This is a genomic window from Bacteroidota bacterium, from assembly GCA_020402865.1.
Classification (GTDB): Bacteria; Bacteroidota; Bacteroidia; order Palsa-965; family Palsa-965.
This window is the reverse complement of the sequence record JADBYT010000008.1, coordinates 115,343-230,685: the sequence shown is the minus strand read 5'-3', so window position 1 is coordinate 230,685 and position 115,343 is coordinate 115,343. Positions and strand designations below refer to the sequence as shown.

Sequence of the window (115,343 nt, the reverse complement as noted above, 5' to 3'; positions counted from 1 at the left end):
AAATTGATAACATCAAACAGCAATACGGCCGCATAGCCGGCGCCATGAGCATTGAGCACGAAGGAAAAGAAATAACCTTGCAGCAGGCTGCCCGTTTGATGCAACATACCGACCGTGCCCTGCGCGAAAACGTGTGGCGAAGCATCTGGCAGCGCCGCCTGCAGGATCGCGAAAAGTTTGATCAGCTTTTCGACCAGCTCTGTGTACTCCGCCAGCAGGTGGCTGCAAATGCGGGGTTTGCCAATTTCCGCGATTACTCGTTTGCTGCAATGGGCCGGTTTGATTATACACCTGCCGACTGCTTTGCCTTTCACGACGCCATTGCCGAAGAGGTGATGCCGCTGCTGGTTAAGCTCAACGAAAAACGCCGCGCGGCACTCGGACTAACTGAACTCCGTCCGTGGGATCTTGATGTGGATACTGCAGGAAAACCCGCTCTGCATCCATTTAGCAATGGCAATGACCTGCTGAAGAAAACCTTCGAAAGCATTCAGTCCGTGAAGCCCGAATATGCCGGTTATCTGAAGCAGATGGATGCCCTCGGACATTTCGATCTTGATTCGCGCATTGGCAAAGCTCCTGGCGGCTACAACTACCCGCTGCCCGAGTCGGGCGTGCCGTTCATCTTTATGAATGCAACCGGATCACAGCAGGATGTAACCACCATGGTGCATGAAGCCGGCCACGCCATACATTCATTTCTGATGAATGCGCTTCCGCTCAATGCACTCCGGAATACGCCTTCGGAAGTGGCCGAGCTTGCTTCCATGAGCATGGAATTTATTTCCATGGAACACTGGCAGCCTTATTACCCCACACCCGAAGAATATCGCCGCGCGCGCCTTCGCCAGCTCGAATATGCGCTCGAAACGCTGCCCTGGGTAGCCGCAGTTGACGCTTTTCAGCATTGGGTGTACGAGCATCCTGCACACTCCGCCACTGACCGCGCTGCCGCATGGAAAACGATTTACAGCCGCTTTGCATTACCCGGTATTAACTGGGATGGACTGGATATTATGTTCGCCAACAACTGGCAGAAGCAATTACACATATTCGAAATGCCGTTTTACTATATCGAATACGGAATGGCTCAGCTTGGTGCAATTGCAGTATGGCGCAACTACCGCAACGATGCACAAAAAGGTATCGACGGCTACGAAAAAGCATTGCGACTTGGCTACACGCGTCCGATTGGCGAAATATACGCCGCCGCCAATATACGTTTCGATTTTTCGCGCAGCTACGTACGCGAACTTGTGCATTTTGTGGCCGATGAAATTGACCGGCTTGAACATTAAAAATAATTCATATGTTTCCACATCCGCAACCTGGCACCTACAACGATTATCTGATTAACTACATCAGCCTCGTGCCTGGCAACAACCCGTTGCACACCCTCAAAGAACAGATTCTCGATTTCAAGGCCCTGCTCTCGGAAGTGGCGTTCGAACACGAAGACTACCGCTATGCCGAAGGGAAATGGAGTGTAAAGGAACTGGTTGGACATATTATTGATACCGAGCGCATTTTTGCCTACCGTGCGCTGGCCATTGCGCGCGGCGAAAAACAGGCGATCCCCGGTTACGACGAAAATACGTATGCCGTGGAAGGGCGTTTCGGAAAACGTACCCTCACTGATCTTGCGCATGAATACGGCACCGTACGCGAAAGCACCATTACCTTGTTCCGTTCCATGGACGAAGAAGCCCTTCATGCCAACGGTATTGCCAACGGCAAACCCCTCACACCGCTGGCTTGCCTTTGGGTTATTGCCGGCCACCAGATTCACCATGAAAATGTGCTGCGCCAACGCTACGGCGCTGTACTTTTTACATAAGTGCAGCACGCGGTGGCTTCGATAAACTCAGCCACCGCATACAAAACCGCCGCAAGGTGGCTGAGGTTCTCGAAGCCACCGCGTGCAAACCGCTGCAAGGTGTCTGAGGTTCTCGAAGCCACCGCATGCAAAACCGCTGCAAGGTGTCTGAGGTTCTCGAAGCCACCGCATGCAAAACCGCCGCAAGGTGTCTGAGGTTCTCGAAGCCACCGCATACAAAACCGCTGCAAGGTGTCTGAGGTTCTCGAAGCCACCTTGTCGCATCAAAGCCGCTGAAACGTTCGGTAAAACGTATTCAGTAATCTTTGAATCGTGCTGCAGGAAAAATCGCTCCGCTTCATTATACACCAGCACGCTGTCTTCCGGTAAGCCGGATAAACCGCCACAAAAAGCCGGTGGAACTCACAATCAGTCCAAACACAAATCCGATCCATACGCCCACCGCACCCATGCCTGCATTTACGCAAAGCAAATAGCTGAGCGGAAGTCCAACCAGCCAGTAGGCCGCAAAAGCAATGTAGCCGGGCACAAGTGTGTCTTTGATTCCACGCAGCGCACCCTGTGCAGTGACCTGAATACCATCAAACAACTGAAACGCCGCGCCAATAAGCAGCAGGGTAGAGGCGGCGGCAATTACATCGGCATTTTTGTTGAAAATGGCAGGCAGCTCGTGGTTAAAAGCAATGAAACAAACGGCAGCGGTAGTCATTACGCCAAGCGCCACCAGCACGGCACTCATACCGGCGCGACGTGCATTACGCATTTCACCCAGCCCGAGGAAATGCCCCGTGCGTATTGCAGCCGCGGCTGATAGCCCGCTCGAAATAAGATAGGTCATTGAAGCCAGCAGCAGTGCCGAGCGGTGTGCTGCAAGTTCGGCCGTGCCGGGAATAAAAAATGCAGGCATTGTAAATGCAGCCACTTCCATGGCAAACATCAGCCCCGACGGCACGCCGATTTTCAGCTGCTCGCGCACAATGCTCCAGTTCCATTGAGCCGGCCAAAGACTAAGCCGGTAATCGCGGTAGCGGCGGCTGAGGCGTATGTAAGCAAACATGGCCGCCGCCATCGCCACACGCGATATAAACGTGGCCCAGCACGATCCCATTACGCCCAGCTTCGGAAAACCGGCATTGCCAAACACCAGCAGCCAGTTGAGCAAAATATTAAGCAGGTTGGCCGAAATGGAAATAACCATGGCTGTGCGCGTGTCTGACATCCCCTCCGCAAATTGCTTGAACGTGAAAAACACACTCAGCGGAATCATCGATAAAATAGTCACGTTCAGAAAACGTATGGCAATGTCAATCACAGCCTCCGGTTTGTTGGCGTAATGAAACAGCGGCGATGAAAGTGCAAGCAAGGTAAACAGCACCAGTGCAATACTCAGATTTAACACGAGCGCGTGCTGCAGGTGTTTGCCAATATGTGCCTTGTTGCCCGTAGCCGCCGCCGATGCCACAATGGGAGTAAGTCCGTAAGATGTGCCGATGAGCAATACCAGCACAAAATGATACACCGCAAACGCCATGCTGATGGCCGCCTGCGCCTCGGTACGCTCGGGCAACTGCCCCACAAAATAATTGTCGGTGAGATCGACAAAAATATTACCCACGTTGCTAAGACACACCGGAATAGCCAGTGTGAGCAGCGTTGAAATATGAGTGCGCCAGGGCAACAGCTTATTGAGCATGGGCGCAAAGGTAAGGGTTGGCAGTGCCGGAAATTCAACTTGCAGCACAGTTTCGATGAATAAAAAAACCTGAGTAAACAATCAGACCGTAACAATCTTCAAAAATCAACTTTACGAATTTGTTATTTATCTTTTAGTGGAATCATTCACAACTTCTTAAAAAGGAACTTTCTCTGCTATTGTACGGGCAGATATAACATTTTATTAAATCAGATTAATGAGCAGGTATTTTTACTCGATTATTGGTGTTTGTATTAATGGTTATTAAATGGAATAAAGTTGTGAGTGTATTGAAAATAGTGGTCTGTGTTGGTTTTTGAATGAATTTACAGCCGTGGAAATATTAACAGGTCGGGAAGCTATCAAACAGATAAATCATTTTTTTATTTAATTGCAATACCGAAACGAAATTTACTCCTTATCTGCATCGGCGCCCTATGCTCAAAACCAATATTGATATTAAAGCACCGCAAGTAACAATGCCTTCCGGTGGCGGTGCATTGCGCGGAATCAGCGAACCGTTTAAGTCGCAACCTTTCAGCGGGGGCGGTGGGTTCAGCATTCCGTTCGGAACACCCGATGCACGCGGAGTTGCGCCAGGCATTACACTCGCTTACAGTTCCGGCGCAGGTAACGGATTATTCGGACTCGGTTTTTCCGTTGGCATGGATTCGGTGATGCGGAAAACCAGCACCGGTATTCCGCGCTACGATGATACCGATGTGTTTCTGCTCGGCGGCGGTGAACTACTTCCGAAATACAACGAGAAAAACGGAAGCTGGACGGCTGATGCATACACCTGCACAATAAATGATGTAACCTGGAACATCGTGCGTTACGTGCCCCGCGTGGAAGGCGGGTTTGCACTGATTGAACAATGGACTGATAGCGGCACGCGGCTGAGTTACTGGAAAGTGCTTTCTGCCGATAACGTTACCAGCTATTACGGGGTTACTTCCAACGGACGCATTGCCGATCCCGCAAACCCGGAACATATTTTTGAATGGCTCATTGAACAAACAGTTGATCCGCACGGCAACAAAATAAATTACAATTACAAAGCCGGAGATACCGTAGGTATTCCCGACACCCCATTCAACCGCGGCCGCGATTTTACCTCGCAGCGTTACCCGGATACGATTCAATACGGCAACTATTATATTAACACAGGAAACGGGCTGGAGGAACACTTTGCATTTGAAGTGGTGTTTGATTACGGGCAGCTGAACAAAGACAATCCCGATGCTGCACCCACACAATGGACTGCACGGCCGGATATATTCAGCACGTACAAAAGTGGTTTTGAAATACGCACCGCGCGGTTGTGTTACGGCATTTACCTGCGTCATTTTTTCACCGGTGAAAACAATGGTGCTCCTTTTACAACTACGGCACTGCTTCCGGAATATGATATTACACCGCATTCCGGATTAAGCATTATTAAACGGGTGTACAGCCGCGGTTACAAACTACAGTCCGGACATCCGCTTTGGATACAGGATTCACCGGCGGCTGAATTAACCTACCAGGATTTTAATCCGCTGGCTGCCACCTGGCAACTGCTGGAGGCAGAAGCACCGGGCTATTTTAATTCATCGGGATTTATTCCGGTTGATTTAGACGGACTCGGCATTGACGGTTTGTTATACAGCACCGATAGTTTTACCGGTTACCTGGAACCGCTGGGCAACGGAAAATTTGCGCCCATGCGTGTGCTTGAACAGTTTCCCGTGTTCCGCGATTTGCAGAGCGGACAGGTTACACTTTCATCGCTCGATGGCAACAATGTGCTTGATCTGGTAGTGAATGATGGAGTAAGCAACGGCTTTTTTGAACAGGGAAACAACCTGCACTGGAAACCGTTTCAATCTTTCGCCGATTTTCCGCAGGAATATTTATCACCCGAAAAAGAACTGGCCGACCTCAGCGGAACCGGGCGCAGCGATTTGTTTTTTAATGAACAAAACGCACTGAAATTTTACGCATCCCAAGGCAAAGACGGTTTTGCGCCGGCCAGTTATATTCAAACGCCGCCACGTTTTCCGGCAGCAGCACAGGGCGGTGCAGAAGAGCTGTTCGGGTTTTCTGATTTTTTAGGCGACGGATTATCACATCGTTTTCAGTTGCGTAATGGTTTGCTCACCGTGTGGCCCTGTCTCGGTCACGGGCATTTCGGCGAAGCGGTTGAATTTGCAAACGCACCACTGGTGGATGGCGCATTTGATGCCTCACGCGTTTTTTTGATTGATGCAGACGGCAGCGGCGCAACAGACATTGTGTATTGTTATCCCGGTTATGCGCACATCTGGTTTAATCAGAACGGCAACCGTTTCAGCGAACCGGTAAAAATTATTTTTCCCGGTCCGTATTCAAACATCACGGCCATTACGGCGGGCGATGTGAGCGGCTACGGAACGACATCGCTTGTTTTTACGGTGGCCGATCCGGAAGTGCGTCACTGGTATTACGATTTCAGCAACAAACAGAAACCCTACCTGCTGCAATGCGTTGACAACGGCGTGGGCGGATTATCGGCTGTAACTTACACCACCTCCGTACTCGAACACCTGCGCGACAAACAGGAAGGCCGCATCTGGCCCACACGTCTGCCCATTGCGGTGAGCGTGGTGAGCGAAAGCACCACCACCGATCAGCTCACCGGCGCCGTTTATACGGAGCGTTACCGTTACCACGACGGTTATTTCGATCCGGTGGAGCGCGAGTTCCGCGGCTTCGGTTATGTGGAAACGTGGGACTGCGAAACCTACGAACAGTTTGAAGCATCGGCCGTGCTCAACCAACAGGTGGCCGATCTGCTCGATAAAAATTTATGGATGCCGCCGGTGTATTCGCGCAGTTGGTTTATTACCGGTGCATACGAACAGACACCGGAAATTCTGGCGCAATACGAAACGGAATTTTACAAAGGCGATGCGCAGCAATGGAGCATCCCCGTGTTTACGTTTGATGATGCCATGCAGGCTCAGGATGCGCTTTCCATCAAACAGGCGTATGCCGCATTGGCCGGTCAAACCATACGCAGCGAAGTGTATGCCGAAGACAATTCGTCGCTGGCTGAAAATCCGTACACCGTTTCCATGAGTTCGGTACTTGTGCGTTTGATCCAGCCGCGCCTCGGTGGCCGTTACTGCAGCCTGATGCCGGTAGGTAACAATTCGCTGAGTTACACCTACGACCGCAATCCCGCTGATCCGCACATTGCACAAAGCCTCGTGCTGAGCATGGATGAATACGGAAACCCGCTGCTGAGTGCGGCCATCAGCTATCCGCGTCGTGATCAGGATGACGATCGTATTGTAATTTATCCGGAGCAGCAAAAGTTGCGCGTGGTGGTGAGCGAAAGCTGGTACATCAATGCGCCAAACATTTCAAAAACCGATCCGCCTGATTCGTGGCAATACCTCGGTGTGGGCTGGCAGGGCAAAGGATACGAAACGGCCGGCTTTGAAGCACCGGCCAATGCACCGTTTACCCCAGACGCGTTATTGCAATTAGTAAATACCGCGCTTGCCAATCCGCTTGCATCAGGCGACACACCTCCCGCAACGCAACCCTGGAGCCGCCTGCTGAGCTGGAGCCGCAGCGTATTCTGGAACGATACCGGCACTGCAGCTGCTGCTTACGGTGCCATCTATCCGCAGGCATTGCTGCACCACACCGAAACGGCTGTGCTCGATCCCGAAGAAATTACGGCGGCGTATGGTGACAAAGTAAACAACACCATGCTCACCAACCAATGCGGCTATGTGCTGGCCAATGGCTACTGGTGGAACTACGGCATGATGCAATTGTACAACTGGGGTGTAGAATATTTTTATACGCCTTCCATTACCAAAGCAACCATTACAGGCATACTGTCGGCAACCGTGCTGGATGCAAACGGTTTTAACGGCAGCACCACGGTGCAATATGATCCGTATTACCTCAGCATCACACAATCAACAGCGGTACTCACGGAATCCATTTCCATAAGCAACACTTACGAATACGATTACCAAAGCATGAGTCCGTGGCGCAGCACCGATGCAAACGGCAACGTGGCCGAAGTGCTGACCGATGCACTCGGGCGGGTGATTGTAACATCGGCCTATGGCACCATCAATGGTGTAAACACCGGCGATCTGCCCATCAGTGAATATGTGATACAAGGCAATGCCACATTTGATGATGTACTTGCGCATCCGGAAAATTACCTGCAAGGGGCAAGCAGTTATTTTTACAACGACATTTTTGCCTGGAAAAACAGGCAACAGCCCCTGAACGCCATCGGTGTTACACGTATGGATCATGCATACGAACTGCAGGCAGAAGGCAAAGGCGTTGATGAAACGCAAATGCCGATAAGCATTGCATACAGCGATGGACTCGGTACGGTTTTGCAGAGCAAAGTAAAAACCACGCACGGCGAAATTACATTGCGCAAAATTGACGGCGTAATTGTAAATCCGTCGCCCGATTCGTCCACACAGGAACGCTGGTTAGTAAGCGGCCGCACCGTTTATAACAACAAGGGTATGCCGGTGGAACAATACCTGCCGTATTTCAGCGGCACGCCGTATTTTGAAGACCAGCAAAGCATCATCGACGAGCAATTGGTGCCGCCTCCTTCGGTGATTCATTACGACCCGGCTGGCCGTGTGATACGCACTGATTCACCAAAAGGATTTTTCTCCAAATCCGTTTACCAATCGTGGGAAACACACTCGTACGATTTTAACGACACCATACTGGATGCGCCGTATTACAAATGGTTCATGGAAAATTATCCGGCCACACCAACTCCCGCGCAGCAGGCCGAATACGCCGCATTGCAGGCGGCGGTGCCGTGTTACAATACGCCGGCAAAAGTTGTTATTGACAATCTTGGCAACCCCATCCGCACCATTGCGTGTAACCTTGGTGCAATTGCAGCAGATACCATTCCCGAAGATGTTGCCTATCCCGATACACCAGTAAATGTGTGGAATGCACTGCTAAGTCTGAATTACCTCGCAAAAGAAAATGAAGATGACACCAATGCCTGGGTAACGAATTACTTTCAGCCATACACGCCCGGATTCAGCGCACAGTTCCGCTCGCAGTTTCCGGACAACGGCGAACAACTCGAAGACTGGCTGGCACAAAGTTGCATGACCTCGCTCGGTGTGTATAACATCCAGAGGCAGCAACTGTATAATGCCGATGCGCGCCTGTTTCTGAAAATGGTGCGTGAAGAAACGGTGCTGTTTAATTTCCGCAGCGAATACGGTTTCGGCGGACAGGTGTTAAAAAGTGAAAGTGCCGACGCGGGCCTCCGCTGGAACATCGCAAACATAGCCGGCAACCCGGTATGTTCGTGGGACAACAATGGGTACCAGGCCATCAACACGTATGACAACCTGCAGCGCCCGTTATCATTACAGGTAATGAATAGTACATTATCGCCTGCAATGAATAACATCGTGCAGTTAACGGTGTATGGCGAAACTGCTCCGGATGCAGCTGCCAATAACCTGATCGGAAAACCGTGGAAAGATTATGACGAATCGGGATTATCAATTATACCAACATACAACATTGCCGGTGCAGCGCTGAGCGGAACCACGTACCTGCGTCCTGATTACAAAACCGAAGCCAACTGGACCACGCAGGCGCAACAGGATATTCTGAATTCGCCTTCGGTTTATAACCGCTCAACCACGTATAATGCGCCGGGCCAGGTGCTGCAGGACACGTTGCCCGATGGCACACTGCAGCAATTCAGCTACACCATTAACGGTGCATTAAAAAACAGCAAACAGAAAATACACAACCCTGCATTGCCCGGTGAGCAACTCTGGACAGAAGTAATCACCCATATTGATTATAATGCTACCGGCAATCGTACACGTGTGGTAAACGGCAACGGAGTAACTTCTATTTACACCTACGATGCACTTACGCTGCAGATTGTGCGCAGTTACACCACACGCACCGGCGATTTCGAAGAAGGCAATGTATTGCAGGATATGTATTACACGTACGATCCCGTGGGACATACCATCAGTACAATTGACAACAACGATGCGGTGGTGTTTAACAACAACCAGCAGGTGTTGCCGGGGGCTTCGTACACGTATGATCCGTTGTACCGCATTATTACTGCGAATGGCCGCACCATGCCGGGACTGAATGTGCCCGAGCGTGGCGGCGCAGCGGTGCGCAGTTTAAGTTTCCCGAAAGCCGGCAGCACAAGCGATTTGCAGAACCTGGAAAATTATACGGAGAAGTTCACGTACGATTTTGGTGATAACTTGATTCTGAAACGGCACATTGCTGCCAGCGGCAACTGGACCCAGGTGTTTACCGTGCAGGACACGAACAACCACCTGAACACGATGTATGTTGGTAATCCGTCAGACAACATGTCGGGCCTGCCGCAGTTTCTGTACGACGGTAATGGCAACACGCTGGTGCTCAATCCGGGCAGTACAGCGCGGGTACAATGGAATTACCTCAATCATATTTCAAATGTGGTAACCATTGAACGAACGGTTACGGATGAAAACACCGGCGAAACCGTTACGCTGAACGATGCGGAATATTACCAATACAACACCAGCGGCAACCGCGTGCGCAAAGTAAGTGAACGCATGGTGAACGGCGGTACGCATATTGAATATACGGAGAAAATTTACCTCGGTGGTTTTCAGCAGTCGCGTACGTGGACGGCACCGGTAAATGCAACAAGGCCTTCCACCCCACCCGCACCGCAGTCGGAAAAACACACCATTACTTTTAACGACGGCAATGCACCAGCTCTTATTACACATGTGTGGATCACCGCACCGCCCAACCAATCGGAAATTACTGCCGGCGATGTGCAGTACCGCTACCAGCTTTGCGATCCGCTCGATTCGGTAACCATGGAAGTAACCGAGACTGCCGAACTGCTCACGTACGAACAATATTATGTGTATGGCGGCACGGCTTATACCATTGCAGACAGCCAGCTGGAAGCCGATTCGAAAGAGTTGCGTTTCTGCGGTAAGGAGCGTGATGCCACCACAGGATTATATTATTACGGTGCGCGGTATTATGCCACATGGACGTGCCGGTGGATGAGTCCTGACCCTGCGGGGCCGGTGGACGGGCCGAATTTGTATGAGTATGTTTCGAGTAACCCGGTGCGGTATAATGACCCGACGGGGATGGCTGGAGATGACTCGTCGGGTGAAGAAAACGATGATTTGACTGGATTATTAGGAAAACGGGGAGTATTTAAATCAAAAAGCAATAAAAAACAACCGAAAGCAAAAAAACAAAAAACAAAAAAGGAAATAAAAGAGGAAATGGACCCTCGGGCTCAAGAAATTATCAATCTCTTGGTTGATTTAATGACGAAATCGAAAGCAACTGACATAAATGGAGGAGGGCGGGATGGGAGTGGTTTATATGTATGGGAAATGGAAATGGTAAAACCACGAAATGATCACAGCCTTGAACAGCGGTTATTAAGGCATTTGTCCAATGCCATTTTCAGTAAAAACCCAAAGTTTGTTGAAATTCAATCAGGACTTGGCCTTGATGGCAATATCTACATATCCAGCAATGATCAACATACTAAATTAAATAATATTCTTAACGGATACAATAAATTATCTGATTTTTTAGATTTTGAAGTAAACAAAGTAGTACTGCCAGAAAAAGAAAAAACTAAATCAGGGGATATGCGACGTCCCCATGACAAAACTGGAAGACAAAAGATCGCAAACAGGCAATATAGGCATGCTCAAAAGCTAAAAGTTGATATCAACGAATACAATAACATACACCCTGATCCAAAGATAATTTTGGTTCCCGGCATTATTAGTGGAAAACATGCGGAGGGCAACATTGTGGAAAGACAACCCAATCTGAAATGTATAGCCGGGGTAAAGAGGGCTTGTTTGTGTTGTTATTTAAATTTCATATTAAAAGGCACTCCAAAAGGTATATACAATCCTAATGTTGGCGCATTTTGGGCATCAAAAAATTCTGCATACACGTTAGTTGGTTATACCAATAAACAAATAGAAGAAGCATTTAAACAAATTCCTCAAACTACATATGCTACATTTAATTTAACATCTCTAACAGAGCTCAACGCAGATTCGGGATCTGAAGATGAAGTAGAATTTGATCTGATTGATAGAAAGAAAAATCCGTATCCGCCTATTGTAAGTAATAAAACCTAAACGTAAGTGCTCAACACAGGGAGTTAATTCCCGGAGGCAGGTTCCTGCCAAAAAAAAGATTACGATAAACGATCTTCTGAAAGGTATCAAAAACAAAATTAAGAAATCAATAAAAATATGTCCATCACCACCTTCCTCGCCGCCAACGCCGGCCTCAACTTACAAACCGCTGACCTCTTCAGCGCCGAAGCCCTTGCGCAATACAACTGGCCTGCAGATACCGATCAGAAACAGTTGCTGCAGCAACTGCGAACGCGGCAACGCATGCTGAAAGTGTATCCGGACGAAAACGTGGCGGCTGCGCTCGAAGGGCTGGGCTTTCACAGTGCGCATCACATTGCTTCGCTGGATGCGGATGACTTTGCACAAAAAGCGGTGCCTGCACTTTCGGGTATAACCGGTGTAACTGATCCCGCTGCGCTGTGTGCAAAAATTGCGGGCAATGCCGCACGCATCCGCCGCAGCAGTTTTGAGCTGGCGCTGGCGAAGCCGAAGGAGCTGGAACTGGATACCGTTACAGCACCGTCGCGTGATAGAAAACCGGATTTCCAGGAGGGTATTCCGGATTACCGGCGCCTGTTCGGGCCGATGCTTACCTGCGATTGTGACGAATGCCAGAGCATTTTCGGACCGGCCGCGTATTTCACCGACCTGATGCGGATGGTAACAAAGTATGTTACACCGCCGCTGGAAGAACTGTTTACGCTGCAGTACCGCCGTCCCGATTTATGGACGATGCCGCTCGACTGCAAAACGGCTGAAACGGAAGTACGTTACCTGGATATTGTAAACGCCATTTTGCAGCAGAACCTGCAGGTCAATTTTACTGCCGGAACTGATCCGATGCAGGTAATTGCCGGATCGGTTTATCCGTTTAATGCACCGTTTAATGTATCACTGCTTACTATCCGCGGCGCGATGGAAAAACTGGGAGTGCCGCTGAATGTGGTTTATGATCTGCTTGATACCGCGCCACCTGCAGCGGCAGCCGAAACGCTTAACCTTTCGCCGGAACAACTTGCACTTGTGAAAGGAGCAACTTCCTATACCCTTGCACAACGGTATGGAATTACCGGCACACCAACCGACAGCGAAGTTTGCACGGCACTTTCGCAGCAAACTGTTTTGCTGCAGCAAACAGGTCTTGTGCCTGATCAGTTGGAACAACTGGTGTACCAGGATCTGAAACGCGGCACCGGCGGTTATGCCATGTACGATAATGGCAGCAGGGATATATCTACTGCGGCGTTTGAAAATGCGATGCTCACCGAATCGCTTACGATCGAACTCTGGGCATTTCCGACCCGGATTACAGGCGGTGTAGTTACCATCATCGGCAAAGGCACCGGCCAGGAGTTTTTCCTTACACTGAATGAGCAAGGGCAGGTGGAGTGTACCTATATTTTAGCGTCCAACGGTTCAACGATTACTATTACATCTTCCCGGAATCTTACGCTGAATACCTGGACACACATTGCATACACCCGGCATTATTCCACGGGTGAACATTACATTTATATTAATGGGGTTATGGATTCGGGTTATCAGATTGCACCGTATCCCGTATCGCAGTCAGAAAGCTCTGCAATCAATATCGGTTATATCAGCGGGTCATCCTATGGAGGTGCTTTATCGGAAATACGGATATGGACCCGGGCACGTACAGAAGCGCAGATCAAAAGCCTGATGTACAGCCGTCTGAAAAACTACGACGATGATCACCTGTTTTGTTACTGGCCCCTGGATGAAACGGGTGGCGATGTGGCGCATGATCTGGGGAAAAACCAATATGATGCAAGCCGAGGCAATCCGATTTATTTTGCACAGTATGAGTCGCTGCCCATAGGTACGATTTCGGAAATGAATCCGACGCTGTTGCATGGGTTATACCTGAACAGTGTGCTTTCGGCCAGTACATACATCCAGCTGATAGAAAAAAGTTACGATAGTACTTCAAATGCCGTTTCGCCTGCCGCACTCGCCCTTTCCGATGGTGTTACCGGTAACACCCCGGCGGGTGAAAACACCATACTGAACGATGCTGCGCTGAACCAGCTGGCCGTGCTTATAAGGCTGAAGGCACAAACGGGGTGGTCGTATGATGAACTGGACTGGGCACTGAAATCAATCAGTGGCAGCGCAACACCGGTTACGAATGACATGGTTGTTTCGCTCGGAAAAATTGCGGAGCTGACGAAACAATATACGATTCCTGTGGATGAGCTGTGCAGTTTCTGGTACGACATGAAAACCTACGGGCGCGGCAACGGCACAACGCCGCAGGACCTCTGGGACCGTGTTTATAACTCCCCGCCGCTGCTGAATGACAGCGGTGTTGATACAGAACAAAGTTACTACCGCCCGATTTATTCGAACAACCCGCTCTTTATGTCAGCGGTAATTTCATGGACATTCAAAGGCTCAAACTACAGCCAGGACCAGCGCATTTCGAACCAGCTTGCTGCAGCACTTGGTATTTCGGCTGCTGACCTTGCGGCAATTGCTGGTTCAGTCACAACAGCGACCTCCCTTTCGCTGTCGGTGGAGAACATGTCGTTACTGTATCGCATTGCCCGTTTTGCAAAACTTGTGCGTATGCCGGTGCCTGATTTTATAACGCTTACAACCCGGGCAGGTATGCAGCTCAGTACATCACAGCTGCGCTGGACACAGCAGCAGGTTGTTCTATTGTGTGAATATGCGGCCTGGATGAAAAAAGCACGCATCAGCAGCAGCCAGCTTTCGTACCTCACCACGGGTACTTATCCTGAAGGCACAGTCCCCGCATCCGTTACGGAAACATTTGACCGGGCAATGGATACAATGATAAAGTCGGCTGAACAGGTTATTGTTACCCCCGCTTCGTTTGTTACCGATACTGTAAATGCCGCCACTGCACAGGCCATTTACGATGAACTGGTAAACGCACAGGTGCTTACTTCCGGCGGACTGGTTACCAATTACATGACCATCAATCCGGGAACTATCACGCAGGTGTTATATACTGGTGCCGTTTCAGGTCCCGCGCTGTTTAAGGTGAATCCGTCGCGTTTCGTTATTTCGTTTAATGCAGCTAACGGCGACACGGTGCAGTTTCCGTTTGATCCGTTTGCCGATGCAACGGTACAATCCACCAACTGTTTTACGATCAGTTTGTGGGGGCAGCTCAATAGCATTACCACGCCTGGATGGCCTATGTTTGTCGGAAACCGGGTGGTGTGGGACAACAATAATATGGCCCCCGGAATTGTATTATCACAAATGGCAAACGGAGTGCTGCCCGGGCAACTGCAGATTTCGGAAGGATACAACAACCATTATTATGTGGGAAGTGCTCCCGGCTTTTTCAAAGCAGATAACGAATGGGCATTTATCTCGTGGGTAAACGACCACGGCAACTGGCGCCTTTACTGCAACGGCATACAGGTTGGCGAAGGCCGCCTGCCGCAAGATGTTCCGGGTGTTTATGTGCAGCCGACAACACCGGCTTATTATGCTGCAAATTCATTTACCGGCTGCATGGCCAACCTTTCTATCTGGAATACCGCCCGCACAGCGGAACAGGTGATGGAGGATATGTTTACTGAATTTACCGGCAATGAGGCCGGCCTTATTGCCTACTGGCCAATGAATGACGGAACAGGAACAACTGTTGCAAATCTTTCCCCGGGAGGCACGGCTTACAACGGAACATTCTTTGGTCAGCCCGCATGGATTCCTGTTCCAGATCTGCCATCCGAAAAAATTGTGACAGCAGTAACCGGTACACTTATAACCGCCCAGGCTGTGCAAACGGACCTGGTTATCCGTTCACTTGCTGCCGCTGCAGGAACGAGTGCAGAAACAATGTATGGTATTTGTTTGCTCAGCAGTAATGAAGTGAACAACCAGTCTGCATTTACCACCCCCGCAGGCGCAATGACCTACAGCCCGAACCTGCTGCTCAATGCCGATATAAAAACCAATCCCAACCGCAGCAGCTACCTCGATACGGTAAAATATAACAGTACACTTACCCGCTGGTTTAAACTGACCGGCCAGGAAGTAAGTAAGATCGGGCTGTATTCCGCGAAGTTCAGTACATCCACTACCCCTTCATTTACTTTCGGAAGCTACCTGTTTACGGTGGCACAACTGAAGGAACTCAGTGATTATAAATCGTTGCAGCAAATGTGTAACGAGGTGAACGGCCTCATCGGTTATTTTGAAAAAGCACCGGCCATAACTGCTACTTCGCATCTGCAACCTTCCGATGACCAGCTTACCCTGCTGGCCCGGCTAACGGGTTGGGATTACAACGAGCTGAAACTGATTACCGGGAGTTCCTGTTTTACTGCGGTTAACTTCAATATCGTTTCGGGTGTCCGCAAGATTGCGGATGTGATTGCTGCGGAAGAAAAAACCGGCATGGGTATGAACACGCTGTTGTTGCTGCAGCAGCTTTCCGCACAAAACTGTTTTTCGCCGGGCAGCTCCACCTGGCAAACCTTTGATAATGCCACCGCGGCAACCAACGCCGCACTAACCACGCAGCAGGGAGCCGACGCGGTTACTGAAAACAACGGCAGGATCCGCACCCAGGTGCGTGATGTATTATGCGATTGGCTGATGTGGCTCCTGGAGCCATCCATCGGTGGGGTTAAGAACCGCGAAGAATTGTATGAGTACCTGCTTATTGATGTGAACATGTCCGCGGATGTTAAAACATCGTGGACAGTTGCGGCGATGAACAGCCTGCAGTTGTATGTGAACCGCATCATCAACAACCTGGAGCCCGGTGCTGTAAATAATATTCCGCAAGCCTGGTGGAAATGGATGAACACTTACCGGGTGTGGCAGGCGAACCGCGAGGTGTACCTGTACCCTGAAAATTATGTAGATCCAACCCTCCGCAAATACCAGAGTGATGCATTCCGCCAGCTGGTAAACGACCTGTCGAAAAACCAGGTTACCGACGACACGGTGCGTACCGCCATGGCCAGCTACCTTGAAACCATTTCCGATGTAGCCAGCTTAATGCTGGTAGATGCCTGCATGGTTGATCTGCCTGACAGTGTTCCGGGTATGAACACCGGTAACCAGCGCCGGGTGATAAACATGGTCGGTCGCTCACAAACATCACCGGCTGTATTTTATTTCCGCACAGCCATGCTTGTAACCAGCGAAACGGCTGTTAACGACGAGCATATTGATCCGGCCGATGCTACACAGGTCAACTTTGGACCATGGGAAAAAATAGGGTTGTCCATCAATTCAGAATATGTTACAACAGTAACGGCTTTTGGAAGGCAGTTTATTTTTTGGGTGGAACAGACACAGATAACGAATACGACCGGGGTTAAAGAAAGCGAGGTTTCACCGAAAACAAGCAGCAGCAGCAGCAGCAGCAGCAGCAGCAGCAGTTCGTCGGATTCCGATTCCAAAAAATTCACCACCACCTATGCCACAGTTTATTATTCGTGGCGCGACTTTAACTCATCGTGGATTGAACCATCGGTTTTAAAGAAAGACATCCTGATTGCGGTAACCGGCAATGGTACAAAATACCTTGATTTTTATCCGGGCTGTTTATACGGCTCACAAATGGTGAATGCCGATCAATCAAAACGCTATCCGTATTACAATGACAAATCATGGAATAAAGTAAACGTATTGCCTTTTTCCAAAACGTCGGGCGTAGGCGAAGCATTGGTGGTGGTACTCGGGCCTTATGTTACCTGCGACCTTACCGTTGCAAATGCCCCGACACTTCCGAACAAGAAAATGAACGAAGCAGCGCATCAGTTGCAGGGGCAGTTGTACGCTGCAGCGCATTATGCGTACAAGCATAAAAACAAATACACCACCGTACTGCCTGCTACGCTGCTTACCGCATCATTTACCACGCGTGATTATAGTTTATGGATTGACACTACCGGGGCAAATTTTGTGGAAGGTGCTTTGGTTAAAGAAAATGACGGGTACGGGCTTGTATTTGATGTAACCTCATCGCTGCTGAACATGGAACTTCCCCCGGCGTATTCGTGGTGGCCGTGTACAGAAACGGATAATTTTGTGGTTGACCATACTGTTTATGATATTATTTCCGGGAAAAACGGGACGACAAGTGGTGCGAACTGGTCAACAGCCTATACCAGGCTTCCGGGTATAAGCGTACCGAATTTACAGTCCGGGAATGTTGTTTTAGACTGGTCAACCAATAAAATACAAAAACACAGTTCCTTCAGTTTCTGGATTTATCTTGCTAATGGTATAGCCAACAACACCACCCTTTTTGTTGCACCAAACGGCTACAGCAACAGCCACGATGAAGTAAACTCCGTTCTGGGAATGAAGTATGAAAGCATTTCCGGAAGTACCCCGACGGCTTACGGGTTGTATGTATATTATGCAAACAACCAATACCAAGGTGCTATATATAAAGTCGGTTCATCGGCTGTTGCTACAAACACATGGTACTACGTAACAATAACCAGCAATAAAACGGAGGTCGAAATTTACCTGAACGGCCGTAGTTTGCGGCTCAGTAGCAGTGGCCAGTCATTTACAGCAGCCACCGACTCAAACCTCACCTTTCATGGGTTTAATGGTTACATTTTCGGTCTGCTCTACCATCGTGTAACACTTACCCCGGCAGAAGCACTGGTGCTTTACCAGCAGGCCAACGGGTACCTGTACCTGTCGGGCTTACACGGTCCGCTCACTTCATTTAACCGCATCAGTAACAGTGCAGGAGCTTTTGTTTTCAATACGGATACACAGGCCTATCTTGCGTTTCCGGATGCCCTGAACAATACGGATACCGAGTGCATGCAGATTTCAACAGGCAATGATTCGCTGCATGTGTCGTACTCCAAATCGCCGCTGGTATCACCAGCACAGCCGAAAATGCGTTTTGTACGGGTGAACACCGATACCGTGGCACAGCTTATAACGGTGCTTGCAAAAACCGGTTTCGACGGGTTGTTTGCCCCGCAGATGCAGCAACTGGACGAAGAATCACTTCATCAATTCAATCCAACCACTTATACCGAATTACCCGGTTCGGACCTGATGAATTTTAACGGTGCCTTCAGTATTTATTTCTGGGAAATTTTCTTTTATGCGCCTTACCTTGTTGCTGAACAGTTGCGCAGCAGCAATAAATTTGATGCCGCTGAAAAATGGTACCAGCGTATTTTTAATCCAACGGCTTTGCAACCGAATGCCGGTGAAGAATGGTTTGATTTTATCACGAGCCCGGAAAAAGAAACCGGACCGGTAGCCTACTGGCCCATCAACAGAAATAACGGCACGACTACTGCTATAACATTTCCATCTGTAACTGCCAGTGATGCAGCTTTTGAACTTACTGCAACCAATGTTACATCGGCCTCCGGCGACGGTTTGCCGTTTGCATTTTTAGACCGTACCACCTGGACATTTAATTCAGGTTCCAGTCCGTCCATAGCAACTACCGGTTACAATGCATTACTGAACCCGGCTGAGTTTACAATTACAGCATGGGTAAAACTGACAGGACCGCCTACAACATCAAAAAACTGCACTATTGTTAATTCCCAGAGCAGTACGGATAACGGAGGTTACCACCTTCAGTTTGTGAAAACCACAACCAATAACTGGTGTTTAAAGCTTACTATTTATGCCCAGCTGAATGGCGCATCGATTAATTTTGTTTCAGCTGAGTCGTACACGCTGAACACACTCAACGAATGGATGTTTGTGGTCGGCCGTTATGACGGGAAAAAAGTAGACGTGTATATCAATGGAAAAAAAGTAACTCAAAATCCGGCTGCCGTTACCGGATACAGACAGAATACGCATAGCCCTTTCCGGGTGGGTTGTGGTAATTCTGCAAAGACGGATGTTTTTTATTTTAATGGCATTATAGCCGACGTGGCCTTATATGACTACGCCAAAAAAAGCAGTGCCATCAAAAAAATGTACCAGAGTTACATCACGATTGGACCCAATGCGGCGTTCTGGAATTTCCTGCCTTTCCGCCGCATCAATGCCACATCACTGTACCACATACTGAACGGTGATGCGTGGCAGGATTCCTTCCTGCAGCCGGCTGCGTATTATACCGCAAGCATGCAGATGGCGGTATATGAATACGATCCGTTCGACCCTGACAGCATCGCACGGCTGCGCGTGAACTCGTGGCAGAAAGCAACGTTCATGCGTTACATCGAAAACCTCATCAACTGGGGCGATTCGCTGTTTACACAGGATACCTGGGAATCGCTATCCGATGCCACCATGCGGTATGTACTTGCCGAAACACTGCTCGGCCGCAAACCGGTAAAAACGGTGGTGGAAGAACCGCAGCCCACTGTAAATTACAACGCCATTGAACTGGAATATGGCACTGCCGGTGTTCCGCAGTTTCTTATTGAAATGGAAAACGGGCTGTCGGATTTTACCACGACGGACGGACCAACGCTGCCGCAACAGGTGCAGAGTATAATTGACGCATATTACTGTGTGCCTTCGAATAAACAACTGCTTGGTTACTGGCAACTGGTTGCCGACCGGCTTTACAAAATACGGCATGGCCTTACCATTACCGGTGCGCCCAATGCCATACCGTTGTTTGCAGCCCCCATTGATCCGCGTTCACTGGTTACTAATTTTTCTGCCACAACTATTGGCAGCGGAACGGTTAATGCTGCCACACCAGCTGTGCCATGGTTCCGCTTCAGTTACCTCATTAACCAGGCAAAATCGGTTACCGGTGAAGTCGTTCGTCTCGGCGGGGAATTACTCGCTGCATTTGAGAAAAAAGATGCCGAATACCTTTCGCAACTGCAGGCCGGTTACCAGCAGGTTATTTACAACATGACCAACGATGTGAAAGCCGCACAGGTAAACCAGTTGCAGTATGTGGGTGAAGGATTACAGGCCAGCTACGCCAATGCAAAATATGTACATAACACGTACCTCGGCTGGATGATAGATCCGATAGGTCCGCTGGAGGCATTGTCTCTGCTGCTTTCTGCCGAAGCCGCAGCCGGTGCATTTATAGCCAATGCGATCCGTATTCCTGCTGTTCCTGCATACCTGTTCCCGGATATTTTTGGTTTGGCTGATGGCGGGATGAATTTCGGTGAAGCAATCAGTGCAGCTGCTCAACTCATTGAAGGCGAAGCGCACCTTGCCGGTGCTGCTGCTCAGATGATGCAACAGATGAGCCAATACGTGCGCCGCGAGCTCGAATGGGACCTGCAGAAAAACATTGCGGGCAACCAGATGAAAGAAATACAGGCGCAGATTACCGCCAACAATTTTGCACTGGAAGCCGCAAAAGGAGAGGCTGCAATAAATCAGACCCAGCTGGTTCAGGCACAGGAAGTATATCAGTTCCTCAAAACCAAATTTACTAACGAAGAACTCTACACCTGGATGTCGGGCCAGCTGAACACACTCTATTTCCAGATGTTTCAGCTCGCATGGAGCCTTGCACAAAGCGCACAAAACGCATTGCAGTATGAACTGAATATAAATCAGTCGTACCTCAACAGCGCCGCATGGAATTCATCGTACCAGGGGCTGCTGGCCGGTGATGCACTTGCGCTGGCGTTGCAGCAAATGGAAAATGCGTACATCAGCGGCAACAACCGCAAACTGGAAATACGCAAAACCTGGAGCATGCGCCAGAACAACCCGCAGGCGCTGCTCACACTCGTATCAACCGGCAACTGCAGGTTCGATATCAATGAACTGAGTTACGATCTGGATTTCCCGGGACATTACAACCGGAAAATAAAATCGCTGAGTGTAACAATCCCCGCTGTCGTTGGTCCGTATCAGAACATCCATGCATCGCTCACACAAACGGGTAATGCGGTAGCTGTTAAACCATCACTTGATGCTGTGGAATACCTGCTTGGCCTGATTTCCAGCGCACCATCCGACGGATCGCTGCGTGTAAACTGGAACCCGAACCAGGAAATTATTATTTCTACCGGCGTGAATGATGCGGGCATGTTCCAGGTGAACTTCAACGACGAACAATACCTGCCGTTTGAAGGCACAGGTGCCGTATCATCCTGGAATCTCAGCATTCCGCAGGCTGCAAACGCCTTTGATCTGCGTTCCATCAGCGATGTAATTATTACCGTTGAATACACCGCCGAAGATGGTGGCGCCACATTCCGCTCGCAGGTTACAGCACTTGAGCCTGTGCAGAATTACAAAGGCTGGCAATACCTCAGCATGCGCCAGATGTTTGGTGCAGCATGGTTTAATTTCTGCACCAACCCTTCAGGCGAAACATTTAACCTTTCGTTTGAACTGGTGAACCAGATGTACCCGGCCAACCTGTCGAACGTAATGCTGGGCAACGATGACGGACAAACCGGTGTATTTCTTGCTACCGCACCAGGCACAAGCCTGACCGGTCTGGAACTGTCGCTGAACAGCACAACCGGAACATCCTGGCCGCTGCCTGATCACCTGCTGCAGATCGGTTCAGCTACAGCCCCGGTGGCCGTACCCGGCAAAGGACAACCATGGACGCTGGCCGCAACAACGGTTCCCGACGATATTCTTACCGACGGGAAAATTGATCAGACCAAACTGCTCGATATCATTCTCGTAATGCCCTTTAACGGTACACTTAACTGGTAAAAACAAGCAGCATCTCGTCATGCTGTTAAACAAGACTGTTTCCGTTTCGGGAGCAGTCTTGTTTTATTTTTCCGTCCAGCCTTGAGCCATAGGGTAACTTGCTTCGTATTATGCGTAAATTAGCATAACGTACTTGCAAATACAACTATGAAAATCCGTCTGCTGTATTTTTTGCTGCTATTTTTTGCATTCTCGGCAATGGCCGAATTTAGGCCCGTGCCGGAGGTGTTTGCCATGCACATAAACAAAACTGACAAAGACAAAAAGAAAAAGAAGAAGAAAAAAAAGAAGCAGGCTTCGCCCACGGCAAAACCCCAAACCGAAAAGGAAAAGGCCAAGGCCAAAAAGCTGGAAGAAAAAAAACAACGCCAGCGCGATAAGAGTGTAGCGAAAGTGCAAAAAGAACGCGAAAAGAAGAATAAAAAGAAACAGGAGGAGATGGATGCCCAAAAACCTGTTTACACAAAATGTGATAGTGCTGATGTGGTTCGTACATCAACCGATACACTCCTGCTGAAAAAGTACATTAAAGTCTATCAGTCGCTCGGTGGTATATGCTACATTATTCATCTGCAGAAAATGGGCAACATTAAAAAGTCGGGTGAAGGAATGTATTATGTAAAAATGAAACAAACCGACGATAAACGCGAAATTGCCAACTGGAAAACCTATCTCTTCTGTCCGGTAGGAAAGCCCGATGGTACGGTAGCTCTCATTAATCCCGAAGGGGATACTATCCAACAATGTACTTACAAAGCCGAACGAAAAAACGGGAGTATGATTTTTTACAAACAGGGCGGCAAAATTGCCTATCAGGAAGAATATGTAAATGATGTGCGTGTATCGGATATGAATAAGGAAGATTAAGTGCGTTTTTTTAAATGCTTTGATTGATTTATATAAACTAAACACGGTTATTTATTTAGTAAATACTATTCTGAAAGGCTGTTAATTTCTTATTTTTTTGAGCGTAAGTAATTTAATATTTAAGTAGTATGATGTTTAATAAATGCTAATGTTTGAGTTGTAGGTTTGTGCGAAACCAAAACTCAAATCCATGAAAAAAATTACATCGTTTGCGCTGGCATTTATGCTTGTGCTTGCAGCCAAGGCACAACTTACTGTTAACCAGCAGCTCGATAATGCTGTTTTTGCTGCTGAAAATATTCAGCAGAATGCACAAACTGCCCGCGCCGTCAGCGATAATCTGGCGCTTCAGATTGTAGTGCTTAATGCACCTGATGCCAATCAGTTTATCAATAACATTGTGCCTGCACTTAACGGCACGCTCGATGAGGCTGATAACGCGCTTTACTGGGTGAATGAAGCCAACGTGCAAACTGGTAATCAGCTTTCAACCGACGGTATTTACGATATTGCCATTGAAGTGCAGAACCAGCAGGGCCTCGCACTCGACTACAGCAACCAGATTGTTACAGCTATTCAGGGCGGAAACAACCCGCAGGCACTCAGTCTCATTGCATCGCTCAATGCCGTGCTCGATTTTCAGCAAAGCCTTGCCAACGACCTGATTACGGTTATCGAAGAAGTACGGGCCAGCTACCAGCCGGTGTACAATGTGTGCATACGCATTGTAAACAATCAGGGCCAGGAAGTACAGGCCAACGACCTGTTTGGTTATTATGCGTTCAGTTATGCAACCAACGATTATCTCTATCCTGATAATCAGGAAGGCACCTGCTTTACCGCGCTGCCCGAAGGCACTTACACGTTTGATGCATTTGATGGTTACTTCAGCGGTGCTGTAGAAAATACCGTAACACTTTCGCAAAGCCTTGTAAATGCACAGGGAATCATTGTGGTTGATCTTGTGTACTGGTCTGAATAATTTTCCTCTTGCAATAATGAAAGCAGCCTCTCCCGGGGCTGCTTTTATTTTGAACAGGCGCTATAGATTTGAGTCCATGCGCCTGTAATAGACCAGACAGGTGATTAGCAGAAATACTGCCCAGAATATGTCGTACCCCAACAAACCTGTACGTTCGAGTACAATTTGCAGCATGGCATATACAATTACAGAATAGGTGAAAAGGTGTACTCCCCAGCGTTTAAGATGCCAGATGCCGATAAGGGAAATAAATTGAATACTGATTACAATTCCCAGTGCGCTGGGATAAAACATGCCGGCATGTTTTACCTGTGGCGAAAGCACACCGGCAAAACCAATAAGCGTTAAGATGAAATGCTTAATACATAAAATTGTAAGCAACCGCGGCCGCTCTTTAAGATAGCCGTGTGTGTGGTTGTAAGGTATTTTTCCGGTTTCACTCATGCGTTGCTGCGGATTGCTTCTACCGGATCAAGCTGTGAAGCCGAGTAGGAGGGAATGAAACCAGAAATAAGTCCGATGAGAATTGAAATGCTGATGCCCAGCACCACATTGGCCAGCGACAATGAAAAATCAAAATCAAGCAGCGAAGCCACAAGGACAGAAATGACCCACACCAGCAGCAACCCAAGTATGCCGCCAATAAGACAAAGCACCACCGACTCGATCATAAACTGCATCAGAATAAACGAATTACGCGCGCCAAGAGACTTCTGAATGCCAATTTGGCTGGTACGTTCGCGCACGGATACAAACATAATATTGGCAATGCCAAAGCCGCCCACCAGAATAGAAAACGCGCCGATAATCCAGCCAATGGTGCCCAGCAAATTAAACACTTCCTGTGTAGGCTGTGCCAGCAAACTCACTTCATTGAGCGCAAAATTATCATCGCTGGTAGGTTTGAGCCGGCGCAAACCACGCATTACACCTTCAAGTTCGTCGGTAAGATCTTCTGTTTTTACACCGTTGCGCGCTTTTACAAGCAGGTGTGGCTGATATTCTTCCGCAGTAATGTCAACCAGCGTACGCGCGTAGTGCATGGGCAGCAACACCTTTGCATCGAGGCTGGTGCCAAACATGCTTTCGCCCTGTTGCGCCACCACGCCCACCACTTCTACATTACGCCCAAACAGTTTTATGGTTTGCCCCACCGGATCGGTTGACGGGAAAAGCGCATCTGCCACTGCGCTGCCAATTACAGCCACTGCACGCCCGGTTTCTGATTCAAGCTCCGAAAAATAGCGCCCCGTTTTAATGTCGAATGTATTTACCTGGTCAAAATCATGTGAGGCCGCTGTAACTATACAGTTTTCAACAAACGATGTGCCTGCCGAAACAGTTTTACGCATATCCGCTACAAACACTACCGCATCAGCCAGCGTGGTGCGGCGCTTCACTTCTTCAAGTTCCTTAATGTCGGGCAAAGGCCGGTTAATATATTTCCACCAGGGATATTCCGGCCCGAATGTCCACGGCCATTTTTCTACATAAACTACATTTTCGCCCAGCGACGACATACTCTCCCGCACTTTTTTCTCCATCGAATCAACTGCCGTAAACACTGTAATAATGGCAAAAATGCCAATGGTAACGCCAAGCAGCGAAAGGATAGTGCGCAGCCGGTTTACGCGCAATGCATGCAACGCAAACAACACACTTTCACGAAATAACGCCAGAAAAATCACAGCTTAAAGATACGTGGTTTTCCCGCTCAATTGCATGCGTAAAAAAAGCCGCACCCGTTTCCGGATACGGCTTTTTCATAAGCAACACACAATCTATTCTTTAACCAGTTTTACTTGCTTATTGCCAGCCTCAATTATATACACACCACTTTCCAGCCCGATGAGAGAAAGCTGAACCTGTGTGCGGTTGTTTACCGCTTCACTCAGGATAAGCCTGCCTGCCATATCATACAGTGCAATGGTTTGCGCAGTATTGTTTTCGCCAAGGCGGATGAGTATAAAGTGCTGTGCCGGATTGGGATATATATCAAAATCGGCTAAAAAAAGTTCAGCTACTGTTATGCAAGCATCCACAAATATGCTTTGTGAAGCGCTATCACTGCAGGCATAGTTGTTGGTGTAAGTATATACAATATTGTGCAAACCCGTTCCGGCCACCGAAGGCGTAAACAAACTGCCGTTTACACCCGGACCGCTCCATAAGCCGCCAACCGGCGAACCACCACTCAGTTGTATGCCTATAGTCTGGTCAACACAAAAACTATCAACCGGCAATGTAAGTGTAGCAACCGGTTGCGGATTAACAGTAACCGTAACTGCCGCCGACGTATCAATACATGTTCCGTTGGTTGCCACCACATAATAGCTGCCCGGCTGGGTGATGTTAAGTGCCGTTGCTGTAGAATTGTTGCTCCACAAATAGCTGCTTCCGCCGGTTGCCGTAAGCGTTACCGAATCGCCCTGACAGAATGAAAGCGGACCGTTGGACACGATATTGCTGGTAATGCTTGTGCTGGAATTTACAGTAACAATATTTGATACAGCTATGCAGTTGTTTGCGTTGGTCACCGTTACCCAATACGATCCTGAATTATTTAGCGTAATGCTTTGCGTAGTGTCTCCGTTGCTCCAGAGGTAGGTATTGTTTGGTGGAGCAGTAAGTGTGATGCTTTCGCCTACACAAAAATTCAGCGGACCGTTTGCGGTAATAGTTGCTGAAGGCTGATTAGGGCATGAAATGTTTGCGCTCCACCCTGTGGAACCAGCGTTGGCATTAGAAACAAATTGAAACGTAAGTACATTGCCCGAAGATTGAACCGGAGGTGGAAGTGCTGAACCGGTGAGTGTGGCAATAAGCGGCGATGTAATGGAGGGACCATCATATACATATAAAACAGCACCGCCAAAAACACTGAACGTGTTAAACGCAAAACGTATTCCGCAACCGCTGTTTGAGTAGAACGACATTATCCGGTTTTCGTTGCTCAGGTAGTAAGCATTGGGCCCGCCAGTGTCGTAGAATGTCCCTCCGCAGGTGGCGCGTATGCCGCTCGTCATGCTTATCTGCGGGTTGGTATCGGGTTGCGCCACACAGCTTATGAATGCCTGCCAGCCTACGTTGTTGCTTGTACTGTTGCTTACAAAGCGGAACGTGAAACTGCTGGTGTTTGAGGTAATTGAACCTGGCGTAGCCACGCTGCCCGTATATGCGGCATACAATGGTGATGCAGCTGAAGGCCCGTCATACACAAATAATGTGTCGCCGGTGGCGAGGTTGAAATGCTGCGGATTGAAATCGAATTTCAAAAACGTTCCGTTGGCCGAAGTGAAGGTCATGGAGTTATTCTCGTTATCGGCGTAATTGCTTCCCCCGCCGCCGCCATCATAAAACACCCCGTTACAAACCGTTACAGTGCTGCTGCTCATGTTATATACGGGCACAACGGAACCAGCACAGGTAATGGAGGCGCTCCAGCCAAAACTATTTGTACTCGAATTGGTGATACAGTCAAATGTCAGCGAAGAACCGGTTGAAGTAATGAAACCCGGACTTGAAGAGGAATACGTACCAATCAGGGGATAGGCTGTTGATGGCCCGTCGTATATAGATATATAATCACCCGCAGCCATAGTAAATGTGTTAAAGTTTATAGCGAGTTTTTCGCCATTGTAAGAGGTAAACGTTTGTATGCTATTCTGGTTGTTGGTGTATGGTTGGTTCGCCCCGCCATTATCATAAAACAAGGCATTACATACATAGCGCACTCCGGCACTCATATTAAATAAGGCTGGCAAAGGAACTGACGATACACAGCTAAAATGCCCCGCCCAGCCGGTGTTGTTACCGGCTAAGTCTGATTTGAAACGAAATGTAAGACAAGTATCACTGCTGGTAAATGTTTCAAAAAATGATCCGTTCACCAGAATTGCCAGTAACGGAGCCGCTGTGCTGTTTCCGTCGTGTATAAAAAGTGTATCGCCCAAAGAAAGACTGGTAGCAAGATTGTTAAATCTGAACTTGATATGATCTGAAGTGCCTGAGCAAAATGTTTGTGTAATGTCCTGATTGTTGGTGTAATTAGCTGTAGCGCCACCATTATCATAGAACGCGCCACTGCAATCAGTTACTGTGCCGCCGCTCATGTTATACACAGGCAGCGCCGGTCCGGCACAGGAAATGGTGGCATACCACCCTGAGTAGCCTGATGATTGGGTGGAGACAAAAACAAACGTAAGAGAGGTGCCGCTTGAAGTAAAATTTATCGAGCCGGAATTTGAATACGTGCCAAGCAATGGATAGGCCGCAGAGGGGCCATCGTAAATAGAAATGGAATCGCTGTTTAGCAGATTTATGGAATTGAAGTTTACTGAAATGCGATTACCGTTGTTGGAAATAAATGTTTGAGTAAGATTTGAATTGCCTGAGTAGTCATCGATTCCACCATCGTCGTAAAACAAGGCATTACAAACATACCTTATCCCCGTACTCATCATAAATACCATTTGCGGTGGCACCGATGAAACACAGGTAAACTGTCCAGCCCAGCCTCTATTGTTGCCCGATGCATTTGATTTGAACCGGAACGTAAGGCAGGTGCCGCTGCTGGTATAAGTTTCAAAATTTGAACCATTTACCAGAATGGCCAGTAGTGGGTCGGCTATACTGCTTCCATCATGCACAAACATGGTGTCACCCAAAGAAAGGCCGGTAGCAAGCTTGTTAAAACTGAACTGTATATGGTCGCTGGTGCCTGAGCAAAATGTTTGAGAAATATCCTGATTATTGGTGTAGTTTGCACCCGCGCCACCATTGTCATAAAACACACCACTGCATGCAGTTATTGTGCTGTTGCTCATGTTATATACCGGAAGCGTGGGGCCTGCACAGTTTATGGTTGCTGCCCAGCCCTGAGCATTCATATTATAAGTGTGGCAAACGAAAGTGAGTGATGTTCCGCTCGATATAATTGCAGGGGGTAAATTTTCATATGTTCCAATAAGCGGATAAGCCGTTGTTGGTCCGTCGTAAATTGACAGGTAATCACCTGCTGACATGCTCATGAAGGTAAAGTTCAGGCTAAGCCGCTCTCCAGTGGCAGAAGTAAAAGTTTGTGTGATGTTGAGAGCCGTTCTGTAAGGTTCAAATGGTCCGCCATCATCAAAAAAAAGAGCATTGCATACATAGCGGACACCAGTACTCATGCTATATTGTGTTGGCGAAGAGGGTGGAGAAGATACACACTGGAATTGCCCGGCCCAGCCCGTTTGCTGGCCACCAGCATCAGATTTGAACAAAAAAGTAATACAAGTGCCCGAACTGGTTATCGTTTCAAATTTAGATTCTTTTACATATATAGCCAGCAAAGGAGCCCCGGTTGTAGCACCGTCATACATAAACAAGGTGTCATTTGTATTGAGGTGATAATACGAGTCGAAGTTTAGGAAGCTAAACTGCAAATGATCTGAAGTTCCCGAACAGAATGTTTGTGTAATAGTAAGGTTGTTCCCGTAGTCTCCCGCAGCTCCACCATTATCATAAAACGCACCACTGCAGGCAGTAACTGTTCCATTACTCATATTATACACCGGTAATACAGGGCCTGCACAGGTTATCGATGCCACCCACCCCGGTGCATTATTGCTGCTGGTTGTGAAGCAATGGAATGTAAGCGATGAGCCGGTGGAGAGAATATTTGGCGAAGAAGTTCCGTAAAAGATTCCAATGCGGGGATGAGATGTAGTTGGCCCATCGTAAATAACCATACCATCACCACTTGCAAATATCATCGAGCTGAAATTAACATTCACTCTGTTGCCATTGGCCGAAGTAATAGTCATTGTTAAACTTTCGTTACTGCCATAATCGCCCGACCCACCCCCTGTATCGTAGAAGATACCGCTACAAGTGGTTACCGTAGTGTTACTCATAATGTAGCTTTGTGCAAGAGCAGGCACTGATGCAATTATGCTCAACAGGAGAACAAAAAGCAGCTTTCTCATGGGACTTTTAGTTGTAGGGGAATTTATAGAGATAGTATTTATGCTTTTCAAGTGCAGCAAAGAGCGGAATCACGTATCACGAGTTCTTTGTCTCCGGCCAGATGCGATTATTGCCTTTGGGTTATTGTGATGTGAGCGTAAACTTGTTTTCTCGGGGTGTTTTCAGGGGTGAATATGAGGTGAGCTTTTCGGAAATCTAGTTATCATAAAATAACTAATTCTGAGTTTTCTTCAACTCAGGAATAAATTAAAAATAGTAAATTAATTGAAATGTAAATCAAATGATTAATTCATTTTGAGTGTTACATTATCATCATTGGGATTTCTGAAGCAAATAGTAAAGGATATCTCAATCAAATTGAGTTTTTTTATCACATGAAAACGGCCTGATTTGGTGCTAATAAGTATATATGATTAAAAGACATCAGAAGCTGAAATTGGCTTTAATGTACTTTTGGTAAGCAAAAATTAGCCGATGAATATTAATTCGGATCGTATCTGTTGTTTTTGTCGAACGAGTTTAGTTGCACAGGTCTGCACTATTACATATAACAAAGCCGCACCCGTTTGACAGGTGCGGCTTTTAAACATTTATTCGTCAATTATTCTTTTACCAATTTCACTAAATGATTTCCGGCACGAATTAAATACACACCGTTCTCCAAACCATTCAGCGAAAGCTGAACCTGTGTGCGGTTGTTTACCGCTTCGCGAAGCAACAGGCGGCCGGTCATATCATAAAGGGAAATGGTTTTCACCTCGTGTTCTTCGCCCAGACTGATAATTACCATATCGTGTGCCGGGTTGGGATACACCGCAAATTCACCAGTGTTTATAGTACTTACACCGTTGCAAATATCCACAAACACTACTTCTGTAGCCACATTGCTGCAGGCATTGGTATCTGTGTAGGTATAAGCAATGGTGTGCAGACCTGGCCCCGCAACAGAAGGCGTAAACAAATTGCCGCTCACGCCGGGGCCGCTCCACACACCACCCGCAGGTGATCCGCCGCTTAGCACGCTGGCCGAAGGCTGGTTGGTGCAGAAACTATCCTGCATGAGTGTAAGCGTAACCACTGGCAGCGGATTCACCGTAACCGCAATTACAGATGTAGTGTCCACACACGTACCACTGCTTACCACCGCATAGTAGTTGCCCGACTGTGTAACGTTAAGCGTGCTGCCTGTGGCGCTGTTGCTCCACACATAGCTGCTTCCGCCGCTGGCCGTAAGTGTTACCGAACCACCCTGACAGAAAGTAAGCGGGCCGGTGGCAGCAATGTTGCCGGTAATGCTGGCATTGGCGTTTACAGTAATAATATTTGAGGTGGCCGTGCAGTTGTTGGCATTATTCACCGTTACCCAGTAAGTACCTGATGTATTTACGGTAATACTTTGTGTATTGGCACCGTTGCTCCAGAGGTAAGTGCTGTTAGGTGCGGCGGTAAGAGTAACGTTTCCTCCCGGACAAAAACTCAGCGGCCCGTTTGCCGTAATAGTGGCCAGCGGCTGGTTGGGGCAGCTTATGGTGGCGTTCCAGCCTGTAGTTACTGTACTGCTGTTTGACGTAAAGCGGAACGTTAGTACATTTCCGGTGGACTGTACTGGCGCCGGAAGCGTGCTGCCCGTGAGTGTGGCAATAATGGGCGCGGCAATAGAAGGCCCGTCGTGCACATAAAGAATATCGCCCGATGCTAAGCTGAAACTGTTAAACGTAAAGCGGATACCACAACCGCTGTTGGAATAGAACGACATGGTGCGGTTTTCGTTGTTCGGATAGTTCCCGCTCACGCCGCCCTGGTCATAGAAATTGCCGCCGCAGGTGTAACGTATGCCCGCCGTCATCGAAATTTGCGGATTCAGATCCGGCGCAGCTACGCAGCTAATCAATGCCTGCCAGCCAATGTTGTTTGTGGTGGCATTGCTTACAAAGCGGAACGTAAAGCTGCTGGTGTTTGATACAATCGAACCGGGTGAAATATTACCTGTTAACACGGCATACAATGGCGATGCTGTGCTGTTGCCATCATACACAAACAATGAGTCGCCGGCTGCTATGTTAAAATGATTCGGATTGAAATCAAATTTCAGGTACTGGCCGTTGGCAGAGGTAAATGTCATTACCCGGTTTTCGTTGTTCGGGTAATTGTTCAGCGCACCGCTATTGTCGTAAAATACGCCGCCACAAGTGGTAACTGTTCCTGTGGTAAGCGGGTATTCGGTCAGTACCGGCCCGGCACAGCTGAATGATGCCGTCCATCCTGAAGTTGTCACACTACCATCAGAAGTAAACCGGAAAGTAAGCGAAGTGCCGGTAGAAGTAATTACGCCCGGGTTGTTTGATCCGGTGAAAGTAGCAATGAGCGGGTATGCAGTAGAAGGGCCGTCATATACCCAAAGGAAATCGTTGTTTGATTCGGTGGCAAAGAGCGAGAAGTTTACAGAAATCCGCTCGCCATTGTAGGACGTGAATGTTTGCGATCTGTTCTCGCTGTTGAGGTAACTTCCCGAAGGTCCGCCGGTATCATAAAACGTACCGCTGCATACAAATCGTGTTCCGGCACTCATGCTGAACACCGGCGCGGTGGGCGAAGCAGATGTACACTGAAACTGTCCGGCCCAACCGGCTGTTGTGTTTGTAGCATCCGACTTGAAGCGGAAGGTTACGCAGGTTCCTGAAGAAATAAAATCTTCAAACGACGAACCGGCAATGTGAATGAAGAGCAGCGGTGCAGCGGTACTGCTTCCATCGTAAATAAAGAGTGTATCGCCGGTGCCGAGTGTGGAATACGGCCGCAGGAAGGTAAACTGCAACCGGTCGGTAGTACCCGAGCAGAATGTTTGTGTGGTGCCGATAATGCTTGAACCGTAGTTAGCGTTGGGTCCGCCGTTATCAAACACTGTTCCGCTGCAGGCTGTAACTGTTCCTGCCGTTAGCGGATAGGCTGTAATTGCAGTGCCTGTGCAGGAAATAGTGGCATCCCATCCCGTAGTTACTGTACTTCCGTCGGAAGTGAAACGAAAGGTAAGCGAACTGCCTGTAGAAGTAATTGTGCCCGGGCTTGTTGAACCTGAATAAGTAGCAATGAGCGGGTATGCGGTAGAAGGACCGTCATATACCCAAAGGAAGTCATTATTTGTTTCGGTAGCGAACGAGTTAAAGCTGACACTCACACGTGCCGAAGAGCCCGAGCTGAATGTCATTGTAAGATTCTGACTGTTCGAATAATTACCTGCTGCCCCCCCCGAATCATAAAAAGTGCCGGAACACGTGGTTACGGTTGTGTTGCTCATGTTGTACGTTTGTGCAACAGAGGTGGCTACCAGCAACAGGGTAATAAGTGATGTAATAATGTTTTTTCTCATAAAAACTACGTTTACTGCGTTGCAAAATTACAACGCCCCTGTTTTTGATTGGTTGGATTAATACGAATGTGTGAGATCACACATGAAAGAAATTTTTTCATCCGGAAGATTTGGTCTGTTTTTAAAAAATGAATGAAAAGGCCTTTAAATAAAAGGATACGGGCGCTAACCGCATGAGATTTTATGTTCAGTTACTGTATTTGGAAAATGGGAACTTGTCGGGACAGGCGTCAACTAAATGGCCAAACCGGCAACATGTGATTTGTGGTTGAAACCTGATTCAGAAATAACGGGTGGGGAAGTGTGTAACGGAATTGCGTGGAAATTGCCCGAACGATAATTGGTGAAATTGTAACAGATTGGTTCTTCACTGACCGGGGGATAAATTGCTTTCCGGAGCTGAAAAGTGAAAAACAGGGCGGATGATTCAGTGTTGTGGTTATCAACACAAATGTGCTTTTATCAACAAACCTAAAAAAGGTGAAAACCATCGCTTCCGAGCCTTAAAAAGCCTTAATTTTACACCAGATTTCAAAAAACTTATGAACAGCCCGAAACCGATTAAAAACGCGCTGGTTTCGGTGTTTTACAAAGACAACCTGGCTCCGGTCATTCAACGGCTGCATGAGCTGGGTGTTGGTCTTTACAGCACCGGCGGTACGCAAACATTTATTGAAGAACTTGGTATTCCGGTAACACCCGTTGAACAGCTTACCTCTTATCCTTCCATTCTCGGCGGGCGGGTGAAAACCCTCCACCCGAAAATTTTTGGCGGAATTCTCAGCCGCCGCGAGCTTGACGCCGATGTGGCCCAGCTCGAAGAATTTGAAATTCCTGAAATTGATCTCGTTATTGTTGATCTCTACCCGTTTGAAGCTACAGTGGCTTCAGGTGCGGCTGAACAGGACATTATCGAGAAAATTGATATCGGGGGCATTTCACTCATCCGCGCCGGTGCCAAAAACTTCCGCGATGTGCTCATCTGCGCCTCCCGCACTGATTATCCCGCCCTGCTCGAACTCCTGAATACCAAAAACGGCACCACCGAACTGGCCGACCGCCGCGCTTTTGCCACACGGGCTTTCGCTGTTTCATCAAACTACGATGCGGCTATCTTCAACTGGTTTAACAGCGACCACGCCGAGCCGCAACTGCGTTTCAGTGCTACCAGCGGAAAAACCCTGCGCTACGGCGAAAACCCGCATCAGCGTGCCTGGTTCTTCGGCAACCTGACTGATCTTTTCGACCAGATACACGGCAAGGAACTGTCCTACAACAACCTGCTTGATATTGATGCCGCAGTGAACCTGATTGCCGATTTCAGCGACTGCACGTTTGCCATTCTCAAGCACAACAATGCCTGTGGTGTAGCCTCGCGCCCCACCGTGCTTGAAGCCTGGAACGATGCGCTGGCCGGCGACCCGGTTTCGGCATTCGGTGGTATTCTCGTGTGCAACCGCGTAATTGATGCCGCAGCCGCAGAAGCCATCCACAATATCTTCTTTGAAGTGCTCCTCGCTCCCGGCTACGAACCGGCGGCACTCGACATTCTCAAACAGAAAGTAAACCGCATCCTGCTGGTGCAAAAGCCCGCCGCAATGCCCGATAAGCAGTTCCGCACCCTGCTCAACGGCACCGTGCTTCAGGAAAAAGACCTGAAAACGGAAACTGCAGCCAACATGTCGCCCGCCACCACGAAGGTGCCTACTGAAACCGAGTACAACGACCTCGTGTTTGCCAATAAATTAGCCAAACACACCAAGTCGAACACCATTGTACTGGCTAAAAACGGTCAGCTCCTTGCCAGCGGCACCGGGCAAACCTCGCGTGTGGATGCGCTCAAACAGGCCATCGAAAAAGCACGCACCTTTAACTTCGATCTGCGCGGCGCCGTGATGGCTTCCGACGCTTTCTTCCCCTTTGCCGATTGTGTGGAAATTGCACACAATGCCGGAATTACAGCTGTAGTGCAGCCCGGCGGATCGGTACGCGACAAAGACTCCATCGCCTTTTGCGATCAACACGGAATGGCAATGGTAATGACCGGAACACGCCACTTCAAACATTAACCAGATACACCGCACCAACCAATGGGCGTATTCGACCTTTTTACTCAGGAAATTGCCATCGACCTCGGCACCGCCAACACCATTATCATTCACAATGATAAGGTGGTGGTTGACGAGCCGTCAATCGTTGCGGTTGATCGTATGACCGGGAAAATTATTGCCGTGGGCAAACAGGCCATGCAGATGCACGGCAAAACCCACGAAAACATAAAAACCATACGCCCGCTCAAAGACGGTGTTATTGCCGACTTCCACGCGGCCGAGCACATGATCCGCGGCATGATCAAAATGATCAATCCCGGGCGTAAAATGTTTCAGCCCTCGCTGCGTATGGTAATCTGTATCCCTTCGGGTATTACCGAAGTGGAGAAACGTGCCGTGCGCGACTCGGCCGAACATGCGGGTGCAAAAGAGGTGTATCTCATTCACGAACCCATGGCGGCGGCCATTGGTATCGGTATCGACGTGGAAGAACCGATGGGCAATATGATTATCGACATCGGCGGTGGTACCTCCGAAATTGCGGTAATTGCCCTCGGCGGTATTGTGTGCGATAAGTCAATCCGCATTGCCGGCGACGAATTTACCGCTAGCATCGAAGAATACATGCGCCGCCAGCACAACATTCTGGTGGGCGAACGCACGGCCGAGCGTATCAAAATTGAAGTGGGTGCGGCAATGACTGAAATCGAAAACCCGCCAGCCGATTTCCCTGTGCATGGCCGCGATCTGATGACAGGCATTCCCAAAGAAATTTACGTTTCTTACGTGGAAATTGCCCATGCACTTGATAAGTCGATCGCAAAAATTGAAGAGGCTATTCTCAATGCGCTCGAAATGACACCGCCCGAACTTTCGGCCGATATTTACCGAACCGGCATTTACCTGGCCGGCGGTGGTTCATTGCTTCGCGGACTCGACAAACGTATTTCACTCAAAACCAAACTGCCCGTGCACGTGGCCGACGACCCGCTTCGCGCCGTTGCCCGTGGTACCGGCATTGCGCTTAAGAATATCGACAAATTCCCCTTCCTGCTCAAGTAGGAAGCATTTCACCACTTCAGGTCTGAACGATGCGCAACCTCATCGTCTTCCTTGCCAGGAATTATTTCACGCTTATGTTCCTGCTACTCGAAGTGGTTGCGGTGCTCATTCTGGTACGCAGCAATCCGTATCAGCGCGCCGAAGCCGTGAACAGTACAAGCGAAGTGGCGGGACGGATATACGCCTTCCGCAACGACCTTACCGGCTATTTCAATTTGCGCGATCAAAACCGTATTCTCTCCGAAGAAATTGCCCGCCTGCGTAATCAGAAAACAGGTGCATGGCTCATTACCGCCAATAAGGAAATTTCGGTAAATGATACGCTCTATCGTCAGCGTTACTCCTTTATTGATGCCGAAGTGGTTGACAATACCGTTACGCGGCGCAATAACTACATTATTCTCTCGCGCGGGAAAAATCAAGGCGTGAATGAAGGTATGGGGGTAATCGGCCCGGGCGGCATTGTGGGTATTGTGCGCAGCGTATCACCTAATTTCTGTACGGTAATGTCGTTGCTGCATAAAGACAGCCGCATCAGCGCCAGCCTCAAAAAAGACGGCACCTTTGCCCAGCTGCTCTGGGAAGGCGGCGATTACCGCACTGCCACACTCAAGGAAATTCCCACACACGTAAAACTCGTAAGAGGCGATACGCTGGTTACCAGCGGTCTCGGCAATGCCTTTCCTAAAGGCGTGTTTGTGGGGGTAATATCAGCCTTTGAGAAAAAAGCCGGCGAGAAAACCTACACCGCGCAGGTAACTCTCGGCACCGATTTCAGAAAACTCCAGCACGCCTCCATCGTGAACAACCTGATGAAAGAAGAACTGGAACAGTTGCAGCGTTCAATTCCCGAAGACGATGGTAAGTGAAATTCTGCGACATATCTTCCGCTTTGTGGTGCTGGTTGCCGTGCAGGGCCTTATTTTAAAAAATGTGGAACCGCTGCCCGGACTTAACCCGTTTTTATATGTGCTGTTTCTGCTGCTGCTGCCCATCGAACTTCCCGGCTGGCTGGGGTTGCTCATTGGTTTTGTAACCGGCTGGTGTGTGGACTTGTTTTATGGTACACCCGGTATGCACACCGCTACCTGCACGTTCATCGGCTTTATTCGTCCGGCGGTGCTGCGTTTTCTTGCCCCGCGCGACGGGTATGAGTTTGGCAATCAGCCCACGATGCAGGACATGGGGCGGGCTTGGTTTTTAACGTATGCCGCCGTGCTGGTTGTGGCGCATCATTTCGTGCTTTTCTTCCTCGAAATGTTCACCTTCCGCGAGTTCTTCTACACGCTGCTGCGCATTCTGATGAGTGCTGTAGCCTCGTTGATGCTCATTACCGTAACCCAGTTCCTGTTTTACCGCACCAAATCAGGCACCACATGAACCCCGACTATCGAAAATACATTATCGTTGTGGTGGTAGTGGTGGTGGCACTGCTTTACATCCTCCGTTTGTTCACCATTCAGGTGGTGGAAGATAAATACAAGCTCACGGCAAGTAACCAGGCATTTTTGCAAATGACGGATTATCCGCCGCGCGGCGCAATTTATGACCGCAAAGGCAAACTGCTGGTGTATAATCAGGTTGCGTATGATTTAATGGTGGTGCCGCGCGATCTGAAGGGCTGTGATACAGCTGGCATTTGTAAAATTCTCAATATCACAATTGAAGATTTTCAAAAACGATTAGTCCGGCTTTCCGGAAGTTTGAAAGAGTCGGCGAATGATTACCGGTCGCATATTTTCGAAAGCCAGATGCTGCCCGAACTGAATGCGCAGATTCAGGAACGGTTATATATGTTCCAGGGTTTTTATGTAATGGCCCGTACCGTGCGCAAGTACCCGATTCCTATGGCTGCGCACTTGCTGGGATATATCGGCGAAGTAAATGAGCGCATTACCAAGAAAAATCCCTACTACAAGTCGGGCGATTATATCGGGATGAGTGGTATTGAGAAGGGATACGAAGAAGCACTTCGCGGAAAAAAGGGTGTGCAGATTATGATGCGCGATGTGCACAACAACATTAAAGGCAGCTACAAAAACGGAATTTACGATACGGCTGCCGTACCCGGTAAAAACCTGTATTCCACACTTGATGCCGAGTTGCAGCAGTATGGCGAAAAACTGATGCAGAACAAAATTGGCGGCGTAGTGGCCATTGAGCCCTCTACCGGCGAAATTCTTGCATTGGTGACCAGTCCTACGTATGATCCCAACCTGCTTGTGGGACGCGATTTTCCGAAGAATTATTCCACACTTGCCAAAGACACGCTGGGCAAACCGCTTTTCAACCGTGCGCTGCAGGCTTATTATCCGCCCGGCTCCACATTCAAACTGCTTAATGCCCTTATTGGTTTGCAGGAAGGCGTGCTGAAACCGGCCACCATGTATCCCTGCGCGCGCGGATATCCGCCACTGGGCGGAAAACCCAAATGCCACCCGCACGGTAGTCCTACCGATCTGAAAGGCTCCATTGCTACGTCTTGCAACTCATACTATTCCTATGTGTTTAAAAGCATTGTGGAAAACCGCAAGTACAAAGGCACGGTTGAAGGCTATCAGGCCTGGAAAGATTATGTAAACAGTTTTGGCGTAGGCGTGAAAATAGGTACCGATCTGCCTTACGAACTCAAAGGCATTGTACCCACGCCAAATTATTACGATAAAGTATTTGGCAAAAACGGCTGGCGGGCTTCTACGGTTATCTCGCTCGGAATCGGACAGGCTGAGCTTAGTGTAACGCCGCTGCAGATGTGCAATATTGTGTGCACCATTGCCAACCGCGGATATTATATTACGCCGCACGTGGTGCGCAGTATTGGCGACAATAAAGTATTGCCGCAGTGGCAGAAAAAGAATTACACCAAAGTCACCAGCCGCCAGCATTACGAAGACGTAATTACGGGCATGGCGCTGGTAATGACGGGCGGAACCGGGCGCAGTGTACAGATTCCGGGCATTGAGTCGTGCGGCAAAACCGGTACGGCGCAAAACCCGCATGGCGAAGACCACTCGGTGTTTGTGATGTTTGCCCCGCGCGAGAATCCGAAAATCTGCATTGCCATTCTGGTCGAAAATGCCGGTTTTGGTGCCACGTGGGCCGCGCCCATTGCCAGTTTGATGATGGAACGCTACCTCACCGGCAAAGTAACCCGCTCTGATCTGGAGCAACGTATGTTTGAGGGCGATCTCATACACAAACATCCTTCATCGGGTGCCAAACCCAAGCCGATATTACATTAACCATGCGCGAACGCAGCGAGAGTCAGTTTTACAATGTCGATTGGATTACCGTAGTCGTTTACCTCGTGCTGGTTACGCTGGGGCTGATGAACATTTATTCGGCAATGTATGATCCGGCACTCAGCAGCATTTTCGATCTTTCGCGGCTGGAAGGAAAACAGTTTATATTTATTTGCGTATCACTGGTGCTTGGCTTTTCGCTGCTCATGGTGGATGCTTCGTTTTTTACGGCTACGGCGTTTTTTGCATACGGAGGTTTTCTGCTGCTCAACATTGCCGTGCGTTTTCTGGGTGCCGAAATCAAGGGCAGTCACTCGTGGTTCAGGTTTGGCAGCTTTGGTTTGCAGCCGGCCGAGTTTATGAAGTTTTCTACAGCTCTGGTGCTGGCAAAATACATCAGCGGCATAACCCGCCGCGATCTGGTGCGCGACTTTTTTGTGTGCATGGGTTTCATACTGCTGCCTATGCTCATTATAGCTGTGATACAAGACGAAACAGGTGTGGCAATTGTGCTTGCAGCATTCATCGTAGTGCTTTACCGCGAAGGAATTTTCCCCGGCTGGCTCCTTCTGCTGGGCATTGTATCGGTGCTGGCGGTGGTGCTTGGCCTTAAGTTTTACGACCTGAGGTGGTATTTTGTAGCCGGTAGTGTGGCGCTGGCTACATTATGGCTCATTTTTCAGCGTCGTATCCGAATCAATCATATTGTCATTGCGCTGGGTATTGCAGGCTTGTTTGTGAGCCTCATTTTTGTATCAAACTACATCATCAATAAAATGCCCGAACACCAGTCGGCACGTATTAAGGTATGGCTCGGTATGTCGGTTTCTCAGCAAATGCAGGATAAGATCGGATACAATGTAAAGCAGTCGATGATTGCCATTGGTTCGGGCGGCATTAGCGGTAAAGGATTTTTGGAAGGCACACAAACTAAGTTTCGCTTTGTGCCCGAGCAGGAAACGGATTTTATTTTCTGCACCGTTGGCGAGGAGTGGGGCTTTCTGGGTAGTGCCGGTGTAATTCTGCTTTACGCCTTTCTCATTATCCGCCTCATCTTTATGGCCGAGCGGCAGCGGTCTGATTTTACGCGCATTTATGGCTACGGTGTAGCCTGCGTGTTTTTTATCCACTTAATGGTTAATGTGGGAATGACCATTGGTCTGATTCCGGTAATTGGTATTCCCTTGCCCTTTTTCAGCTACGGCGGCTCTTCACTTATTGGCTTTACGCTGCTGCTCTTCATCTTCATTCGCCTCGACTCGCAACGCCTGCTTATTCTGCGTTAAGTTGTTTATTCCGGCTTCTCGCGGTGTAAATAAGGAAGCGAAATAGTAATGGAAGTGCCTTCTCCGGGTGTACTTTTTATCTGAATGCTTCCTTTATTCCGGTCGATTATTTTTTTCACCACAAACAATCCAACGCCGTATCCTTTTTCATTACTGGCTTCTTCCGTACGGTAAAATAGCCTGAATACCTTGTTTTCAGGATCATCGATATTCATACCTATACCATTGTCGCTCACTTCGAGCACAAGTTGATCGTTGCGTTTTACGAGGTTTACATTGATTATTCCCGGAACATCAGGACGCGAAAACTTGATGGAGTTGGATATGAGATTAACAAAAATAATTTTGAGAATGTGTTTCGAATAAAAAATACTGTCGGGGCTGAATGAGTAGTGAAGGGTAATGTTTTTGCCGAGAAGCAGGTATTGTATTTCTAATTGTATGGCCGCCTGAAGAATATCCGGTATAATTTCGGTAAACTCATCATCGGTTTTGTTTTCAAATTTTGAGAGGTAGAGAAATCCTTGTACAATAGAAGTAAGCTGGTTTGTGGACAAATCGAGCCGGTCCACAATTTTTTCCAGCATTTCGGTGTTACCGCGCGAAAGATATTTGCGCAGCATCTTTATCAGTCCGAGAATATTGGCGGTGTGGTTTTTTATATCGTGTGCCAGTCCGTGGTTGAAACTGTCGAGAAAAACATTGCGCTGATTTAACTCGTTATTTATTTCTTCCAGTTCTTTCTGGCTTATTTGCATCGCGCGCTGATTCAATATGCGCTCATCGTCCACATTATTATATGAGTCGTTAACGAGTTTGATAAAAAGTTCCAGCCCCTGTTCGGTAAATTGATCATCCGGGAACGCTTTACGCAGTTGTCGGGCAGTTAAACGGTTAAGCGGATCGGGTTTATTAATCATACCGTTTCCTCGGTGAATGTGGTAATGGTCATTGTCTGGTTATGCAGGTGGCAGGCATTGTCGCCTACAAGCGGCGAGAGCTCGGAGTAGGAGTAAAATCCGCAAATGGTGGCCTGATTGCCCAGTACTTTTTTCGACTCGCTGAGTTCTTCTTCCGTAAGTTGGCCCAGTACCAGCCTGCGTGCTACGCAACTTATAAGTATGGCAAGTTGAGGGGGATGTTTGTCATATAAAAAAGTTTCTTTTGCCGAATCGCCTGCTCCGCTGATAAGGTTATCAAAGTTGGCGCGCATGAGCTGTATTTTCATTCCATTTTCTACATCGCCGAATAGAATGAGAGAACCTGCCTGTTCATCCACATTTTGTACGCCGCGCACCAGCGGCTCACTGGTTTGTGCTTCAATAATTGTAAAGGGAAACAGCAGTGCTGATGCCGGTAGTTCGGAGGCCTTATCGCCGAGGTATTGCTTGTATAAATCGAGTACGGGCTTGCCGTCTATTTCATATAAAATATTCCCCTCGCTTCGGGTAATGGTACGCACCGGCCCGAATGTGTCCCAGCCACCTTTAGAGCCGTGGGCAATGCGCAGTTTGCTGCCGTAAAATGCAACAGCTACAATTTGCTGATTGCTCAGGTCTTCATTCAGGCCGGTAAGTGTAAGCTCAAACCGGTAATCATCGCCGGCCACACCGCCTGATACAGGCACACGCCCCTGAAGTTTTGCGTTTATGCCGTTGAGCAGTTGCCCCGCATTTATTCCTGTTGTGCTAAATAAAAGCACCCCTGCCAGATCAGCAGCATCAAGTTCGCTGGCAATTTGGTTGCCAAGTGTGGCTGCATCGGTTTGGCTAATTGCATATCTGCGTGCCGCCACACGGGTATGCGCAAATTCAATTACCGTAGCCACCAACGTATCATCAAGCAGCGATTCATCCAAAATATTACCGGCCGAACTGCAGCTTACCACGAATGCGTTGGGGTACATGGCCCGCAAGTTATGAAGAGCCCCTCCATTCTGCTCAAGCGTATAACGTGAACCGAATACAATGCAAAGCTGTGCGTGTACAAGTGTTTCAGCTACGGCGGTCCAACTTCCGTGTTGCCAGAGGTGTTGAGCAGTTTTCATAACGGGGCATAAGTAAGGTCAGCATAAATGTACGTATTGCCTGCTGGCTGAAGTATAGCGGTATCCGATTTTTAATAAAAAACGCCGTTCAGTGCGAACGGCGTTTTTTATTATCTGAACAAATCGGGTTTAGAAATAACGGGCGCGATGATCTACAATGTCAGCATCTTCGCGAAGTACATCAGCAGCACGTGAGTCGGCCTGACCGCCCATTGCGCTTGTGGCTGATTGCTGACGTGTTTTTACATCTTTCAGCGGTTCGGCAGGCGTTACACCGGTAATCATTACCACATACACACCCTGATCGCCGGCAATGGGGCCGGAGAGTTTGTTGGGGGTAGGGTTGCCAGCCATCCAGCCTACTACGCGGCCTTCGTTGCCGGCCATAGGCAGTACCGCATTGGCAAAATTGGCTGTTGCCGGAGTGGCTGTGAGTTTCAGGTTGGCAGCCCAGGCATCAATTGTAGCCGCTTTCTTAGCGTTGATCTCTTTGGTAAACTGCTCAATCTTTTTCTTCTTACGCACTTCAAGTTCGCAGATTGTGCGCACGTCTTTATCTTCAAACGGCTTAGTGCCTTTTTCAACAATTTTGGTAAGCACGCATACCACAAATTTCTGCTGGCCGGCCTGCTGACCTACAGTGAAAGGCTCAGACACCGAGCCAAGTTCGGTTTTGTCGGCAAACATCCACTGGATGATGGGGCGGGGCTGATCGATACCGGCAATGTAACGGCTGTTTTCGGTTACATTTTCACCGGCTTGTTTCGACAATTTGCCATCGGTTACGGCTTTATTGAAGAGTTCGAGGTTGTTGTTTTTACCACCAAACTCAGCTGCTTTGTTGAAGATGCTGGTAATTGTTTGTTCCGAAGGCTCTGACTTACGCTCAATGGCTACTACTTCAGTTTTGCGGCTTTCCTTGGTGCGGTCGATAACCTGAATTACGTGGTAGCCAAACTGTGTTTCTACTACAACTACAGCGCCTTTGGGATTGTTGAAACCGGCATCTTTAAAGGGCTGTACGAATCCGGTTTCCTGTGTAAACCAGCCGTAATCGCCTTTATTGCCTGATTTTGAGCCCTGGTCGTCGGTGAGTTTTTCAACCAGATCTTCCATTTTCTTGCCGCCTTTAATCACTTTGGCAATACTGTCGGCACGAAGTTTAGCCTGCTCTTTGGTGCGGGTGGCTTCGGGTGTGCCGCCTTTCATGGCTACAAGAATGTGACGCACTTTGGCAGAATCTGAAGAGAAACGCTGACCGAGTACTTTGTAAATCACATTGTTTTCACCTACACTGAAGGGTCCGAGTACATCGCCGGCGTTGGCTTTAATAAACATACTGTCGGTGCCCACAGGATAAAGACCCGGACGCAGCATTTTAGACGCATACACACCGTCGGTAGAAAGGCTGGATACAAAAGCAGTGTCGTCGCGGCCTGATTTGGTTTTGAATTCAGGCATAAGTTTAGAAAGCTCTTCGCGCTGGGCTGCAATATCATCAGCCGTAGGGAGTACATCAAAACTTACAAATTCAATTGAACGGGCATCATCGGCCTGTTTGAATTTGTGCGGATTGGCTTTATAATAAGCCTTCAGCTCTTCGTCGGTGCATTTAATGGTTGAGTCGGCAATTTCGCTGTAACGCTTGCTGAAATAGGTAAACGCGTAGCTGGTTTTTTCTTCCTTGTCTTCGCGGATGGCCTGGCTTGAGGTTACATAAAGACCTTTACGAATGAGCGTGTTGTATTTTTCACGCACCAGACGCTTCTGCATTTCCTGCTCAATTTTTTCCCACTGGGCTACATCTTTGGGCTGGAATTTTTTCACCAGCTCACGAATGGCTTTACCATTCAGCGATCCATCCGGATTGGCGTACTGCGGTGCAATCTGGCCGCTTTGCGGATCCTGAAAATACTGACGCATCAGATCAGAAGGCTTGTCGCCCATCATCTGCTCGGCCAGCTCGTCGGTAGTTACCAAAATACCGAGTTCATCATACTCGGGCTGATACACCAGCTGGTCAATCATTTCGGCCCAAACACCATCAGAAAGCTGCTGGCGCTGCTGGTCGCTCATGTTTTCATTGGCGTCACTGTACGAGCGGATCTTGTTGTCGAAATCCTTGTAGGAAATTTTGTTGCCATTGATAGTGCCCACATCTCCGGGGCCACCGGCACCAAAAAGTCCAAACTGTCCGCTGAAAATATCAGTCAGTACAAAAGCCAGAATGGCTACAAAAATGATCCCTACCAAAAGGGCTACACGGCTGCGTATGCGCGATAAAATGGTCATGGAATGATGACGTTTAATTGAATTCGGGGCACGAATATACGATTTGTCGGTAAAATCCCGATAAATCGGTTCGAGTTTGGAGTTAAATCTTTGTTTTTCAGAAGTTCAGAGGCTCCAAATCAGGGTTTGGGTTTCGACTGCGACTTATTAAACCGGCGGCGGAGTCCATACATTACTCCTGCCAGAGCCGCCATGCCCATAGCAAAAAAGCCGTTATCGCTTTGTTTGGTGAGGAAAAACCATGCGGTAAGACCGGCACAGATAACGGCCAGTCCAAGCCACATATATTCGGAGAAGCGGAAATATGAATTCATTTCGGATTAGTATCAGAATCAGGGAGTGCAAAGATACCGGTTACCTTCTTGAACCGGTAATTGTTAAAGGTCTGATCGGCCCGGAGTCCTTCGCTGTGAATAATTTGCGAGCCGCTGGTCACCTTTACTTTTTTGTCGGTATAAATACTGTCAATACGATCATCCCAGAAAAGCTGTTCGGTTTCCAGTTTTTCGCCTTTTGTATTTACCACCACCACGTTTGAGCGGGCTTCCATGAGGTTGGTGCGCTCGTTACGCACAGCATAGCGGGCTGAGATTGACGAGTTCACCTTCATGTCGTCGTCGTAAAACTCCACTTTCATGCCCAGCGGCATTACGGTGCGCGGTTCGTTTCCGGCGTAATCGTCGATTTGAGGGGCGGTGAGTTTAATTTTCACCTTGGCACTGTCTGAATAATACAGCGTTACATCCTTTGCAGTTTGCAGTGGCAATGTGTCTTTGCGGGTGAGGCGTTTTACTTCGCGCGGGTCGTTGGAGCAGGCCGCGAGTAAAGCAAAAGCAAAGCCGGTGAGCCAAAACCGCATTAGTCGAAACGATAACGGTTAAACCATTTATCGTTGATGGTCACGCCGAGCGACACACGGAAAAAACTTTCTTTTACAAGATTGTTTTCAATTGTGCCGCGCTGTCCGGCTTCGATTGCGAGGCTTACCCGCGAAACAGGTTCGCCGAGGCGGGTGCGGTAGGGCAGCGGAAAGGCAAAGCCCAGGTTCACCGCCATTTCATTCAGCCCCACATTGTTGAATTGAAGCGAAGTCTGGTGGTAGCGAGCCCCAATGCGGTACTGCACCGCTGTAAAGAAATTGCCTCGTCCGGCCGGTTTGGGCTGTACCTGAAAGCCGGCAGTAGCACGCAGACTGTTTCGCAAACCGGGGTTCACATCAAGAATGGTAAGGTTGCCCCATTGCTGAGCCATTACGTCGGCCTGAAAAAGCCAGCGGTAATCACGTTTCAGGGCAAAGCCCAAACCAAACATGGGTGGCATGTTTACACGGCCCGGCACACCTTTATAATAGAGTACGGTGTCGAGAATAAGATCGCGGCCGCCACTTACTTTATAGCGTTCGGCCAGCAATTCGTAACTCACGGTGAGTTCGGTGGCAGGGGCAAATACAAGCCCTACTGTTCCGCGAATGCCGTTGCGTTTTACAAACAGCGGGGCATCCTGTGTTTTGCCGTTGGCCACATAGGTAAACGTGTTTTTAAACACCGATTTGCCGGTTACGGCCGAGTCGGGCAGGTTTTCGTAAACCGGGTTTAGTGCTTTGTGGAAAATAAAACCATACTGCAGTCCGAAAGTGGCATACACATCGCGGAAAAGGATGCTGCGGTTGATGCGGCTGTTGTAGCTGAAGAGTGAATCGGGGAATTCGTCGCGGCGTATGTTGTTGGTTGATCCGAAAAGGTACGATACCTGCACGCCGATGGAGATATTGCCAAGGGCATTGAGGCGGGCCATTTTTGTTTTCATGGCTGTGGTGTCGGCAGCGCGGCGTTGCATTTCGTATTTGTCGGAAAGCTGGTAACGCTTAGCCAGGTTGGCAAACGGACGAAATGCCTGCGCGGTGTACACCTGATTGACGCCGCCGGTACCTTGATATTTGTAGGTAACGGAGCCAATATTGGGTTCAACAGCGGAGTTCACCACGTTGTAGCCCACCGTAGAATAGGGCGCAAAGCCCAGCGAGCCTCCCCACCACGAAGTAACGGGAAAAGCCAGCGTCATTTGCCCCAGCGAGGTGCGGTTAAATGTGCCGGTTGAAGCGGCATTTTGCAGCTGTACGGTATTGGATACGAGCGACACTTCGTAGGTAGTGATGGGCAGGGCTGTGAGTGAAGCCGGGTTAGCGTGGTTGATGTAAATTGGCAGCAGCGAGTCGTTTCGCAAGCCAATACCGCCCCCGCCAAGTCCCTGATTGAAAGGGCCTGAAAGCGCGTTGAGCTCGCCAAGTCCGAAGCGTGAGTAGGGGCTAACGGTTTGAAGTACGGCGGGATTTTGAGCCGCGAGGTTGCCAACCGCTGTAAACACGGCCAAAAAGCAAAAAAACAGGGCGCGCTTAGCGCTGAATGCTGGATGCATGATACTCTAATATGCGGTTGAGCCCTTCCTGAACCAGAAACGGGCGTGCAAAGATGTCATTTTTCAGCCCGTTTGCCAAAACCGGGGCATCGCCGCCGCCAATTACGGCTGCCAGATCGGGGTATTTTGCCTTCAATTCGTGGTAAAATGCTTTGGCTTCGAGCTGTGCGGCATACACGGCACCGGTGCGCAGTGAGGTTTGTGTATCGGTAGCCGGAAACGGCGTGGGCCCTTCCATGTCCACCAGCGGCAGCTTCTGAGTGTATTCGTGCATGGCACGCAGCCGCATGCCTATGCCCGGCGAAATGGCTCCTCCCAGAAACTCGCCGGCTGCCGTTGTGAAATTATATGTAATGCAGGTTCCTGCCACAATGGCCAAGACGGGCTGCCCCGGGAAAAGTTGCCCCGCTGCGCACGAGGCCGCTATGCGGTCGTACCCCAGCGTATGCGGACTGCCATACGCATTGGTAATTGGCAACTTCGTATCAGGCCCGAGGCGGAGCAGCGGAAAATACGGCGAAAGCGCATGCTCCAGCCCTGCATCGTCAGTCCGCACCGAAGCCAGCATGCCGGCCTGCACGGGTTTTCCGCCCGCTATTTCCAGCACCGCTTCGGCTGTAGGCGTTTCCAGCACATGGTGCTCACGCAAAGCCCCGTCGAAAAACAGGCTGGCCTTGAGGCGGGTATTCCCGAAATCGAGAATGAGGTTCCACGGCATAAATTGCAGTTTGGTGCCCAAAGGTACGCACAGCGCCGCCCCAACGCCCCGTTTTTAACACGAATTACAGTTTGGCCGGCCTTTTATCAAAAATAATCGGCTGTAATTGAGCCTGCTGCACTGGAAAGCGGATATTTTTTTGCAAAATCAATTTTGTGTGTACATTTGCACCCCGGCAAAGCTGGTTCGATAGCTCAGTTGGTAGAGCAAAGGACTGAAAATCCTTGTGTCGTCAGTTCGATTCTGACTCGAACCACACGGTTAATCGCCCGATCATTTTTGATCGGGCGATTTTTTTTATGGCACTGAACGGTTTGAATCCATAGCCGCGATTGTAACAGAAATCCGGCAGCCGCAAAAACCAAAATCAAATTCCCTAAACTTTCCGAGAGTTTATAACTCTCGGAAAGTTTAGCGATAACAGATGGTTTTTGCGGCTGCCGGATTGGCGTGGAAAGCGCGAGCCGAACGGTTTGGAAATGCACTGATGGTTCGCTCCTACGCCTTCAATCACTCATTCTCGCCCTTTTTCTCCTTCTCCTCATCCTCCAGCACAAACAACGGGAACCGTTTTTTAAAAAACTCGGTAAACAGCCAGCCCAGCACAAACGCAACCAAACTGCCGTAAAGCACCTCGCCGGTGCGCATGAGCGCGGTGAGCAACGAGTCGTCCCACGTAAAATCATCGGGCAAAACGGGCATCATGATGATGATAACCGTAACGGGTGCCAGTTTCCAGCTTGAGGGATAATTGGGGAAGGAAACAGCCACCAGCACCGAAGCAGCCACCGCACCAATCATAGACCAGAAATTAAGCCCGAAAACGGCTATAAAAGCCAGCCCCAGCACACAACCCGTAATAGTGTTGATGATGCGCGATACCATGCTCTGGCGGATGCTTGTAAAATCAGGCTCACTTACGATGATGACCGAAATGATGGCCCAGATTTTTTTGGTATCGGTAAGGTAAAACAGCGACCACCAGGTGATGAGGCAGCCGATAATAATGCGGGCCGCGTAGAGCAGGGCGGAGAGCTTGATGCCGGGCAGGGTCATGGTTTGGCAAAGGTAAGATGAGAAGCGTAAACACCGGCGCATGGTTTTGTGTAAAAAAAACAGCGCTGAAAACAACTGTTCTCAACGCTGTAATGAATCACAAGCCGGTTTATTTGGCTGCAATTTCCTCTACGTGCAGCCCGTCGAGCGCCAGCACGCCATACACTTTCACTGGTTTTTTGAGCGAAATCACAGCGCCTTTGTTGTCGCGTATTTTCACATCGGCCTGCGACCAGTTTTCCACCAGGTCTTCCATCTGGCTGTTGCCTGTACCGGTTACAATTTTCACGGTAAATTTCTCGCCTTTGGCGGATACCAGATCAATGGTCATTTCCTGGCCGGTGAGCACAAACATGGGCACTTCGAGCTTGCCTTCGAGGTAGAAAGGCTTGTCGTAGTTTTCTTCGTTCTTGCTGGCTTCGGTGGTAAGTTCGGGCCAGTTCATGGCCGGGTAATCGGCGGCGGCTTCGTCCACTTTTTAAATATCGGTTACGGTGAAAAAGAGGGTGTATTTTTTCGGATCGCTGTAATCTTTGGAGGCATAAATACTGCCCGATAATTTCACCCGTTCGTTAAGGCCCACAGGTTTGCCGTTTTTATCGGTAATGGATACGTCGGACGGCTTATAGTTTTTAGGCAGCGATTTCATTTTGTTTTTTCCGGAGCCGGTGGGAATGGTGGCATAAATATCCTTGCCATCCATCTGGTTGTGGCGGCCGAAGAAGTTCATACTCTGACCACGGTCGCTGGAGGATGAAAGCTGCGGGAGCTGCAGGTAACCTTCAATGCTTACATTATGCGCAATGCTGAGCGTATCGGCCAGCGCCTCATCGAAGGTAACGGGTTTGGGTGGCAGCTTGGCGAGGCTGTCTTTCATGCGCTGCTCAATTTCGTAGGCCGAGAGCGGCCGGCTGGCAGCGTCTTTTTCGGATTGTTTTTGAGAGCTGCCTCCTCAGGAAGCAAAGGCAAGCGACAGCAAAGCGGCTGAAAGGATGGCTGTTTTTTTCATGGAGGAAGGTTATAACAGGTAAATATAGCGGAATTGACCAATGCGCTTGTGTGCAAGTTTTGTAAAATAGCTAACTTTCCAAAATCCGGTATGGCCTTTGTTTGCGTATGTACCGTTTACCAAATCAATTCAGCCATGAAATCCAGACTGCTGCTTTTTACCGCCGCGTTTTTACTGCTGGTGACAAACTTAGTTGCTGCTCCCCCCGCGCATACCGCCTGGGATAACCTGCTCAAAAAAAACGTAACGGCCGATGGAAAGGTTAACTACAAAGCCTTTATCCGCGATTCGGTGGAACTGAACAAGTACCTGAAACTGCTCAGCGATAATCCCCCTGATGCTTCCTGGACCGCCAATCAGGAAAAAGCATTCTGGATAAATGCCTACAATGCATTTACCGTTAAACTCATTATTAAATATTATCCGGTAAAGAGTATAAAAGATATTGCAGGCAAAGTGCCGTTTGTAAATACGCCGTGGGATATTAAGTTTATCAAAATTGGCAAGGAAACACTTGACCTGAACAACATTGAACACACCAAGCTCCGCAAAAAGTTTAACGATTACCGGATTCATTTTGCGCTGGTGTGTGCTTCAAAATCGTGCCCCATTCTGCTCAACGCAGCCTACACGCCCGAAAAGCTCGAAAGCCAGCTGGATGCGCAGGGGCGTGCTTTTCTGAAAGACGTGAAGCGCAATCAGGTTTCGGCTGCTACGCCCAAAGTGTCGAAAATTTTCGATTGGTATGCGATGGATTTCAAGAAGGGGAATCAAACTGTAATTGATGTGATAAACAAGTATTCAGACGTGAAAATAAATGCCAATGCGAAGCTGGACTATTTAACTTACGACTGGACACTGAACGAATAAGGCCAATTTCATTTAAACGCTACACATTCATGAATGAACCTTCGGCCTCAGAAACACTTGTAATTATTGGCAACGGCATTGCCGGCATAACCTGCGCACGGCATGTACGCAAGCGAAGCCGCCGGCCGGTGGTGGTGATTTCTTCGGAAACCGATTACTTTTTTTCGCGCACGGCACTCATGTACATTTACATGGGGCACATGCAGTTTGAGCATACCAAGCCTTACGAAGACAATTTCTGGGCAAAAAACAACATTACACTGGTGCGCAAGCATGTGCAGCAGGTAAACACAGCCAGCCGCGAATTGCTATTTACCGATGGCACCCGCATGTTTTACGGCGATCTGGTGCTGGCTACCGGTTCACAATCAAACTTCTTTGGCTGGCTGGGGCAGGAGCTCAAAGGCGTGCAGGGGCTTTACAGCTACAACGACCTGCAGCGCATGGAGGCCGATACAAAAGGCATTGCAAATGCTGTGGTAGTGGGCGGCGGCCTGATTGGTGTGGAAATGGCCGAAATGCTGCATGCACGTGGCATACACGTAACCTTTCTGGTGCGCGAAAACGAGTTCTGGCGAAACGTGCTGCCTGCCGAAGAAGCTGCGCTTATAAGCCGCCACCTGCGCGAGCACGGCATTGACCTGCGCCTGAATACCGAGCTCAAAGCACTTCTGCCCGACGGCAACGGACGCGTGCGTGCAGCTGTTACCACACAGGGCGAAGAAATTGCCTGCCAGTTTGCCGGCATTGCCGTGGGCGTAAGTCCTAACGCCGAAATGGCCCGCCAGTCGGGCATTGCCTGCGAGCGCGGCATTCTGGTAAACGAATTTTTTGAAACCGATCAGCCGCACGTGTATGCCATTGGCGACTGTGCCCAATACCGCACACCACCGCCCGGCCGCCGCGCCATTGAGCCACTCTGGTACACCGGCCGCTTTCATGGCGAAACACTTGCGCTTACACTCACCGCTAAACGCACCGCATACGCGCCGGGCCCCTGGTTCAATTCGGCCAAATTCTTCGACATCGAATACCAGACTTACGGCGATGTAAAAGCCAATGCGGGCGAGAACGAAAGCAGCTTTTACTGGCAGCATGCTAGCGGCAAAATAAGTTTCCGCGCGGTGTACGATGCCGCGTCAAAACGCCTCACCGGTATTAATGTATTTGGTATGCGCCTGCGCCACGAGCTGGTTGACCGCTGGCTGCGCGAAGGAGTAAATGTGGCACACGCTCTCGAAAATCTCGCCAGTGCCAATTTTGACCCCGAATTTTACAAAACTTTTGAAGCGGATATTGCCGCCGCCTTTACCGCCCAGACCGGCATAAAAGTGGTGGCAAAAGCCAAAAGCTGGACACAAATTTTCAAACGCCCGCAACATACATGAAAAGCCCTGAGCCAAGTTTATCGCTATCCGAACCGCACCCGCAAGGTGTGCATGCCGCTCAAAAAGGCGGTTTTGCGCTCGCTGTGCTTGCGGTGGTTTATTTGTTGCTGGCATGGGCGCATCTGGTGCCGGTAAATGCGGCTTTGCTTGCTGCATCGTTGCTGGGGATTGTAGCCGGGGTTATTATTTATTCGCTGGCACTTTACCGCAACGTGCCGGCGGGAATAAAAAACAACGGTGTGTTCACATCGTCGCTTACCAACAGGGGCCTTTGGGGCTGGGTGGCAGGCATTGTGCTTACGGCTTTTTACGTGGCGCTTTACTGGTTCCCGGAAACACTGGGGCTGGGGAAAGACGGTAACAACACCGGACTTATTGCCCTGTTTGATCCGCTGAAACGTTTTTTCAGCGGCAGCAATTCCACCTCGCAGTGGTTTGTATATGGTACACTTTACACAGTGGCTATACTGGCGCTGGGCATTAAGTTTATGCTCAAGTACCGGCACAACCGCTATCAGCTTATCCGTACATCGGTAGTAATTGCATCACAATTATTTCTGGCGTATCTCATTCCCGAAATTCTCGAAGGGCTTACTACCGGGCAGGCTTACTTTGCCAAAGACATCAAAAACATCTGGCCACTGAATTATTATTTCTTTCACGACTGGCACCTGAATGCCATGCTGGAAGGTGGTGCGCTGGGACGTTTGTTTCTGGTGGCCGGCATAGCTCTGTTTCTGATCGGAGCTCCGGTAATTACTTATTTTGCGGGGAAGCGCTGGTACTGCTCGTGGGTGTGTGGTTGCGGCGGACTGGCCGAAACGGCAGGCGATCCGTTCCGTCAGCTTTCATCGAAAAAAGTTTCTGCATGGAAGTTTGAACGCTGGATGATACACGGTGTGCTTGCGCTGGTAGTGATTATGACAGCGGCCACGCTTTACGGTTATTTTTCCGGCAAATCGGAAATTTTCGGGCTGAGTATTTACACGTATTTCCAGCAGCCGTATGCGTTTTTTATTGGTGCAGCTTTTTCGGGCGTAATTGGTGTGGGATTTTATCCGGTGCTTGGAAGCCGCGTGTGGTGCCGCTTTGGTTGTCCGCTTGCAGGTTACATGGGCATTATTCAGCGCTTTAAATCGCGTTTCCGTATTACCACCAATGGCGGGCAATGCATTTCCTGCGGCAATTGCTCAACCTATTGTGAAATGGGAATTGATGTGCGGGCCTACGCGCAGAAAGGCCAGAATATTGTACGTGCATCGTGTGTAGGTTGCGGAATATGTGCAGCGGTTTGTCCGCGCGGCGTACTCAAACTCGAAAACGGACCCGAAGAAGGCCGCATAAACGACAATCCGATCAGTATTGGTAACGACGGTATAAAGCTGAACGGATTATCCTGATCTTTGCGGCAATGAGCAATACATTGACTGATGTGTTTTTGCTGGCCTGTGTGTGCATGTATGGCCTGGGGTTGTTGTTTGTGAGTTTATACAGCATTTCGCAGGCACAGCTGCTCTGGCGTTATCTGCACAAACGCAGGCCCGAAGACGTTTACCTGCGCGATGAAACGCTGAGACCGCACGTGACCATTCAGCTTCCGGTGTATAATGAGCAGTATGTGGCTGAACGGCTTATTGATGCCGTGTGCCGCATACGCTATCCGCAACAACTGCTGGAAATACAGGTGCTCGACGATTCGACCGACGAAACTACGGCCATAATTGCAGCGAAAGCGGCTGAATGGAAAATGAAAGGTGTGGACATTGTACACCTGCGCCGCAGCAACCGCGAAGGGTTTAAAGCCGGTGCGCTGAAATACGGTCTGGAAACAGCGAAAGGGGAGTTTGTGGCCATTTTTGATGCCGATTTTGTGCCGGGTGAAGATTTTCTCGAAAAAACGATCCCCTATTTCGCCGACCCGCAAACCGGCATGGTACAAACACGCTGGGGACATATTAACCGCAATTACAGTATGCTTACCCGCCTGCAGGCTTTTGCGCTGGATGCGCATTTTACCGTAGAGCAGGTAGGCCGGAACATGGGCGGTTTTATCAATTTCAATGGCACAGCCGGAATCTGGCGCAAAAAAACCATACTTGATGCCGGCAACTGGGAAGCTGATACACTTACCGAAGATCTTGACCTGAGTTACCGCGCCCAATTGAAGAGCTGGAAGTTTGTGTATCTCGAAGACGTAGTTTCACCGGCTGAATTGCCGCCGGTAATGAGTGCGCTCAAATCACAGCAATATCGCTGGACAAAAGGCGGCGCAGAAGTAGCCCGGAAACATATCGGAAATGTGCTCCGGTCGCGTTTTTCGTTTGGTGAAAAATGGCATGGTATATTGCATTTACTGAATAGTGCAGTTTTTATAAGTGTGGTTATAACCTCACTTACGAGTGTGCCGTTATTATTCGCGAAGCAACATTTTCCCGCCCTCAATGCCTTGTTTATGGTGGCAACGTTGTTTCTGCTGAGTTTTGTGGTGCTTGGCGGTTTGTACTATGTATCGAGCCGGAATTATTATAAAGCACAGGGCAAAGGTGTGTGGCATTTTTTGTGCAGCTTTCCGCTTTTTTTATCCGTGTCGATGGGGCTTTCGCTGCACAATGCAGTGGCTGTGATTGAAGGTTATGCAGGGCGTAAAACGCCTTTTGTACGCACGCCTAAATTCAACATAAATACGGATGCCGATGGCTGGGCGGGGAATGTGTATGTGCGCAATGCGTTTACGCCGCTGGTGCTGGCAGAGGCTTTACTGATGCTGTATTTTATATATGGTATTATTACCGGCATCCGGCTTGGCGATTATGGTTTGCTGCCGTTTCATGTAATGCTTGCGGGAGGATTCGGTGCGGTGTTTTATTACTCGGTGAGCCAGAATCGCAGATAATTTACTTATACACTTTTTCTCCGCTCGTAAGCCAAACACCCCAGGTTTTGCTGTAGGCATGCACTTTTGCAGTAGGCTTACCGCTGTTGTCAACCACATTGTTGCCCTGGTTTACCCATTCGAAAATGCCACCGTAGAGGTTAGATACATGCGTATAGCCGGCGGCTTTGAGTTTTTCGCTAATCTTTTCGCTGCGGTAGCCTACGGAGCAGTACACTACAATGTGCCGGTCTTTGGCGATGCCGGCCACGGTTTGCATGTTGAACTTATCGTAACCCACGTGGCGGGCGTTTGCGATGTGGCTCACATTGAATTCGGCGGTTTCGCGGGCATCGAGCAGGGTAACACTGCCTACGCATTTTTCGAGTGAATCGACGGTGATTTCGGGAACGCTGTGGCTGAGCAGTGTTTTGAGCATGGCGTTGTAGCTGCCGCTGCTTACCTGTGCGCTGCACGAGGTGAAAAGAGAGAGAAAAGAGGCGAAAAACATTAGTGCGCGTACCATGTGGCGATGCGTTTGAGTGCCGGTTTGTTTTGCGGAGTAAAATCGTTGTTGTGTATGCCGCCTGCCTGCTGGCTGGCATGCCATTTCCACACGAAGCCGCCGGCAAACCAGTTGTGTGGTACAAATGTACGCAACAATGCCTCGTAGCAGTTTTCCTGTGCGGCAAGGTTTACAGGCGAATCGGTATCGGCAAGCCAGGGTTGCTGTGCGGCGTGGTGGCAGCTGCGGTATCCGAATTCGGTAAAGAGTATGGGTTTTCCCGTTTTTTCGCTGGCCGTTTGCAGGGCATTCTGATAAGGTTTCCACGCGGCCACTAATTCGGGAACGGCTGGTGTTTGCGCGTTGCTGAGCGGAAAGTATGCATCCACACCAATATAGTCGAGCAGCGGCCAGTGTGGAAATTGTGCCCAGCTGTCCCAGTTTTCGGCGTAGGTGAGTTTGCCTTTATATACGCTGCGCACCTGCTGAATGAGTTGCTGCCAGTAGGCGGGCCGTGCTTTTACGAAAGCAGCCATTTCGGTGCCGATGCAAAAGAGTTCGATGTGCAGCGAATCAGCCAGGCGTGCGTAGTGCAGGATGTAGCGCGCGTAGTTGAGCTCGAAGGCATGCCAGAAGGCTGTGTCGCTAAATGTGAAGGTGCCGGTGAACTGGCCGCCGCCAAGCCAGAGCTGCGGTTTGAGCATGATGCGCTGCTGCTGCTGCCGGGCCAATTGTGTGCAGGCGATGATGCCGTCGCTGCGTTCGCCCCACCACTGGCGCGGGTGATTGAACCAGATTTCGGTTTTGCCGGCGGGTACAAAGGCGTAGGGTATAAGTGCAACCCAGTTGCCGCCGCAACGCCGCATGGCCGCAAATACGGATGAGTCGGCCGGTTGTGGCGGTGCCTCGAAACCAAAGCCGGCCACAAGTGCAGAGTCGCGCACGGTGGCTGCTGTGGGCATGGCAGCTGTAGCGGCTGCCGGTTCGCTGCACGAGGGTGCGGCGCACAAAAGCAGTACGGCCGGAAGCAAAAGCACAATCAGCAGCGATTTCATTGTATAAAGTTAAGCAACTCTGCGAGGTCTTAAACGCTACGAGCGTTACTCCGGCTGCGGTGTTTGGCAAAAAGTTGCAACGCCGCTGCCAGCTGATGTTTGAGGCATGATGCGGGTGTTTTTTTACGGGATGATGCTGCGAGCGTGTTCACCAGGCGGGGGGCGGGGGAGCAGGTGGTGTTATGGAACACGGAAGTTATTTCTGTAGCCCCGACAGCAGCGGCACCCCGGCTGTAAAATGTATTCCGGGCTGTATGCTGCCGGCGTATAGCGGATGGCGGGACAGGTGGTTATTTGCTGCAACCACAGGTTTTGCTTCTTATTCTCTTTTTTTCACATCCTGCAACACTGTATATTCGTATCTGAGGCCAATGAACACATCGCCCATAATTGACGTAATTATTCCGGCCTATAACGAAGAAAACTCGGTAGGCAAAGTGGTGAATGCGCTGCCGCGTGCTATGCTGCGCCACATTATTGTGGTTAACAACAATTCGAACGATGCCACGCGTGAGAACGCAGCCGCTGCCGGAGCTGTTGTGCTGGACGAAACTAATCAGGGTTACGGATTTGCCTGCCTGTGCGGTATGGCGTGGATTGCGCAGCAGGCGGTGAAGCCCGATATTGTGGTGTTTGTGGATGCCGATTATTCGGACCGTCCGGAAGAATTGCCGTTGCTGATAGCGCCTGTGTTGAATGAAGGGGTTGATTTGGTGATCGGTTCGCGCGCGCTGGGCAACCGCGAAAAAGGTTCGATGACCCCGCAGCAGGTGTTTGGCAACTGGCTTGCCACCACGCTTATGCGCTGGCTGTATGGTGTGCGCTACACGGATCTGGGCCCGTTCAGGGCGGTGAAGTATGCGGCGCTTTTACAAATTGCGATGCGCGATACTACTTATGGCTGGACGGTGGAAATGCAGCTTAAGGCCGCCAAGCTGAAAATGAAAACAGCCGAAGTGCCTGTGACGTACCGCCGCCGTATTGGTTTTTCGAAAATAAGCGGTACGGTGAAAGGCACGATACTGGCAGGCTACAAGATAATAACCACGATTTTTAAATACTGGTGAACGAAGCCGCCGCATACCGTGTGCGCAATGTATTGCTTGCGCTGCTTGCCACGGGTATAGCGGCTTTGGGCTACCTTACGCCGCGCACAGCGACATTGCAGCTGCTTACGCTTGCCTTTAGCTGTACGGCACTGGCGTGGTTTATTTACCGCCACACGCGCGAAGAAGAAGTGCCGCAGCTGCTGGGGGCTGCATTTGTACTGCGGCTGCTGCTGCTGTTTATGCTGCCCAACCTGAGTGATGATTTTTACCGCTTTGTGTGGGACGGCCGCCTGCTTGCGGCAGGTCACGAGCCTTTTGCCCTGCTGCCGCGCGATGTGCTGCACACGGCAGCCGGTAAAGCCGCCGGGCTTACGTGTGAACTGTACGGGCAGCTTAATTCGCCTGAATATTTTACGGTATATCCGCCGGTGGCGCAGGCCACGTTCTGGCTGGCGGCCAAGCTATCGCCGCAGAGTGTGTATGGTAGCGTGCTTGTGCTGCGTGTGTTGCAACTGCTGGCTGAGGCGGGTACGCTAATGCTGCTGCCACGCCTGCTGGTGCGAATGAATATACCTGTGCGCAATACGTTGCTGTATGCGCTCAATCCGCTGGTGATAATTGAGCTTACGGGCAATCTGCATGCGGAGGCGCTGGTGGTTTTCTTTTGCGTGGCGGCAATGTATTATTTGAACAGCCGCTTTTATTTATCGGCCGTACTTTTTGGTTTGGGTATTGCCGCCAAGCTGCTTCCGCTGCTACTGTTGCCGCTGCTGTGGCGGTTGCTTGGCACACGCCGCACACTGCAGTATGCGCTTGTGGCATGTGGCGTGGCAGCTTTGTGTTTTGTGCCACTGCTGGCCGGCGGCTTTGTGCCGCACCTGCTGAGCAGTATTGATTTGTACTTCCGCAAGTTTGAGTTCAATGCCAGCTTGTATTATCTGGTACGCGAAGCGGGCTTTGCGGTAAAAGGCTATAACATTATTGCTGTAGCTGGTCCGGTGTTATTGCTGCTGAGCCTGCTCGGTATTGCCGTGCTTGCTTTGCGCAAGGCGCAGGATGATGGGGTAGCTGTGTTAGCGCGCAGGGCTGCACTGGCTTTGTTTATGTATTATGCGTGCGCTGCTATTGTGCATCCGTGGTATGTGGTGCCGGTGTTGTTGTGGGGGGTGATTGGGAGATGGTGGTTTGGTTTGGTTTGGGCGGTGATGGTGTGGGTGAGTTATTCGGCTTACGGGGTTGATGGGGTGGATGAGAGTTTGTGGGTTGTGTTTTTGGAGTATGGGGTGGTGTTTGCGGTGCTGGGGCGAGAGTTGTATGTGGCCCGGTTTGGTCGTGGGTAGGGGGGGGCTGTATCGCTGGGCTGTGTCGCTGGGCTGTATCGCTGGGCTGTGTCGTGGGGCTGTGTCGTGGGGCTGTGTCGTGGGGCTGTGTCGTGGGATCGTGTCTTGGGATCGTGTAGTGGGGCTGTGTCTTGGGGCGCGAGCGTCGCGCCCTTACGGGGATCTGTGGTTTTGATTTCCGTTGGGGCGCGATGTTCGCGCCCGGTGTGGGGATGCGTGGGTGTTTTTGGGGATAGATATGCTGGGGGGGGGATATTTCTATGGGCTGTGTCGTGGGATCGTGTCTTGGGGCGCGAGCGTCGCGCCCTTACGGGAATCTGTGGTTTTGATTTTCGTTGGGGCGCGAGCGTCGCACCCTTACGGGGATATGTGGTGTGATGATGTGTGCATGGCCTGCTTGATATACGTTGGTATGACTTCTGCCTTTTATGTGTAAAAAGCAGCTTCTGTAATGATGATAGAAGTCCGGCCTCTGTTTTTTGAAAAACAGAGGCCGGTGCATGAAAGCGGGATGTGCTTCACTCGTTACTCAATTACCATACGGCGTGTTTCGGTGTGGCCGTTGGCTGTGATGCGGCATAGGTATAGGCCGGCAGGTTGAGCGGTAAGATCAAGTTGCAGTGCCTTTTCGGTTGTAAGGCTGCTGTGAATTAACTGTCCGCTGAGGTTGTAAACCTCTACTTGCGTGGATGCACCGCTCAGGTTGCTGAGTGTGAAGAGTCCGAGCGAAGGATTGGGTGCGATGCTTACGGAAGGCAGCACTTGGTTTTGTGCACCGTTATCCAGTACCGAACGCAGGTAATTCATATTCTCGGGCAGGTTGGTTGCATCAAACACACCCAGGTTTGTGACTACCAGTTCGGGTGCTCCGTTGGTACGGCAAGTAGGGCAAAGCATCATCAGTTGTACTTCTGCTGTCCACGGGCAGGTGGCTGTCCATGTAGCGCGGGTTACACGGTAGGTATGATTGCTTTCAAAACGTCCGGCAGTGGCGCTGCAGCCAAAGTTGGCAGGGTTGCTGTAGCCATTGTTTGCTGATGTATAAGAGGTAAGGTAATTGTAGTTCTGGAAGCTGGTAGTACCTGCTGCATTCCACCAGCACTGCGGGTTATATACCTTGGTGTTGGCGATTTCGTTGCCTGTGGACGGGTCGATTTCTACAATATCCCAGTAGTAGTTTATGCCGTTTGCACCAGGGTTAATAAGCGGAGTAGCACTGGCGGTAAAGTACGGGTTGCCGGCTGTGGCGCTGGCGGTGAGTGTAAATCCGGGGTTGTTGGTGTTGCTGCGGGTTACGGTGTAAGATGTGCTGGCCGAGCAGCCGCGATCAGTTACTGTAACTGAAAAGGTTTGGTTTGCGGGAGGATTTACGGAGATAGAAGATGTGGTTGCTCCTGTACTCCAAACTACCGATGTTTGCAAAGGAACGGGTGAGTAGTTTACCGAAAGCGTTGTTGTTTCGCCAAAGCAAAGCGGGTTCGGTTCTGACGAACTGATAACGGGTGTGGGTTGGCAACGATAGTAAATTACTTGTGTACCTGAAAAACTTCCGCAGGGCGAATTGAGTGAAAGCGAAATTTTATAATACCTGTTGCAAGGCAGGTTGCTGCTTGCCGGGAACGTGTATGGGCCGGGAGTGCCGTTAATAGTTGCACTGGTATAAGAATAACCACCAGGAACTACCACACCGGCCACATCCGATTCTTCGATTTTCCATACGTGGTTTGTGGCTATTGCAACGAATGATCCGCTAACTGTTACCGGAGAGCCCTGGCAGTAGTTACGTGAAACCAGCACATCAGGGCGGGTTACCGATAACTGAGTAAGGCTGGTATTATCAACCAAAGCCCATGTGGAACCAACACTTCCTAGAGGGAGTAGAGGAATACGAAATTCAATTTTATCGTAACCAAAACTAATTTCTGATGCGCTTAGTGCAAATGTCCCCTCATAGTATTGCCAGTCGAGGCTGGTAATAATAGGAGTAGTGAAAATGATTTTTTCAGCATTGCAATCTGAGCCTTTGCGCAGTACGGCCTGTACTACAAGATTATTGTTGAGAGTGGTGGCATTTGTATGGATTTTACCTGCTGCCCAGAAAGAAACTTTATACAGGCAGCTATTCAGTGGCGCTGTCAGAGAACCTTTTACTGATTCGCCGTAAGTGCTTGCCGGATGTGTGAGATAAGGATAAATTGTGGGGTCAGACTGCGCGCGTCCGCTAAAAGCTACAAATCTTCCATCGCCGTCTTGTGATGTTATTGTATGAGAAGGACCATTAGGATAAGGTTCGTCATAACTGGCACTTGTAGAGTTATCGTCGATCAGATCGGCAGAGTTTGTAAAAAAGTATGATTGTGTTGAACCCAGATAACTTCGTCCACATCCCTGTTCCCAGTTAGTAGCTCTATTTACCTGAGCCTGATTACTTACAACAGTACCGGCATTAAATCCATAATTTAGAATTAAGTTTTGTGCAAACAGTGTTTGAGTGCTGATTAAAACGATTGCCCCTGTGGTGGCGGCAATTGTAGTCTTTTTGATTTTTGATATCATAGCAGGTTGGTTTATTGCCCGCAAACTTATTCTGATCGAAACCCATTTTATCTCCAGATGTAAATTCGTAAGGTAATTATGTGTAATTGTATGGTACTGGTGTAAATTCGTTTTGAAAGGGCTACTAATAAACCAGTACGTGGTTATTCCATATTCAGAAGTCTGAATAACTGATCTTTTTTGCGTACAGCCAGCGGTACAAACGATTTATCTTTCAGTATCACAGTCGATTCAGCTTTTTCGTAGCAGAAGAAATAGTCGAGGTTGATAATGTGCGACTGGTGTGTACGGAAGAAATTGTGCAGGTCTTTAAGAATGAGTTCAAAATCTTTCAGCAGTTTTGATACGAGTACCTTGCTGCCATCATTTAAATGCACGGTGGTATAATTTCCGTCTGATTCGAGGCGTACAATATCATCAACAGTGGTGATGTACACGCGCTCCATGGTTTTGAGTACTATTTTTTTGCTTTTTTCGTCGGGCTCATTCATGTTTGCGAGCAGCGTGTTCATTTGCAGCATCAGTTCATCGTGGCTTACAGCCAGTTCGGCTTTTCTTATGGCAGCAAGCAGATCAGTCGGTGAAACCGGTTTAAGCAGATAGTCAGTAGCACTGTAATGGAATGCCTGCAGTGCATAGTGCTCGTGTGCCGTTACAAAAATTACGCGGAGCGGCATTTGAGGTACAAGTTTGAGCAAATCGAAACCGGAGCCATCTTTCATTTCCACATCAAGAAAAACAAGTGAAGGATTTGTTTTTCGGAGCAGAGTATAGCCTTCGGTTACCCCGGTAGCTGTACCGGTTAATTCTACCTGAGGCGCAAATCGTTCAATAAGAGTGGTTAATAATTCGATGTTGTTTGGTTCGTCATCAATAATTACTGCTTTCATTGTTCGTGTTACTTAAATTTGCAGGGGAGAGATAATTTTACCAACACGCCGGTTTCGGGATATCCCGCCTGCGCTTTATCGGTAATATGTATGTGGTATGCGGCCTGAGTAGTTGTGTAAGCTTCAAGCCGTTCGCGTGTAATTTGTGTGGCAAGTGATTTGTGTTGAGAGGCTGGTTTATTTGCCGCATGTTGAGCAAGCAGGCCGTGGCCGTTATCTTGAATTTCGTAAACCAACATGTCAGATTCTAAATAAATATGCACGCTTATTTTTCCGTATTTCCCGTTAAGGTTCTTCATGCCATGCTCCACGGCATTTTCCAAAAAGGGCTGCCCCAGCAGTGGCGGAATAGTGGCAGAATCGGCATCAAGATCAGGATCGGTGCTTATCTGGTAAGCAAAGCTGTTTCCGAATCTAAGGCTCTGAAGCTCAAGATACGATTCAAGAAAATTAACCTCTTCGCTGACAGTGATATAATCCTGACGTGAAAAATCAAGAATCATGCGCATCAGCTTTGCAAACCGTGAGAGATAGTCGCCGGCAGTAAATACATTTTCCTTGAAAATATAATTCTGAATGGCATTGAGTGAGTTAAAGATAAAGTGCGGATTGATCTGGCTGACGAGAAGTTTTTGTTTGGTGAGATTGTGTTTCTGGGTGGCAATAATTTGTTTTTGATGAGTATTGTTGCGGTAGAAAATGAATGAAATGCCAAGAATGAGTATTACACCTATTGAAAGAATTATCCATAATGTTTTCTGATATTCCAGTTTTGCCGTTTGTGTCTTTAATTCAAATACGGCTTTGTCATTTATCACCTTCTCTTCCAGCATTTTTTTCTCATACTCATATTTTGTTTGCTCCCTGAATATTATTTTCTCTGTCAGGCTGCTTTGCATACTGTCTTTGGCTTGTATGTATAACTTGTAATACTTAAGTGCCTCTTCAAAGCGTCCGGTTTCATAATACACGTCAGAAAGAAAAATGGCACCTATTTTTTTCATTCGTAAGAAAGCGTTTCGCTCAGCTATGCCTATCGATTTTTTCAACAACTCAGGTACCGGAGCATACTGCTTTTGAAAATAATACAACCGGGCCAAATGATAATAGTAGTTGCAGATGCCCATACTGTCTTTGGCTTCATGTGCATGCCGTCCTGTTTCCTGGCGATAGTAGAGCGATTTTTCATAATCTTTATAATACAGGTAGATATCGGCAAGTGAAGCAAGCATTCTGATTTCAAGGTCTTTATAGCCGGCTTTCCTGCACTGTTCAAGATGACGGTTAATACGAACCGGAACAGAATCCCATCGCTCCTTAATCTTCACTTCACACATAGCCAGGTTTATTGCTGTGATAATCTGGTTACGTACATTACCCGATTTCATTGTTATTGCATACGCCTTTTCATAGCAATTAAGTTCCTGCAAAGTGTCGTACAACACACTATAAATTGATCCGAGGTTATTATACACTGCGGCCTGTTTGTTTATGTTTTTTTGCTGTTCAAATAACTTAAGTGCATTGAAGTAATAATAAATAGAAGAATCATATTGTTCCTCTGAAAAGTAGGCTAAACCTATCTGATTGTAGTTTGCCGCAATACCGTTCTGATTATTTATGCTTCGATTAATACCGAGGCTTTTTCTGTAATAACTTCTGGCAATTAATGATTTATTCTTATTGTTATAATAGGTGCCCAGCATGGAAAGATTGGACGCCTGTTCTTTTTTGTTGCCTGTTTTTAACGCATAATCATTATGTATTTTGAGTAGCGCAAGAATTGAATCGGTTTGTTTTAATATATGATAGTCGTAGATATATTCATTGAGTGCTTTCAGACGCGTTGTATCGGCAAGCAACTTATTCGTCCAGCATTTCCAGAGCGAATCTTTTTTTTGCTGGGCAGGACTTTGAGTAAATACAATCAGAAAAATAAATAAAAGAAACTGCCGCATCGCGTAAAATCCGGTCTGATTTTTTTCTTGCATAACGGTTATGGTGTGTGCGCTAAAATACGGCTACACGATGTGAAAAAACGCAAATAAACAACCTGGATTTTACGCCGGGTAAAAATGAAATTCTGTTTTATGCACAGAAAAGAACAGGACTATTTTTTCAATCCCTTTTCATAGCATGTAATCCAGTCTTTGGGTTTCATTTTTTTTACCAGCGCAGCAAGCAGATCAAGGGGTATATCTTCGGCTTTTTTGAAGCGGATACATGATTTACCCATGTCAAGTTTTTTCACCGAATATTTCGGCCACTCGGCGATAAACCAGTCAAGGAGTGATTGATCGGCATAAATGCCCATGTGATAAAATCCGATATGGCTTTTTTGTGAGGCAATGCTGATAAAAGGCAGTGGCAGTTTGGGGTCGCAATGATAGCCGGCCGGGTACAGGCTGTGCGGCACCACGTATCCAATCATGCCGTAGCTTATGGTTTCTTCAAAGCCTTTCGGTATGTTTTTCAGCACGGTTTCGCGCATGGCCTGAATAATGTCTCTCCTGTCGGCAGGCAGGGCGGCCACGTAGGCGTCGGGTGTAGTTGGTTTGGTACTCATTTGGCGTGCGGTTTTGTATTATGCCTGTTCTTCCATGTCGCCCAGAATTTTTTTCACTTCTTCTTCAGTGGCATGGAGGCGTTTTTTGCAGAAGTCGATCAGTTCCGACGCTCTTTTCACCTTGGCCGAAAGCTCATCGAGCGGAATGGTTTCGTTGTCGATGGCGCGCGCTATTTCGTTAAGCTCATGTAAAGCGGCGGTGTAGGTCAGTGGTTCACTCATCGGGTGATACGGATTTAACATGTGTGGTTACAATGCCACTGGCGAAATGTATTATGATTTCGTCGTTGGGCTGAATTTGCTGCGCGGAGGTCAGAATTTTTTCGGCACGCGTTACATAAGCGTAGCCACGTCTGAGCACGTTGGCCGGATGCAGCAGTTCGATGCGTTGTGCCAGCAGGGCCAGATGATGGTGCTGCTTTTGTACATTGAACGGGGCGCGCTGCACAATTTTCTGCGCACATTGTTCAAGTGCGTGGCGGTTGTTCTGGGCGCTGCGCAATGCGCCGGAAACAATTCGTTGTTTTAACTGCATCAGTTCTGCCGGCGCATTGCGCAGCGTGCCGCGTGTACCGCTGTGAACAACTGCTTCCGCGCGCGAAAGCTGCACACGCTGCACATTCAGCAATGCACTGATGCCCCCGGCCAGTGTGGCCGATGTTTTTTCGAGATGCAGCCGGTGCAACGCCAGCAAGCTGTTGCTGCGATGTATGATATGCGCATAGGCCTGCTGCACCGCCGCTTCAAACGCCAGGTTATGCGAAAGAATAAACTGCGCAGCTTCGGTTGGCGTTTTCAGCGCGGTGTGCGCCATGGTGTCGGTAATGCTTTCGTTGCGCTGGTGACCAATGCCTGTAATTACCGGCACCGGAAACTTTGCCACCGGCCACGCCAGCGTCAAACTGTCGAACGGCAGCAAATCGCTCTGCGCACCGCCGCCGCGTATCAGCACCACGGCATCAAAGGGGTATTGTTTATGGCGCTCGTACACCGCCAGCAGCTGTTGCCGCATTGATTCGGCCGCACCCTCGCCCTGCACCTGTGCAAAAAAACCTTCTGTCCAAAAGCCCATCCCCGATGCATCGCCGTGCAGCTTGTGTACAAAATCTTCGTAGCCGGCTGCGGTTGATGACGTAATTACGGCAATATGCTGTATCACATCGGGCAGCGCCAGTGCCTTGTTGGGCGTGTGCCAGCGGCCTTCAACCAGTTGTATGCCCGGCTTTGCAGCCAGCTGTTTGTAGGTTTCCTGCCGCTGCCGCTCAAGCTGCCCCAGCATAAACTGGTGATCAATGTCCAGCACATTCAGCCGCAAGCCAGCCGTGCGGTGCATCGTAACCGTTACACGTATCAGCACCTGCTGGCCGGTCAGGTCTTTTATCAGTTTTCCGGTAATGTCTTCGAAATTGCGGAACAGCAACAGCGCCTCCGACGAAAGCACCGCACCGCCCAAACGGGCCAGCGGCGCGTGGGTACTGCCTTTTTCAATAAGCGTAAAGAAAATGCGGCTGCCCTGATCGTTTATGTCTTCCAGCTCGGCCAGCACCCACCAGCTCTGTCCTCTGAACGCTTCTTCCAGCGCCCCTCGAACAAGATCCTGCAACTGCGATAGTCTGAGTGTCGTTTTCGACATACCGGCAAATATACAGCCGCTTACCGGAAAACCGTGAATTAACTCATTCGTTACCTATTATTCACAAGTCGTTTCGTGCACACAGGAATATCTTTCTACATTTACCCCAAAGCAGCAGTTCCCCTGCGTTGCGGCTTGTACCTTAACAAACCACAACAGCGATGAAGAAACGACTCCTTTCTTTCGTCCTGCTTTCCAGCACTGCGGCCTTTGCGCAGCTTCCCGTACTCACGTTCAACGCCACCGGCACCGGCCGCATTGGCGCTGTGCAGCATTATGTGGTGCCGGCCTGTGTAACCCAGCTCGATATTGAAGCTTTTGGCGCACAGGGCGGAAACACCAACGGCGGCGCCGGTGCGCGCGTAAAAGGGCGTTTTCAGGTACTGCCCGGCGATACCATTTATATCGTAGCCGGACAGCAGGGCACGGTAAATAGTTGCGGTGGCGCGGGTGCTTCGGCGGGCGGCGGCGGCGGTTCGTTTGTGTGGAAAAGCAACGGGCCATCACGTACCCTGCTGCTGGCGGCCGGCGGCGGCGGTGGCGGAAACGGCAACTGGCCGCAACCCTGCCGCGACGGAATTGCCGCTGTAGTAGCTGCTGCGGGTACGCAGGGCAACGGTGCGGCTTCGGCGCTGGGAGGAAGCAACGGCAACGGAGGCTTTGGCAACGGCGCTTCGGGCACCGGTTCGGGCGGTGCAGGCTGGCTTAGTGCCGGACAAAATTCAATTTACGGCACCGGCTGCACGGGCGGTTTAAGCTGGCCGCTGTTTACTGGCGGCACCGGTTCGGTAAATTTCGGTTCGCCCGGGCAGGGCGATGGTGGTTTTGGCGGTGGCGGCGGCGCGGTGTGCGGCAATGGCGGCGGCGGCGGTTACTCGGGCGGCGGCGGCGGCGAAGGCAACAGTTGTCGTGCAGGCGGTGGCGGCGGCGGTTCGTACAACGGAGGCACAAATCAAAGTAACACAGCTGCGGTGCGCACCGGAAACGGACAGGTAATTATTACACCGTTTCTTTCATCGTTTTCGGTAAACGTGCAGGTTTGGCCTTCGGCTGTGGTGTGTGCGGGAACAGCCGTAACGCTTTCCGCAACCAATGCCGTAAGTACGGTGTGGAACAACAGTGTGATTAATAACGTGCCGTTTACACCTTCATCAACCAATACTTATCAATTAATTGCCACAAACAATGTGGGTTGTGCGGATACGCAGATAGTGGCGGTAACTGTAAATCCGCTTCCGGTTGTAAGTATTATGGCATCTCCTTCGGCATCGGTATGCACGGGAAGTACACTCACTTTAAATGGATTAGGGGCACTGAATTATTTATGGACAAACAATGTGCAGAATGGTGTCGGGTTTATTCCGCAAACATCAGGAAATTATATGGTTACCGGATCTGATGGGAATGGGTGTACAGATACAGCTTCAATTGCTGTTACTGTAAATCCGCTTCCGGTTATTTCGCACACCATATGGCCCAATGATACAGTTTGCATAGGTGATACGATTGCCTTTTCGGGTTTGGGAGGGAATTTTTATTTGTGGACAAACAACATACTGAATAACGTGCCGGTAGTGGCACAAAGTTCAAATATATATATTGTTTCCGGGGCTGATCTGAATGGTTGCGTAAATACCGATACTGCCGTATTGGTGGTGAACAGCTTGCCGATAGTGGGTTTTACGGCTACGGCCGATACAGTATGCGCGGGCGATACGCTTGTACTCAGCGGAACAGGTGCTGCCACGTTTGTATGGAGCGGCGGCATCTTTAATAATGTGCCCTTTTTCCCGGAAGCTGGTGGCGAATACATTCTAACCGGCACCGATTCAAACGGCTGCGTGGCTGCTGATACGGCATATATTACTGTGAATCCGCTTCCGGCCGTGAGTTTCACGGCTACAGCTGATACTGTTTGCGCAGGCGATACGGTGATGCTTAACGGCAATGGCGCGGCATTTTATAGTTGGAGCAACAATATAACCGACAGTGTGCCGTTTGTGCCGGCATTTACTCAGCTTTACACGCTCACCGGCACCGATACCAATGGTTGCAGTGCTGCTGTGCAGGCAGTTGTTCAGGTTAATCAGCTGCCGGTGCTCAGCATTGCAGCACAGCCTTCGGCTCAGCTTTGCGCGGGCGATTCGCTGGTACTTACAGCGGCGGGCGCGGCAGTGTATGTGTGGAACAACAATGTGGCAAACGGCCAGCCTTTTTTGCCGCTGCAAAGTAATTCGTATGTACTTACTGCCACCGACAGCAACGGTTGTGTAAATGGCGACAGCGTGTATGTGGCCGTAAATGCCAATCCTGCGCTGAGCCTCGGCCCAAACATTACCCAGGTCAATCCGCCCGCGCTGCTCAGTGCTGCTGCCGGTTTTTCAACCTATGTGTGGAGCACGTCGCAAACCACATCATCCATAAACGCCAATACCAGTGGCAGTTATTGGGTAATGGTGACCGACAGCAACGGCTGCACGGCCAGCGATACTGTGCTTGTTACATTTACCGTAGGCCTTCACGAAAGCGGTACAGCTTACACGCTTTCTGTTTTCCCCAATCCGGCGCAAGGCTTGCTGCACGTGCAGGCTACAGGTTTACACACACAAACTCTTTTGCTCGAAATTACCGATGCACGCGGACGTGTGGTAATGAGCCGCAGTTTTGGTGCCGTGCAGGATACGTTTTCGCAGCAAATCGACTTTAGCCCGCTCGATAGTGGATTTTATGTAATTTCATTGCACACAGACAGCGGCAAAATTTCGCGCACACTGGTAAAAGAGTAGCGGTGAAAAAGATAAAACGTATTGCAAAGTATTTTTCACTCAGCGTACTTGCTGTGTTGCTTGCTGCTGCGGCGTATTACTTTTTCCCCGAAAAGAAATTACCCGAAGGCGCTGTAATCGACAGGCTGGTGGTCTTTAAATCCACGCATGAAATGCGTGCGTATCAGGGCAACCAGCTGCTCAAAACCTACACCGTAGCCATTGGCCGAAACACCCGTGGCGACAAACAGGAAGAAGGCGACAAGCGCACGCCCGAAGGCCGCTACACCATAAACGACCGCAACCCCAACAGTTCGCACTATAAAAACCTCGGCATCTCTTACCCCAACGCCGCAGACCGTGCCGCAGCCCGCAAACAAGGCAAATCGCCCGGTGGCGATGTGAAAATACACGGACTTAAAAACGGACGTGGTTACATTGGTAAATTTCACCGCTGGATGGACTGGACAGCTGGCTGCATTGCGGTTACGAATGAAGAAATGCAGGAGTTGTATGTGGCGGTGAAAACGGGGGCGGTGATTGAGATTTATCCGTAATTCAGGAAATTGTAAGATGAAAACGTTTACACAAACATTTATCGCTGCAATTCTAGTTTGGCTAATAAGTACGCTGCTTACAATGAAGTGTGAAGCTGCTTATGATGGCTTGGATGAGTTTGGGTTTCCATTCGTCTTTTATAACCACTTTGAGGGGAAATGCATAGACTGTTACAGCAAGTTTGGCTTTAAGCCATCCGGCTTTCTGGGTGATATTGCCGTTGCAATATCTGTGGCATGGCTAATCATTTACCTATGGAAGAAACTTCGCCAAAATGCAAATACGTGAGTTGGGTGCGAATTAATATTAACCACTGCGGATGCACAGCGAAAAAGATCGAATGAACCGGTGTTGTTTCAGTTCTTGCGACAGTGTCGCAAGAATCTGGCTTCCGTATTCGGTACGGTTGTTTTCTTTGAGATTTCGATTGATAAAATTCCCGATTTCCCAATACATGAGCGTCGTTTCCGCATTCAGGAATATTGCGGCTCTGCTTCTGGCCTGTTCAATTTAATATACCTGGAATTTACCGCTTCAAAATCCACGCACCTGCCACAGAGTCCTGAATGGTGCGCATAAAACGCTCGGCTTCTTCGCGCGAGGTGAAGCTGGCAATGCTGATGTGGGTGAGCGTGCCCTTTACGTTTTGCAGCAGTGTGGTGGGATAACCTTTCGACTCTAAGAGTTTGCGGTAATTTTCGGCATTGGCGGGTACGCTGAATGCGCCGCCGATTACGTAAAACGTGCCTGACTGAACTGCCTGCGGTGCGGCTTGCGGCTGCTGCGGCCTTTCTACACGGGTTGATTCCGGCGCGGCCACGTGGCGACTTACCGGCAAAGGCTGTCCGTTTTCGAGGGTAATGTGCAGATTGCCTGATGTATCGCCGCGCAGATCGGGCGGAATGGGAAAGGAATCGGTGACGGGCTGAATTTGCTTAAACCAGTTTACCGGCAGGTATTTACCGGTAGCCGTGTTGCCGCTCCAGTTAAAGCCGGCCAGCTGCACATTATTAAGCCGCTGCATGGGCAGCCAGATGGCCAGCGCAGCAAGCGGAACAATTATAGCAGCCGCAATGGCGCGGCGGCGGGTTACCAGCGGGCGGGCCGTAACGGGCGGACGCTCGTCGGCTTTTACTTTGTTTTCGCGCGGGGGCAGCGGGCGCACGGGCTCAGTTTGGACGGCAGGCTGCTCAGCCACGGTTTCGCGCAGCACCGGCATGCTCTGGAAGGTGCCCAGACCAAACGATTCGATGAGGAAATTCACATCCTCGTCGGCCTCAAAACGGATGTTTCGCTCAGGATCTAAGCTGAGGCGGCCGATGTGGTGCAGATGCACGTTTTTACCCGCTTTCAGCGCTGCAGAGGTGTCGTTGGCAAACGCCTCAATAGCCTGCATGGCCTCGGCAAAGCTGCACGGCACTGCAGAAGCAATGGCGTGTGCCAACAAACCGTCGTTCTGCTGCAGGTGGCGGTTAAACACCAGCTGCTTGGAGGGCGGATGAAAGGTGTGCTGCGCCGGATGAATACGGGCCGGGGCATACGTACACACAAAACCGCCAAACCCGGGAACCACCACACAATCGTGGAGGAACAGCAGTTCGCTGATGTAATGCGCTACGTTTACCTGATTTTCCATATTCTGTTGTTCAAAAGTAGCCAAAGAAAAAAATCGGGCACTCTTGTTTTTTTGGGTTGGATATTAACAGGTTAATAACAAGCAGGTTAGAGTTGTGTTTTTTTCTGAATGAGGGCAGATGACAGCATCGGGAGGCGTTCTCGCAAGTCTGGAGACTTGCTTAAAATGAGCGGAAAGTTTGTCGCCTTTGGCGACTAAAACTTTCCGCAGCCTCGGGTTGTCACCTTTGGCGACTAAAACTTTCCGCAGCCTCGGGTTGTCACCTTTGGCGACTAAAACTTTCCGCAGCTTCGGGTTGTCACCTTTGGCCACCAAAACTTTCCGCAGCATGTGGCAGCATGTGGATGTCAGATTAAACCTGCGGCGCGGAGTTTGTCAATATCCGTCGGCACATCAACTGAAATAGTTTCAAGATCGGTAAGTGCGGTGCGGATGCTGAAACCGTTTTCGCGCCAGCGGAGCTGCTCAAGTGATTCTGCCATTTCGAGCGGTGTGGGCGCAAGTTTTACTAATTGCCGCAGCACATGCATCCGGTAGCCGTAAATGCCGATGTGTTTGTAAAACGTGTGTTTTTCAAGCCGCGCCCCGGCCTCCACGCCGCGCAGGTGCGGAATGGGCGAACGGCTGAAATACATGCCGCGTTTGGCTTCATCAAGCACTACTTTAATGATGTTCGCATTGTCGAGGTCGGCAAGATCATGCAGCTTTTTCACCAGCGTACCGATTTCGGTTTCCGGCTCATCAAACAGACCCGCCAGCAAATCAATCTGCCCCGGATGAATAAACGGTTCATCGCCCTGAATATTAATTACGGCATCCCATTGTCCGCCCAGCAATTCGGCAGCCTCCGCGCAGCGGCTCGTACCGTTCAGATGATCGGCCGAAGTCATTACCACAGTACCGCCAAAGCTGCGCACTTCGTCGGCAATACGTGCATCATCGGTGGCTACAGCCACAGCAGCCAGTTTCTGCGCTTTCATCGCCTGCTCGGTTACGCGGCGAATCATGGTTTTACCACCAATATCGGTAAGTGGCTTGCCTTCGAAGCGGGTAGAGCCGTAGCGCGCGGGAATGATGCCGATGATGTTCATGTGTGCGTGTTGAATACAATATTATTTGCTTGAATTAGCTGTTATTTCAGCTTTAGCCTGCCGTTTCTGCGAAAATACAATGTACTGCCCATTTGTATGTCATTTTCATAGTATGTGAGACTCTTTATTCTTCCCGACCGGCGATAATTGGTTGCACTACCGTGAAGTTCATTGTTTAACGTGTAGGTAGCTATTTTGTATGGACGACCTCGCCCGAAAAAATCTGTCAGTACGTATGTGGAGTCTGATGGATGGACCTGCGTGCGTAGCAGTTTCCCATTGTGTGTATAATAAATCTCGGCCCCGAAAACTTTTCCTTTTGAGTATGTAGTCTGGTAAAGTAGTTTATAATTATTGGAATACACAAGATAGTTTCCATGTAATGTGTCATTTACATAAGAATAAATTCTTAAAGTATTTAAGCCATCGAATGATGAGTCACAGGTGTAATTTATTATCCAGATCCCTTGTTTCAATCCCGAAGTGTCCGTATGGTTTTGTCCGATAAGTGGAGTTAGAACAAGGATAAATAGAATCAAGAAAATAGTTTTCATGAGTTGTTAATTGAATGTGTGTATTGTGTCTGTAGTAGCGGTTCTGGATTTGATTTTCAGAAATATGAACTTGCTCAATTATTGACAAACAGGTACATTGCTATTGTTTTTGTTTAAGCCTGAGTAATCATGAGATTTCAATTTCTCCCGCTTTTTCTCTTGTTTTTGTCATGTAATCAAGAGACCCGGCAAGTAGATAACGTATTACCGGTTATAATTAGCAATAACGATGTTATTGGTTATTTGCTTGAAGATAGGGATACTTTATTAGTTGTATTGGATAGCTGTAAAGAAATCGATTCCTTTTGTTTAGATGTTCAGTCACGTTGTTTCGTCGCCTATCTTGATAGGTGTAATTTCGATACACTCTATCTGAAAAAGATAAAACCCAAAAATGGAATGGAATTGAAGAAATTTAGAAGAACCCAAAAGAAAAATTCAGATACAATTTTCTTCGAGAGCAAAGATATGCCCGGGACATATTTGCCAAAATACGTTCATACATACTTTACTGAGAGAGTAAAGTAATATGCTATAAATCATTTCATCATTAAAAAAGACTAGAATCTCAGATCAGAGATATACTTTCCAACAATGCTATCATTCTCTCACCGCGAAATCACAAACCGTCCGTACTTCACACTGCCGTCGCCCGCACGCAGTGTAAGCAGATACACACCTGCATCGGCCTGCGGCAGTTCAATGTTAAGCGGTGTGCTGCTGCCGGCCGGAATTACCTGCTGATGCAGCAAACGCCCGTCGGCAGAAGTGATAAGTAACTCGGCTTCTTTGCCTTCAAGTGTGGTGTGCAGCGCAAAATTTCCGTTGTTGGGGTTGGGATAAAGCTGCATCCACGTTTCTGCATTTGCTGTGGTTATGCCCACATCGGCCAGTGTGAATGTGGAAGAGAATGAACTGCAGCCGTTGGTGTCGGTAATTACCACATAGTAGCTGCCGTTTTGTGTGGGTGTGTAGCTCTGCTGCGTGGCTCCGGCAATGGGATTGCCATTGAAATACCACTGGTATGTGGCTGCCGGAGTAGAAGTAAGCACGGCTACATTTTGCGAAATTACGGGCACAGGTGTAAACGGATAAAGCGAAATATTAACTGTATCGCTGTTTACGCAGCCGTTGGCATCAGTGCCATACACAATGTAGGTGGTGCTTTGTGTGGGGCCGGCCACAGGGCAGGCAATGGTGGTGTCGCTGAGTCCGAAAGCGGGTGTCCACGCATAATCCAATGCGCCGGTGGCACAAAGTGTAACAGTGGTGCTGGCGCAAAAGCCCACATCATTTCCGGCCGAAACGTTGGGCAGTGCATTTACGTTCACCGTGGCCTGGCTCTGACTGCTGCAGGTGTTGGCGTTGGTAATGGTTACGATGAATGTGCCCGAAGTATCGGTGGTGATGGTTTGAGTGGTATCGCCGGTGTTCCAGAGGTAGGCAATGGGGCCACCGATGGTGTCCTGAGCGGTAAGTGAAACTGAATCGCCGAGGCAGATGCTGAGGGGGCCGCTTGAAGTAATGGCCGGGCCGGGAAGCGGATACAGGGTGATGCATACCGTATCGGCATTGATGCAGCCATATACATTGCGGATGAACACCGTGTAGCAGGTGCTGGACGAGGGTGTGGCTATTGGATTGACAATGTTCGGATTGCTGAGTCCGGCTGCGGGAACCCACCACACACTGTCGATACCGCCAAACGACGATGCCGCCTGCAACTGTACCGATGCGCCGAGACAAACAGAAGTATCAATACCCGCATCGGCCTCGAGGCGGCAGAATTTCACCACGGCGTAATCCTCGCCCGTGCCCGCTCCGCGACTCATGCCACCGAGGTACACACTGCCCAGCGTATCGTAGCCAATGCTGTATGCCTGATCGGAATTGTTGCCCGAACCGTTCCAGCGTTCAAGCAGCATCTGGTTGCCGAGGCTGTCGTACTCAAGCAGCAGGTAGTTGTGGTTTTGTCCGGCTGTAAACGAGTAGCCGGTTACAAACACATTGCCCAGGTTGTCGCAAAGCAGGTTGCGGCCATCATCGTAGTTGATAATTCCTCCGTCGTATGTACGTGTCCATTGCGGTGTGCCGGTGGCGGCATCATACATAATGGTGGTGCAGTCTTCGGCAGTAGCGGCACTGCCCAGTGAGCGTCCGGTAACCACAACTTTTCCGTAAGGCGTGAGCGCAATTTTATTGGCGCGGTCGTTTTCGTTTCCGGCGGCGTTAAAGCTTTGTTGCCAGAGCAGGGTGCCGGTTGTAGAATAAGAAAGTGTAATGTAATCGTAGTTGGTAATACCTGTAAGTGCGCGAACGTAGCCGCACACAAACACACGGCCGGTGTCGTTTACCACAATATCGGTGCCTTCGTCATATACACTGCCCGGCCCGTTGAGGCGTTGAAACCACTGCTGCACACCGGCGCTGTTGTATTTAAGTGTAATAATATCCTGATTATTAACGCTGCTGGTACGGGTGGTTCCGGTTACATACACGTTCCCGGTAGTGTCAAGTGTTATCGCTTTTCCGGCATCAATATTAGCACCACCACCGGTGTAGCGTGTGGCCCAAAGCTGCGTGCCGCCAGGTGTGTAGGCAATGGTCACTACATCAGAACCAGTGCCCGAACCATCGCTGCCGCCGGTAATGTAAATATTCCCCGATCGGCTTGTAATTACGTCAAGCGGCTCGTCGTAATTGTTGCCCGGCCCATTGTAAATAGTATCCCAAAGCAATACACCCGAAGCATTGTATTTGATAACGGCAATGTCGTAATTGGTAACAGTAGTGGCAGTGGTGCCGGTTACAATAATATTTCCTGCGGTATCAAGCGCAATAGCGCGTGCCTCATCAAAATCATTTGCAGCACCATTAAATGTAACTGTCCAGAGCAAATTGCCGTCGGTATCAAACTTGGTGGTGACAATATCAAAATTGCTTCCGTTCCAGCTGGTGCCGGTCATACAGGTGTTACCGTTTGCGTCGAGTACCATTGCGCGGGCGCGGTCGGTATTGTTGCCGGCTGTGGTGTATCGGCCAACCCATTGCACATTGAGTTGTGCGTGCGCCAGCAGCGGAATCATTGCAAACAGCAAAAAGACGGGGTATTTTCGAAGCATAGCGGTTGGGTTTTCGCTATCAAAAATACAAGAAATCTGCAACCTGCATATATTGGGGGCATTGCGTCCGGTCGCGAATTCCCCGCGTTGAACCACATATCAAAATCGCAGTAACAGGAAATTATATTCAGCCGGAGTGCCGTTCACAAGTAAAATACCTTCGCTGGTTTGGTGTGATGAGCCGGGGATGAGGCGCTGACGTTTGATTTGCTGGCTGAGTTCTTCCTTTCGTATTTCGCCGTTGATGCCGATGCGAACGAGGGTTTGCTGGCATGAGCCTTCTATAATCGTGCTGCTGGTAATGGTTGATTTGATGTGTCCGTCGATCTGGTCGTTGTACACGAGGTAGAGTGCATTGTTGTGGAAGGTATATGCCACCGAAATGAATTCACTTTCGCCGAAACCAGCAGTTTGATTAACCGGAATCAGGTTAGTCCATTTCAGGGAACCATCGCTGTCTATGCAGTAGGCATAACTGGCACCGTGGATGTATTGATCATTGCCGTTACGAACCACCCCGCGTGAGACTCTTGTGGCAGGCATATTGCGTTCTCTTGCGTGCTGTTGTATTTTGCTTTCCGGATTAGCCGTGCTCCAATTGTCTTGTTGTGTAAAGGTTGCGTTTTTCCCCTGTTGGTTTTGGGTGCGCAGGGTACTCACGGCTTGTTCATAGCTGCGGAATTCGCCGATCAATACAATCCGTCCGCTGTCGGCTTCATACAGGTGAGTGATCTGGTGCTGGAACTGGCGTTTGGCACGCTGCTCGGGTGTTGCACCGGCATAATGAAACCGTATATCAATTGGGTATAAAGCGCTGCGGATCAGTTTCAGATCGGCTGGCTGATAGAGAAACAGAAACATTCCTAGTGTGGCCTTTGTTTGCGGATCGGTATAATAGCCGCTTACAGCAAGTTCGCCCTCCTGGAGTTCCTGCACATAAAAATTGTTTACTTCCTTGCCTTGTAAATCGGGGCGCAGGTAACGCAAACCCGGTTCTGTGGCCGAAACAAGCACCATCAGGTCAGGTTCGCGTTTGGGATTGATTCGTTTGCGCCATTTAAGTAATGCCTTACTGCTTTGGAAATGGGTGACTTCGTGGAGCATATAACCCTGATCGAGCTGAATAACCCGACGGGCAGTAACGTTGAGTGAGCTATCACAAAAATACAATTCATAACGCAGCAGGTTATTGCGCAATGAGAATGAGTCGGGTTTGTAATTGACCAGACAGAAACCCCGCCCGGAACAGGTGAAATCGAATTCACGGATGTTGGTTCCATCAGCACTAACCAGATCGGAACTGCTGTAATCGGAAACAGAGTAAAGCAGTTTGGCATCGCCCTTGGGCTTCAGTGTGTGTAAATCTATTTTCTGTGCAAAATAATTAATGATGTTTCCCGGAGTTTGAACGTCGTAGGAGAGTTCGATGATTTCGTCTTGATTGCAAAAAGCAGTCATTGGCTTACGTCCGCCGGTACGTTTATAGGCATTGGTAATAATTTCTTCCCGGTCTATTTCAAGCTCACGGTTGAGGTGCTGGTAAGAAAGGGCTGCATTGTTGTTGGCGAAGAGATAATATCCCGTTTTATCTTCCAGCAAAAAACGGGCACCGTAATATGCCTGATGCCTGTAATCGGGGCTGTTTTTTTCGCTGGCCACTTGAATCTGTGCTGGCAGATAAAGCACACTAAAAACAGCAATAACAAGCGCAGGTAATTTCATATATATATGTTTTTTGCTAATTTAGTTGATAGCAAATTAAGACGGAATGAAATCAACGCGAATCTTTGTGCTTATCGGAGTTGCGCTGCTGGCGTTGGTTCTGGGCTGGTTCGGATGGCTCCTGTTCCGTGAAAAAAAAGCGGAGTTCCGCATTGAAATTCCTGCCGAACTTATCAATCTTTCCGAACCCTCGCGTTTTGATGTGCAGCCGGTTGACCTGAAACGAAATAAGTTTGGCGATCATTTGCTTGTGTTTTTCCCGAAAGTGAAAAGAGAAACGCGTGTGAGTGTTTTCACTGAAGCAAATTACACCAGACTTATGCAGAATCTCGGGCAGGTAAAGCCATTGTATCTTGCTGATGCCGAACATTTGCGCGCCCTGCATGGCCGCCCGGTACTCAATTTTTCGACACTGCCCGACGGGAATTACTACGTGCATTTATCATTCTGCAATTACGGTGGTTATTTCTGTTTCCGTCTTTCCACACAGGCCCAATAACCGTTTTTATTGCTGCAAATACTGATAAACAGGTATAAATATGCACGAATAAAGTTGTGAAATGCAGGCTGTGTATAGATTACATGGTTGAAATTTGCGTCAATTTTTGTTTTGCCTATATTAGCATTTTCATACTAAAACCCTGATTTGTTGAAAAAACTGCTACCCCTGCTGCTGCTGCTGCTGCTGTTGCCTTTCAGTGTAAAGGCTACACACGTGGTGGGCGCATCACTTACTTACGAGCATTTGGGCGGCTCCACTTACCGGATTACGCTAAAAATGTATCGCGACTGTTTGCCAGGTAACTCTGCTTTTCCGGGCAGTGTGCGGGTAGAAGTGCGCGATACTGCAGGCAATTCATTTTCGCCGGATCGGGATATTACCATGAATTTCACTTCTTCAAGTGTGGTGAATCCGGCTATTGATTCCTGTGCCGCCGATCCCGGACTATGCCTCGAAGAAGCAATTTACACACGTGTGGTAAACTGGCTGCCGCCCCAACCGGGCGGTTATCACTTGTTTGTGCAATATTGCTGCCGTAACTACACACTGGTAAATGTCAACTCCAGTCCCATTACAAATCTTGGTACTGCGTGGTACACCTACATTCCCAACAATGCACAGGTTATCACAAACAGTTCGCCCACTTGGGTGCAGCCGCCGCCGGTTTTTGTGTGTGCACAGCAGCCTATTGATTTCGACTATTCAGCTACAGATCCCGACGGCGATTCGCTTGTGTATTCGTTTTATAATCCCTACGAAGATGATCCGCCGACGTTTGTTAACGGACAGTGTGTATTTCCCACAGTGGTTTTTCTTCCCGGCTTTGGAGTAACCAATCCAACCGGCGGCGCACCACTTACACTTGATCCGCAAACGGGTTTCCTGAGCGGCTCGCCTCCTTTTATCGGACAGTTTGTGGCCGGTATTCGTTGTGAAGAATATCGCAATGGTGTGAAAATTGGTGAAATTGTGCGCGACTTTCAGTTCAATGTGGTGTTTTGTCCGCCCATTGCGCAACCCATCATCGGCCAGCCTGCACAGGCTTGCTTGAGCAACAACAACACGATTCAGTTTGATAACCAAAGTACCGGTAATGCCTCTACATGGTTCTGGGATTTTGGCGATACCACCGTTACTACCGATACATCTTTCGCTTTCGAACCCGCCTACACTTATCCCGGCATTGGTCCTTACAATGTAATGCTGGTAATTAATCCCAATACACCATGTGCCGATACTGTTTTCCGGCAGGTCGAATTTTCAACCGTAACTGCGTATATCATTCCTGGAACCGACAGCGTATGTGTGGGTGATGCCGTGAGCTTTACTGATAGTTCGTCAACAAGCGGAAACGCCAGCATTACCGGTTATTGGTGGGATTTTGGCGACGGGAACCAGAGTACGGTGCAAAATCCGGTACACATTTTCCAGTCGAGCGGTACATACACCGTGCTGCATACCGCTACCAATTCTCTGGGCTGTCAGGATACTGTGCCTTATATTATTGATGTGCTGGCACCGCCTATTGCCCTTGCCGGATCTGATACGGTGGCCTGCTACAACAATGCAGGAGTAGGGCTTGGTGGTTCGGTGTTAAATGCTACAGGGGGAATATGGCTGGGGGCAGGTACATTTACGCCTTCGGCCTCCGTACTCAATTCTACCTATCAGCCCACTCAAACCGAACTCGATTCGGGTTATGCGGTACTTGTGCTGCAAACTACCGGCCCCACACTTTGTACGCATGATTATGATTCGGTGCGCATCAGCTTCGGCCCTGCGCCCACGGCAAACGCCGGAATTGATATTACCGTGTGCGTGGATACGCCTTATGTAAGTGTGTGCGCCACAATAAGCCTTGCCACCGGCGGTGTATGGTCAACCACTGGCAGCGGTACGTTCAGCACACCCAACCAGCTTTGCACCGATTACTTCCCCAGTCAGGCCGACCGCAATGCCGGCAGTGTGGTTATTTACCTCAGCACCACCGGCAACGGAAACTGCCTGCCTGTGAGCGACAGTGTACTGATTACATTTACAGCCACTCCTTCAATCACATTCACTGTACCCGATACAGCCTGCAGTAAGCTGCCTTTCCCTGTAATTGCGGCAAGCGGCACGGGCAGCGGCTACTGGACAACCACCGGCGACGGCAGTTTCCCCGGCGGCGATACAACACTTGTTACCACCTATCTTCCGGGCCCCGGCGATCTTGCCAACGGACAGGTGGCGCTTATTTTTAATACACTGAACAACGGTGGTTGCCGCCAGCAGCGTGATACGGTAATTGTGATTATTATTCCCGCACCCAACAGCTCATTCAGCCACACCAGCATTTGTCCTGACGTGGCAATGAACTTTACCGACCAGAGCACTTCAGTTACGCCTATTGTAAGCTGGCTGTGGAACTTTGGCGATACGCTTTCGGGCGCGGCAGACAGTTCGTCGCTTGCATCTCCCCAACATCTCTATCCGGCCGGTGGTTATTACTCGGTTTCGCTCACCACCATATCGGCAAATGGTTGTCCGGATACCGAAGTGCAGCAGGTGTTTGTATATCCTTATCCGCAGGCGTTATTCAGTACTTCCGGTTTCTGTTTGAAAGACGGTACGGTTTTCAACGACCTGTCAACTGTGGATACCGGTAGCGTGACCGGCTGGCAATGGTTGTTTGGTGATAACAATTCATCGACCCAGCAACAGCCGTTGCATTATTATAATGCTTCGGGCACTTATACGGTGAGCCTTATTGCCGTTTCTAACTTCGGTTGCCGCGATACAGTAACGGCGCCGGTTGATATTTATCCTTCCCCCACGGCACAGTTTACCTCCACGCCCTACGGATTTGGAAATACCACACAGCAAATCCAGTTCACCGATCAGTCGTACAACAACATTGTAAGCTGGCTATGGAACTGGGGCGATTCTACAGCAGCTTCAATTGTGCAGCATCCTTCACATGCATGGCAGAATCCGGGCACTTACACGGTTTCATTAGTGGTGGCAGATACGAATGGCTGCACCGATACCGCACTTGTGGATTACATCATTAGTACACCGCCCGATGTACCCAGTGGTTTCTCGCCCAACGGCGACGGACAGAATGATGTGTTTCAGGTTTTCGGTGGGCCGTTTACGAATCTCGAAGTACGCATATATAATAACTGGGGCGAACTGATTTACATCACCACCTCACAGGTTGTGTCGTGGGATGGCACGCGCGAGGGCATACCGCAGGCTGTGGGCGTGTACGTATATACAGTGCGGGCCACCACACCCGACGGGCGCGATTATTTCCTTTCGGGCGATGTAACACTTTTGCGCTGATGAAGAAAAGGCTAACTACATTCAGACTGAGCGGCGCAATGTTGATTTGTGTTGTGCTGTGTGGTGCACACAATTTGCGTGCGCAGGATTTTCACCTCACGCATTATGATGCGGCGAAAATTTATCTCAATCCGGCCATGACGGGTATGTTTGACGGGCGTTTCCGCATCCATGCCAATTACCGGAATCAATGGACGGCAGTTGCTACACGGCCATTTCAAACGGCGGCATTGGCATGGGATAAACCGATACGCCGCTACGGAGTGGGTGTGCAGCTGATGAATAACCGTGCAGGTGTTGGCAATTTCAATGTGCTGAGTTTAAATGCTTCGGCTGCGTATGATTTGCAGCTTGATGATGCCAATGAGCATCACGTGGCATTTGGCATGAATGCCGGTTTTACGCAGAAGAGTGTGAATTTCGGTAAGCTTACATGGAACAATCAGTACACGATGGCTAACGGGGGAAGTTTCGATCAAAGTTTGCCAAGTGGTGAAATGTTTGCGGGGAATGAACAGCAATATCTGCTTGATGTGAGTGCCGGTGCGTTGTATTACTTTGCCCGTGAACGTAGCCGGTTCAATCCGTTTGTCGGCTTTTCAGCTTTTCATCTGAACAGGCCGAATGAATCGTTTTTTGGAATGACTACGCGATTGCCGATACGCTATGTGTTGCATGCCGGCGGACGAGTGGGAATAAATGAACGTCTTACGCTGCAGCCTCGTTTCCTTTCGATGTGGCAACTCAATAACCGGGAAATGGTGCTTGGCCTGCTTGCCAATATTTACTTGCCAAACAGTGATTCATACGTAATTGCCGGTCCCACTTTCCGCACCCGCGATGCATTTATTTTCGAACTCGGACTCAAGCACGGTGAATATACCTACCGGATCAGTTATGATGTAAATGTATCCACGCTAAAACCGGCATCCAACAATCGTGGCGGTATTGAATTTTCTGTGGTTTATGTAGCCAAACGTAAATCGCCTGTGGTTCCACCTAACTGCCCCCGACTGTGATGAAACGTTTTTTGTTTTTTTGTTTCGCGTTTTTGTGTGCAGCTTCCGTTTCGGCGCAGAGCCGCCGCGACTGGATGGAGTTTGGCGATCAGGCTTTTCTGAAAAAAGATTACAAACTGGCGCTCACCTGTTATCAGCATGTAGTAACCTTTATGCCCGGCAGCGATCGTGATCTGGTTACACCGTATGAATGCAGGCCTTACGTTCCGCCCCGAAAAACAGTTGATTCAGCTGCGTTGAACAAGGCTTCGCAAAAGACAGATACTACGTCAAAAAAGCTTCCACCCGTGCAGGGGAACGATCCGCGTACGCGCTATGTCACACATCGCATTGCCGAATGTTACCGTTTGCTGCATGATTATGATAATGCGGAGTTATGGTATGCGCTGGCCGCACAGATTCCTGATGATCGTTTTTCGGAAGTGCGCTACTGGTATGGTGTTGCGCTCATGAACAATGCAAAGTACGATGATGCTTCGAAACAATTTGAAACGTATCTCGCTACCCTCCCTCAGGGCGATGCGCGTGTGGAAAAAGTAACACGCAACATCAACGGCTGTCTTTTTGCACTTGATTCTACTCACGTGAAAAAAGCAGTACGTACGTGGCTGCTTGATTCAGTAATTAATGCCGGAACAACTGCTTTTGCAGCTACGTATTACAGCAACTCTGATCAGTTGTTGTTTACCAGCGGGCGTATTGGTAACGTAAGTGCGGATGCGAAAAATAATCCGGGACTTGAAGCCTACACCACCGATGTGTATCTGGCTACACGGGTAAACGGTTTATGGCTTCCGCCGCAGCAGATGAAAACAAATCTCGGCGTGCTCAATACGCCGGTAAACGAAGGGGCTGCAAGTGTGTCGTTTGGTTTGCAACATCTGTTTTTTACCCGCTGGAGTGAAAACGGACAGGAATGTGCGATCTTTCTCAGCCGGAGTGTGGGCGAAGAATGGCTGGCTCCTTTGAAGTTAAATGCCTCGGTAAATACACCCGGCACCCGTGCCATGCATCCGTGTATGTCTAACGATGGCACCACATTATATTTTGCTTCCGACCGTGAAGGCGGTTTCGGTGGGCTTGATATCTGGTCGGTGCAGATAGATGAAAACGGTAACGCCTCGAATCCGGTAAATATGGGGGCACTCATTAACACAGCTGGTGATGAGATTACACCGTTTTTTCACTTTACCTCAGGTACGCTGTTTTACAGTTCAAACGGAATGGGTGGCTTTGGCGGTTTTGATATTGTAAAAACATCTTTCAACACCGACGATTCTACCTGGAGCCAGCCGCGTAATCTTGATGCGCCGTTCAATTCCTCGCGCGATGATGCTTATTTTGTGCTTGATCGTTTGCAGCAGGAAGGCTATTTTTCATCCGACCGTGAAAAGTGTTCAACCTGCGGGCCTGCCGGAAATGGTTATTGTTACCGCGCCTATCAGTTTCAGAACGAACCGTTGGTGTTCAGTCTCAAAGGCCATGTGTATAATGTGGAAACCAATGAACCTATCGGTAATGCGCTGCTTACGTTTAAAGACATACGCGGCGATCAGGAAACCTTTTATATCATTACCGACTCAGCCGGTTATTACGAAACTTCGCTTTCGCTGAATCAGGAACTTTATATCAAAGCCCAGAAAAATAAATTTTTTGGCGATGCCACCAATATTTCAACGGTAGGTCTTACAGACAGCAGGCAGTTCGAACATGATTTCTTCCTCACACCTATTCCTGCCGGTGAAATTGTAATTCCCGGTATCGAGTACGATTTCGACAGAGCCACATTAAGGCCCGAGTCGCAGAAAATTCTCGACGATCTGGCTAAGTTTCTTGAGCTGAACGACAACATCAGTGTGGAGATCAGTTCGCATACGGATGCGCGGGGCAGCGATAAATACAACGAACGCCTTTCACAGGATCGTGCAAAAAGTTGTGTGGACTATCTTATCTCTAAAGGGGTTTCAGCCGACAGACTTGTTGCCAAAGGTTATGGCGAAAAGCAGCCACTCATTACTGAAGCTGATATCAACAAACTTCCTACTAAAGACGAGCAGGAGTCGGCTCACCAGCGCAACAGACGCACGGCATTCCGTCCCATCCGTGAGGGTGTGATTATGGATAAGTGGGAAGGAAATATGCCAAAGTAGAGAATGCACATTATTGCAGTCGGTCCGGAAATCTGTTCGAGTACAGTGTTATATTTTTGACCGGTCTGTTGAGGCTTGTCCGGTAAGCAGTTGAAGTAATTCGTTTTTCTTTCTTCGCGCCACATCAATACTGTTGCCATTGCTCATCAGCACATAACCTCCGTCGCCTTTGATGTATTTCTCTACATGGCTGAGGTTGATGAGGAATGTATTGTGAACTCTGAAAAACTGATTGGTGTCAAGCTGTTCGTCATACTCTTTTAACGTACGCGAAACGGTGTGCTTTTTTCCTGATGTGGTATAGATGTGTGTGTAGTTGGAGTCCGCCTCGAGGTAAATAATTTGAGACCAGTCCACAAACACAATACTGTCCTGATTGGGAATGGCAAGGCGTTTTACCTGAGAAGGCGATTTGAGTTCGGCGGTGAGTGTTTCAATTGCCGTGCGGAAATGCAGATGATTACGTTTCGAGGCTTTATCCACCGAAGCCACAAGATCTTCAGGATCTATGGGTTTCAGCAGGTAGTCGATGGCGCTGTGCCTCACAGCCTGAAGCGCATAGTGATCCCAGGCCGTGGTAAAGATGAGTGCAAAATTCATGTCCTGCACATGCTTAATGACTTCGAATCCATTCAGAAACGGCATCTCGATATCCAGGAAAAGAATATCGGGTTTTAACCGGCGTATTTCGGCTGCCGCATCCGGTGCATGATGAATGAGTGAAAGCACCTGAATTTCCGGGCAATATTTTTTTAGAAGCAGCAAGAGTGCTTCGGCGCCTGTTTTTTCATCATCTACTATAATTGCATGCATGGTGTAGGGGTATTAGTGTAGTTCAGGAATTTGCAGAATAACAGTTGTTCCGGCCGGAGTACCATCGTCATGTGTTTTGTCGATGATGGTGGCGCTTATGTTTTTATTGTATTGCAGACGTATCAGCTCGATTCGTTCGAGTGTATTATTTACACCCACAGGTTTGTGTTGGCGTGGCGACAGTTGACGGATTTCCTCGGCGGCTTTTCGGCCAATCCCGTTATCATCAATATATATCCGCAATAAGTCCTCCACTCTTTCTACTCTGATTATGAGTTTGCCAGCTCCGTCGCGTTTATGAAGCAATCCGTGCCATATTGCGTTTTCAGCAAAAGGCTGAATCAGCATGGGGGCAATGAACGTAATTTGCGGGTCAATGCCTTCGTCTATCTGAATACTGTATTCAAAACCCTCCGAAAAACGAAGTGATTCAAGCTCAAGATAAAGTCTTATCGTTTCTGTTTCTTTTTCAAGCGTAATGGTTTCCTGTTTAGAATTATCAAGTACATTACGAATTAGTTTTGAAAACTTGGTAAGCGATTTATGTGCCGAAGAGGTATCGTCGCGAAGAATGTAGTGCTGAATTGAATTAATGGCGTTAAATACGAAATGCGGGTTCATCTGCGCGCGCAAGGCTGTCATTTCGGAAGTGATAATGCGACGGTTGATCTGGTTTTGTGTATTAATTTTTGAAATGCGCAGTTTAATCAGCAGTAATATGCTGACCACCGTGAGCAATATGCAAATGGAAATAAACCAGCCGGTGCGCCAAAATGGTGCTGCAATGTGAAAATTGAATCTGATTTTTTCCAGGCTTCGCTGCCCGTCGGTGTTTTCAGCCATCAGTTCAAATGAGTAGTTGCCCGGTGGAAGCGAGATAAACTGAACGGACGTTGAGTTTGTGCGACTCCAGTTGCTGCTCAGTCCGGTTAATCTGTAGTAATAAGTAAGGTTACCGGGATTGCGATAATTCAATCCAAAGAAGTGAATGGTAATTGTATTTTCATTGGCACTGAGAGCGGTGGTGCCGCTCTGCATCTTAATCGGTTTATTGTTTATAATGATTTGTTCGAAATATAAACGAGGAACGGAAGTGTATCGTGATGCTTCACCTGCTTCAAAACTAAATAACCCGTTGTGACTCATCCCCCAGATCAACGTGCCTTTTTTTCGCACCCGCAGTACTTTTGTTTGCGGTAATCCGCTGTCTTTTCCGAAACGTTTCACTATCCATTGCTTCCCAGCTTTGCTAATTATACTGATGCCATTTTGAGTAGCTACAATTACCGAATCATGTCCAGCCATAAAAATGTCGTGACAAATCATACTACTCAGCCCGTGGGCGGTAGTTATTGCGGTTGCCTTTTCCCTGTCATAGATGAGCACACCTCCGCCCTTGGTCGCCATCCATAAATGCCCTGAAGTGTCGAATTCTAAATCGTCAATTCTGTTTTTTAGTAAAGGATCTTTCTGGCCGTGATAATCCCATTTTCCCTGTTCGTATTTCCACAAGCCGTTTATGCAACCTGCCCACAGTATTCCATTGCTGTCAATTACAATTTTATTCGTTCGCGTTGGAGTCCAGATCAATTCTTCTACAAGCTGGGTAGCCGGATTTACCTTAAATATTGCGCTTCCGTTTACCAGATAGGCCTTTTTGTTGTAGTAAGAAATGGAATAGGCATAGAATTCACTTTTTTTCGATTCATGGATCGGATAAAACCTGGGTGTTTTCCCTAAAACGAGCATTTGCGATCGCGTACTGGCAATAATGAGTGTGTCGGGTGAAATAGCCAGTATATCAAGGATGGTAACAGGACTTGGAATAATTTCATTTGAATAATTTCCGTCTTTTCCTCTATGCGTAATAATTAACTCTTTTCCTGAAACAGAAGCCGAAAAACTTGTATCGCCAACGTATGAAAATGCCCGAGGGAAACTGTTTTCGTTTTGCTGATGTCCGGTGTAGGCTTTATAGGCAGGTGAAGGAATATAATACACCCCATTTGCAAGTGTTGAAAACCATAATCCCTGACTTTGGTCGATGCATACATCGGTAATTGTGGAAGGGCTGAGAAAATCGGGAATAACAGGAATGCTTTTTTTACCGCAAAACTGACTGTACACACCGTGCTCATAAATTCCAAGCCAGCCATTCCGGCTTTTATCGATACAGAGACAGGAGCAGTATGAGGGAAGCGGTTGGTATTGTACGAGTGATTTATTTTTTATTTCGGCCGCAGCTTTTACAGTGGCTATGAAGTAATGATCAGGAGCAATTTTACAAGCACGTATGTGTGTGTGGTTAATTGAATCCGGTAGTTCAATAATCTGATCGGGTTGGTTATGCTTGTAAAAACGTATCGTATTCCGATATAATTTTGATGTATTGATTTTGTATAACGCACCAAAACCCACTACAGGTGTTTCCGTACCCACATCGTACACAAAAAAGTCGGACTTAGTTTCATAGGGTATCCAGCTTACATCTTTTTCCGAATAAGGGGGCACAATTTTTATGATCCCCTTTCCGAAATTAACGCCACAGTAAATTGTATCATTTACCGTAATAGTAAATGAACTTATTACACCTACTCCGATATTATTAAATATCCACTTGTTGGCCGCAATGGTATGCACACTGTCGTTCTCAATGTAAAAAAGCTGACTTGTAATGGTATAAAACCAGATGCGGCCCCGATGATCTTCCCTGATGTTCATCACGGTGTTGTCTGGCAAACCCTGTTCAGACGTGAAATGTCTGAAACGATACCCGTTGTAGGAGCAAACTCCAACATCAGTGCAAAACCACATTAGTCCTTTTGAATCTTCAAACACTTTATACACTTCCATCGAAGGAAGTCCGTCATTTACCGTGTATTGAATAAATGCAGGCTGCTGGGCATGAAGCGTATGGCATAAAAGCCATATTGCCGGATACAGAAGTACCGGCAATCGTAAGCGAGTAAATATGGGATATCTGTTTCTCAAAACTTTATTTACATCAGCTATGATACATAAAAACCATGAGTTTTTGCGGCCGGGGCTCTTTTTTGAAAAAGAACAGCCGGAATGGCTACCGGCTGTTCATGTATTGATCAGCGAGTGAGAATCATGCGACGGCTTTCGGTTTCTTTGCCATCAACAACAAGACTGTAAATGAACATGCCGGCATAGAGTTCATTGCCTTCAATGGTGATGCTGCCATTTCCGGTGCCCTGAATCGGAATCCGTTTCAGTTGTTTGCCATCCATGCTGTAAATAATGCACTCTGCCGATTGTGTATGTTCGGGCAGGAAGTAGCGTATTTCAGTAGAAGTGCTGAACGGGTTGGGTTGATTTTGGTAAAGCAGTGCTTGTCCGCTTTGAGGTAAAGCACCAGATTGTGTATTACTGCGCAAGGCGGCAAGCTCGGCCTTGAGGTTTTCTACTTCATTCTGGGTGGTGCGAAGTTGTGATTCGAGCTGATTATAGCCATCACCATTGGGCATAATGGCGGTTTGGTTGCTGCGGTACACATAACCGCTGTCGTCAACTACCAGAATACGGCCTGTGCCGGCGGGCAGATCAGCTAAACGGAGTCCGCTTTTGGCCAATGTCAGACCGGCACCGTTAACCAGTCCGCAATTTACATCCAGTGTAGCAAGCGGACGATAGGGATAAGTAAATCCAATGCTCATCCGTCCGTCGCGGCGGGCGGTAATTAAACGCGTCGAACTGCCATTTACACTCGATACGAATGCCTGCACCCAGTCGCCGGTACCATCATTGTCTGTACCGATAATCCAGTCGTAATTGGTGTTGTTTGTGTTGAACGAAATAAATGCTTCATACGTACTGTTGTCCGGGCGATTGATATGGTATCGGCAGGTTCCGTCGCCGGTAGCATTTACATCAAATTGCGTAGAACCGGCCAAATGCAAACGACGCGAGGCAAAGGGCGCAGTTATGTTGATACCCAGTGTGCCGCCGGTAGTGAGCACCATTTTTTGCGTACCGTTTGTGCGGAAACGAAAATCCTGCAGGTTGTTTGTGCCAATGAAATCGGAAGCACCGGCCGTATTTCCTGTAATCAGCCATGAGTTTGAGCTGAGTGTGGATACATCGCGATAAGCTACATTACCTGATGCATCCGTTACAAGCACGCGTGTCAGCGTATTGTTTAACCCAAGTCCGTCAAAGCGGAGTGTGCCGTTGGTGTGAAACAGGGCTGTGGGCGATGAAACACCTATACCCACGGTGAGCGGTGTGAGCGACGGAGTAGAATTATATGCAATCAGACGGTTTCCCGACTGGCCAAGCCAGCCCTGGGCATAGAGGCCTGAACAGCCTGTAAGTATAGCTGCACAGGCAGCCAGAAGACGTGTAGTTTTCATGGGATAAATTGTTTTTGATTTGTTGTTGCAGAGGTGGACGAACGTTCAAAGACCACTTAACGGCAACAAATCTATATCCATGAAAATCGTTAGCCTAAGCCCAATGAGTAACTGGCGGCCGCAGTTGAGTTGTGTGCAGGATAATTGAGTGAATAGTGCGTAACAGGATTAATCTGACTCAGCTTACTTCTTTTTTGCAGCGACTTCTTTTTTGTCTTCTGTTTTTTCACCGTACAGTGTGCGGATCATACGTTTATCCCGGTCGTAAATATCCGTGTATAGTATTATTCGTCCTTCACTGTTTGGAATACAGGTAAAATAGCGCACGTGAATAGGAATGGGTTTGCGTACGGCAAGCGTGCGTTGTTTTCCTGATTTCATATATACATCGAATGTATCGCTTGGCATTTTCACACTGTCTTCACGGATAAGATAGTATGCAAGTTGCATATAGTTTTCGAGGCGCATGCAGCCGTGGCTCAGGGCGCGTGTTTCGCGGTTGAAATAGCCTTTGCTGTTGGTGTCGTGCATATATACACCATGCTTGTTGTTGAAGTTGAACTTTAAAATACCAAGTGCGTTATCGTCGCCGGTTTTCTGGCGAAATTTGTAAGGCAGGTTGTTCTGGCTGTACTTTTTCCAGTTTACGGTGTTCGGATCTACAATATTGCCCGAACGGTCAAGCACTTCGTAGCGGTTTTTGCGCAAGTAGGTACTGTCTCGTTTCACATGGGGCAGAATTTCTTTTCCGGCAATACTGTAAGGCACGTGCCAGTATGGGAAAAGAATCATCTGATTAATCTTGCTGTCGAGTTCAGGCGTTTGTGTTTTTGGGGCGCCCACCACAATTCTCGATTCCATGATCATCGAATCGCCATCCATAACGTGCATTCTGAATTCGGGAATATTCACCCATACATAGCGTTCTTCCCGTTTGGGTTCAATTCGCCAGCGTTCGAGTGTGGCAGCCATTTGGCGGATACGATCCTTATAAGTTACATTAAGTGCGCGTACCGTATTGCGGCCTGCTTTTCCATCGGGTTCAAGACCTACCCGGCGTTGAAATGATTTTAAGCCCCCGGCCACCGCCAGTGAGTCGGAACCGTTTCGCGAAGTATCGAGATCGTGTCCGTCCACAAGACGTTTCACCAGCGCCTCCCGAAAAGCCAGTGTGTCTTCTTCAATCTTTGGCAGTACTTCCCAGTTTTTTCGTTCAAACTCCTTGCGAAAACCGGGGATAAATGCGCGCAATGCTTTGTATTCGGCATATTGTGGCTCCATAGCCCTGAACGTAACCGCAGGCGATTTTTGCTTCAGCGCGTCAGTAAGCACGGCTACTAAATTCGTGTCCAGAATTTCCGCACGCCACTGCCGTTCTTCCGCCGAGTCGTTTTGCATACGGCCTACCGATACATGTACCGCAAAATTGAAGAAGGCATCAGTGAGCAGAATCTCACTGTGGGCAAGTTTATTTATGCTGTAATCTTCTTTCACCGAGTCGTAAGCCGTGCGTGCCAGACTATCAATCAGTCGCGCATGATAGTCAGCCGGTATTAGTCCCCAATCTTCAGCATTGAGTAATAGCTCACGCAACGAATCTCCCGCAGGAGTAAGTGTGCCCGAGGCTGTCCATACCGGAGCAAACCCGTTTGCCTGATAAAATTCTTTGATAAGTCCCGGTGTGGTTACCGCGTTTCCGTCAATGTTTACATTACCACTTCCCGGAAAATCCGCTACATGTTCGCTGAGGTAATTTTTCACAAGCTCGGTTACACGTGCAGGGTCATCCTCAGTAACCTGTTTTTCATTCTTGGAAATAGGTTCATTACACGATGTAATAATCCACAATAAAAGCAGAGGAGGTAAAAAATGTGTTTTCATGTAGTGTGTGCCGGAACAAAATTAGGAAAAACCACCCGGGGGCAAGTACAATTTTAGTTCCAGTTTTGGGAGTCTGACTCAGTTAACTCCTCATTTATGGGGAAAAACAAACGCCTCACCGGTTTGACGGTGAGGCGTTTATGTTTTTTTTAGACAGTAATTAGTGGCTCACATTGAATTTGCCACGGCTCAATATTTCTTTTTTCTCGTCGAGAATAGTGTAGTTATATACACCGGCGGCCATTTTCCAGGCGTCGGCATTCACTTCGCCGTTGTCAATTGCATAACGGGCAATTTCGCGGCCCGTCATGTCAAAAACCACTACTTCGCGGGCGGCAGGATTGTTTGTGCGGATGGTGGTAAACTCAGATGCCGGGTTGGGGAATACATTCACGGCGTTTAATACCATCGGATCATTCATGCCCACCCAGCCGGTAAGGCTGATATCATCCACAAACATTGAGCTGTTTACTTTGGGGTATTCATCATCTGTTGCCGAACATGCAATTACAAACGAATCGGGCTGTACATTGAGGAAAGCCGGATCGTAAAAGAAAGGCATGTTGTAAAGTGTCCAGTTGGATACAGCAGTACTAATTACGGTTCCGGCTACGCCAATGGTGTCGCGTCCTGAGCCGTTCCAGCGGGTCAGTGCGGCAAAGAAAAAGCAGGAGTCACCAGCTGCGGCAGGTGCATAGCGCATATATGACGAAATGCTGGCGGGACGTGCGCTGTATGCAAAGCCGGGGAAAATGCCCTGAGTAGGGAAAAGGGTAATGGTGCCGGTAAGGGCAATGCCAACAGTATCAGGAATCTGGCCCACAGCCGGGTTACTGGTTAATGCTGCGCTGGTAATGCGCATACAATAGGTGCCGCCGTGCGGGTTGTTTGATTCGCGGAACACGGTTATGGGGTTGCCGCCAAGTAATACATTCGACAAAATATTTACAGTTGCCCAGCCCTGCGGGTCATTGTAGGCCGGAGGGCCGGCCTGACTGGTCCATGATTCGAAATCCATGGTGGGCATCTGAGCCATTGCTGAAGTGCCGAGTACTGAAACGGCAAAAAGAGAAAGTAAGGTATGTTTCATTTTTTTTAGTTGGGTCGTGTATGACTGATGATTCAAATATACGCATAAGCCGGGCATCTGACGAGTAAAAAAAGCCCGGCTCTTACCCGTTCATCAGGTAGTTTATACAAAAACCTGCATGTCGTAGAGCTTTTTATAGGCTCCGTGTTGTTCAAGAAGTTGTGCATGGCTGCCGCGCTCGATGATCTTTCCGTGTTGGAGTACCACAATCTCATCTGCATGCTGTATGGTACTCAGGCGGTGCGCAATGATGAGTGAGGTGCGGTTGCGCATCAGGTTGTTCAGGGCATCCTGCACCAGCCGCTCCGAGCTTGTATCAAGCGCCGAGGTGGCCTCATCGAGTATGAGCAGGGGCGGATTTTTGAGTACGGCGCGCGCAATGGCAATTCGTTGCCGCTGCCCGCCCGACATTTTGCTGCCTCTGTCGCCAATGTTGGTCTGGTAGCCATCGGGCATGGCGGTAATAAAATCGTGCGCATTGGCTACACGGGCGGCGGCTTCAACCTCTTCCTGCGTGGCATTTTCCACACCAAAGGCGATGTTGTTGTACACCGTATCGTTAAAGAGTATCGACTCCTGCGATACAATGCCCATGAGTGCGCGCAAATCGTGCAGGCGGAAATTGCGGATGTTCTGGCCGTCAATCAGTACTTCGCCTTCGGTTACATCGTAGAAGCGCGGCAGCAGATCAGCCAGTGTGGTTTTGCCTGATCCTGATTGCCCCACCAGCGCAATAGTTTTGCCTTTTTGTACTGTTAAATCAATGTTACGCAGGGCATATCCGTCATCGCCACGCGTGTAGGCAAACGATACATTGCGGTACTCAATGGCTTGTTCAAAAGCCTGCAACGGAACTGGCTGCGGCGGGTCGCTGATGGTTTCTTCGGCATCCAGCACGGCGTTTATACGGTCGGCCGAGGCAAGGCCTTTCTGCACGTTATTATAAGCCTGCGAAAACTGCCGCACCGGCGTAATAAGTTGCGAAAACACCACCACGTAGCCGAAAAACTGCGCTGCCGGCAGCGTACCATCGCCATACAGCACAAGGCGGCCGCCGTAGTACATAATCACGGTCATTACGCACACAATCAGAAACTCGCTCAGCGGCGAAGCCAGATCAATGCGGCGGTAATTACGCACCATGATGCGGGTGTACTCGTCATTTTCGTTTTTGAAACGATCGCCTACTTTTTTACCCGCGTTAAAGCCTTTGATAATGCGCAGCCCGCCCAGCATTTCTTCCATAAGCGAAAGCAGCAGTCCGAGTTTGGCTTTTGCCTTGTGCGAAGTTTTTCGCAAACTTTTGGCTACAATAGCCAGCAAACCGCCCACCACCGGCGTGGCCGCCAGCACAAACAAGGTAAGTTCGGGGCTGGCCCAGATCAGGTAAATAAGAAAGCCGATAATGGTAACAGGCTCGCGGAAAATCATTTCGAGTGAACTCATAATGCTCCACTCAATTTCCTGTACGTCTGCAGTCATGCGGCTTATCAGGTCGCCTTTGCGTTCGTTGCTGTAATAGCTCAGCGGCAGGCGCAGGGCCTTGTCGTACATTTTATTGCGCAAATCGCGCACCACGCCGTTGCGGATGGTGGCCAGCGAATACATGGCCAGGTAGCGGAAAAGGCTTTTAAAGAAAATGAAAATTACTGCCGCAATACAAATGTAAATGAGCGCCTGCATTTTGGCCGCAGGCATATCGGCTGCACGGGTAATATACTCGGCCAGCTCGTAATTTACACGCGCCACAAGGCTTTTGGGCGATGTGATTTCAGGTGCACCTGCCGCCGCCACTTCCGCCAAACGCGCATCACCACCCTGAAACAAAAGATCCAGCAGCGGCATAATCGTAAGCAGCGAAAGCAAATTGAATATTACCGAAAGAATGTTGAAGAAGATATTCATGCCGGCATTACGCCAGTAACCATCCACATACTTCAGTACACCGAAGAATTTTTTCATCGGAAGCAAAGATAATCGGAATGCCGGTGGCTTCGACAAGCTCAGCCTCCGGCATTGTTACCGGTGGCTTCGACAGGCTCAGCCTCCGTTACTGCTCAAGGTGGCTGAGTTTATCGAAGCCACCGGGATATTACTTCTTCTGCTGATCAGATGCAGGCACCTGTTCCTGTTTCAGTTCAAACAGAATTAGAGTGATTTTTTTAAGCCAGAAAGCCGCTGACTTGTTTGTTTTAGGTATTGTCTATCAGTGTTTTAGTTGTTCTAAGTGGCGTTTTTTTAGTTTGTTGGGTATATTCGAAATAAATTGAAAGAAATCAAAGTGTTTTATTATGAATAGGAAAATCTGTAGAAGTATTGTCTTCAGTAAATCGCAACTCAAAACGCAATTAAAATTTGGTGATTATTTCCAAATTTATCCTTGTGAATTTAAAAATTCTCCAGTCTCTCCATACTGTAGTGATTTTCCATTGGTCATAGAATATTATGTTGATGAAGTGACTGAAGTGAAACTTCCTGATGAGTTACAAGAATTATCGCCTTGGCTCCTTGAAAGTACTCAAAAAACTAATCAGTTAAATCGGTTATTGCGATTATTGTCGGTATTGACAAATCATAGATTTTTTGTCAACCAAGAAAGTGAATTTAAATGGGGTATAGCTTTACCAAGCCATGAATTGAGCGAAAATGAGAGAGAAGACTTTAAAAGAGCATCAAGTCAGACATTTTTCCCTAAGTTTTACTATCCGAGTATTGCGGATGATTTACGCATTACCGATTTTTCAGAGCAACAATCTCCTAATGCAAAGTTGATTGCACATAGTGAATACTATCGACGTGTTCCAAGTGATGATAGAAGTATAGAGATAAATTTTCCGAACACAATTTGTCAATCAGTTGACAAGTATTTTAATTTAGATAATAGTAGAAAAAAAGTTACAAATTCCGTCATTCATCTTATTTGTAATGGTATAGAAATTAAAGACAGGATGAAGAGTTTGTCTTTCCTATCCTTTGTTTCAGCTATCGAAACAATCGTGAATTATGAATTCAAAAGCAAAAATAAAGGAATAGAATTTGAATGTAATGACTGTCAAACAATAAAAACTTCGCCATTCACTTGTTCTAAATGTCAAAGGCCTATTTGGGGAATTAAAACAAAATTCAAAGAGTTTTTGAAGACTTATGTTTCAGATACATCTAAATCAATAGAAAAGTATAATAAAATCTATGATCTTAGGTCAAAAATTGTTCATGCAGGTGTCTTGCTTTTAGGCGATGAGGAAATTGACTGGGGAGAATCTGTAAATGCGGATAAACAATACACAACTTATAATGAGTCAATGCAACTTGCGAGGCTAAGTTTATCTAATTGGTTACTAAAAGGAGCAAATAATATATCGGTTTGAGCAGCTTTAGAGTAATATAACACCAAATATTTTCATTTACTGATAGAGTTTGACTTAAAAAGAAAAAGTATGAATTCGATTAAATTATTTGAAAGCAAACAAATCAGAACAGTTTGGAACGAATCTGATCAGAAATGGTATTTCGTTGTTGCTGATGTTGTGAGTATTCTCACCGATACACCTAATCCAGCGGATTACATTAAAAAAATGCGCAAAAGAGACGAGTTGCTTTCTCAAGGGTGGGGACAACTTGTCACCCCCCTTCCTGTAAGCACAGCTGGTGGTAAACAGAAACTGAATTGTGCTCATGCTCAAGGTCTTTTAAGAATCATTCAATCTATTCCGTCACCCAAAGCTGAGCCATTTAAACTTTGGCTGGCACAAGTTGGTGCTGACCGGTTAGATGAAATTGAGAACCCTGAACTGGCGACACAACGAACCAGAGAATTATATAAACTTAAAGGCTATTCCGACGCTTGGATAGAAAAACGAATGCGGAGCATAGCCATTCGTGAAGAACTTACTGAAGAATGGAAAAACAGGGGCGTTAGAGAACAAATAGAATATGCAATACTAACCGCTGAAATTTCGAAAGCAACATTTGGCTTGACTCCTTCTGAGTATAAGAAAGTAAAAGGATTGAAGTCTGAAAATCTCCGGGATCACATGAATGATCTTGAACTGATTTTTTCAATGTTGGGTGAAGCCTCTACAACAGCTATTGTAAAAACAAGAAATCCCAAAGGATTTGCCGAAAATCGAATTGTAGCCAATGAAGGCGGATCAGTTGCCGGAAAGGCAAGGCGTGATCTGGAGCTAAAAACCGGACAAAAAGTTATTACTAACGAAAATTACTTAGCAGAATCCAAACAAAAAAAGTCCATAAAAAAAGGCAAGAAGAAATAATCAGTTCAAGGTAAACCCATTCAGACAGCTCCACATCTCACTTCTTCTGATGATCAGACGCAGGGACCTGTTCCTGTTTCAGTTCAACCGGGAAGGTCTTTCTCAATCCTAAAGCACCCGCGCGTATCCATCCTTTTACCTCCACATTAGCCTGCTTCTGTGCAATTATCTTAATGAGCGCCGGGATGCTGCGTATTACATCAGCTACTTTTGCATTTACTTTTACGTGATACACGTCTTCGGTTTTGCGCTTAATTTTAACTTTCTCATTAATTGTCACTTTTCCCAGATCAACTCCACCCACTTTTATTTCAAGTTCCGAGCCAAACAGGGTAAAGGCAATGCCGTTCGGGTTGTCGATTTTCATTCCCAGATCGAGAATAACCACGCCCTGAATCGGATCAAGTTTCAAAAACTTGATGCCTTCGATGCCTTTGGGCACAATAGGTTTCAGGCCACAGCCGCTGAGGGTGAAGACAAGTGGAAGAAGCCACAGCAGTGAAAAGCGACGTACAATTTTCATGACTGGTATTTTAGTGAAAACGAAAACCGGCACAAGATAGTACCTGTGCCGGTTTCGATAGTGTTAATGAATGCAATTACTTGCTGCTGTTTACATAATTTTTGTAAAACAGCGGAATGGTTTCAATGCCTTTGAGGTAATTGAACACGCCGTAATGTTCATTGGGCGAGTGCAGCGCGTCTGAATCAAGACCAAATCCGAAGAGGATAGAATCGAGGCCGAGCACGCTTTTGAAGAGGGCCACAATGGGAATGCTGCCACCACCACGCGTGGGCACCGGCTTTTTGCCGTAGGCTTCTTCCATGGCCGCACTGGCTGCGCGATAGGCATTGGAGTTGGTGGAAACCACCACCGGCTCGCCGCCGTGGTGATACGACACATTCACTTTCACACCGGCCGGAGCGATGCTGCGGAAATGCGCGGCAAACTTGTCGGAAATTTCTTTCGAGGTTTGATCGGGCACCAGACGCATCGAAATTTTGGCGTAGGCTTTTGAAGGCAGTACGGTTTTAGCACCTTCGCCGGTGTAGCCGCCCCAAATGCCGTTTACGTCAAGCGTAGGACGAATGCCGGTGCGTTCAATGGTTGTATAGCCTTTCTCGCCGTGTATGTCGTTAATGTCGAGATCGCGTTTGTATTCTTCCAGATCAAACGGCGCACGGTTAAGTTCGGCGCGTTCATCGGCACTCAGCTCAGCCACATTGTCGTAAAAACCCGGAATGGTTACACGGTTGTTTTCATCGTGCAGCGAAGCAATCATTTTGCAAAGAATGTTTACCGGGTTTGCCACCGCACCGCCATACACGCCTGAGTGCAGATCGCGGTTGGGGCCGGTTACTTCCACTTCCATGTACGAAAGCCCGCGCAGGCCCACGTCAATAGAAGGCGTATCGTTGGCAATGATTGATGTGTCGGAAATCAGAATCACATCGGCTTTGAGCTTTTCCTTGTGTGCACGCAGGAAATCGCCGAGGTTGGCCGAGCCAACTTCCTCTTCACCCTCAATCATAAATTTCACGTTGCAGGGAAGTGTGCCGGTTTTCAGCATCACTTCCAGTGCTTTTACGTGCATGTACATTTGTCCTTTATCATCGCACGAACCACGTGCGAAAATAGCTCCGTCGGGGTGCTTGTCGGTTTTGCGGATTACCGGCTCAAACGGCGGCGATGTCCAGAGATCCAGCGGATCGGGCGGCTGCACATCATAGTGGCCATACACAAGCACAGTGGGCAGGTTATCGCCCATGCGCTTCTCGCCATACACAATCGGGTGGCCGGGCGTGGGAATGATTTCTGCACTGTCGGCACCTGCGGCAAGCAAACTGGTTTTTACCGCTTCAGCCGTGCGTTGCACATCAGGCGCGTATTTCGGATCGGCACTCACCGAAGGAATACGTAATAATTCGAAAAGCTCGTTCAGAAAACGGTCTTTATGCTGCTGGATATAATCGCGTTGGGTTGACATGCCACAAATATAAGCCGCAACGTGCATATCTCCTTCCTGTATTGATCATGAAAAAATGCCCGTTGTCAGTTGCAGTGCTGACAACGGGCATTCGGGCCTTTCGGGCTGGTTAAATTAATACAGTACGAGTTTTTGAACGTTTACTTCGTTTTGCTGTTGCACGCGCACCATGTACACACCTTTAGCCAGTGTGCTCAGGTCGAGTGTGCTGCGCTGCACACCGGCAGCGGCCTGCGTTAGCAGTACCAATTCGCCCTGCGCATTCCAAATACTTATTTCTGCCGGTTTGGTGTTTTCCTGTGGCAGCGTGATGGTAATTTCGCCGTTTGCCGGATTGGGATATACAGTAAACGTATTGGTTTGAACAGGCTGCTGCGCTGTGCCAAGCGGTGTGGAAAGGTCCGCTTCCCAGATACCACGTCCATACGTTCCGGCGCGGAGTTTCATGGTGGGGTAATAAATTTCGAGATCCGTTACCGATGTTTTGGGTAACCCCGTACCCCATGCCATCCACGTATTACTCAGCGTATCGCGGGCAAACACGCCGGCATCCGTGCCCACATACACCACGCCACCCGGGCCCTGCTGATAAATGAACGTATTCACCGCCACGTTGGGCAGGCCCGTACTCCAGTTTTGCCACGTGGTACCGCCGTTTATGGAATGAAATACTTTAGACGTACTTACATAACCGCCTCGCGTAATCCATACTTCCTGTGCATTGGCCGGGTGTATGGTAATGGAGGTAATGGGCGCCGTGCCGGGTACTGAAACGGTTGACCAGCTTCCGCCCCGGTTCGTGGTTTTGTAAAGGTTATCGCCTTCCGATACAAAAATGATATTTGGGTTGGAGGCCGAAATCATCAGGCATTCGAGCGTATTGCCACCGGCAATGTTGCTGCTCAGCGCAGTCCATGTATTGCCCTGGTCGGTGGTTTGCCACACATCGTCGTAACCGGCCACAAGGGTGAGATGGTCTGATGGATCGAGCATGTAAGGAGCTACCCAGCTTCCGTTTGGTGTGCCCCCGGGTATGTTTGCGCTTATTCCGTTGTAGGTGTCGTTGGTCCACTGATCGTATGAACGGTAAAGAATGCCGTTTATGTAAGTGGTGTAAATGGTATTGTTGTTTACCGGGTCAATGGCTACTTCCATGGCATCGCCGCCGTTGGTGGCACGCCACTGGCCGTTGTTCATGCGTAGGCGGCCGCCGTTGTCCTGTGTGCCGCCAATAATGAGTTGTGCGTTGGTGCCGGATGCCGCAATTTTGTAAAACTGCGTGATAAGGAGGCCGTTTGAAAGTTCGGTAAATGAATCGCCGCTTTCGGAGTAGCTGTACACGCCGCCATCGTTGCAGAAATAAATCATGTTGGGATTGAGCGGGTGAAAAGCCACGTTGCGCTGGTCGGCATGTACTTCGGGATAGGGCGGGTTGTAGAACCAGTAGCTTTTCGTGTTCCAGTTGGCGCCGCCATCGGTTGACTGATACACATACACGGCGCCGCAGTATATAATGCTGGCGTTGTTGGGCGAAATAAGCAGGATGTCGGTTTCGGGGCAGTCTGAAACGTAGTTGAGGTTTGCGCCGTAGTTGTAAGATACGTACAGGGGTTTGTTTCCCGAAGAAAGCTGTACAGCCAGCATGGCCGCATTGGCCGGTGTTACAGCAATGCGAATCCAGTTGTAATTTTGCGCAAAGCTGCTGAGTTGTGTCCATGTGGCGCCGCCGTCGGTTGAGCGGAATACTTCGCTTGAGCCCCAGTAATCGTGCAGGGCGGCATATACGTTTGAAGTGCCCGGCTCCATTTCCACATCCGAATAGTAGCCGGCACGCACTACAGTCCAGTTTGTGCCGCCATTGGTGGTTTTGTAAAGGCCGTTTGAGGTGGCGGCATAGATGATCTGCGCATTATTCGGATCCATTACCATGCCCGAAATAGCACGCCCCTGCGAAAGCTGCCAGTTTAAACCGGTTACATTCCATGTAGCGCCGCCGTCGGTACTTTTGTAAATGCCGAGGCTGTAGTTCCACCAGCCCTGATGGTCGCCTACGGAAATGTAAAGGGTGTTGGGATTGGTAGGGTCCACAAGGCAGCTTCCAACGCTTACGTAAGGCAAAGCATCGGTGAGCGGTGTGTAGCTCTGGCCGCCGTCGGTTGTTTTCCAGAGGCCGCCAATGGGAGCGCCCACAAAAAACGTGTTTGCATTGGTAGGATGAAAGGCAATGCAGGTGGTGCGGCCCATGCCGTTGTAGCCGCCATCGCCCACGGTTTGCGAAATGAATGTCCAGGGCGGATTTACAGCCACCCGCTGGTTGCTGCGCATGGCATCGGCTTCGGCCTGTGCGGCCACCACATCAGGGAAATTGCCGTTCTGGTCGAGGCGGGTGTGCCAGTACCATTTCCAGCGCTGGTAGGCATGATAAGCATTGTCGGTAAACGGCGGCGCATTGTTGGCTGTGGCTACCGGGCCCTGACGGCTCCAGTGCGCATCAGCTTTTGCACAGATTTGCGCAAAGTTGTCGCCCTCATTTACTCCTATTTGCTGGCGGAAATCCTGTGCTGCCAGATTCAGCATCACAAAACAGCCGGATAAAATTGTCCCGATTTTTTTCATAGCCTGAATTTATGCTGCAAATGGCAAAATAAATCAAGTGGCGGTAAAAGTGGTCAGTATTTGCAAATTATCGGATAATATTTACATGACCGGTTTTTTTACGGCGGCTGAGCGAACAGTTGGTTTGATATTCGACCACATACACATAGGTGTCTTGCTGCACCACATTGCCGTTGCAGGCGCCGTTCCAGCCGGTGGCAGGGTCTGATGTTTCGAAAATATGCTCTCCCCAGCGGTTGAAGATTTTCAGATTGAAATACGAAAAGCCTGCGCTGTAAGCAGTAAATAAATCGTTCAGGTTGTCGCCGTTTGGTGTAATTGTGTTGGGAATGTAAACAGGGCCTTCGCTCAGCGCGGCGTCAATATTGATGGATGCTCCCGATGTAATGCACGCACTGTCGGGCGAAAAAAGCTGATACTGATAGTTGCTGTTTGGTGCAACACCAGAAGCCACTACCAGCAGCGAATCGCCGCTCACAACAGATCCGTTAGGCAACAGCCACTGGCCGTTAAGCACGCAGTTGCTTTGTGGTAAACTGGCCGTAAGCCACACCGGATCGCCACATTGCGCAGGGCCGGTAGTAACAAGCTGCACCTGTGGCTGTAAGGCATTAACCGTAATGCTCAGTGTATCGCCCGCACTTTGCGGCGAACAGGCATTGGGGCAACCCGCAGGGGCATTTACAATAGCAGTGTATGTAGTGGTGCTGCATGGTGCGGCGGTTACACAGTTGCCGGTAACGGTGTTAAGTGCAAATGCCGGCTGCCAGTTTACGGTGGCACCCTGCGGCAAATTGGCTACACATAGCTGCGTGCTGCCACACCAGTCAATGGGATTTTGTGTGCTGCTTATAGTGTAATTGCCACCGCCCGAACCGGGTGGCGTAATGCGGATATCATCAATTTGCAATTCGTATTGCAGGTTATTGATGGGCGGCCCCGACATGAAGGGATAAATGAGCAGCGTGTTGAAATTGGCTGTGGGTGTAATGGTAAAACTTAACTGCACCCAGTTCTGGTTGTTGATGAACGACGAATCAATCAATTGCCCGGTTACATTTTGCGGCGGCAATGAAAAACCATTCTGGTACTCGGAAAAATTATTGGTCATCCAGATTTGCAAATGTCCGTTGCCGGTAATGGCATTGGTATTGCGTACCCAAAAACAAAGCTCATACGTTTGCCCCGCCTGAAAATTGTAGCAGGTAAACACACCCTCGCCACCACCCGAATACGACCACATCCAGATGGAGCAATTATTTGTACTCGTCGGACAGTCGTTGCCAAACAGTGTTGGCGTGCCGTGCGATACATACCAGCCGTTTACCAAATTTCCCGGGGTTGAGTTCATATCGCCATTGGGTTGCGGTGCACCTACTTCGTTATTCACAATACAGTTTGGCGGCACCGTGCAGGGCGATTGCGCCTTTACCCGCATACAGAATGAAGCAAAAGCCAGTATCAACAGAAAGAATAACCCGGGTTGTTTGTGGCTCATGGAAATCGAATCGGATTTAACATTGAGTTATTTCAACACATTAACAACCGTTAAGGTATAAAATAGTTGATGTGAAAGAATTAAATTTAGCGATGTTTAGTATTGTTAGTTATGCTAAGTAAACTGATTTATGTGGAAAATAAATCGCGCGGACTTTCGGGTAAAGCGTGGATTGGCCGTGGCTTTTTTACGCGAAGCCGTCAGACGGTTTATTTCAACGGAAAAGTATTTCAGCGCACACAAGGCTACAAATACAATCATTTTGATGTGGAAACAGGTGAGGAATACTGGATATCGGGCGTTAAAAAAGACGGTACAGACCGTTTGTACAACGAACGGGTGCCGATAACTATGGATGAAAGTGTGGTAAGTGAATATCTTGATTTTACTGGGTTAAGTGAATTGCCCAAAAATAAATTTGTGTTGAAAAAACTCAATAACGTGCCTGCTAAATCAATTGCAGAGGAAGCGTTTAATTCAACTTACGAGCCGAGTGCGGAAGAATTGGCTCATACACCGTTATATAAATTATCGGAGGGAGAACTCAGAAAACTTGCCCTGCATTATGAACAGGTAATTGCCGAAGTGCATAAAAAGGCCAGAAAAAACTATATCCGTTATTACAACGAAATAAAGCAGGAGCTTGAAAAAAGAGGAAAAGAGATCTTTACCTGAAGACTAAGCTGCACTTGAGGTTTTCCAGCGTGTACGCAGCCGCTCAAAAATCCACGTTACGCCAAGCAGCATAATCAGATTATACAACAAATCATCGGCCGGAATGGTCCACATTCTGATGCCCAGATTCTCCGCATCATTATACCACACTACCGGCTTTGAAGTAAGTATGCCGTTGCAGATAAAAAACGGCAACAGCACCACCACATAACTCATCCAGAAACGCCCCATCCATTTTGCTTTTTCCACAAAAAGCAAATACGCCAGCAACACACCCGAAATCAATCCCGTCCACGAAGTGTAGTAACGGTCGAAATATAAAAAGCCGAGTGTGAAGGCAATGAGCATTACCATTCCGGTAATCCAGCGGTGTACATTGGTAAAATAATCGCGCTTGATATACGCTTCAAGACAGGCGTAAATAAAAATGCAGCAATAGGGAATGGTAATGAAGAAAAGAACTTCTTCGAGCGGAAGGTTAACCAGATAATAGCCAAGCACATATTCCGGCGTAAAACCCCACACGCCGAGTTTGGTAAAATAAATATCCCACGCTACAAACAGTGCGGCTACCACTAATATTGCAGGAAACAAAAACTTCCAGCTGCGCCAGAATGCTACTTTTTTATCGAAGCTGAGCAGAAACGGAAACGTAAATGCGCCCGCATGCAGCATGATGTAGGTGAGGTTGGGACTCATCAGGCCTGTTCTTTGTAACCCTGACGGAAGTAGCGCATGGGGACGATGAGCATGCCGAAATTTTCGCCGTCTTCCTTGCCCAGATACTTGTGGTGAATTTTATGTGCGCGGCGGATGCCAAGCACATATTTATTGTCCCACTTGCGCCAGATTTTGAAACGCTGGTGAATGATGATGTCGTGAACAAGGAAGTAGCACAAGCCGTAAAGCGCAATGCCAATGCCGATGAACAAACGAAAATCATTGTACATGATGCCGGTCATGAAACAATATGCGCTGGGCACGGCGAAGATGAGGAAGAACGAATCGTTTTTTTCGAACCAGCCTTCCTTGCCCTGATGATGATCGCGGTGGAGGTACCAGAGAAAGCCGTGCATCACAAACTTGTGCGTAAACCAGGCCATGAATTCCATGAAGAAAAACGTAGCCAGTACAATGCCAATGTTAAGTAATATGTTCATGTGGTGTAAATGCGGAATGGAATTACCACAAAGATGAACAGATTTCAGCTAAAAATGTTCACGGCATTGAGTACAATAAAAAGCAGGGCCTGAAGGCAAAATACGGCCACAGCAAGCGGATTGCGCGGATTTACACCCAGCGTAATGCCCATAAGCTGCAGAAAAAAGCCCATACCGAACCAGGCCATGTAGTTGCGCAGCGGCGCCAGACCGCCCTCGAAATACCAGAAATTGAGCGGTGTGGCCATAGGCTCAATCAGCGCGTCGAGAAAAGTCATGAGGGCGGCGCCCAGCAGTGCGCGCACCCAGGTGTGGCTGCTTATGCGTGCGGCAATGGCAAAGGCGCACACGGCTGTCATCCACCAGTTTACGGCAATCATAAGCGGCACACCGCCGGCGGCAATGCCCAGACTGGGGCCGTAGGTGTACTGCCCGAAAATGACACCCGTGCGCACGCCCATAAGCTCAATGCCAAAGCCGGCGGCGGCACAAAGCAGACTCCAGCGCAGGTAGTTCACATCGGCACCCGGCAGCACGGCGATGAGCAGCCCTGCATTGAGCAGCAGGTTGAGCGGGGTGAGGCGCGGAAACCAGTCGGGAAAAAGCAGCATGCCGCCAATGCCCACCGCAGTGAAAATGATAAGCACAATGCGGGCGTGGAGCAAAAAACGGTCGGGCAGGAGAGGAAGTGTCAGTTTCACGCAGAATAATGTTCGGCCACAAGCTGGGCGGTTATTTTGCCCGAAAGCAGGCAAAGCGGTATGCCTCCGCCGGGATGCACACTGCCGCCGCAAAAATACAGGCCTTTTATGGAATCGGAAAAATTGCGGTGCCGCAAAAAGGCCGCCATTTTTGAATTGGATGCATTGCCGTAAAGCGAACCGCGGTACGAAGAAGTTAATTCCTCAATGCCCTGCGGCGTCCACACGGTTTCTTCGGCAATGTGCGCGCCCACATCGGTATGCAGGGCGGCGCTGAGTTTTTTGAGAATATGCTGCCGCGCCTGCGCCACGCGTTCGTCCCACGGCTGATTGTCGTGATTAGGCACATTAATCATCACAAACCAGTTTTCGCAGCCGGGAGGCGCATCGTCGGGTTTTTCTTTAGATGTGATGTTGATGTACACGGTAGGATCGTGGTAAAGCGCGCGCGCTTCAAACAGGCTGCGGAACTCGGCTTCGTAGTCGGCCGCGAAAAAGATGTTGTGCAGATGCAACTCGGCAAATGTGCGGCTGATGCCCCAGTAGAAGATGAGTGCCGAGGAGGATTTTTCCTGCTTCAGCAGTTTTTCCGGCGCTTTTTGCGTGGGCAGCAGCTTGCGGTAGGTGGGCGTCATGTCCATGTTGCTCACCACAATATCGGCCGCAAGTGTTTCGCTGCCGGTGCGCACGCCGGTGGCTTTGCCGTGTTGCACAATAATTTCCTCAGCACGGGTGTTGAAGCGGAACTGCACACCCTGCCGCAAGGCAAGTTCGTAAATGCTGCGCGTAATATCGAACATGCCTTTGCGCGGAAAGAATGCGCCGATGCCGTGTTCGATATGCGGAATGACATGCAGCATGGCCGGTGCGCGGTACGGATCGCTGCCGTTGTAGGTGGCAAAGCGGTTGAAGTATTGCACCAGGCGCTTATCGTTTAATTTGGCCGTGTTGAGCTGGTGCAGCGTGCTGCTGAGTTTGTAAAAGGGCAGGCGCAGCAGGGCTTTCAGCGTATCGCGGTCGAGGAAGTTGCGCAGTTCGAGGCTGCGCTCCATAAAAAGGCGGCCGGTGAGCTGGTAAATTTTTTCGCTGCGCTGCAGGTGTGCCAGTGCCGGAGCCGGATCGATGCCGAGTTTGTGTTGCAGTTCGGCCGCAAATGCCTGGCGGTTGGCGAGGGCGTGAAAGCGGGTGCCGTCTTCGTAAAAATACGCGCAGTTTACCTCCAGCTTTTTGTATTGAAACTGCGCCGGATCTTCGCCGCAGCATTCAAAAAGCTCGGTTACATACTGCGGCATGGTAAACAGCGAAGGGCCGCGGTCGAACCGGTAAGGCCCCACGTAAAACTCGCTGAGCTTACCGCCCGGGCCGGCTGCTGCTTCGAGCACGGTAACAGCATGCCCAGCCCGCGCCAGCCGCACTGCGGTGGACAAGCCGGCAATGCCGCTGCCGATGATTACTGCTTTCATACTGCGATGTTACACAAAACCGCAGGAGGAACAGCTGAAAGGGGAAAATGTTTTGCCACACTGTCTGCGTGAGGGATGGAGGCGGCAGCTTTTGCGGGGCGGGCTTTGTGATGCCGCAGCGAGGAGGCTTTGCTTTTTCAGGAAAGACCCCGCAGCGCGAGCAGCACATAGCCTGCCCCGCGAAACTACAGCCGACAGCGCGGTTCCGGGCCTTTTCCGGCCCGGAACACGCCCTGAAAAGGAGTATGAGTGTATTGTGGGATGTGCGCTTAGCGTTAATTTTAAGCGCGCTGAAAATGGGAGGATAGATATTCCCATTATTCGAAACGATTACAAAGACATTTTGCAGGTATGGGATACTGTCTTTTCATAACCAGAAAAGAGAATTGGTTTGATCCGGAAACAGTAAACAGTATTACTGCAAAGGAATGGATTAATGTTTTCCTGAATGATAAGGAGTTAAAACCTGATTTAAGCGGTAAAGAAAGTGCGAAAGACCGTCCACCCCTGCCTGACGGGAAGGAATTTGTGTTTTGGAAAAATCCGGAAGCTGATGATTCGGGTGATGAGGCCGGTATGTATTATGGAGATGGAAACATTGAATGTAAAAATCCGCACGATGCAATGATAATAAAGCTTGTGCGTATTGCTGAAAAGCTGGGTGCAAAAGTGCAGGGTGAAGAATGTGAAATTTATGCTTTGGATGGTGAGGGCCGATTGATCAGTTACCCGGCTTTACAGAATGAAAGAGATGCACACAAAAACTCAAAACCGTGGTGGAAATTCTGGTGATGTATTTGAGGTGCGTGCCGTAACAACAATAATTTATTTCCCCACCGCCTCTTTCGTTTGCCGCGCACTTAACTCCTCCACCACCTGCTCATAAATTTTATCCAGCACATCGGGCTGCGCGGCGTACCAGTTCATGCTGCTTTCGTACTGCTTCCACGTAACGCCATGCTGCTTGAAAATATTGTAGTAGCCAAGCTGGTTGCCGCTGCCTGGAGCAGGAACGGGTGTAACCGGCTGGTTGGGTTTGGTTAAATCGGCCGGGCGGAGCGGGCGCGAGACCATTACCGGGCTGCGCATGCCCAGTGCCGCTTCGAGCAAATGCACATCGGCCAGCACGTTTACCAGCTTATCCTGCTCAATTAAATCATCGGGTTGGGGCGGGAGTTTTGTGCCTTCGGGACTTGAGCAGCCGAGGGTAAACAGTAAAAGCAGCCATGCAAAATACCTGCGCATGGCACAAAGGTACGGAAATGAATATCTTTGAGCATAAACCAAGCCCGAAACCAATGAAACGCATCCTGCTTTCTGCCTCTTTACTGGCCGCCGGCCTTACGCTCAATGCCCAGATTGATATGGGCGTGCCCGCGGCCACCGGTAAAGGCGGCGTGTCAACCGCGCTGCTGCAAAACTGGGAAGTAATAGGCATAAACCCCGCCAACTTAGGCTGGAGCACCAATTACAAATTCTCCATAGGCCTGCTCAACTTTGGTTTCACGGCACAGTCGCGCGCGCTGGATATGCCCACGCTGCGCAAAGCGTTCACCAATCCTTCGGCCCAGTTTACCCCGCAGCAGAAACAGGAATTTGCCAACTTGTTTTCTACGCAGGACGGACTCAATATGCAGCTGCATGTAAACTGGCTGGCGGCATCCATTGCGTTCCCGAAATTTGGCGGGCTGGCCATAAACGTGCGCGACCGCGCTTTTGCTCACGTAGGGCTGAACAAAGACGGCGCCGATATTCTGTTCAACGGCATCAACTCAGCCGCCTATCAGGACAGCACCATTCTTGCCAAAAACATTTCAACCGTATTTGACGGCACCAATGCCAGCCTGCTGCACTACCGCGAACTGAACTTAGCCTACGGCCGCCGCATACTTAAAGCCGGTACCGAAGATGCCGACGGTGTACCCGCCGTGCAGCTTTTTGCCGGGGTGGGTGCAAAATATGTGTGGGGACTTGGCAATATGGATGTGGAAGTAAAAGACGGTAAACTCAACGGGCATGCCTCGTTTGTAAACAGCTACAACATTAACTACGGCAACCTGCAAAACTTTACGCCGCAAAGCACCGATCTGCTTTTTGATGCCGTGGGTAAAGGACTTGGTTTTGATGCCGGTGCATCACTCATTCTCAACAACAAATTCCGCTTCGGCGCTTCCATTACCGACATAGGCTCCATAACCTGGGGCAACAACGTGCTCATTACAAGCGATACACTGATGCCCGCGCTCGACAGCACCAGCACCGGACTCAACTCGTGGCAGCTGGGCAGCCAGAGCGGAAATCTGTTCGGGCAGAATGGTTTGCTGAACATGACGCCCGGCCCCGATTACACCACCGCGCTGCCCGCCCGCCTGCGACTGGGCGCCAGCATGCGCGTAGGTAAACGCATTGACATTGGCGCCGATTACGTGATTCCGCTCAACAACGAACTCTTCAACCTCGGCAAGCCTTATCTGGCCATTGGCGGCGAAGTAAATGTATTTGGTACCGCCAAACTCAGCCTCGGCGTATCAGGCAACAGCGAGCTTGGCTGGTCGGTACCGGCAGGTTTCACAATAGGTACGTTTGGAATTTTTGAAGTGTACGTAGCCACGGGCGATGTACTTTCGTTCTTTACCAAAACCGATAATCCGCACCTCTCGGTAGCCGTGGGTGTGCTGCGTTTCAATCTCAAAAATCCGCTCGATAACGATAACAAGTAAGCGAGGATACGATTTATTTGCCAATGAGTTTTTCTGATAAAGTAGTATGGATTACCGGCGCCTCGTCGGGCATTGGTGAGGCGCTGGCGGTGGAATTTGCACGGCAGGGTGCCAGGCTTGTACTTTCGTCGCGCCGGCAAAGTGAACTGGAGCGGGTGCAAAAAGCCTGCGGATTAAGCAACGACCGCTGCCTGATTCTTCCGCTTGATCTGGCCGATACGTCGGGCGTGGATGCGTTGACGCAGCAGGTGGTAAATGCATTTGGCCGCATTGATGTGCTGGTAAACAACGGCGGTATTTCGCAACGTGCGCTGGCTAAGGATGCTCCGGTAGAAATTGACCGGCGCATTATGGAAGTAAATTTCTTCGGGCAGGTGGCGCTTACCAAAAGCGTGCTGCCGGTAATGCTGAAACAGCGCAGCGGACATATTGTAGTGATGAGCAGCATTGCGGGTAAGTTTGGTTTCTGGTACCGCACGGCTTACTCGGCCTCCAAGCATGCGCTGCACGGCTTTTTCGAATCGCTGCGTATGGAAGTGGAGGGCGATGGTTTGCAGGTACTCATTGCCTGCCCCGGAAAAATACGCACCGATATTTCGCTGCACGCCCTGCGGCCCGATGGCACTGCGCATAATGTGATGGATAAAAGTCAGGAGCTTGGCATGCCCGCCGATGAGTGTGCGCGGCAGATTATTTCAGCCATGCGCAAAGGCAAGGAAGAAGTGCTGATTGGCGGCCGCGAAATAAAAGCGGTTTGGATAAAGCGGCATTTCCCGGCGTTGTTTGCGCGGATTATCCGCAAACAGCCGAAAGAGTGAAAAGCAGTAAAGCAGATACGGTGTTTTCGACAAGCTCAACCACCGTATGGCCGTGAGGGAGAGTCTTTTCCCGGCGTGTGAGTCTCCGCAGGCTTGCGAGGACTCACACATTGCATGGCAGTTTTTTATTTGTGCGTTTGCCTTCGGGACTAACGGGAATTTTACTGTTTTTTTGATGCGTGGAAGGTATTTAACCTAGCCCTGATTGCAGCGGAAATTAACTAAAACAAAAAACGGGTAGTACCCCTACGAGGTCTTTAAGACCTCGTAGGGGTGAAGGCCGGAATTCTATTTTTGTTTTAGTTAATTGGAGCGGAAAGCAGGAGCCGAACGGAACTTTAATGAACCCTACTTTCGCTCCTTATTATTATTCGCTGTGCATTTTGCGACACAAAATCACAATTGAAATTATGCACTACGCCGCAGGCATCCAACGCATAAAGCGAATTAGATAGCCTTCACGCACCTGCCAGGTATCAAAAATTTCGAAGCCGCGTTTTTCATAAAACGGAATATTCTTTTCTACCGAAGTTTCGAGATACACTTCTTTTCCTTCTTGCTGTGCGCGCTGAAGTAACTGAGCAAGCAATTTACTGCCCGATCCTGTGCCTTGTGCAGCGGGATGCGTGCCAAGCAGAAAAAGGTAGTAATGCGGATATGCCGGGCGACGTGAAGAAACCTGCTTGTCTTTTTTAGCGATGTAAAACAAGCGGTTCCAGCCAATGACCCTGTGTACGAGTTTGAGTTGGGCAAGCGTTTCGGTGAGGAACGATGTGCGCTGCGTGGGGTCGAAACACACGGCTACCGAATGTTCATCGCTGCTGATGTGTAAGCCGTTGCGGCGTTTGCCTAACGCTACCGAGTAACGCATGAGTTCGAGTAAACGTGCATCGCGTTTTTCATCGTTGCGCACGGTATCGTTTACGCTGAGGTTGGTTTGAAAAGCAGCGGCGAGAATTTTTGCGGCAGATTCGTGAGTCACGTGCGTTCCGGAATTAATTACCCGTTGTTATTTCTTCGGCTTCAAAGAGGCGTATGAGTTCTTTCTTGGCGCGGGTGGCTTCGTAAATGAAAAAGCCAACGATGATGCTGTAAAAAACAAAGGGCATCAGTAAGGGTAAAAGCATTTCGGGACTGAATTTATTTTCCGGCACTGCGTTGATGTTGAAGATTATTCCAAGTGGAATAATGATCATTAATGGAATAAAAATGAAATAAATGAATTTGTATAAACGCATTTTGATTTTTATACGTGTACGATTTCCCGCAACATCATATTCGCCATCAATTACAGGTAAAAAACTGTTTCTGTAATTGATAATTCTGCGTATCAGAAAGTGCTGGTCGGTGTACCGGCCTTCATACAAATGTTGTTGTTGTTTGGTTACAAATCCCCAAAAGAAATTATCTCGTTTCAATACATAATGCTGAAGTTTGTAATACACTTCATTTTTAGAAAGGCGCGTTTCGAGCGTGAGTTTGTCGTAGAAGAGAAATTTCATGGTTGAGTTGTATAGCTAAAGCATTTTAATGAAAAAAGATTCCCCATTACTTCACCAGAATCCGCGCTTCCAGCATATCGCGCATGGCATACGCCACGCCTTCGCGGCCAAGGCCGGAGTCTTTTACACCGCCATAAGGCATGTGATCGACGCGGAACGTGGGGACATCATTCAAAATAATTCCACCGGCTTCGATGTTTGCGAAAGCATAATCCATTTCGCGCACATCGTTGGTAAACACACCGGCCTGCAAACCAAAACGTGAGTCGTTTATCATGCGCAGCGCATCGTCGAACGTTTCATACGCTTCAAGAATCACCACCGGGCCAAACACTTCTTCGCACACCACTTTCATGCTTGTGTGTGTGCGCGTGAGCACGGTGGGCGCGTAGAATGCACCTTGGCGTGTGCCGCCGCAAAGCAGCTGTGCGCCTGCGGCCACGGCTTCGTTCACCCAGCTTTCCACACGCAGGGCATTGGCCTCGTCAATCATTACCGATACATCCACGCCGTCAATTTCGGGCTCGCCTTTGCGCAGGCCCTGTACGCGTTGCACAAATGCCCCGGCAAACGCGTGAAAGATTTCCTGCTGCACAAAAATGCGCTGGGCATGAATGCAGATTTGTCCCGAATAGGCAAAGCCGCCGTTTACGCATTTGCTCACGGCCTGCTGCATATCGGCCGTGGGTGCTACAATTACGCCGGCATTGCCACCAAGTTCAAGCACCACTTTTTTCTTGCCGGCCTGCGCTTTCATTTTCCAGCCCACCTCGGGCGAACCGGTAAAACTAAGCAGCGCAAAACGTTGGTCGGTGACAAGCTGGTTGCCGGCCGTGCGGTTCATGGGCAAAACGGATACTGCGCCTTTGGGCAGTTCCGTTTCATCAATAATCTTTGCCAGCTCAAGCGTAGAGAGCGGAGTTGACGAAGCCGGCTTGAGCACAATGGGGCAACCCGCTGCAATGGCCGGTGCAATTTTATGCACAGCCAGATTGAGCGGAAAGTTGAACGGCGCAATGCCGGCCACAATACCCACCGGGAAATATTTTACCCAGCCCTCAAGGTTTTGCCCGGCGGCAGTGCGGTCTAAAGCCATATACTCGCCGGGCATGCGCTTGGCTTCTTCGGCTGCATCCAGAAACGTTTGCGCCGCACGCAAAATTTCGGCCCGCGCATACCGCATCGGCTTGCCCGATTCGCGGCAAAGCACCAGCGCCAGCCGGTCCTGATGCGCAAGAATGCTGTCGGAAATTTGCCGCAACGCCTGAAATTTTTTCCACGCAGGCAACCGCTGCATTTCTTTGCGCACCGCCTGCGCCGCTTCAATGGCTGCATTCAGCTCAGCCTCACCTGCCAGCGAAGTAGTGGCCAGCAGCAGGCCGGTGTATGGATTAATTACTTCAAGCGGTGTTGACGTGTCGGTAAATTTTCCACCCACGTAAATCGGATAATGCGGTGCGGCCATGTAAGTTAGTTTGCCTGATAAACCTGCGTTTCGTTAATAGCGGCTTTCACCGTGTCGGCCTGCAGCACGGTTTCGTCAATATCCAGTTCGGCAAGGCCAGATTTATGGTCAACTGCCACGTTTGCCGTGCCGGGCATTTCGGCAATAATTCCTTTTACAAAATTTTCGCAGTGTCCGCAGGTCATGCCGGTGATATGGAGTGTGAGATGTTTCATACGGTAAAGGTATAAATCAGGCGCGTTGAATGGTATGCTTTGCGCCAGTGTTCAATTAATTCGCGCAAAGCAAACAGCCCAACGCGGCAACACAGTATCTTTGCCGCTTATGCAGCAGCGCAGCGTTTTACACTGGGTCATTTTTATTGCACTTGCCTTAACCTGGGGCAGTTCGT

General features: G+C 49.0%; 79 protein-coding genes and 1 tRNA gene (2 of these 80 running past the window's edge). 32 read left to right on the top strand and 48 right to left on the bottom strand.

From position 1 onward, the window contains the following. A protein-coding gene (locus IM638_06720; protein MCA6362713.1) for a M3 family oligoendopeptidase crosses the window boundary here: on the top strand, positions 1–1,298 show its 3' portion. It extends 424 nt beyond the left edge of the window; the window shows 1,298 of its 1,722 coding nt (coding positions 425–1,722); its start codon lies off the left edge, out of view; its stop codon occupies positions 1,296–1,298. A gap of 11 nt (positions 1,299–1,309) precedes the next feature. Further along, positions 1,310–1,837 (top strand): DinB family protein, encoded by a 528-nt coding sequence (locus tag IM638_06715; protein ID MCA6362712.1) that lies wholly within the window; start codon positions 1,310–1,312, stop codon positions 1,835–1,837. Here IM638_06715 and IM638_06710 read toward each other — a convergent pair. Then, the gene (locus tag IM638_06710) at positions 1,813–2,052 is read right to left on the bottom strand and encodes a hypothetical protein (protein MCA6362711.1); all 240 of its coding nucleotides are present in this window, start codon (positions 2,050–2,052) and stop codon (positions 1,813–1,815) included. The genes IM638_06715 and IM638_06710 overlap by 25 nt on opposite strands. A 125-nt stretch (positions 2,053–2,177) precedes the next feature. After that, entirely contained in the window at positions 2,178–3,578 is a 1,401-nt protein-coding gene (locus tag IM638_06705; GenBank protein ID MCA6362710.1) for an MATE family efflux transporter, read from the bottom strand. Positions 3,579–3,967: 389 nt separating this feature from the next. On the opposite strand from IM638_06705, the gene IM638_06700 reads away from it, so the two are divergent. From IM638_06700 to IM638_06685, 4 genes are all read left to right on the top strand, one after another. After that, on the top strand, positions 3,968–11,746 hold the full coding sequence (locus IM638_06700; protein ID MCA6362709.1) for a hypothetical protein: 7,779 nt from the start codon (positions 3,968–3,970) through the stop codon (positions 11,744–11,746). A gap of 117 nt (positions 11,747–11,863) precedes the next feature. Then, positions 11,864–22,378: a hypothetical protein gene (locus IM638_06695; GenBank protein ID MCA6362708.1), complete on the top strand. Its 10,515-nt coding sequence runs from the start codon at positions 11,864–11,866 to the stop codon at positions 22,376–22,378. Positions 22,379–22,525: 147 nt separating this feature from the next. Next, complete coding sequence (locus IM638_06690) at positions 22,526–23,245, top strand: hypothetical protein (GenBank protein MCA6362707.1); 720 nt, start codon at positions 22,526–22,528, stop codon at positions 23,243–23,245. A gap of 190 nt (positions 23,246–23,435) precedes the next feature. After that, positions 23,436–24,227, top strand: coding sequence for a hypothetical protein (locus IM638_06685; protein ID MCA6362706.1), 792 nt, complete (start codon positions 23,436–23,438; stop codon positions 24,225–24,227). A gap of 60 nt (positions 24,228–24,287) precedes the next feature. Here the strand turns inward: IM638_06685 and IM638_06680 are convergent, their stop codons facing one another. From IM638_06680 to IM638_06665, 4 genes are all read right to left on the bottom strand, one after another. Next, on the bottom strand, positions 24,288–24,671 hold the full coding sequence (locus IM638_06680) for a hypothetical protein (GenBank protein MCA6362705.1): 384 nt from the start codon (positions 24,669–24,671) through the stop codon (positions 24,288–24,290). Further along, positions 24,668–25,915, bottom strand: a complete 1,248-nt coding sequence (locus IM638_06675; GenBank protein ID MCA6362704.1) for an ABC transporter permease — start codon at positions 25,913–25,915, stop codon at positions 24,668–24,670. The genes IM638_06680 and IM638_06675 overlap by 4 nt, the downstream gene beginning before the upstream one ends. A 93-nt stretch (positions 25,916–26,008) precedes the next feature. Further along, a complete protein-coding gene (locus IM638_06670; GenBank protein ID MCA6362703.1) occupies positions 26,009–30,196 on the bottom strand; it encodes a T9SS type A sorting domain-containing protein in 4,188 nt (1,395 codons plus the stop codon). Positions 30,197–30,798: 602 nt separating this feature from the next. After that, complete coding sequence (locus IM638_06665; GenBank protein ID MCA6362702.1) at positions 30,799–33,564, bottom strand: T9SS type A sorting domain-containing protein; 2,766 nt, start codon at positions 33,562–33,564, stop codon at positions 30,799–30,801. Positions 33,565–34,106: 542 nt separating this feature from the next. Between IM638_06665 and purH the strand changes: the two genes are divergently transcribed. The 6 genes from purH to rodA are packed head-to-tail and all read left to right on the top strand — an operon-like array spanning position 34,107 to position 41,205. Next, a complete protein-coding gene (gene purH, locus IM638_06660) occupies positions 34,107–35,633 on the top strand; it encodes a bifunctional phosphoribosylaminoimidazolecarboxamide formyltransferase/IMP cyclohydrolase (protein MCA6362701.1) in 1,527 nt (508 codons plus the stop codon). A 21-nt stretch (positions 35,634–35,654) separates the two neighbouring features. Then, a complete protein-coding gene (locus IM638_06655; GenBank protein ID MCA6362700.1) occupies positions 35,655–36,677 on the top strand; it encodes a rod shape-determining protein in 1,023 nt (340 codons plus the stop codon). Positions 36,678–36,706: 29 nt separating this feature from the next. Beyond that, positions 36,707–37,546, top strand: coding sequence for a rod shape-determining protein MreC (mreC, locus tag IM638_06650; GenBank protein MCA6362699.1), 840 nt, complete (start codon positions 36,707–36,709; stop codon positions 37,544–37,546). Continuing rightward, positions 37,536–38,057 carry a rod shape-determining protein MreD gene (mreD, locus tag IM638_06645; protein MCA6362698.1) on the top strand — a complete coding sequence of 174 codons (522 nt, stop codon included), beginning with the start codon at positions 37,536–37,538 and terminating at the stop codon, positions 38,055–38,057. Before mreC ends, mreD begins: the two co-directional genes overlap by 11 nt. Further along, a complete protein-coding gene (gene mrdA / locus IM638_06640) occupies positions 38,054–39,919 on the top strand; it encodes a penicillin-binding protein 2 (GenBank protein ID MCA6362697.1) in 1,866 nt (621 codons plus the stop codon). The genes mreD and mrdA overlap by 4 nt, the downstream gene beginning before the upstream one ends. 2 nt (positions 39,920–39,921) lie before the next feature. After that, positions 39,922–41,205, top strand: coding sequence for a rod shape-determining protein RodA (gene rodA / locus IM638_06635; protein ID MCA6362696.1), 1,284 nt, complete (start codon positions 39,922–39,924; stop codon positions 41,203–41,205). A 5-nt stretch (positions 41,206–41,210) separates the two neighbouring features. On the opposite strand, the gene IM638_06630 is transcribed toward rodA, so the two are convergent. From IM638_06630 to IM638_06600, 7 genes are all read right to left on the bottom strand, one after another. Then, positions 41,211–42,125, bottom strand: a complete 915-nt coding sequence (locus IM638_06630; GenBank protein MCA6362695.1) for a HAMP domain-containing histidine kinase — start codon at positions 42,123–42,125, stop codon at positions 41,211–41,213. After that, the gene (locus IM638_06625) at positions 42,122–43,252 is read right to left on the bottom strand and encodes an FIST C-terminal domain-containing protein (protein MCA6362694.1); all 1,131 of its coding nucleotides are present in this window, start codon (positions 43,250–43,252) and stop codon (positions 42,122–42,124) included. Before IM638_06625 ends, IM638_06630 begins: the two co-directional genes overlap by 4 nt. Positions 43,253–43,381: 129 nt before the next feature. Then, complete coding sequence (locus IM638_06620; protein MCA6362693.1) at positions 43,382–45,544, bottom strand: peptidylprolyl isomerase; 2,163 nt, start codon at positions 45,542–45,544, stop codon at positions 43,382–43,384. Between the two features lie 119 nt (positions 45,545–45,663). After that, a complete protein-coding gene (locus tag IM638_06615; protein ID MCA6362692.1) occupies positions 45,664–45,858 on the bottom strand; it encodes a hypothetical protein in 195 nt (64 codons plus the stop codon). Beyond that, positions 45,855–46,403, bottom strand: a complete 549-nt coding sequence (gene lptC, locus IM638_06610; protein MCA6362691.1) for an LPS export ABC transporter periplasmic protein LptC — start codon at positions 46,401–46,403, stop codon at positions 45,855–45,857. Before lptC ends, IM638_06615 begins: the two co-directional genes overlap by 4 nt. After that, complete coding sequence (locus tag IM638_06605) at positions 46,403–47,959, bottom strand: hypothetical protein (GenBank protein MCA6362690.1); 1,557 nt, start codon at positions 47,957–47,959, stop codon at positions 46,403–46,405. The genes lptC and IM638_06605 overlap by 1 nt, the downstream gene beginning before the upstream one ends. Further along, positions 47,937–48,677: a type III pantothenate kinase gene (locus IM638_06600; GenBank protein MCA6362689.1), complete on the bottom strand. Its 741-nt coding sequence runs from the start codon at positions 48,675–48,677 to the stop codon at positions 47,937–47,939. Before IM638_06600 ends, IM638_06605 begins: the two co-directional genes overlap by 23 nt. Before the next feature lie 183 nt (positions 48,678–48,860). Between IM638_06600 and IM638_06595 the strand changes: the two genes are divergently transcribed. After that, positions 48,861–48,933: transfer RNA gene (locus tag IM638_06595), tRNA-Phe, on the top strand. Between the two features lie 254 nt (positions 48,934–49,187). Here IM638_06595 and IM638_06590 read toward each other — a convergent pair. The 3 genes from IM638_06590 to IM638_06580 form a co-directional block, all read right to left on the bottom strand. After that, the gene (locus IM638_06590; protein MCA6362688.1) at positions 49,188–49,775 is read right to left on the bottom strand and encodes an FUSC family protein; all 588 of its coding nucleotides are present in this window, start codon (positions 49,773–49,775) and stop codon (positions 49,188–49,190) included. 67 nt (positions 49,776–49,842) lie between these two features. Then, the gene (locus tag IM638_06585) at positions 49,843–50,208 is read right to left on the bottom strand and encodes a hypothetical protein (protein MCA6362687.1); all 366 of its coding nucleotides are present in this window, start codon (positions 50,206–50,208) and stop codon (positions 49,843–49,845) included. A gap of 3 nt (positions 50,209–50,211) precedes the next feature. After that, positions 50,212–50,610: a hypothetical protein gene (locus IM638_06580; protein ID MCA6362686.1), complete on the bottom strand. Its 399-nt coding sequence runs from the start codon at positions 50,608–50,610 to the stop codon at positions 50,212–50,214. Positions 50,611–50,877: 267 nt separating this feature from the next. On the opposite strand from IM638_06580, the gene IM638_06575 reads away from it, so the two are divergent. The 4 genes from IM638_06575 to IM638_06560 are packed head-to-tail and all read left to right on the top strand — an operon-like array spanning position 50,878 to position 55,893. Next, positions 50,878–51,612 carry a DUF547 domain-containing protein gene (locus IM638_06575; protein MCA6362685.1) on the top strand — a complete coding sequence of 245 codons (735 nt, stop codon included), beginning with the start codon at positions 50,878–50,880 and terminating at the stop codon, positions 51,610–51,612. A gap of 29 nt (positions 51,613–51,641) precedes the next feature. Then, a complete protein-coding gene (locus IM638_06570) occupies positions 51,642–53,000 on the top strand; it encodes an FAD-dependent oxidoreductase (protein ID MCA6362684.1) in 1,359 nt (452 codons plus the stop codon). After that, complete coding sequence (locus tag IM638_06565; GenBank protein MCA6362683.1) at positions 52,997–54,400, top strand: 4Fe-4S binding protein; 1,404 nt, start codon at positions 52,997–52,999, stop codon at positions 54,398–54,400. The genes IM638_06570 and IM638_06565 overlap by 4 nt, the downstream gene beginning before the upstream one ends. Positions 54,401–54,411: 11 nt before the next feature. Then, positions 54,412–55,893, top strand: a complete 1,482-nt coding sequence (locus IM638_06560) for a glycosyltransferase (protein ID MCA6362682.1) — start codon at positions 54,412–54,414, stop codon at positions 55,891–55,893. A 1-nt stretch (position 55,894) separates the two neighbouring features. Here IM638_06560 and IM638_06555 read toward each other — a convergent pair whose 3' ends face one another. Both IM638_06555 and IM638_06550 read right to left on the bottom strand, forming a co-directional pair. Next, positions 55,895–56,398 carry a rhodanese-like domain-containing protein gene (locus IM638_06555; GenBank protein MCA6362681.1) on the bottom strand — a complete coding sequence of 168 codons (504 nt, stop codon included), beginning with the start codon at positions 56,396–56,398 and terminating at the stop codon, positions 55,895–55,897. Beyond that, positions 56,383–57,432 carry a hypothetical protein gene (locus IM638_06550; GenBank protein MCA6362680.1) on the bottom strand — a complete coding sequence of 350 codons (1,050 nt, stop codon included), beginning with the start codon at positions 57,430–57,432 and terminating at the stop codon, positions 56,383–56,385. The genes IM638_06555 and IM638_06550 overlap by 16 nt, the downstream gene beginning before the upstream one ends. Positions 57,433–57,803: 371 nt before the next feature. On the opposite strand from IM638_06550, the gene IM638_06545 reads away from it, so the two are divergent. Further along, positions 57,804–58,499 carry a glycosyltransferase family 2 protein gene (locus IM638_06545; GenBank protein ID MCA6362679.1) on the top strand — a complete coding sequence of 232 codons (696 nt, stop codon included), beginning with the start codon at positions 57,804–57,806 and terminating at the stop codon, positions 58,497–58,499. Then, a complete protein-coding gene (locus IM638_06540) occupies positions 58,496–59,821 on the top strand; it encodes a hypothetical protein (protein MCA6362678.1) in 1,326 nt (441 codons plus the stop codon). Before IM638_06545 ends, IM638_06540 begins: the two co-directional genes overlap by 4 nt. 525 nt (positions 59,822–60,346) lie before the next feature. On the opposite strand, the gene IM638_06535 is transcribed toward IM638_06540, so the two are convergent. The 6 genes from IM638_06535 to xseA all read right to left on the bottom strand — a co-directional run bounded on the left by IM638_06535 (position 60,347) and on the right by xseA (position 67,466). Then, positions 60,347–62,377 carry a T9SS type A sorting domain-containing protein gene (locus IM638_06535; GenBank protein MCA6362677.1) on the bottom strand — a complete coding sequence of 677 codons (2,031 nt, stop codon included), beginning with the start codon at positions 62,375–62,377 and terminating at the stop codon, positions 60,347–60,349. 143 nt (positions 62,378–62,520) lie between these two features. Further along, complete coding sequence (locus IM638_06530) at positions 62,521–63,267, bottom strand: response regulator transcription factor (GenBank protein MCA6362676.1); 747 nt, start codon at positions 63,265–63,267, stop codon at positions 62,521–62,523. Between the two features lie 8 nt (positions 63,268–63,275). Continuing rightward, the gene (locus IM638_06525; protein MCA6362675.1) at positions 63,276–65,258 is read right to left on the bottom strand and encodes a histidine kinase; all 1,983 of its coding nucleotides are present in this window, start codon (positions 65,256–65,258) and stop codon (positions 63,276–63,278) included. A 119-nt stretch (positions 65,259–65,377) separates the two neighbouring features. After that, on the bottom strand, positions 65,378–65,833 hold the full coding sequence (locus IM638_06520) for a DUF1801 domain-containing protein (protein ID MCA6362674.1): 456 nt from the start codon (positions 65,831–65,833) through the stop codon (positions 65,378–65,380). Positions 65,834–65,851: 18 nt separating this feature from the next. Beyond that, the gene (gene xseB / locus IM638_06515; protein MCA6362673.1) at positions 65,852–66,055 is read right to left on the bottom strand and encodes an exodeoxyribonuclease VII small subunit; all 204 of its coding nucleotides are present in this window, start codon (positions 66,053–66,055) and stop codon (positions 65,852–65,854) included. Next, entirely contained in the window at positions 66,048–67,466 is a 1,419-nt protein-coding gene (gene xseA, locus IM638_06510) for an exodeoxyribonuclease VII large subunit (protein MCA6362672.1), read from the bottom strand. The genes xseB and xseA overlap by 8 nt, the downstream gene beginning before the upstream one ends. 161 nt (positions 67,467–67,627) lie before the next feature. Here xseA and IM638_06505 point away from each other — a divergent pair, with 161 nt between their 5' ends. Together IM638_06505 and IM638_06500 are read left to right on the top strand one after the other, a co-directional pair. Beyond that, positions 67,628–70,252 (top strand): T9SS type A sorting domain-containing protein, encoded by a 2,625-nt coding sequence (locus IM638_06505; protein ID MCA6362671.1) that lies wholly within the window; start codon positions 67,628–67,630, stop codon positions 70,250–70,252. Positions 70,253–70,254: 2 nt separating this feature from the next. Beyond that, a complete protein-coding gene (locus IM638_06500; protein MCA6362670.1) occupies positions 70,255–70,788 on the top strand; it encodes a L,D-transpeptidase family protein in 534 nt (177 codons plus the stop codon). Positions 70,789–71,095: 307 nt separating this feature from the next. Here IM638_06500 and IM638_06495 read toward each other — a convergent pair whose 3' ends face one another. The 5 genes from IM638_06495 to IM638_06475 all read right to left on the bottom strand — a co-directional run bounded on the left by IM638_06495 (position 71,096) and on the right by IM638_06475 (position 78,914). Then, positions 71,096–71,299, bottom strand: coding sequence for a hypothetical protein (locus IM638_06495; GenBank protein ID MCA6362669.1), 204 nt, complete (start codon positions 71,297–71,299; stop codon positions 71,096–71,098). 16 nt (positions 71,300–71,315) lie between these two features. Beyond that, complete coding sequence (locus tag IM638_06490) at positions 71,316–72,425, bottom strand: SPOR domain-containing protein (GenBank protein MCA6362668.1); 1,110 nt, start codon at positions 72,423–72,425, stop codon at positions 71,316–71,318. 347 nt (positions 72,426–72,772) lie between these two features. Then, the gene (kdsB, locus tag IM638_06485; GenBank protein MCA6362667.1) at positions 72,773–73,516 is read right to left on the bottom strand and encodes a 3-deoxy-manno-octulosonate cytidylyltransferase; all 744 of its coding nucleotides are present in this window, start codon (positions 73,514–73,516) and stop codon (positions 72,773–72,775) included. Between the two features lie 1,162 nt (positions 73,517–74,678). Beyond that, complete coding sequence (locus tag IM638_06480; protein ID MCA6362666.1) at positions 74,679–77,192, bottom strand: SBBP repeat-containing protein; 2,514 nt, start codon at positions 77,190–77,192, stop codon at positions 74,679–74,681. Positions 77,193–77,291: 99 nt separating this feature from the next. Next, positions 77,292–78,914, bottom strand: coding sequence for a hypothetical protein (locus tag IM638_06475; protein MCA6362665.1), 1,623 nt, complete (start codon positions 78,912–78,914; stop codon positions 77,292–77,294). Positions 78,915–78,960: 46 nt separating this feature from the next. On the opposite strand from IM638_06475, the gene IM638_06470 reads away from it, so the two are divergent. The 4 genes from IM638_06470 (at position 78,961) to IM638_06455 (ending at position 85,912) form a co-directional block, all read left to right on the top strand. Then, positions 78,961–79,413 carry a hypothetical protein gene (locus tag IM638_06470; protein MCA6362664.1) on the top strand — a complete coding sequence of 151 codons (453 nt, stop codon included), beginning with the start codon at positions 78,961–78,963 and terminating at the stop codon, positions 79,411–79,413. Positions 79,414–79,563: 150 nt separating this feature from the next. Continuing rightward, positions 79,564–82,743: a PKD domain-containing protein gene (locus IM638_06465; GenBank protein ID MCA6362663.1), complete on the top strand. Its 3,180-nt coding sequence runs from the start codon at positions 79,564–79,566 to the stop codon at positions 82,741–82,743. Then, positions 82,743–83,762, top strand: coding sequence for a PorP/SprF family type IX secretion system membrane protein (locus IM638_06460; protein MCA6362662.1), 1,020 nt, complete (start codon positions 82,743–82,745; stop codon positions 83,760–83,762). The genes IM638_06465 and IM638_06460 overlap by 1 nt, the downstream gene beginning before the upstream one ends. Further along, a complete protein-coding gene (locus tag IM638_06455; GenBank protein MCA6362661.1) occupies positions 83,762–85,912 on the top strand; it encodes an OmpA family protein in 2,151 nt (716 codons plus the stop codon). The genes IM638_06460 and IM638_06455 overlap by 1 nt, the downstream gene beginning before the upstream one ends. A 48-nt stretch (positions 85,913–85,960) precedes the next feature. Here IM638_06455 and IM638_06450 read toward each other — a convergent pair whose 3' ends face one another. The 6 genes from IM638_06450 to IM638_06425 form a co-directional block, all read right to left on the bottom strand. Then, positions 85,961–86,725, bottom strand: coding sequence for a response regulator transcription factor (locus tag IM638_06450; GenBank protein ID MCA6362660.1), 765 nt, complete (start codon positions 86,723–86,725; stop codon positions 85,961–85,963). Positions 86,726–86,737: 12 nt separating this feature from the next. Further along, positions 86,738–89,680 (bottom strand): histidine kinase, encoded by a 2,943-nt coding sequence (locus IM638_06445; GenBank protein ID MCA6362659.1) that lies wholly within the window; start codon positions 89,678–89,680, stop codon positions 86,738–86,740. A 143-nt stretch (positions 89,681–89,823) separates the two neighbouring features. Continuing rightward, the gene (locus tag IM638_06440; GenBank protein ID MCA6362658.1) at positions 89,824–91,101 is read right to left on the bottom strand and encodes a T9SS type A sorting domain-containing protein; all 1,278 of its coding nucleotides are present in this window, start codon (positions 91,099–91,101) and stop codon (positions 89,824–89,826) included. Positions 91,102–91,284: 183 nt separating this feature from the next. Then, entirely contained in the window at positions 91,285–92,982 is a 1,698-nt protein-coding gene (locus IM638_06435; GenBank protein MCA6362657.1) for a L,D-transpeptidase family protein, read from the bottom strand. Between the two features lie 160 nt (positions 92,983–93,142). After that, on the bottom strand, positions 93,143–94,072 hold the full coding sequence (locus IM638_06430; protein ID MCA6362656.1) for a T9SS type A sorting domain-containing protein: 930 nt from the start codon (positions 94,070–94,072) through the stop codon (positions 93,143–93,145). A gap of 102 nt (positions 94,073–94,174) precedes the next feature. Beyond that, positions 94,175–96,034: an ABC transporter ATP-binding protein gene (locus tag IM638_06425; GenBank protein MCA6362655.1), complete on the bottom strand. Its 1,860-nt coding sequence runs from the start codon at positions 96,032–96,034 to the stop codon at positions 94,175–94,177. A gap of 329 nt (positions 96,035–96,363) precedes the next feature. On the opposite strand from IM638_06425, the gene IM638_06420 reads away from it, so the two are divergent. Beyond that, positions 96,364–97,440, top strand: a complete 1,077-nt coding sequence (locus IM638_06420; GenBank protein ID MCA6362654.1) for a hypothetical protein — start codon at positions 96,364–96,366, stop codon at positions 97,438–97,440. Positions 97,441–97,509: 69 nt separating this feature from the next. Continuing rightward, positions 97,510–98,346: a Bro-N domain-containing protein gene (locus tag IM638_06415; GenBank protein MCA6362653.1), complete on the top strand. Its 837-nt coding sequence runs from the start codon at positions 97,510–97,512 to the stop codon at positions 98,344–98,346. A gap of 37 nt (positions 98,347–98,383) precedes the next feature. Here IM638_06415 and IM638_06410 read toward each other — a convergent pair whose 3' ends face one another. The 4 genes from IM638_06410 to IM638_06395 form a co-directional block, all read right to left on the bottom strand. Further along, positions 98,384–98,869, bottom strand: coding sequence for an LEA type 2 family protein (locus IM638_06410; protein MCA6362652.1), 486 nt, complete (start codon positions 98,867–98,869; stop codon positions 98,384–98,386). A 76-nt stretch (positions 98,870–98,945) separates the two neighbouring features. Beyond that, entirely contained in the window at positions 98,946–100,334 is a 1,389-nt protein-coding gene (locus tag IM638_06405) for a dipeptidase (protein ID MCA6362651.1), read from the bottom strand. A gap of 114 nt (positions 100,335–100,448) precedes the next feature. Further along, a complete protein-coding gene (locus IM638_06400; protein MCA6362650.1) occupies positions 100,449–102,950 on the bottom strand; it encodes a T9SS type A sorting domain-containing protein in 2,502 nt (833 codons plus the stop codon). A gap of 67 nt (positions 102,951–103,017) precedes the next feature. After that, positions 103,018–104,448 (bottom strand): gliding motility-associated C-terminal domain-containing protein, encoded by a 1,431-nt coding sequence (locus tag IM638_06395; protein MCA6362649.1) that lies wholly within the window; start codon positions 104,446–104,448, stop codon positions 103,018–103,020. A 111-nt stretch (positions 104,449–104,559) separates the two neighbouring features. On the opposite strand from IM638_06395, the gene IM638_06390 reads away from it, so the two are divergent. Next, positions 104,560–105,123: a hypothetical protein gene (locus IM638_06390; protein MCA6362648.1), complete on the top strand. Its 564-nt coding sequence runs from the start codon at positions 104,560–104,562 to the stop codon at positions 105,121–105,123. 3 nt (positions 105,124–105,126) lie between these two features. Here the strand turns inward: IM638_06390 and IM638_06385 are convergent, their stop codons facing one another. From IM638_06385 to crtI, 4 genes are read right to left on the bottom strand one after another with little or no spacing between them, the layout of a single operon-like run. Next, positions 105,127–105,822, bottom strand: coding sequence for a lycopene cyclase domain-containing protein (locus tag IM638_06385; GenBank protein ID MCA6362647.1), 696 nt, complete (start codon positions 105,820–105,822; stop codon positions 105,127–105,129). Further along, entirely contained in the window at positions 105,822–106,283 is a 462-nt protein-coding gene (locus IM638_06380) for a sterol desaturase family protein (GenBank protein MCA6362646.1), read from the bottom strand. Before IM638_06380 ends, IM638_06385 begins: the two co-directional genes overlap by 1 nt. Positions 106,284–106,327: 44 nt before the next feature. Then, complete coding sequence (locus tag IM638_06375; GenBank protein MCA6362645.1) at positions 106,328–106,984, bottom strand: carotenoid biosynthesis protein; 657 nt, start codon at positions 106,982–106,984, stop codon at positions 106,328–106,330. Then, a complete protein-coding gene (gene crtI / locus IM638_06370; GenBank protein MCA6362644.1) occupies positions 106,981–108,447 on the bottom strand; it encodes a phytoene desaturase in 1,467 nt (488 codons plus the stop codon). The genes IM638_06375 and crtI overlap by 4 nt, the downstream gene beginning before the upstream one ends. A gap of 351 nt (positions 108,448–108,798) precedes the next feature. Here crtI and IM638_06365 point away from each other — a divergent pair, with 351 nt between their 5' ends. Continuing rightward, the gene (locus IM638_06365; GenBank protein MCA6362643.1) at positions 108,799–109,239 is read left to right on the top strand and encodes a hypothetical protein; all 441 of its coding nucleotides are present in this window, start codon (positions 108,799–108,801) and stop codon (positions 109,237–109,239) included. 33 nt (positions 109,240–109,272) lie between these two features. Here IM638_06365 and IM638_06360 read toward each other — a convergent pair whose 3' ends face one another. Continuing rightward, positions 109,273–109,692, bottom strand: coding sequence for a DUF4296 domain-containing protein (locus IM638_06360; protein ID MCA6362642.1), 420 nt, complete (start codon positions 109,690–109,692; stop codon positions 109,273–109,275). Between the two features lie 53 nt (positions 109,693–109,745). On the opposite strand from IM638_06360, the gene IM638_06355 reads away from it, so the two are divergent. Further along, positions 109,746–111,167, top strand: a complete 1,422-nt coding sequence (locus tag IM638_06355) for a hypothetical protein (GenBank protein ID MCA6362641.1) — start codon at positions 109,746–109,748, stop codon at positions 111,165–111,167. Between the two features lie 23 nt (positions 111,168–111,190). Further along, on the top strand, positions 111,191–111,985 hold the full coding sequence (locus IM638_06350; protein MCA6362640.1) for an SDR family oxidoreductase: 795 nt from the start codon (positions 111,191–111,193) through the stop codon (positions 111,983–111,985). A 415-nt stretch (positions 111,986–112,400) separates the two neighbouring features. Here IM638_06350 and IM638_06345 read toward each other — a convergent pair whose 3' ends face one another. From IM638_06345 to IM638_06330, 4 genes are read right to left on the bottom strand one after another with little or no spacing between them, the layout of a single operon-like run. Continuing rightward, a complete protein-coding gene (locus IM638_06345; GenBank protein MCA6362639.1) occupies positions 112,401–112,967 on the bottom strand; it encodes a GNAT family N-acetyltransferase in 567 nt (188 codons plus the stop codon). Between the two features lie 13 nt (positions 112,968–112,980). Next, complete coding sequence (locus IM638_06340) at positions 112,981–113,487, bottom strand: hypothetical protein (protein MCA6362638.1); 507 nt, start codon at positions 113,485–113,487, stop codon at positions 112,981–112,983. 46 nt (positions 113,488–113,533) lie between these two features. After that, positions 113,534–114,952, bottom strand: coding sequence for an aldehyde dehydrogenase family protein (locus IM638_06335; protein ID MCA6362637.1), 1,419 nt, complete (start codon positions 114,950–114,952; stop codon positions 113,534–113,536). A gap of 5 nt (positions 114,953–114,957) precedes the next feature. Next, positions 114,958–115,167: a heavy-metal-associated domain-containing protein gene (locus IM638_06330; protein MCA6362636.1), complete on the bottom strand. Its 210-nt coding sequence runs from the start codon at positions 115,165–115,167 to the stop codon at positions 114,958–114,960. Between the two features lie 109 nt (positions 115,168–115,276). Between IM638_06330 and IM638_06325 the strand changes: the two genes are divergently transcribed. Continuing rightward, positions 115,277–115,343: the beginning of an EamA family transporter gene (locus IM638_06325; GenBank protein ID MCA6362635.1), read on the top strand. The gene runs 809 nt beyond the window's last position; the window shows 67 of its 876 coding nt (coding positions 1–67); the start codon lies at positions 115,277–115,279; its stop codon lies off the right edge, out of view.

Coding starts and splice junctions, on each gene's coding strand:
- IM638_06555 (MCA6362681.1), bottom strand. CDS start 56,398: ATGGTACGCGCACTAATGTTTTTCGCCTCTTTTCTCTCTCTTTTCACC.
- IM638_06380 (MCA6362646.1), bottom strand. CDS start 106,283: ATGAACATATTACTTAACATTGGCATTGTACTGGCTACGTTTTTCTTC.
- IM638_06695 (MCA6362708.1), top strand. CDS start 11,864: ATGTCCATCACCACCTTCCTCGCCGCCAACGCCGGCCTCAACTTACAA.
- IM638_06385 (MCA6362647.1), bottom strand. CDS start 105,822: ATGAGTCCCAACCTCACCTACATCATGCTGCATGCGGGCGCATTTACG.
- mreC (MCA6362699.1), top strand. CDS start 36,707: ATGCGCAACCTCATCGTCTTCCTTGCCAGGAATTATTTCACGCTTATG.
- IM638_06620 (MCA6362693.1), bottom strand. CDS start 45,544: ATGACCATTTTATCGCGCATACGCAGCCGTGTAGCCCTTTTGGTAGGG.
- IM638_06490 (MCA6362668.1), bottom strand. CDS start 72,425: ATGGAAAATCAGGTAAACGTAGCGCATTACATCAGCGAACTGCTGTTC.
- mrdA (MCA6362697.1), top strand. CDS start 38,054: ATGAACCCCGACTATCGAAAATACATTATCGTTGTGGTGGTAGTGGTG.
- IM638_06395 (MCA6362649.1), bottom strand. CDS start 104,448: ATGAGCCACAAACAACCCGGGTTATTCTTTCTGTTGATACTGGCTTTT.
- IM638_06550 (MCA6362680.1), bottom strand. CDS start 57,432: ATGAAATCGCTGCTGATTGTGCTTTTGCTTCCGGCCGTACTGCTTTTG.
- rodA (MCA6362696.1), top strand. CDS start 39,922: ATGCGCGAACGCAGCGAGAGTCAGTTTTACAATGTCGATTGGATTACC.
- IM638_06560 (MCA6362682.1), top strand. CDS start 54,412: ATGAGCAATACATTGACTGATGTGTTTTTGCTGGCCTGTGTGTGCATG.
- IM638_06570 (MCA6362684.1), top strand. CDS start 51,642: ATGAATGAACCTTCGGCCTCAGAAACACTTGTAATTATTGGCAACGGC.
- IM638_06400 (MCA6362650.1), bottom strand. CDS start 102,950: ATGAAAAAAATCGGGACAATTTTATCCGGCTGTTTTGTGATGCTGAAT.
- IM638_06520 (MCA6362674.1), bottom strand. CDS start 65,833: ATGAGTACCAAACCAACTACACCCGACGCCTACGTGGCCGCCCTGCCT.
- IM638_06710 (MCA6362711.1), bottom strand. CDS start 2,052: ATGCGGTGGCTTCGAGAACCTCAGACACCTTGCGGCGGTTTTGCATGC.
- IM638_06655 (MCA6362700.1), top strand. CDS start 35,655: ATGGGCGTATTCGACCTTTTTACTCAGGAAATTGCCATCGACCTCGGC.
- IM638_06330 (MCA6362636.1), bottom strand. CDS start 115,167: ATGAAACATCTCACACTCCATATCACCGGCATGACCTGCGGACACTGC.
- IM638_06440 (MCA6362658.1), bottom strand. CDS start 91,101: ATGAAAACTACACGTCTTCTGGCTGCCTGTGCAGCTATACTTACAGGC.
- IM638_06670 (MCA6362703.1), bottom strand. CDS start 30,196: ATGAGAAAGCTGCTTTTTGTTCTCCTGTTGAGCATAATTGCATCAGTG.
- IM638_06680 (MCA6362705.1), bottom strand. CDS start 24,671: ATGAGTGAAACCGGAAAAATACCTTACAACCACACACACGGCTATCTT.
- xseA (MCA6362672.1), bottom strand. CDS start 67,466: ATGTCGAAAACGACACTCAGACTATCGCAGTTGCAGGATCTTGTTCGA.
- IM638_06715 (MCA6362712.1), top strand. CDS start 1,310: ATGTTTCCACATCCGCAACCTGGCACCTACAACGATTATCTGATTAAC.
- IM638_06365 (MCA6362643.1), top strand. CDS start 108,799: ATGGGATACTGTCTTTTCATAACCAGAAAAGAGAATTGGTTTGATCCG.
- IM638_06690 (MCA6362707.1), top strand. CDS start 22,526: ATGAAAATCCGTCTGCTGTATTTTTTGCTGCTATTTTTTGCATTCTCG.
- IM638_06350 (MCA6362640.1), top strand. CDS start 111,191: ATGAGTTTTTCTGATAAAGTAGTATGGATTACCGGCGCCTCGTCGGGC.
- IM638_06355 (MCA6362641.1), top strand. CDS start 109,746: ATGAAACGCATCCTGCTTTCTGCCTCTTTACTGGCCGCCGGCCTTACG.
- IM638_06630 (MCA6362695.1), bottom strand. CDS start 42,125: ATGATTAATAAACCCGATCCGCTTAACCGTTTAACTGCCCGACAACTG.
- IM638_06360 (MCA6362642.1), bottom strand. CDS start 109,692: ATGCGCAGGTATTTTGCATGGCTGCTTTTACTGTTTACCCTCGGCTGC.
- IM638_06615 (MCA6362692.1), bottom strand. CDS start 45,858: ATGAATTCATATTTCCGCTTCTCCGAATATATGTGGCTTGGACTGGCC.
- IM638_06430 (MCA6362656.1), bottom strand. CDS start 94,072: ATGAAACATACCTTACTTTCTCTTTTTGCCGTTTCAGTACTCGGCACT.
- IM638_06470 (MCA6362664.1), top strand. CDS start 78,961: ATGAAATCAACGCGAATCTTTGTGCTTATCGGAGTTGCGCTGCTGGCG.
- IM638_06685 (MCA6362706.1), top strand. CDS start 23,436: ATGAAAAAAATTACATCGTTTGCGCTGGCATTTATGCTTGTGCTTGCA.
- mreD (MCA6362698.1), top strand. CDS start 37,536: ATGGTAAGTGAAATTCTGCGACATATCTTCCGCTTTGTGGTGCTGGTT.
- IM638_06335 (MCA6362637.1), bottom strand. CDS start 114,952: ATGGCCGCACCGCATTATCCGATTTACGTGGGTGGAAAATTTACCGAC.
- IM638_06665 (MCA6362702.1), bottom strand. CDS start 33,564: ATGAGAAAAAACATTATTACATCACTTATTACCCTGTTGCTGGTAGCC.
- xseB (MCA6362673.1), bottom strand. CDS start 66,055: ATGAGTGAACCACTGACCTACACCGCCGCTTTACATGAGCTTAACGAA.
- purH (MCA6362701.1), top strand. CDS start 34,107: ATGAACAGCCCGAAACCGATTAAAAACGCGCTGGTTTCGGTGTTTTAC.
- IM638_06700 (MCA6362709.1), top strand. CDS start 3,968: ATGCTCAAAACCAATATTGATATTAAAGCACCGCAAGTAACAATGCCT.
- IM638_06340 (MCA6362638.1), bottom strand. CDS start 113,487: ATGAAATTTCTCTTCTACGACAAACTCACGCTCGAAACGCGCCTTTCT.
- IM638_06435 (MCA6362657.1), bottom strand. CDS start 92,982: ATGAAAACACATTTTTTACCTCCTCTGCTTTTATTGTGGATTATTACA.
- IM638_06410 (MCA6362652.1), bottom strand. CDS start 98,869: ATGAAAATTGTACGTCGCTTTTCACTGCTGTGGCTTCTTCCACTTGTC.
- IM638_06575 (MCA6362685.1), top strand. CDS start 50,878: ATGAAATCCAGACTGCTGCTTTTTACCGCCGCGTTTTTACTGCTGGTG.
- IM638_06590 (MCA6362688.1), bottom strand. CDS start 49,775: ATGCGCCGGTGTTTACGCTTCTCATCTTACCTTTGCCAAACCATGACC.
- IM638_06535 (MCA6362677.1), bottom strand. CDS start 62,377: ATGATATCAAAAATCAAAAAGACTACAATTGCCGCCACCACAGGGGCA.
- IM638_06455 (MCA6362661.1), top strand. CDS start 83,762: ATGAAACGTTTTTTGTTTTTTTGTTTCGCGTTTTTGTGTGCAGCTTCC.
- IM638_06415 (MCA6362653.1), top strand. CDS start 97,510: ATGAATTCGATTAAATTATTTGAAAGCAAACAAATCAGAACAGTTTGG.
- IM638_06600 (MCA6362689.1), bottom strand. CDS start 48,677: ATGCCGTGGAACCTCATTCTCGATTTCGGGAATACCCGCCTCAAGGCC.
- IM638_06405 (MCA6362651.1), bottom strand. CDS start 100,334: ATGTCAACCCAACGCGATTATATCCAGCAGCATAAAGACCGTTTTCTG.
- IM638_06625 (MCA6362694.1), bottom strand. CDS start 43,252: ATGAAAACTGCTCAACACCTCTGGCAACACGGAAGTTGGACCGCCGTA.
- IM638_06425 (MCA6362655.1), bottom strand. CDS start 96,034: ATGAAAAAATTCTTCGGTGTACTGAAGTATGTGGATGGTTACTGGCGT.
- IM638_06565 (MCA6362683.1), top strand. CDS start 52,997: ATGAAAAGCCCTGAGCCAAGTTTATCGCTATCCGAACCGCACCCGCAA.
- IM638_06480 (MCA6362666.1), bottom strand. CDS start 77,192: ATGCTTCGAAAATACCCCGTCTTTTTGCTGTTTGCAATGATTCCGCTG.
- IM638_06390 (MCA6362648.1), top strand. CDS start 104,560: ATGCTAAGTAAACTGATTTATGTGGAAAATAAATCGCGCGGACTTTCG.
- IM638_06505 (MCA6362671.1), top strand. CDS start 67,628: ATGAAGAAACGACTCCTTTCTTTCGTCCTGCTTTCCAGCACTGCGGCC.
- IM638_06545 (MCA6362679.1), top strand. CDS start 57,804: ATGAACACATCGCCCATAATTGACGTAATTATTCCGGCCTATAACGAA.
- IM638_06460 (MCA6362662.1), top strand. CDS start 82,743: ATGAAGAAAAGGCTAACTACATTCAGACTGAGCGGCGCAATGTTGATT.
- IM638_06530 (MCA6362676.1), bottom strand. CDS start 63,267: ATGAAAGCAGTAATTATTGATGACGAACCAAACAACATCGAATTATTA.
- IM638_06605 (MCA6362690.1), bottom strand. CDS start 47,959: ATGCATCCAGCATTCAGCGCTAAGCGCGCCCTGTTTTTTTGCTTTTTG.
- IM638_06525 (MCA6362675.1), bottom strand. CDS start 65,258: ATGCAAGAAAAAAATCAGACCGGATTTTACGCGATGCGGCAGTTTCTT.
- IM638_06580 (MCA6362686.1), bottom strand. CDS start 50,610: ATGAAAGACAGCCTCGCCAAGCTGCCACCCAAACCCGTTACCTTCGAT.
- IM638_06475 (MCA6362665.1), bottom strand. CDS start 78,914: ATGAAATTACCTGCGCTTGTTATTGCTGTTTTTAGTGTGCTTTATCTG.
- crtI (MCA6362644.1), bottom strand. CDS start 108,447: ATGAAAGCAGTAATCATCGGCAGCGGCATTGCCGGCTTGTCCACCGCA.
- kdsB (MCA6362667.1), bottom strand. CDS start 73,516: ATGAACATCATCGGCATCATTCCCGCGCGCTACGGCTCTACCCGCTTC.
- lptC (MCA6362691.1), bottom strand. CDS start 46,403: ATGCGGTTTTGGCTCACCGGCTTTGCTTTTGCTTTACTCGCGGCCTGC.
- IM638_06420 (MCA6362654.1), top strand. CDS start 96,364: ATGAATAGGAAAATCTGTAGAAGTATTGTCTTCAGTAAATCGCAACTC.
- IM638_06450 (MCA6362660.1), bottom strand. CDS start 86,725: ATGCATGCAATTATAGTAGATGATGAAAAAACAGGCGCCGAAGCACTC.